The organism is Enterobacter cloacae complex sp. 370H10 (genome assembly GCF_050031535.1).
Lineage (GTDB): Bacteria > Pseudomonadota > Gammaproteobacteria > Enterobacterales > Enterobacteriaceae > Enterobacter > Enterobacter intestinihominis.
In genome coordinates, this window is record NZ_JBLGWG010000001.1 from 3,809,378 (window position 1) to 3,924,265 (window position 114,888).

110 protein-coding genes, 1 tRNA gene, 1 other RNA gene and 3 pseudogenes (2 of these 115 only partly in view) are annotated in these 114,888 nt (G+C 54.8%); 41 read left to right on the forward strand and 74 right to left on the reverse strand.

Annotation, left to right across the window (positions count from 1 at the left end):
• The 10 genes from ptrA to rppH all read right to left on the reverse strand — a co-directional run.
• On the reverse strand, positions 1-1,351 hold the 5' portion of the coding sequence (gene ptrA / locus ACQG2Q_RS18715) for a pitrilysin (RefSeq protein ID WP_063849461.1). 1,532 nt of this gene lie to the left of the window's left edge; only the first 1,351 of its 2,883 coding nucleotides appear in the window; its start codon is at positions 1,349-1,351; the stop codon falls past the left edge of the window.
• Positions 1,352-1,490: 139 nt separating this feature from the next.
• Positions 1,491-4,865: an exodeoxyribonuclease V subunit gamma gene (recC, locus tag ACQG2Q_RS18720; RefSeq protein WP_063849462.1), complete on the reverse strand. Its 3,375-nt coding sequence runs from the start codon at positions 4,863-4,865 to the stop codon at positions 1,491-1,493.
• A gap of 12 nt (positions 4,866-4,877) precedes the next feature.
• On the reverse strand, positions 4,878-5,201 hold the full coding sequence (locus ACQG2Q_RS18725) for a prepilin-type N-terminal cleavage/methylation domain-containing protein (protein WP_023298509.1): 324 nt from the start codon (positions 5,199-5,201) through the stop codon (positions 4,878-4,880).
• Positions 5,186-5,584 (reverse strand): DUF2509 family protein, encoded by a 399-nt coding sequence (locus tag ACQG2Q_RS18730; RefSeq protein WP_032626037.1) that lies wholly within the window; start codon positions 5,582-5,584, stop codon positions 5,186-5,188. Before ACQG2Q_RS18730 ends, ACQG2Q_RS18725 begins: the two co-directional genes overlap by 16 nt.
• Positions 5,581-6,141: a prepilin peptidase-dependent protein gene (locus ACQG2Q_RS18735; RefSeq protein WP_048965687.1), complete on the reverse strand. Its 561-nt coding sequence runs from the start codon at positions 6,139-6,141 to the stop codon at positions 5,581-5,583. Before ACQG2Q_RS18735 ends, ACQG2Q_RS18730 begins: the two co-directional genes overlap by 4 nt.
• Positions 6,132-6,596 (reverse strand): prepilin peptidase-dependent protein, encoded by a 465-nt coding sequence (locus ACQG2Q_RS18740; protein ID WP_032626041.1) that lies wholly within the window; start codon positions 6,594-6,596, stop codon positions 6,132-6,134. Before ACQG2Q_RS18740 ends, ACQG2Q_RS18735 begins: the two co-directional genes overlap by 10 nt.
• A gap of 184 nt (positions 6,597-6,780) precedes the next feature.
• Positions 6,781-7,575, reverse strand: coding sequence for a thymidylate synthase (gene thyA, locus ACQG2Q_RS18745; protein WP_006811817.1), 795 nt, complete (start codon positions 7,573-7,575; stop codon positions 6,781-6,783).
• A gap of 6 nt (positions 7,576-7,581) precedes the next feature.
• Positions 7,582-8,457, reverse strand: a complete 876-nt coding sequence (lgt, locus tag ACQG2Q_RS18750) for a prolipoprotein diacylglyceryl transferase (protein ID WP_022649236.1) — start codon at positions 8,455-8,457, stop codon at positions 7,582-7,584.
• Between the two features lie 228 nt (positions 8,458-8,685).
• The gene (ptsP, locus tag ACQG2Q_RS18755; protein WP_426759256.1) at positions 8,686-10,932 is read right to left on the reverse strand and encodes a phosphoenolpyruvate--protein phosphotransferase; all 2,247 of its coding nucleotides are present in this window, start codon (positions 10,930-10,932) and stop codon (positions 8,686-8,688) included.
• Between the two features lie 12 nt (positions 10,933-10,944).
• Positions 10,945-11,475, reverse strand: a complete 531-nt coding sequence (rppH, locus tag ACQG2Q_RS18760; protein WP_032622373.1) for an RNA pyrophosphohydrolase — start codon at positions 11,473-11,475, stop codon at positions 10,945-10,947.
• A 684-nt stretch (positions 11,476-12,159) separates the two neighbouring features.
• Between rppH and mutH the strand changes: the two genes are divergently transcribed.
• The 3 genes from mutH (at position 12,160) to ACQG2Q_RS18775 (ending at position 14,372) form a co-directional block, all read left to right on the forward strand.
• Positions 12,160-12,852, forward strand: a complete 693-nt coding sequence (gene mutH / locus ACQG2Q_RS18765) for a DNA mismatch repair endonuclease MutH (protein ID WP_022649239.1) — start codon at positions 12,160-12,162, stop codon at positions 12,850-12,852.
• Between the two features lie 128 nt (positions 12,853-12,980).
• The gene (locus ACQG2Q_RS18770; protein WP_003862794.1) at positions 12,981-13,199 is read left to right on the forward strand and encodes a YgdI/YgdR family lipoprotein; all 219 of its coding nucleotides are present in this window, start codon (positions 12,981-12,983) and stop codon (positions 13,197-13,199) included.
• Between the two features lie 132 nt (positions 13,200-13,331).
• Positions 13,332-14,372: an NADP(H)-dependent aldo-keto reductase gene (locus ACQG2Q_RS18775; RefSeq protein WP_015571754.1), complete on the forward strand. Its 1,041-nt coding sequence runs from the start codon at positions 13,332-13,334 to the stop codon at positions 14,370-14,372.
• Positions 14,373-14,477: 105 nt separating this feature from the next.
• On the opposite strand, the gene lplT is transcribed toward ACQG2Q_RS18775, so the two are convergent.
• Both lplT and aas read right to left on the reverse strand, forming a co-directional pair.
• A complete protein-coding gene (gene lplT, locus ACQG2Q_RS18780; protein WP_426759257.1) occupies positions 14,478-15,671 on the reverse strand; it encodes a lysophospholipid transporter LplT in 1,194 nt (397 codons plus the stop codon).
• Complete coding sequence (gene aas / locus ACQG2Q_RS18785; protein WP_063849463.1) at positions 15,664-17,823, reverse strand: bifunctional acyl-ACP--phospholipid O-acyltransferase/long-chain-fatty-acid--ACP ligase; 2,160 nt, start codon at positions 17,821-17,823, stop codon at positions 15,664-15,666. The genes lplT and aas overlap by 8 nt, the downstream gene beginning before the upstream one ends.
• A 617-nt stretch (positions 17,824-18,440) precedes the next feature.
• Here aas and galR point away from each other — a divergent pair.
• Positions 18,441-19,463, forward strand: a complete 1,023-nt coding sequence (galR, locus tag ACQG2Q_RS18790) for an HTH-type transcriptional regulator GalR (protein ID WP_003862806.1) — start codon at positions 18,441-18,443, stop codon at positions 19,461-19,463.
• Here the strand turns inward: galR and ACQG2Q_RS18795 are convergent.
• The 4 genes from ACQG2Q_RS18795 to ACQG2Q_RS18810 form a co-directional block, all read right to left on the reverse strand.
• The gene (locus tag ACQG2Q_RS18795) at positions 19,418-19,894 is read right to left on the reverse strand and encodes a GNAT family N-acetyltransferase (RefSeq protein WP_038416627.1); all 477 of its coding nucleotides are present in this window, start codon (positions 19,892-19,894) and stop codon (positions 19,418-19,420) included. The genes galR and ACQG2Q_RS18795 overlap by 46 nt on opposite strands.
• A complete protein-coding gene (locus ACQG2Q_RS18800; protein ID WP_022649243.1) occupies positions 19,891-20,664 on the reverse strand; it encodes a GntR family transcriptional regulator in 774 nt (257 codons plus the stop codon). The genes ACQG2Q_RS18795 and ACQG2Q_RS18800 overlap by 4 nt, the downstream gene beginning before the upstream one ends.
• A gap of 78 nt (positions 20,665-20,742) precedes the next feature.
• Positions 20,743-22,170: a glycoside hydrolase family 1 protein gene (locus ACQG2Q_RS18805; RefSeq protein ID WP_063849464.1), complete on the reverse strand. Its 1,428-nt coding sequence runs from the start codon at positions 22,168-22,170 to the stop codon at positions 20,743-20,745.
• 7 nt (positions 22,171-22,177) lie between these two features.
• The gene (locus tag ACQG2Q_RS18810) at positions 22,178-23,503 is read right to left on the reverse strand and encodes a PTS sugar transporter subunit IIC (protein ID WP_006811828.1); all 1,326 of its coding nucleotides are present in this window, start codon (positions 23,501-23,503) and stop codon (positions 22,178-22,180) included.
• A 299-nt stretch (positions 23,504-23,802) separates the two neighbouring features.
• On the opposite strand from ACQG2Q_RS18810, the gene ACQG2Q_RS18815 reads away from it, so the two are divergent.
• Complete coding sequence (locus ACQG2Q_RS18815; protein WP_022649245.1) at positions 23,803-24,840, forward strand: LacI family DNA-binding transcriptional regulator; 1,038 nt, start codon at positions 23,803-23,805, stop codon at positions 24,838-24,840.
• On the opposite strand, the gene lysA is transcribed toward ACQG2Q_RS18815, so the two are convergent.
• Entirely contained in the window at positions 24,810-26,072 is a 1,263-nt protein-coding gene (gene lysA, locus ACQG2Q_RS18820) for a diaminopimelate decarboxylase (protein WP_023306861.1), read from the reverse strand. The two genes, ACQG2Q_RS18815 and lysA, sit on opposite strands and share 31 nt — an antisense overlap.
• 120 nt (positions 26,073-26,192) lie before the next feature.
• On the opposite strand from lysA, the gene ACQG2Q_RS18825 reads away from it, so the two are divergent.
• Positions 26,193-27,119: a LysR family transcriptional regulator gene (locus ACQG2Q_RS18825; RefSeq protein WP_063849465.1), complete on the forward strand. Its 927-nt coding sequence runs from the start codon at positions 26,193-26,195 to the stop codon at positions 27,117-27,119.
• Here the strand turns inward: ACQG2Q_RS18825 and ACQG2Q_RS18830 are convergent.
• Entirely contained in the window at positions 27,114-27,806 is a 693-nt protein-coding gene (locus ACQG2Q_RS18830; RefSeq protein WP_023306862.1) for an aspartate/glutamate racemase, read from the reverse strand. The two genes, ACQG2Q_RS18825 and ACQG2Q_RS18830, sit on opposite strands and share 6 nt — an antisense overlap.
• A 135-nt stretch (positions 27,807-27,941) precedes the next feature.
• On the opposite strand from ACQG2Q_RS18830, the gene ACQG2Q_RS18835 reads away from it, so the two are divergent.
• Positions 27,942-28,265 (forward strand): cupin domain-containing protein, encoded by a 324-nt coding sequence (locus tag ACQG2Q_RS18835; RefSeq protein WP_426759258.1) that lies wholly within the window; start codon positions 27,942-27,944, stop codon positions 28,263-28,265.
• Positions 28,266-28,298: 33 nt separating this feature from the next.
• Here the strand turns inward: ACQG2Q_RS18835 and wzz(fepE) are convergent, their stop codons facing one another.
• Positions 28,299-29,435: an LPS O-antigen length regulator Wzz(fepE) gene (gene wzz(fepE) / locus ACQG2Q_RS18840; protein ID WP_063849467.1), complete on the reverse strand. Its 1,137-nt coding sequence runs from the start codon at positions 29,433-29,435 to the stop codon at positions 28,299-28,301.
• A gap of 543 nt (positions 29,436-29,978) precedes the next feature.
• Between wzz(fepE) and ACQG2Q_RS18845 the strand changes: the two genes are divergently transcribed.
• The 4 genes from ACQG2Q_RS18845 to ACQG2Q_RS18860 are packed head-to-tail and all read left to right on the forward strand — an operon-like array spanning position 29,979 to position 34,204.
• A complete protein-coding gene (locus ACQG2Q_RS18845; RefSeq protein WP_003862825.1) occupies positions 29,979-30,869 on the forward strand; it encodes a carbohydrate ABC transporter permease in 891 nt (296 codons plus the stop codon).
• Positions 30,862-31,764: a carbohydrate ABC transporter permease gene (locus ACQG2Q_RS18850; RefSeq protein ID WP_063849468.1), complete on the forward strand. Its 903-nt coding sequence runs from the start codon at positions 30,862-30,864 to the stop codon at positions 31,762-31,764. Before ACQG2Q_RS18845 ends, ACQG2Q_RS18850 begins: the two co-directional genes overlap by 8 nt.
• A gap of 12 nt (positions 31,765-31,776) precedes the next feature.
• The gene (locus ACQG2Q_RS18855) at positions 31,777-32,904 is read left to right on the forward strand and encodes an ABC transporter ATP-binding protein (RefSeq protein ID WP_023306863.1); all 1,128 of its coding nucleotides are present in this window, start codon (positions 31,777-31,779) and stop codon (positions 32,902-32,904) included.
• A gap of 13 nt (positions 32,905-32,917) precedes the next feature.
• Complete coding sequence (locus tag ACQG2Q_RS18860) at positions 32,918-34,204, forward strand: ABC transporter substrate-binding protein (RefSeq protein ID WP_023298522.1); 1,287 nt, start codon at positions 32,918-32,920, stop codon at positions 34,202-34,204.
• 70 nt (positions 34,205-34,274) lie between these two features.
• Here ACQG2Q_RS18860 and araE read toward each other — a convergent pair.
• The 3 genes and pseudogenes from araE to kduI form a co-directional block, all read right to left on the reverse strand.
• Positions 34,275-35,689, reverse strand: a pseudogene (gene araE, locus ACQG2Q_RS18865) (arabinose-proton symporter AraE).
• Positions 35,690-36,001: 312 nt separating this feature from the next.
• Positions 36,002-36,763, reverse strand: coding sequence for a 2-dehydro-3-deoxy-D-gluconate 5-dehydrogenase KduD (kduD, locus tag ACQG2Q_RS18870; RefSeq protein WP_003862835.1), 762 nt, complete (start codon positions 36,761-36,763; stop codon positions 36,002-36,004).
• Positions 36,764-36,826: 63 nt separating this feature from the next.
• Positions 36,827-37,663, reverse strand: a complete 837-nt coding sequence (kduI, locus tag ACQG2Q_RS18875; protein WP_023306864.1) for a 5-dehydro-4-deoxy-D-glucuronate isomerase — start codon at positions 37,661-37,663, stop codon at positions 36,827-36,829.
• 300 nt (positions 37,664-37,963) lie between these two features.
• Between kduI and ACQG2Q_RS18880 the strand changes: the two genes are divergently transcribed.
• Complete coding sequence (locus ACQG2Q_RS18880) at positions 37,964-39,139, forward strand: oligogalacturonate lyase family protein (RefSeq protein ID WP_023298524.1); 1,176 nt, start codon at positions 37,964-37,966, stop codon at positions 39,137-39,139.
• Between the two features lie 415 nt (positions 39,140-39,554).
• Here ACQG2Q_RS18880 and ACQG2Q_RS18885 read toward each other — a convergent pair whose 3' ends face one another.
• The 3 genes from ACQG2Q_RS18885 to ACQG2Q_RS18895 all read right to left on the reverse strand — a co-directional run bounded on the left by ACQG2Q_RS18885 (position 39,555) and on the right by ACQG2Q_RS18895 (position 42,693).
• Positions 39,555-40,238, reverse strand: a complete 684-nt coding sequence (locus ACQG2Q_RS18885; protein ID WP_003862842.1) for an oligogalacturonate-specific porin KdgM family protein — start codon at positions 40,236-40,238, stop codon at positions 39,555-39,557.
• A 317-nt stretch (positions 40,239-40,555) separates the two neighbouring features.
• Positions 40,556-41,734 carry an acetyl-CoA C-acetyltransferase gene (locus ACQG2Q_RS18890; protein WP_022649256.1) on the reverse strand — a complete coding sequence of 393 codons (1,179 nt, stop codon included), beginning with the start codon at positions 41,732-41,734 and terminating at the stop codon, positions 40,556-40,558.
• 92 nt (positions 41,735-41,826) lie between these two features.
• Positions 41,827-42,693 carry a LysR family transcriptional regulator gene (locus tag ACQG2Q_RS18895; RefSeq protein WP_032626067.1) on the reverse strand — a complete coding sequence of 289 codons (867 nt, stop codon included), beginning with the start codon at positions 42,691-42,693 and terminating at the stop codon, positions 41,827-41,829.
• Between the two features lie 101 nt (positions 42,694-42,794).
• On the opposite strand from ACQG2Q_RS18895, the gene ACQG2Q_RS18900 reads away from it, so the two are divergent.
• A complete protein-coding gene (locus ACQG2Q_RS18900; protein WP_022651793.1) occupies positions 42,795-43,259 on the forward strand; it encodes a multidrug/biocide efflux PACE transporter in 465 nt (154 codons plus the stop codon).
• Positions 43,260-43,375: 116 nt separating this feature from the next.
• Positions 43,376-44,605, forward strand: a complete 1,230-nt coding sequence (locus tag ACQG2Q_RS18905) for an amino acid permease (RefSeq protein WP_063849469.1) — start codon at positions 43,376-43,378, stop codon at positions 44,603-44,605.
• A 33-nt stretch (positions 44,606-44,638) separates the two neighbouring features.
• Here ACQG2Q_RS18905 and ACQG2Q_RS18910 read toward each other — a convergent pair whose 3' ends face one another.
• Together ACQG2Q_RS18910 and yjdI are read right to left on the reverse strand one after the other, a co-directional pair.
• Positions 44,639-44,911: a GNAT family N-acetyltransferase gene (locus tag ACQG2Q_RS18910; RefSeq protein ID WP_006811846.1), complete on the reverse strand. Its 273-nt coding sequence runs from the start codon at positions 44,909-44,911 to the stop codon at positions 44,639-44,641.
• Between the two features lie 10 nt (positions 44,912-44,921).
• On the reverse strand, positions 44,922-45,152 hold the full coding sequence (gene yjdI, locus ACQG2Q_RS18915) for a 4Fe-4S mono-cluster protein YjdI (protein ID WP_022649260.1): 231 nt from the start codon (positions 45,150-45,152) through the stop codon (positions 44,922-44,924).
• A 452-nt stretch (positions 45,153-45,604) separates the two neighbouring features.
• Here yjdI and ACQG2Q_RS18920 point away from each other — a divergent pair, with 452 nt between their 5' ends.
• From ACQG2Q_RS18920 to ACQG2Q_RS18950, 7 genes are all read left to right on the forward strand, one after another.
• Complete coding sequence (locus tag ACQG2Q_RS18920) at positions 45,605-45,793, forward strand: general stress protein (RefSeq protein WP_022649261.1); 189 nt, start codon at positions 45,605-45,607, stop codon at positions 45,791-45,793.
• A gap of 90 nt (positions 45,794-45,883) precedes the next feature.
• Positions 45,884-46,381: a ferritin-like domain-containing protein gene (locus ACQG2Q_RS18925; protein ID WP_003862851.1), complete on the forward strand. Its 498-nt coding sequence runs from the start codon at positions 45,884-45,886 to the stop codon at positions 46,379-46,381.
• A gap of 62 nt (positions 46,382-46,443) precedes the next feature.
• Positions 46,444-46,950, forward strand: coding sequence for a ferritin-like domain-containing protein (locus ACQG2Q_RS18930; RefSeq protein ID WP_038416640.1), 507 nt, complete (start codon positions 46,444-46,446; stop codon positions 46,948-46,950).
• Positions 46,951-46,967: 17 nt separating this feature from the next.
• Positions 46,968-47,840, forward strand: a complete 873-nt coding sequence (locus ACQG2Q_RS18935) for a manganese catalase family protein (protein ID WP_022649263.1) — start codon at positions 46,968-46,970, stop codon at positions 47,838-47,840.
• Between the two features lie 70 nt (positions 47,841-47,910).
• Positions 47,911-49,314 carry a cytochrome ubiquinol oxidase subunit I gene (locus ACQG2Q_RS18940; RefSeq protein ID WP_003862857.1) on the forward strand — a complete coding sequence of 468 codons (1,404 nt, stop codon included), beginning with the start codon at positions 47,911-47,913 and terminating at the stop codon, positions 49,312-49,314.
• Positions 49,314-50,324, forward strand: coding sequence for a cytochrome d ubiquinol oxidase subunit II (gene cydB / locus ACQG2Q_RS18945; protein ID WP_022649265.1), 1,011 nt, complete (start codon positions 49,314-49,316; stop codon positions 50,322-50,324). Before ACQG2Q_RS18940 ends, cydB begins: the two co-directional genes overlap by 1 nt.
• Before the next feature lie 8 nt (positions 50,325-50,332).
• Positions 50,333-51,958, forward strand: a complete 1,626-nt coding sequence (locus tag ACQG2Q_RS18950; RefSeq protein ID WP_096216960.1) for an alpha-amylase family protein — start codon at positions 50,333-50,335, stop codon at positions 51,956-51,958.
• Here the strand turns inward: ACQG2Q_RS18950 and ACQG2Q_RS18955 are convergent, their stop codons facing one another.
• The 4 genes from ACQG2Q_RS18955 to ACQG2Q_RS18970 are packed head-to-tail and all read right to left on the reverse strand — an operon-like array spanning position 51,959 to position 54,455.
• Positions 51,959-52,945 carry an SDR family oxidoreductase gene (locus ACQG2Q_RS18955; RefSeq protein WP_023298529.1) on the reverse strand — a complete coding sequence of 329 codons (987 nt, stop codon included), beginning with the start codon at positions 52,943-52,945 and terminating at the stop codon, positions 51,959-51,961. It abuts the gene before it with no gap.
• 16 nt (positions 52,946-52,961) lie between these two features.
• Positions 52,962-53,480 carry a 2-oxo-tetronate isomerase gene (locus tag ACQG2Q_RS18960; protein WP_022649268.1) on the reverse strand — a complete coding sequence of 173 codons (519 nt, stop codon included), beginning with the start codon at positions 53,478-53,480 and terminating at the stop codon, positions 52,962-52,964.
• Between the two features lie 15 nt (positions 53,481-53,495).
• Entirely contained in the window at positions 53,496-53,942 is a 447-nt protein-coding gene (locus ACQG2Q_RS18965; RefSeq protein WP_022649269.1) for a DUF421 domain-containing protein, read from the reverse strand.
• 9 nt (positions 53,943-53,951) lie between these two features.
• Entirely contained in the window at positions 53,952-54,455 is a 504-nt protein-coding gene (locus tag ACQG2Q_RS18970; protein WP_023298530.1) for a hypothetical protein, read from the reverse strand.
• A gap of 139 nt (positions 54,456-54,594) precedes the next feature.
• On the opposite strand from ACQG2Q_RS18970, the gene ACQG2Q_RS18975 reads away from it, so the two are divergent.
• Positions 54,595-54,984, forward strand: a complete 390-nt coding sequence (locus ACQG2Q_RS18975) for a YdeI family stress tolerance OB fold protein (protein WP_022649271.1) — start codon at positions 54,595-54,597, stop codon at positions 54,982-54,984.
• A gap of 61 nt (positions 54,985-55,045) precedes the next feature.
• Positions 55,046-55,930 (forward strand): SDR family oxidoreductase, encoded by an 885-nt coding sequence (locus ACQG2Q_RS18980; protein ID WP_022649272.1) that lies wholly within the window; start codon positions 55,046-55,048, stop codon positions 55,928-55,930.
• 102 nt (positions 55,931-56,032) lie between these two features.
• On the opposite strand, the gene ACQG2Q_RS18985 is transcribed toward ACQG2Q_RS18980, so the two are convergent.
• Complete coding sequence (locus tag ACQG2Q_RS18985) at positions 56,033-58,015, reverse strand: alkyl/aryl-sulfatase (protein ID WP_096216962.1); 1,983 nt, start codon at positions 58,013-58,015, stop codon at positions 56,033-56,035.
• Between the two features lie 171 nt (positions 58,016-58,186).
• On the opposite strand from ACQG2Q_RS18985, the gene ACQG2Q_RS18990 reads away from it, so the two are divergent.
• The gene (locus ACQG2Q_RS18990; protein ID WP_063849472.1) at positions 58,187-58,585 is read left to right on the forward strand and encodes a hypothetical protein; all 399 of its coding nucleotides are present in this window, start codon (positions 58,187-58,189) and stop codon (positions 58,583-58,585) included.
• Between the two features lie 58 nt (positions 58,586-58,643).
• On the opposite strand, the gene ACQG2Q_RS18995 is transcribed toward ACQG2Q_RS18990, so the two are convergent.
• The 6 genes and pseudogenes from ACQG2Q_RS18995 to ACQG2Q_RS19020 all read right to left on the reverse strand — a co-directional run bounded on the left by ACQG2Q_RS18995 (position 58,644) and on the right by ACQG2Q_RS19020 (position 64,104).
• Positions 58,644-59,255: an outer membrane beta-barrel protein gene (locus ACQG2Q_RS18995; RefSeq protein WP_022649276.1), complete on the reverse strand. Its 612-nt coding sequence runs from the start codon at positions 59,253-59,255 to the stop codon at positions 58,644-58,646.
• A 100-nt stretch (positions 59,256-59,355) separates the two neighbouring features.
• On the reverse strand, positions 59,356-59,985 hold the full coding sequence (locus ACQG2Q_RS19000; RefSeq protein ID WP_022649277.1) for a winged helix-turn-helix transcriptional regulator: 630 nt from the start codon (positions 59,983-59,985) through the stop codon (positions 59,356-59,358).
• A gap of 63 nt (positions 59,986-60,048) precedes the next feature.
• A complete protein-coding gene (locus tag ACQG2Q_RS19005) occupies positions 60,049-61,224 on the reverse strand; it encodes an OmpP1/FadL family transporter (RefSeq protein WP_023298534.1) in 1,176 nt (391 codons plus the stop codon).
• A 519-nt stretch (positions 61,225-61,743) separates the two neighbouring features.
• A pseudogene (locus tag ACQG2Q_RS19010) lies at positions 61,744-62,900 on the reverse strand (IS3 family transposase).
• A 77-nt stretch (positions 62,901-62,977) separates the two neighbouring features.
• A complete protein-coding gene (locus ACQG2Q_RS19015) occupies positions 62,978-63,403 on the reverse strand; it encodes a hypothetical protein (RefSeq protein ID WP_046618720.1) in 426 nt (141 codons plus the stop codon).
• A 2-nt stretch (positions 63,404-63,405) separates the two neighbouring features.
• Complete coding sequence (locus ACQG2Q_RS19020; protein ID WP_063849473.1) at positions 63,406-64,104, reverse strand: hypothetical protein; 699 nt, start codon at positions 64,102-64,104, stop codon at positions 63,406-63,408.
• 120 nt (positions 64,105-64,224) lie between these two features.
• Here ACQG2Q_RS19020 and ACQG2Q_RS19025 point away from each other — a divergent pair.
• Both ACQG2Q_RS19025 and ACQG2Q_RS19030 read left to right on the forward strand, forming a co-directional pair.
• Positions 64,225-64,463, forward strand: a pseudogene (locus ACQG2Q_RS19025) (integrase); the annotation flags it as partial.
• An 81-nt stretch (positions 64,464-64,544) separates the two neighbouring features.
• Positions 64,545-64,703, forward strand: coding sequence for a hypothetical protein (locus ACQG2Q_RS19030; protein WP_154818291.1), 159 nt, complete (start codon positions 64,545-64,547; stop codon positions 64,701-64,703).
• Positions 64,704-64,853: 150 nt separating this feature from the next.
• Here the strand turns inward: ACQG2Q_RS19030 and ACQG2Q_RS19035 are convergent, their stop codons facing one another.
• Positions 64,854-65,270 carry a recombinase family protein gene (locus ACQG2Q_RS19035; RefSeq protein ID WP_233156161.1) on the reverse strand — a complete coding sequence of 139 codons (417 nt, stop codon included), beginning with the start codon at positions 65,268-65,270 and terminating at the stop codon, positions 64,854-64,856.
• Positions 65,271-65,510: 240 nt separating this feature from the next.
• On the opposite strand from ACQG2Q_RS19035, the gene ACQG2Q_RS19040 reads away from it, so the two are divergent.
• Complete coding sequence (locus tag ACQG2Q_RS19040; RefSeq protein WP_048965624.1) at positions 65,511-66,317, forward strand: DUF4225 domain-containing protein; 807 nt, start codon at positions 65,511-65,513, stop codon at positions 66,315-66,317.
• Here ACQG2Q_RS19040 and ACQG2Q_RS19045 read toward each other — a convergent pair.
• The 3 genes from ACQG2Q_RS19045 to actS all read right to left on the reverse strand — a co-directional run bounded on the left by ACQG2Q_RS19045 (position 66,314) and on the right by actS (position 67,797).
• Positions 66,314-66,628 carry a hypothetical protein gene (locus tag ACQG2Q_RS19045; RefSeq protein ID WP_045308808.1) on the reverse strand — a complete coding sequence of 105 codons (315 nt, stop codon included), beginning with the start codon at positions 66,626-66,628 and terminating at the stop codon, positions 66,314-66,316. The genes ACQG2Q_RS19040 and ACQG2Q_RS19045 overlap by 4 nt on opposite strands.
• Before the next feature lie 274 nt (positions 66,629-66,902).
• A tRNA-Gly gene (locus ACQG2Q_RS19050) sits at positions 66,903-66,976 on the reverse strand.
• An 80-nt stretch (positions 66,977-67,056) separates the two neighbouring features.
• Positions 67,057-67,797: an amidase activator ActS gene (gene actS, locus ACQG2Q_RS19055; RefSeq protein WP_063849474.1), complete on the reverse strand. Its 741-nt coding sequence runs from the start codon at positions 67,795-67,797 to the stop codon at positions 67,057-67,059.
• 163 nt (positions 67,798-67,960) lie between these two features.
• Here actS and idi point away from each other — a divergent pair, with 163 nt between their 5' ends.
• Positions 67,961-68,503: an isopentenyl-diphosphate Delta-isomerase gene (idi, locus tag ACQG2Q_RS19060; protein WP_022649301.1), complete on the forward strand. Its 543-nt coding sequence runs from the start codon at positions 67,961-67,963 to the stop codon at positions 68,501-68,503.
• 48 nt (positions 68,504-68,551) lie between these two features.
• On the opposite strand, the gene lysS is transcribed toward idi, so the two are convergent.
• From lysS to xerD, 5 genes are all read right to left on the reverse strand, one after another.
• Positions 68,552-70,069, reverse strand: a complete 1,518-nt coding sequence (gene lysS, locus ACQG2Q_RS19065; RefSeq protein WP_022649302.1) for a lysine--tRNA ligase — start codon at positions 70,067-70,069, stop codon at positions 68,552-68,554.
• Positions 70,070-70,078: 9 nt separating this feature from the next.
• A protein-coding gene (prfB, locus tag ACQG2Q_RS19070; protein WP_096147815.1) for a peptide chain release factor 2 occupies positions 70,079-71,177 on the reverse strand; the annotation gives its coding sequence in 2 pieces (ribosomal slippage) (positions 70,079-71,101 and positions 71,103-71,177; 1,098 coding nt in all).
• A gap of 90 nt (positions 71,178-71,267) precedes the next feature.
• Entirely contained in the window at positions 71,268-73,001 is a 1,734-nt protein-coding gene (gene recJ, locus ACQG2Q_RS19075) for a single-stranded-DNA-specific exonuclease RecJ (RefSeq protein ID WP_063849475.1), read from the reverse strand.
• 5 nt (positions 73,002-73,006) lie between these two features.
• Positions 73,007-73,720 (reverse strand): bifunctional protein-disulfide isomerase/oxidoreductase DsbC, encoded by a 714-nt coding sequence (gene dsbC, locus ACQG2Q_RS19080; protein ID WP_022649304.1) that lies wholly within the window; start codon positions 73,718-73,720, stop codon positions 73,007-73,009.
• A 28-nt stretch (positions 73,721-73,748) separates the two neighbouring features.
• A complete protein-coding gene (gene xerD, locus ACQG2Q_RS19085) occupies positions 73,749-74,645 on the reverse strand; it encodes a site-specific tyrosine recombinase XerD (RefSeq protein ID WP_003863442.1) in 897 nt (298 codons plus the stop codon).
• A 101-nt stretch (positions 74,646-74,746) separates the two neighbouring features.
• Between xerD and fldB the strand changes: the two genes are divergently transcribed.
• Complete coding sequence (gene fldB, locus ACQG2Q_RS19090; protein ID WP_015571793.1) at positions 74,747-75,268, forward strand: flavodoxin FldB; 522 nt, start codon at positions 74,747-74,749, stop codon at positions 75,266-75,268.
• Position 75,269: 1 nt separating this feature from the next.
• On the opposite strand, the gene ACQG2Q_RS19095 is transcribed toward fldB, so the two are convergent.
• A complete protein-coding gene (locus ACQG2Q_RS19095; protein WP_022649305.1) occupies positions 75,270-75,680 on the reverse strand; it encodes a protein YgfX in 411 nt (136 codons plus the stop codon).
• A complete protein-coding gene (gene sdhE / locus ACQG2Q_RS19100; RefSeq protein ID WP_003863437.1) occupies positions 75,661-75,927 on the reverse strand; it encodes an FAD assembly factor SdhE in 267 nt (88 codons plus the stop codon). The genes ACQG2Q_RS19095 and sdhE overlap by 20 nt, the downstream gene beginning before the upstream one ends.
• A gap of 294 nt (positions 75,928-76,221) precedes the next feature.
• Here sdhE and ygfZ point away from each other — a divergent pair, with 294 nt between their 5' ends.
• A complete protein-coding gene (gene ygfZ / locus ACQG2Q_RS19105) occupies positions 76,222-77,202 on the forward strand; it encodes a tRNA-modifying protein YgfZ (RefSeq protein ID WP_032626101.1) in 981 nt (326 codons plus the stop codon).
• A gap of 522 nt (positions 77,203-77,724) precedes the next feature.
• Here the strand turns inward: ygfZ and trhA are convergent.
• Positions 77,725-78,384 (reverse strand): PAQR family membrane homeostasis protein TrhA, encoded by a 660-nt coding sequence (gene trhA, locus ACQG2Q_RS19110; protein ID WP_022649307.1) that lies wholly within the window; start codon positions 78,382-78,384, stop codon positions 77,725-77,727.
• Between the two features lie 266 nt (positions 78,385-78,650).
• Here trhA and ACQG2Q_RS19115 point away from each other — a divergent pair, with 266 nt between their 5' ends.
• The 6 genes from ACQG2Q_RS19115 to ACQG2Q_RS19140 all read left to right on the forward strand — a co-directional run bounded on the left by ACQG2Q_RS19115 (position 78,651) and on the right by ACQG2Q_RS19140 (position 84,568).
• Positions 78,651-79,382: a MurR/RpiR family transcriptional regulator gene (locus tag ACQG2Q_RS19115; RefSeq protein WP_426759282.1), complete on the forward strand. Its 732-nt coding sequence runs from the start codon at positions 78,651-78,653 to the stop codon at positions 79,380-79,382.
• Between the two features lie 116 nt (positions 79,383-79,498).
• Positions 79,499-80,932 carry a 6-phospho-beta-glucosidase BglA gene (gene bglA, locus ACQG2Q_RS19120; protein WP_063850027.1) on the forward strand — a complete coding sequence of 478 codons (1,434 nt, stop codon included), beginning with the start codon at positions 79,499-79,501 and terminating at the stop codon, positions 80,930-80,932.
• Between the two features lie 124 nt (positions 80,933-81,056).
• Complete coding sequence (locus ACQG2Q_RS19125; protein ID WP_022649310.1) at positions 81,057-81,416, forward strand: hypothetical protein; 360 nt, start codon at positions 81,057-81,059, stop codon at positions 81,414-81,416.
• A 48-nt stretch (positions 81,417-81,464) separates the two neighbouring features.
• Positions 81,465-83,474: a protein-disulfide reductase DsbD family protein gene (locus ACQG2Q_RS19130; RefSeq protein ID WP_063150144.1), complete on the forward strand. Its 2,010-nt coding sequence runs from the start codon at positions 81,465-81,467 to the stop codon at positions 83,472-83,474.
• Between the two features lies 1 nt (position 83,475).
• Positions 83,476-84,078: a DsbA family protein gene (locus ACQG2Q_RS19135; RefSeq protein WP_022649312.1), complete on the forward strand. Its 603-nt coding sequence runs from the start codon at positions 83,476-83,478 to the stop codon at positions 84,076-84,078.
• Complete coding sequence (locus ACQG2Q_RS19140) at positions 84,068-84,568, forward strand: protein disulfide oxidoreductase (protein ID WP_032626112.1); 501 nt, start codon at positions 84,068-84,070, stop codon at positions 84,566-84,568. The genes ACQG2Q_RS19135 and ACQG2Q_RS19140 overlap by 11 nt, the downstream gene beginning before the upstream one ends.
• A gap of 2 nt (positions 84,569-84,570) precedes the next feature.
• Here the strand turns inward: ACQG2Q_RS19140 and ACQG2Q_RS19145 are convergent, their stop codons facing one another.
• From ACQG2Q_RS19145 to ACQG2Q_RS19180, 8 genes are all read right to left on the reverse strand, one after another.
• Positions 84,571-85,314, reverse strand: coding sequence for an SDR family oxidoreductase (locus ACQG2Q_RS19145; RefSeq protein ID WP_023306889.1), 744 nt, complete (start codon positions 85,312-85,314; stop codon positions 84,571-84,573).
• 70 nt (positions 85,315-85,384) lie between these two features.
• Positions 85,385-88,258 (reverse strand): aminomethyl-transferring glycine dehydrogenase, encoded by a 2,874-nt coding sequence (gene gcvP / locus ACQG2Q_RS19150; protein WP_063850029.1) that lies wholly within the window; start codon positions 88,256-88,258, stop codon positions 85,385-85,387.
• A 127-nt stretch (positions 88,259-88,385) separates the two neighbouring features.
• On the reverse strand, positions 88,386-88,775 hold the full coding sequence (gcvH, locus tag ACQG2Q_RS19155; RefSeq protein WP_058646291.1) for a glycine cleavage system protein GcvH: 390 nt from the start codon (positions 88,773-88,775) through the stop codon (positions 88,386-88,388).
• Positions 88,776-88,798: 23 nt separating this feature from the next.
• Positions 88,799-89,893: a glycine cleavage system aminomethyltransferase GcvT gene (gene gcvT / locus ACQG2Q_RS19160; protein WP_003860107.1), complete on the reverse strand. Its 1,095-nt coding sequence runs from the start codon at positions 89,891-89,893 to the stop codon at positions 88,799-88,801.
• 397 nt (positions 89,894-90,290) lie between these two features.
• Positions 90,291-91,493: an FAD-dependent 2-octaprenylphenol hydroxylase gene (gene ubiI, locus ACQG2Q_RS19165; RefSeq protein WP_045308800.1), complete on the reverse strand. Its 1,203-nt coding sequence runs from the start codon at positions 91,491-91,493 to the stop codon at positions 90,291-90,293.
• Positions 91,494-91,505: 12 nt separating this feature from the next.
• The gene (gene ubiH, locus ACQG2Q_RS19170; protein ID WP_063850031.1) at positions 91,506-92,684 is read right to left on the reverse strand and encodes a 2-octaprenyl-6-methoxyphenyl hydroxylase; all 1,179 of its coding nucleotides are present in this window, start codon (positions 92,682-92,684) and stop codon (positions 91,506-91,508) included.
• Entirely contained in the window at positions 92,681-93,994 is a 1,314-nt protein-coding gene (pepP, locus tag ACQG2Q_RS19175) for a Xaa-Pro aminopeptidase (RefSeq protein ID WP_088581805.1), read from the reverse strand. The genes ubiH and pepP overlap by 4 nt, the downstream gene beginning before the upstream one ends.
• 31 nt (positions 93,995-94,025) lie before the next feature.
• Positions 94,026-94,604 (reverse strand): YecA family protein, encoded by a 579-nt coding sequence (locus ACQG2Q_RS19180; RefSeq protein WP_003860099.1) that lies wholly within the window; start codon positions 94,602-94,604, stop codon positions 94,026-94,028.
• A gap of 167 nt (positions 94,605-94,771) precedes the next feature.
• On the opposite strand from ACQG2Q_RS19180, the gene zapA reads away from it, so the two are divergent.
• The 3 genes from zapA to ACQG2Q_RS19195 all read left to right on the forward strand — a co-directional run bounded on the left by zapA (position 94,772) and on the right by ACQG2Q_RS19195 (position 95,947).
• Positions 94,772-95,101, forward strand: a complete 330-nt coding sequence (zapA, locus tag ACQG2Q_RS19185; protein WP_003860096.1) for a cell division protein ZapA — start codon at positions 94,772-94,774, stop codon at positions 95,099-95,101.
• A gap of 41 nt (positions 95,102-95,142) precedes the next feature.
• A non-coding RNA gene (gene ssrS / locus ACQG2Q_RS19190) (6S RNA) lies at positions 95,143-95,326 on the forward strand.
• A gap of 24 nt (positions 95,327-95,350) precedes the next feature.
• Positions 95,351-95,947, forward strand: coding sequence for a 5-formyltetrahydrofolate cyclo-ligase (locus ACQG2Q_RS19195; protein ID WP_022649320.1), 597 nt, complete (start codon positions 95,351-95,353; stop codon positions 95,945-95,947).
• 153 nt (positions 95,948-96,100) lie between these two features.
• Here the strand turns inward: ACQG2Q_RS19195 and serA are convergent, their stop codons facing one another.
• Both serA and rpiA read right to left on the reverse strand, forming a co-directional pair.
• On the reverse strand, positions 96,101-97,333 hold the full coding sequence (gene serA, locus ACQG2Q_RS19200; RefSeq protein ID WP_063850033.1) for a phosphoglycerate dehydrogenase: 1,233 nt from the start codon (positions 97,331-97,333) through the stop codon (positions 96,101-96,103).
• Between the two features lie 265 nt (positions 97,334-97,598).
• The gene (rpiA, locus tag ACQG2Q_RS19205) at positions 97,599-98,258 is read right to left on the reverse strand and encodes a ribose-5-phosphate isomerase RpiA (protein ID WP_022649322.1); all 660 of its coding nucleotides are present in this window, start codon (positions 98,256-98,258) and stop codon (positions 97,599-97,601) included.
• Between the two features lie 127 nt (positions 98,259-98,385).
• Here rpiA and argP point away from each other — a divergent pair, with 127 nt between their 5' ends.
• Complete coding sequence (gene argP, locus ACQG2Q_RS19210; protein ID WP_003860089.1) at positions 98,386-99,279, forward strand: DNA-binding transcriptional regulator ArgP; 894 nt, start codon at positions 98,386-98,388, stop codon at positions 99,277-99,279.
• 42 nt (positions 99,280-99,321) lie between these two features.
• On the opposite strand, the gene ACQG2Q_RS19215 is transcribed toward argP, so the two are convergent.
• From ACQG2Q_RS19215 to tkt, 13 genes are all read right to left on the reverse strand, one after another.
• Positions 99,322-100,044, reverse strand: coding sequence for an oxidative stress defense protein (locus ACQG2Q_RS19215; protein ID WP_022649323.1), 723 nt, complete (start codon positions 100,042-100,044; stop codon positions 99,322-99,324).
• Positions 100,045-100,136: 92 nt separating this feature from the next.
• On the reverse strand, positions 100,137-100,772 hold the full coding sequence (gene argO, locus ACQG2Q_RS19220) for an arginine exporter ArgO (RefSeq protein ID WP_003860085.1): 636 nt from the start codon (positions 100,770-100,772) through the stop codon (positions 100,137-100,139).
• 143 nt (positions 100,773-100,915) lie between these two features.
• Positions 100,916-101,770 carry a small-conductance mechanosensitive channel MscS gene (locus ACQG2Q_RS19225; RefSeq protein WP_022649325.1) on the reverse strand — a complete coding sequence of 285 codons (855 nt, stop codon included), beginning with the start codon at positions 101,768-101,770 and terminating at the stop codon, positions 100,916-100,918.
• 188 nt (positions 101,771-101,958) lie between these two features.
• On the reverse strand, positions 101,959-103,038 hold the full coding sequence (fbaA, locus tag ACQG2Q_RS19230; protein WP_017692704.1) for a class II fructose-bisphosphate aldolase: 1,080 nt from the start codon (positions 103,036-103,038) through the stop codon (positions 101,959-101,961).
• Between the two features lie 92 nt (positions 103,039-103,130).
• Complete coding sequence (gene pgk, locus ACQG2Q_RS19235; protein ID WP_023298554.1) at positions 103,131-104,294, reverse strand: phosphoglycerate kinase; 1,164 nt, start codon at positions 104,292-104,294, stop codon at positions 103,131-103,133.
• Positions 104,295-104,343: 49 nt separating this feature from the next.
• Positions 104,344-105,363, reverse strand: coding sequence for an erythrose-4-phosphate dehydrogenase (gene epd / locus ACQG2Q_RS19240; protein ID WP_022649326.1), 1,020 nt, complete (start codon positions 105,361-105,363; stop codon positions 104,344-104,346).
• A gap of 292 nt (positions 105,364-105,655) precedes the next feature.
• Positions 105,656-106,366, reverse strand: coding sequence for a nucleoside/nucleotide kinase family protein (locus tag ACQG2Q_RS19245; RefSeq protein ID WP_063850035.1), 711 nt, complete (start codon positions 106,364-106,366; stop codon positions 105,656-105,658).
• Positions 106,363-106,872 carry an MltR family transcriptional regulator gene (locus tag ACQG2Q_RS19250; protein WP_022649328.1) on the reverse strand — a complete coding sequence of 170 codons (510 nt, stop codon included), beginning with the start codon at positions 106,870-106,872 and terminating at the stop codon, positions 106,363-106,365. Before ACQG2Q_RS19250 ends, ACQG2Q_RS19245 begins: the two co-directional genes overlap by 4 nt.
• A 15-nt stretch (positions 106,873-106,887) precedes the next feature.
• Entirely contained in the window at positions 106,888-107,859 is a 972-nt protein-coding gene (gene glpX, locus ACQG2Q_RS19255; RefSeq protein ID WP_047352993.1) for a class II fructose-bisphosphatase, read from the reverse strand.
• On the reverse strand, positions 107,856-109,133 hold the full coding sequence (locus tag ACQG2Q_RS19260; RefSeq protein WP_063850037.1) for a zinc-binding dehydrogenase: 1,278 nt from the start codon (positions 109,131-109,133) through the stop codon (positions 107,856-107,858). The genes glpX and ACQG2Q_RS19260 overlap by 4 nt, the downstream gene beginning before the upstream one ends.
• A gap of 23 nt (positions 109,134-109,156) precedes the next feature.
• Positions 109,157-110,536 (reverse strand): PTS mannitol transporter subunit IICB, encoded by a 1,380-nt coding sequence (locus ACQG2Q_RS19265; protein WP_063850039.1) that lies wholly within the window; start codon positions 110,534-110,536, stop codon positions 109,157-109,159.
• 27 nt (positions 110,537-110,563) lie between these two features.
• Positions 110,564-111,007 (reverse strand): PTS mannitol transporter subunit IIA, encoded by a 444-nt coding sequence (gene cmtB, locus ACQG2Q_RS19270; protein WP_045623023.1) that lies wholly within the window; start codon positions 111,005-111,007, stop codon positions 110,564-110,566.
• A gap of 314 nt (positions 111,008-111,321) precedes the next feature.
• On the reverse strand, positions 111,322-113,313 hold the full coding sequence (gene tkt, locus ACQG2Q_RS19275) for a transketolase (RefSeq protein WP_022649333.1): 1,992 nt from the start codon (positions 113,311-113,313) through the stop codon (positions 111,322-111,324).
• A 272-nt stretch (positions 113,314-113,585) separates the two neighbouring features.
• On the opposite strand from tkt, the gene ACQG2Q_RS19280 reads away from it, so the two are divergent.
• Positions 113,586-114,344 (forward strand): M48 family metallopeptidase, encoded by a 759-nt coding sequence (locus ACQG2Q_RS19280; protein WP_003860073.1) that lies wholly within the window; start codon positions 113,586-113,588, stop codon positions 114,342-114,344.
• A 45-nt stretch (positions 114,345-114,389) separates the two neighbouring features.
• On the opposite strand, the gene ACQG2Q_RS19285 is transcribed toward ACQG2Q_RS19280, so the two are convergent.
• Positions 114,390-114,888, reverse strand: partial view of a thiamine pyrophosphate-binding protein gene (locus tag ACQG2Q_RS19285; RefSeq protein ID WP_063150139.1) — the 3' end only. The gene runs 1,142 nt beyond the window's last position; the window shows 499 of its 1,641 coding nt (coding positions 1,143-1,641); the start codon falls outside the window, past its right edge; the stop codon is at positions 114,390-114,392.

A 114,888-nucleotide genomic window follows, 5' to 3' on the forward strand; every position in this document is an offset into this window, starting at 1 on the left:
GAGTCATCATCGCCAGACGCGCTTTGAGCGCCCCGGCGTCATACTGATCGGCAATATTTACCGCATCCAGCGTATGTTCCACCGGCACGCGGATCATGGTATCTGCCAGCCACTCGACGTAGTCCATATCACGCGTAATAGAGGGATAGCGGAAATCGAGATCCAGCACGTGCGCCAGCTCGTCGAAGTAGCGTTTATCGACGCCTTTGTCGCGCAGCAGAGAGAGATAACTGAAAATGGCCGCAACGACGTCGTCACGGTGAGCCAGCCCTTTATCGGTCAGCGTCGCGGAGATGGCCAGCACGCCGCTATTCCCGTTTACTACGGGATCGGAGTCAGCGCGAATACCTTCCACCAGCCCCTGCTTTTGCAGCCAGTCGGAGAGCGTACCCGGGCTGCGGTTACCGATAAGATAAGTCACCAGCTCGTCGGTTTTGCTGCGGAACTGCGCCGTGTTGTTATCAATACGGAATTCAACGCGTAACACCTTGCGCGGCAAGGCCGGCACATAGTGAATAACAATGCCTTTTTGCGCGTCCGTGACAACCGGCACGTTAATCTGCGGCAGATCGATATTTTTATTTGGCACCCTGCCATAGGTCTGCGCAGCCATGTTTGCCAGCGTCGGCAACGGTTTATTGCTGTAGATAACCGCTTTCATCAGATTGGCGGAATAGTATTTTTCACGAAACGCATGCAGCGCATCGAGCACCGGGCTACCCGGCTTGTCGCTCAGCGTTTCAAGGTTGCCGCCTGAGAAGCGCGAACCCGGGTGCGCCGGATTGATGGTTTCAGCGCTAACCTGCGCCATGCGCATACCGTCTCGCGTGCGCGCCATCGTCAGTTCGGCGTTTACGGCGTTGCGTTCCCGGTCAGCATATTTTTTATCCAGCAGCGGTGCGGCTATGGCATCCGCCAGACGGTCCACCGCCCCGTCAAGCGCATCATTTTCCACTTCCAGGTAAAACGCGGTACGATACGGCGCAGTGCTGGCGTTGTGGCTGCCGCCATGCATTTTCAGAAATTCGGACAGGCTGTCAGGCTGTGGGTATTTTTTAGACCCCATCAGCGTCATGTGCTCAAGGTAGTGCGCCAGTCCCGGATGGGCGTCAGGATCTTCCAGCGATCCGACCGGCACAACCAGTGCGGAGAGCGATTTAACCGCCTGAGGATCGGAAACCAGCAGCACGGTCATCCCGTTATCAAGACGAATCGCCTGATACTGACGGGTGTCCTTATCGCTCTTACGGATTGTTTCCTGGACAGGTTGCCAACCGGAATCGGCCTGAGTGACGGGAGCCCAAAGGGCGATAAACAAAACAAACGCTTTGAACAAGGTGCTGCCTGGCATTACGACCTCTTTATCACGGCTACATCATTAACAACGTGCGTGCTGGACACGCCAGCATCTCTTTCTTTGGGTACATCAGTCCGTGATAAGAGGTGCATCATAAATGAACACCCCGTGCTGTGCAATTTTTATACAGCACTCAGGACTGCTTAAATTTGAACAACGGTAACAGGTAGCGTTGCGCCTCTTCCGTGATAATGTCGAAATATTCTGGCTCCAGCGTTCGCCATAAACGTTGATACCAGACATCGTCGCCCTCGCCACGTACCATCATGTTCCCTTCGTAGGCCTGCAAAAACTTGCTGCGCGCTTTCTGGAGCGAAGCCTCATCCGTTAACATGGCATCATTCTGCGCGTCGTAACAGGCTTTTATCCATGCCCCCCCACTTTCAGGCAGCAAAAGCAGAGGCTTGTTCATGCCCTGACGATAACCTTCAATATAAAGCGACAGATACGTCAACGCCTGCTCAGGCTCCATCGGCGGGAAGCGCCACTCGCCGTCCTTACGTACAAACAACCGGCTTTCGCCTTCGTGACCACTCGCACTGTAGACAAGATGTTCGAGCCAGAGTTGCAGGCCATGTGAAACGCTGATCATAGATGGGCGCCAGCGTAGCAGCCCGTCAGACTGCACGTGCGTGAGCCAGCCGCTGAGGTGCATACCGTTACAATCGAGATCAATTTCAATGCTGCTCGCCGGTTGCCGACACGCGATAACCCGGTCAGCAAGCGCTTGCATCTCCTCACACTGGGCATCCCAGACGATTTCGCCGAACGCACCATACGGCAGTAATCCCGACGCCCTGTAACGTCGGAACAGTTTACTGGCGTCTTCTTCGTCAACCAGCGCATTCAAAAGCTGGGAATTAAGCTTAAAACGCTCCAGTCCATCAAGAATAAACGGTTCCGCATCAGGGATTTCGCTCTCTTCCGAGCGGAAGTTCACCTGCAAGCGTTGCTGGAAAAAAGCCCGAACCGGATGGGCCCAAAAGCGCTGCAGCTGCTCAAACGTAAGGGTGTCTATGGCGCGCGGTTCGAGCGCCTGAATGAAATCGGTTTGCGGTGTGCCCGCGTTCTTCGCAGCGGGAAGCCACTCGCGGGCGTAGCTTTGCAGTTCATCAGGAACGTAATTGACAGGATCAAACGGCATACGGCTATGGTGACAGGTAATATGCGCTTTCACCCGACGTTCGCTTTCGTCGCAGTTACAGGCCTCATCGCCCGGCAGATAGTGACTCTGCCCGATGTAGTCCACCAGCTCCTGCACCAGCACGGACGGGAAACGCTCGCTGTTGTCCTGAATTGAACGGCCGATATAGCTGATATAAAGCCTGCTTTGCGCAGACATCAGCGCCTCAAGGAAGAGATAACGGTCATCATCGCGGCGGCTGCGGTCGCCCCGCTTCGGCTGTGCGCTCATGAGATCAAAGCCCAGGGGTGGCAGCGCACGTGGATAAATACCGTCGTTCATGCCAAGCAGACAGACTACTTTGAACGGGATTGAACGCATCGGCATCAGGGTGCAGATATTCACCGGCCCAGCAAGGAAGCGCTGGCTGATGCGCTCCTGATCGAGACGTTGCGTCAGCTCATCACGCAGAAGCGAAAGGGGAACCGCCTCGTGATAGTGCGAATTAACCCCCTCATCAACGATGGCCTGCCACTGCTTCTCGATAAGCGCCATGGCGGCTTCCGTTTCGCTGTCCGGCAGGAAGAAGTCATTTAGCATTTCGCGGCAAATCGGCAGCCACTCTTCGAGTGGACGGGGCTGCATCAATGCACGGCGCCAGCGGTTGAGCTGCATCAGCAGCGAGGCTAAGTGACCAACCAGTTCCGCAATTAACCCACTGGACTCATCGTACGGCAGCACGCCATTCCATTCGCCGTGGATGCTCTCCATCGCATACCCCAGCAGCATACGCGTCAGGCCAAACTGCCAGGTATGCTGGCCAGTCGCGGGCAGCTCAAACTCCTGGACGTTATCATCGTCGATTCCCCAGCGGACGCCGGATTCGTTGACCCACTGGCGCAGGTAGCGCAAGCCCTCTTCGTTAATGCTGAAGCGTGCGGCCAGAACAGGCACATCCAGTAATGCCAGCACATCCTCAGAGATAAACCGGCTATCAGGCAGCGAAAGCAGGCTGATAAAGGCCTGTAGCGCCGGGTGTGACTGACGAGCACGGCGGTCAGAGATCGCGTAGGGAAGATAGCGGTCGCCCGTTGCGCTGCCAAATACAGCCTGAATAAACGGGCTGTAGCTGTCGATATCCGCCACCATCACCACGATATCGCGGGGTGTCAGGGTTGGGTCGTCCTGCAACATGGCCAACAGGCGGTCATGAAGAATTTCAACTTCACGCTGTGGGCTGTGGCAAACGTGGATCGCGATACTGCGATCGTCAGGATCCAGTTTTCGCTTCTTATCGCTTCGCGCAAACTCCTCGGCAGTGATCCCGGCCACGGCACGGTTTTCTAAATCCAGAATATCAAGCTGAATATTGTGCAGCAGGCTGTCCGGCGTAATATCCGCAAACGCGTCCACGTCCCCCTCTCCCGAGGAGGTGATATCTGAAAGCAGATAAATATAGTCGCGCCCCAGCTTGCCCCACGAGGCAAGTAGCGGGTTCGGCAGGTTCTGAATCCCCTCTTCATCGAAAAGCTGCGCCGCGTTTTCAGTGTCTTTAAACAGCGGCACGGCGCGTTCCTCAAAGAGGCGTTTACGCTGGCGGGTGACCAGCCGTGAAAGCCAGCGCGGATCCTGAATATCTCCCCAATAGTGCCGACATGGGTTGGTAAAGAGGATATGGATATCAATGTGCTTACCGAGCGCTTTTAGCGCGTTCAGGTAGACAGGCGGCAGCGCGGAGATACCGCAAATGAACACGCGTGACGGCAAACGGGCTGGCCGTTCTGCGGTGTTCTCAAGTGTTGAGATAAAGCGATCGTACAAGTTAGCACGGTGCCATTTAGGCTGACCGAGCTGCCCGGTATGCTCGACCAGCGCTTTCCAGAGCGGCGCCTGCCAGATTTGCGCTTCCGGTAACCCATCGACTAATTCTCCCGCTTCCCAGCGAATCAGCCATTCTGCGCGGTAAACCAGATACTGGTCATAGAGGTCAGCAGTGCGTGAGGCCAGCTGAAAAAGTTTGCGCTTGTCGGTGTCGTCATTCAGATAGTGGCGCAGCATGGCGAACTCATCATGCGCCAGCATGTCCGGCAGCAGCGTCATCAGTTTCCAGGCCATGCTTTGTTTGTTGAAGGCACTCTGCTCAGGAATATCCGGCAGGACGCGTACAAACATCTCCCAGATAAAGCTCGCGGGCAGCGGAAAATCGATATTCGCCGCAATGCCAAACTTCTGTGAAAGGGACATTTGTAGCCACTGCGCCATACCGGTGCTCTGCACCAGCACCATTTCTGGCTCAAAAGGATCGTCAAGACGCTCTTGCTCAACGATATATTCCATCAGTGCTTCCAGCACATCCAGACGATTTGAGTGGTAAACCCTTAGCATAAACGCTCCCGACTAGCGGCTAACCGGGCAATGCAGACGCGTCAACGCGCCCTGCCGCCCCAGAGGAGAAATAAGTGTGACCGTGATGCTGACACATCCGGACTGTGTTGTCTGCCCCCGACTGACCTGCCAGCCCGGCGGGAGCGTTAATGTTGAGATCTGCGACTGATTCCACGCATGATGCCATAGCTGACGATACTGGCTAAGCGCCGCATACCGGGCTGCCAGCGCGCGATGATATCCGGATAACGCCGTCACAACTACAACCAGCAACATCATTGCCAGCAAAACCTCAACCATGCTAAATCCTTTTTGTCTGCTCAGGGTAACTGACATAGCGCACTTTCCTTAAGGGGGCAGAAGTCGCTCCAGCCGTGGGCAGAAAAGCGTATTTGTCCTTCCGCGATATCCCCGCCTCGCCATAGCAACAGATCGTCATTTCCGGCAATAAGCAAAACACGCTCCTCAAACAGCCTTACACAGACCCGCAGACCTTGTGTCTGCTTGCACTGAACCTCTGGCTGTAAAGCCCAGTCCTGAACGCGTCCCCACTCCAGTGCAGATTGCAAGGCAGCCTGCTGGCGAACAGACAAACTCTCGCCATTCACCAACGTACTAAAGGTTTGCAACTGCTGGTTTAATCCGGTGAGGATCAGCGTGCCGAGCACCAGCAATAGCAGGACCAGCGCCAGCGATGACATGCCCCGCTGACGATTCACAGATTAAACCCCGTTACGGTGTGGCGAGCCGAAAAGGGTGCAGTCAGTTCACCTTTGCGGCGGGCACGCAGCTCGACATTGATTACCGGTGCAAAACCAGCACGATCGGTTTTAGTGACCATAAACTGCTCTATCAGGACCCGATCCGGGTCAGTGAGCTTATCCCATCCCTTACCTTCACAGGATGTCGCGCCCCGCAGCGTTTCAAGCGTTCCGGACTCAAGCCGGAATCCCGTGCTGTCATTTTCTGACGCGGTGCTATCCCACTGGCCGTTGCTGTTTGCATCCCATTGCACAATTGCACATCGCCCTTGCCTGCCGATAATTAACCCTTGCCCCTGACAATGCCCTGCACAGTATCCTGCTCGCTGGAGCTGTTTACCCATCGCAAGCAGGCGTTGCCACACCTCATCTTCCAGCTCCCGTTGCCCGGATTGCAGTAAAACACCCCGCTGTAGCCCCGGTAAAAAACGTGACGTGCTGAGTAACAGAATACTGCTTATCGTCATCGCAATCAGGACCTCCAGCAGGGAAAACCCTTTTTGTTTTACTGGCATAGACTTTCTCCTGCGGCATTACACAGCCTGATACGTCCGCCATTTGAGACAATAACCCACCACGCACCGGCGCGGCTCTGCACGCGAATATGTCCGGCCCATGCGGTATCCCTTAAGCCGTAAAATCCCAGCGCAGGCGTTACGTCGCTCAGCGTGACCTCCGGCCATAACGGTTTCATCACGAACGGGTCGCCGCTGTCGCAGCCCGGGACCACAGCGCTGACAAGGCAGGCCTGATTCCCGTCAGCGTGAAGCGCGATCCTGTGCTCGCTGTTGTGACGATTTGCGTCGTTTCGTAAGAACGCCAGGTAATCCCGCACCTGACAGGCTGTCTGCCAGAGCCGCTGCCGCTGTTGCCAGCTGTCCCAGCCATAAAGACCCGTCGCGCTGAGGATCACAACCAGCGAGATGGCGAAAAGGGTTTCGATAAGCGTAAAGCCATGTTCGTTTTTCATGGCGGAAGTGTGGCGGAATGGCAGAAAAGGCGCGAGCGTTAAACCAGAACATTACGAGCCGCTTTCCGGAGATTTTCACCCGTTGCAACGCGTTACATCGTCTCTGGAAACAGGCTCGAAGAACAAAACGAGCGCGAAAAAAAACCGGCGCTAAAGAGCACCGGTTGTGTCAGGATTCGCCGTATCAGATGGCGACAGGGGCTTTGATGCCAGGATGCGGGTCGTAGCCTTCAATCTCGAAGTCATCAAAACGGTAATCGAAGATCGAGTCCGGTTTGCGTTTGATCACAAGCTTCGGCAATGCACGCGGTTCGCGCGTCAGCTGGAGATGCGTCTGTTCCATATGATTGCTGTAGAGGTGGGTATCACCGCCCGTCCAGACAAAATCGCCCACTTCAAGATCGCACTGCTGCGCCATCATGTGCACTAACAGCGCGTAGCTGGCGATGTTAAACGGCAGGCCGAGGAACACGTCGCAGGAGCGTTGATACAGCTGGCAGGAGAGTTTGCCGTCCGCCACGTAGAACTGGAAAAACGCGTGGCAAGGCGCCAGCGCCATTTTATCCAGTTCACCCACGTTCCAGGCAGAAACAATGATACGGCGCGAGTCCGGGTCATTTTTCAGCTGGTTCATGACGGTCGTGATCTGGTCGATATGGCGGCCGTCCGGGGTAGGCCACGCGCGCCATTGCTTGCCGTAAACCGGCCCCAGGTCGCCGTTCTCATCTGCCCACTCGTCCCAGATGGAGACATTGTTTTCATGCAGATAAGCAACGTTGGTATCGCCTTGCAGGAACCAGAGCAGTTCATGAATGATCGAGCGCAGATGGCAGCGCTTCGTCGTCACCAGAGGGAAGCCTTCTTGCAGATTGAAGCGCATCTGGTGGCCAAAAATGGAGAGCGTACCGGTGCCGGTGCGGTCGTTTTTCGGCGTGCCCTCGTCGAGCACTTTTTTCATCAATTCAAGATACTGTTTCATGATTCCTCAGGAAAGTTGTTGCTGTGGACGACGACGATACGCCCAAATCATCATAATGGCACCCGCGACAATCATCGGAATGGAGAGGATCTGCCCCATGCTGATGTACTGTACCCACTCGCCGGTAAACTGTGCATCCGGCTGGCGGAAGAACTCGACGATGATACGAAACGCGCCGTAGCCAATCAGGAACAGACCAGATACTGCCCCCATTGGGCGCGGTTTGCGGATATACAGATTCAGGATGATAAACAGCACCACACCTTCCAGCGCCAGCTCATAAAGCTGAGACATATGACGCGGCAGAACGCCGTAGGTATCGAAAATGGACTGCCACTCAGGATGCGAAGGCAGCAGCGCGATATCCTCTGCGCGGGAGCCCGGGAACAGCATGGTAAACGGCACGCTCGGATCGACACGCCCCCAGAGTTCACCGTTGATGAAGTTGCCCAGACGCCCTGCACCCAGCCCAAACGGGATTAATGGCGCAATAAAATCAGCCACCTGGAAGAAGTTACGTTTGGTGCGTTTGGCGAAGATCACCATCACGAGGATCACACCAATCAGTCCGCCGTGGAAGGACATGCCGCCGTCCCAGACGCGGAACAGATAGAGCGGGTCGTTCAGGAATACCGGGAAGTTGTAGAACAGGACATAGCCGATGCGCCCGCCCAGGAATACGCCAAGAAAGCCAGCATAAAGCAGGTTTTCCACTTCGTTCTTCGTCCAGCCGCTGCCCGGACGACTGGCGCGACGACCAGCAAGCCACATGGCAAAGACGAAGCCCACCAGGTACATCAGTCCGTACCAGTGAAGCGCTACAGGTCCTATTGAGAAAATAACCGGATCGAATTCCGGAAAATGCAGATAACCACTGTTCATCTGTCACCACAAGATGTTGTTATTCCGCTGAAAGTGGACAGCGGCTGAATTGCATTCCCGCCGTTGGCAGGTGCTCCAAAGTTGCGAATCATAGCATAAGGCAGGCGCGGAGGATGCGCCTGAGATGTAAAAGATGTGTATAGGGTTTTATGCGCGCTGTTCCCCCTCACCCCATTCCTCTTCCTCAAGGGAGAGGGGGTCGTCCGAGCAGTCATTATTTTGTGGGGATCAGCGGCCGCCGCGGATCAAACCGCCCATGCCGCGTCGCTCCATAAACGCCGCCACCTGATGGCGCACTTCGGCTGCCAGCTGTGCTTCCAGGCTACGCGCGGCCAGCTCATGCGCCTCATCTTGTTCGATGTGACGTAACAGGTATTTCACACGCGCAACGGAACGTCCGTTCATTGACAGGTGACGGAAACCGAGGCCAATCAGGATCGCCACGCACATCGGATCGCCGGCCATTTCACCGCACAGGCGCAGGTCGATATTATGCTGCTCGGCTTCGCGGGCGATCATCGCCAGGGCACGAAGCATCGCCGGATGCAGGCTGTCGTAGATACTGGCCACGCGGGTATTGTTGCGATCGACCGCCAGAATGTATTGCGTTAAGTCGTTGGTGCCAACGGAGATAAAATCAACGCGGGTTGCCAGCTGCGGTAACATAAAGACCATCGAAGGCACTTCCAGCATCACGCCAATACGGGGTTTAGGGATCGCGTAGCCGATCATCTCTTCCACTTCGCGCCCTGCACGCTCAATCAACCGCCGCGCTTCGTCGATCTCGTCAATACTGGTGACCATCGGCAGCAAAATGCTGAGATTCCCCGTGGCCGCGTTGGCACACAGCATCGCACGAACCTGGATAAGGAAAATTTCCGGCTGATCGAGGGTAATGCGGATCCCACGCCAGCCGAGGCAGGGATTCTCTTCACTGATGGGCATATAGGGCAGTTGCTTATCCGCGCCGACGTCGAGGGTGCGCAACGTGACGGGTTTGTCGTTAAACATCTGCAACATGCCCTGATACTGCGCAACCTGCTCCTCTTCTGACGGGAAGCCGCTTTGTAGCATGAACGGTATTTCGGTGCGGTAGAGACCAATGCCATCGATGCGGCTGCCGAGCTTCTCTTCATGCTCGGGGCTTAATCCCGCGTTGAGCATCACCTTCACCCGCTCACCGCTCTTGAGCTGTGCGGGCAGGTTGACGTCATCTTCCGCCAGCTTGCTTAATTCATTCTCTTCGCTGATAAGACGCTGGTACTCCTGAAGAAGAACCGGCTCAGGATCCACCAGCAACTCACCGCGATATCCGTCCACCACCAGCGTGCGGCGATGCAGTACGGAGGGCTGAATATCCGCCCCCATCACGGTCGGAATACCGAGCGCACGCACCATAATGGCGGCATGAGAGTTAGCTGCGCCATCGCGCACCACCACGCCCGCCAGCCTGTCCTGTGGTAATTCCGCCAGCGTCGTCGCCGAGAGTTCATCGGCCACCAGCACAAACCGGTTCGGCCAGGCATTCGCCCCCTGAATAGTATCATCGAGGTGGAACAGCAGACGTTGCCCAAGCGCGCGTAAATCGCCGGCGCGCTCTTTCAGATAGCCGTCAGTCAGTACCGCAAACTGCTCGGCAAATTTTTCAATGACCTTTTTAACCGCCCACTCTGCCACCGACCCCTTATCGACCTCGGCAAATAACTCACGACGCAAACGCGCATCGGAAAGCAGGTGTGAGTAGAGATCGAAAATGGCCGCCGTCTCTTTTTGCGCGCCAGCGGCAAAGCGTTTGCTGTAGCGACGAAACTCATTCGCCGCCTCTTCCAGCGCAGCGGTGAGCCGTTCGCGCTCAAGCGCCTCATCCAGCGTAGAGGCTTCGTAGACCTGCTCCATCAGCGGGAGCGTGGCATCCATCCAGCCTTCGGCAATAGCGACCCCCGGCGAGGCCGGAAGCGCGCGAATACGCGTATGACGATACTGACCAAAAAGGGCTGTCAGTTGGGACTGAGAGAGGATCGCCGCCATCTGCGTTGCCAGCGTGACGAGGAAGGACTCCTCGCTCTCATCGTACTGGCGCAGCTCGCGCTGCTGAACAACAAGCACGCCAAGCAGCTGGCGGCGCTGAATAATCGGTACGCCAAGAAACGCGCGGAAACGCTCTTCTTTGACGGAAGGGATATATTTGAAGCTGGGGTGTTTTTGCGCATCGGCAAGGTTGATTGGCTCCGCCAGTCGCCCGACCAGGCCAACAATACCTTCATCAAACGCGAGCGTGACGGTACGTCCCCGTGGTTTTTTTAATCCGCGGGTTGCCATAAGGTAGTAGCAACGTCGGTCATGGTCGGCCAGGTAGACCGAACAGACCTCGGTTTCCATCGCAAGACAGATGTCCGTCACCAGAATATTCAGCGCCTCGTTGAGGCGAGGCGCACTGGCGACCTTTTCAACTATTTCTCGCAAGCGGGTGAGCATGATTTGCGTAGCTTAACCTCTTTTACGTCGCCAGGCAGGTGCGCTCTGTGGCTTCGGAGTCGTCTCCTGAAGCTGCATCACGACACTTGCGAACTCTTTCATCACCCTACGGTATACATCGCGCTTGAATGACACGACCTGACGAACCGGATACCAGTAGCTTACCCAGCGCCAGCCATCAAACTCTGGCGTGCTGCTGGTTTGCATATTGATATCTGAATCGTTGCCCACCAACTGCAAAAGAAACCACTTCTGTTTCTGGCCGATACAAACCGGCTTTGTGTCCCAACGCACCAAACGTTTCGGTAACTTGTAACGCAACCAGTTGCGGGTCGAAGCCAGGATGCGAACATCTTTTCGGCTTAAACCAACCTCTTCAAACAGCTCCCGGTACATCGCTTGTTCTGGGGACTCTCCAGGATTGATCCCGCCTTGCGGGAACTGCCAGGAGTGCTGACCATATCGCCGGGCCCACATCACCTGGCCCTGACGATTACAAATTACTATTCCTACGTTTGGGCGGTAGCCATCGTCATCAATCACCGGACTACCCCAAACTAAATCTGATATATGAATGATTGTTTCACACTACAGGGAGGCGGTAAACCACTCTCTTACAGGCCTGCAACCTAATAACATTTGAATAACTCACAATTTTGTGAGGAGTTATAAACAGATGAGGGCGACTGAGACCATTTTTATTCACCTTTTCTGTGGATATAGTTGTGAAGAAGTATGGAATTACCGATGAACAACCTTGTGGCCCGGCGAATCGAAAATTTTCATCACTTAATATAAATTATTTAAATTCATCTATTTAAAAGTAAATTTAGGGTATCAAAGGCGATTAACGTGACGATCGTCACATCAAAGATCTTCCTGGTGATGAAAGATCGAACAGCGTCGGTTTTATCCACAGATTGTGCCAATAAGTTAGGCACAATTTGTGTGAAAATTCGATTTTCATCGCACGTCAAGGCTGTAAATTGAAACAGTAGTGGCGGTTATTCGCAGTTATCCCATTTTTCTGTGGATAACATGGTGTAAGATCCTGTTTATTGTCAGTGACCAGAATTGCACAACCTGTTTTTTAGCCATGGCGCGACGGGATACATTCCTAAAAAACATAATATAAATCATCCACATGGAATATATACTCAGAAAAAAGTAAACTCTATCCACAAGGGATAAAATATCAGTTCATTTTTTAACCAAAAGGTTGTCAGCATGCATTCTCTCGCCCCACTGCTCTCTCCTCCCGTCAGTGAAGCCCAGTTGCTCCAGCAGGCACAACGTCTGGCAGGCTATGCACTGGGCGAGCTGGCCGTGATGGCGGGGTTGACGATACCCAACGATCTGAAGCGCGATAAAGGCTGGATCGGCGTGTTGCTTGAACGTTGGCTGGGCGCAAGCGCGGGCAGTAAACCCGAGCAAGATTTTGCGGCGCTGGGGGTGGAACTGAAGACGATCCCCATTGATAGCCTGGGGCGGCCACTGGAAACTACCTTTGTCTGCGTTGCGCCGCTAACGGGTAATAGCGGAGTGACATGGGAAACCAGCCACGTCAGGCATAAGCTGAAGCGGGTGTTGTGGGTACCCGTTGAGGGTGACAGGCAGATCCCGCTGGCAGAGCGTCGCGTTGGCGCCCCGCTGCTCTGGAGCCCGGATGAAGAAGAAGAGAGACAGCTTTCCCAGGACTGGGAAGAGCTGATGGACATGATTGTGCTGGGACAGGTTGAGCAGATCACCGCCCGGCATGGCGAAGTGCTGCAACTCCGTCCCAAAGCCGCCAACAGCAAAGCGCTCACTGAAGCGGTAGGTGCACAGGGCGAACCGATCCTGACGCTGCCGCGCGGCTTCTATCTTAAAAAGAATTTCACCGGTGCACTGCTGGCACGACACTTCCTGTTGAAAACATAGTTTTTTACCAATTTTGCGCTCCGGCTAACATAATCTCCTCCTTTTTAAGATTTCCCCCCTTTCACCTGTCGTAATATCAGGTTATTACTACACTATGATTTGATACGAGCCAGGTGAGGATGAGAACGATGAAAAAATGGGCAGTAATTATCTCAGCAGTCGGTTTAGCGTTTGCGGTATCGGGTTGTAGCAGCGACTATGTCATGTCAACGAAAGATGGTCGTATGATCCTGACCGATGGCAAACCCGAAGTCGACGACGATACCGGTCTGGTGAGTTACCGCGATCGCGAAGGCAATCAAATGCAAATTAATCGCGACGAAGTCTCCCAGATCATCGAGCGTTAAACAGATAAAGGTCAGTAGCTTGCTGGCCTTTTTGATTTTTTCCTTCCCCTTTTGCCTTCCCTCTGCCATGTTTATATTCCTTTGTCGGGAGGTTCCTGACGCGGTCTGTATGTCTAAAAAAGGAAACCGGCTATGCATTATCACCGTATCCCCCATAGCGCTCTGGAGATCAGCCAGCTGGGGTTAGGCACCATGACATTTGGTGAACAAAACAGCGAAGCCGATGCCCATGCACAACTCGATTACGCCGTCAGCCAGGGCATTAACCTGATTGACGTGGCGGAGATGTACCCAGTTCCTCCCCGCCCGGAAACTCAAGGTCTTACCGAAACGTATGTCGGCAACTGGCTGGCGAAACGCGGCAATCGCGAAAAGCTGGTCATCGCTTCTAAGGTTAGCGGCCCTTCCCGTAATAACGATGCCGGGATCCGCCCTAACCAGATCCTCGATCGCAAGAATATCCGTGCTGCGCTGGATGCCAGCCTCAAGCGCCTGCAAACCGACTATCTCGATCTTTATCAGGTGCACTGGCCGCAGCGTCCGACGAACTGCTTCGGTAAGCTTGGCTACACCTGGAACGAGAGTGCTCCGGCCGTCACCCTGCTGGAAACACTGGAGGCGCTTACGGAATGCCAGCGCGCGGGTAAGATCCGCTACATCGGCGTTTCCAACGAGACGGCGTTTGGCGTAATGCGCTATCTGCATCTGGCCGATAAACACGACCTGCCGCGGATCGTGACCATCCAGAACCCGTACAGCCTGCTGAACCGCAGTTATGAAGTGGGTCTCGCGGAAGTGACGCAGTACGAAGAGGTGGAGCTGCTCGCCTACTCTTGCCTGGGCTTCGGAACCCTGACGGGCAAATACCTGAACGGCGCGAAACCGGCTGGCGCGCGTAACACGCTTTTCAGCCGCTTCACCCGCTATAGCGGCGAGCAGACACAAAAAGCCGTGGCGGCCTATGTGGATATCGCGAAGCGTCACGGACTCGATCCGGCGCAGATGGCGCTGGCCTTCGTGCGTCGTCAGCCGTTTGTGGCAAGTACCCTGCTCGGCGCAACGACAATGGATCAGTTAAAAACCAATATTGAGAGTTTCCACCTGAACCTGAGTGAAGAGGTCTTAGCGGAGATTGAAGCGGTGCATCAGGTTTATACTTACCCGGCACCTTAAGTTGACGATTTGCCCGGTGGCGGCGTTGCCTTACCGGGCCTACAAAATCCGCCAACATCACGAAACGTAGGCCGGGTCAGGCGGAGCCGCCACCCGGCAAAGATATCACCGCCGACGCTGCCAGACCCACAGCCCGGTAATCGCCAGCGCAAACAGTGCGCCAAACCCCACCCCGATTGCCACAACCGGCGCACCTGCTTTTACCGCCAGCGAGTAAATCCCCAGCATCAGCAGCATCGCCATGTTTTCGCCAAGGTTTTGCACCGCAATGGCGTTGCCAGCCCCGACGGTCTGCTTGCCGCGCTCCTGCAAAAGCGCGTTGAGCGGTACCACAAAGAAACCGCCTAATACGCCGATCAGTAACAACAGGGCATAGGCAGGCAATATGGCATGTTGCAGGGAGAAGAACAGAACGCCGACGCCGATCAGGATCCCCGCAAGCATGCAGCGCGCAACGGTTTCGAGCGTCACCAGTTTGGCCGCAGCCCCGGCCCCGACCACAATCCCGACGGCGACCATGGCATTCAGGTAGGTCGGCGTGGCGTTGTCTGTTATACCCAGCGCCACCGGCACCCACAGCACCAGCAGGAAACGCAGCGTAACGCCGGCCCCCCAGAACATGCTGGTGCCCATCAGCGAGAAGCGTGTTTCACCGTTACGCCACAGTACGCGGCAGGCGTTAAAGAAGCTGCCGGTCATTGGCCCGAAGCGCCAGGATTGTCCCGGACGCGCCACGGCCAGTTTGGGGATAAACAGGTTGGCGATCACCGCGCCACCGTACATCAGGGCACAGATGCCAAGCGCGGCGAGCACGTGCCAGTCTGCCAGTACGCCGCCCGCCACCGAACCCAGCAGAATCGCCGCAATGGTGGAGGACTCCATCAGGCCGTTGGCCTTCACCAGCTTATCGCCGGTGGTGAGCTCACCCAGAATGCCGTACTTCGCCGGGGAGTAAGCTGCCGCGCCAATGCCTACCAGCGTGTAGCCAACAAACGGGTTGATACCAAAGCAGATGCTTGCCGCGCCCAGAAGCTTAAGACTGTTTGCAAACATCATGACCCGACCTTTCGGGAAGCTGTCCGCCACCTGGCCAACAAACGGCGCAAATACAATGTAAGCACCCACAAACACCATCTGTAGGATCGGCTGGCTCCAGTCGGGATAAAACTCAGCTTTCAGCAACGCCAGCGTAGCAAACAGCAACGCGTTATCGCCGAACGCGGAAAGAAACTGGGCGGCGATAACCGCCATCATGCCTTTCGACCAGATTGAAGTGTTAGTGTGTACTGACTCACGCATTATGCTGTTCCGCCTCTTCAACCATGCCCTTCAGGGTCACAAAATCGGGTTTACCGCTGCCCAGCACCGGTAACTGTTTGAGGTAACGAATATCGCGGGGGACCGCCAGCTCGGGGATACCATGTTCGCGCGCATACCTGAGAAGCGCATCACGCTTCAGTTCACCGTCAGTAGTAAAGAGCACCAGCGCCTCGCCTTTACTGGCATCACTTTTCACCACGGTCGCATGCATTTTCTCCGCCGAGACTGCGGTCGCCAGCGTCTCGACCATTTCAAGAGAGATCATTTCCCCGGCGATCTTGGCGAAGCGTTTTGCACGTCCCTGGATCTGCACGAAGCCCTGATTGTCGAAGCGCACGATATCGCCCGTGTCGTACCAGCCCGTTTCAACCTCGCCATTGACGTTCTCGGCCGTCGGTGCCTCAAGCACGCCCGGGTTTTCCACACGCAGATAGCCGTTCATGACGTTCGGCCCTTTCAGCTGAAGACGTCCGCCGTCTTCAATACCTGGCACCGCCAGCAGACGCGCGTCCAGCCCCGGCAGAATGCGGCCAACCGTTCCCGGTTTTGCCGCCATCGGAACGTTGATGGAGACCACCGGCGCGCACTCCGTCACGCCATAGCCTTCCAGAATCCGCAGGCCAAACTTGTCCTGCCAGATCTGGCGCGTACTGTCCTGGAGTTTTTCCGCCCCCGCCACCACGTAGCGCACGCGGAAGAAATCATACGGGTTGGCGAAGCGCGCGTAATTTCCGAGGAAGGTGGACGTCCCGAACAGCACCGTGCAGTTACGGTCATAAACCAGCTCCGGCACAATGCGGTAGTGCAGCGGGCTTGGGTAGAGGAACACCTCGGCACCGGTCAGCAGCGGCGTAAAGAGACCCACGGTCAAACCAAATGAGTGGAACAGCGGCAGCGCCGACATAAAGCGATCGTTGGCGGTAAAGTCAGCGATGGTTTTAATCTGTTCGACGTTTGCCAGAATGCTTTTGTGGCTATGAACCACACCTTTCGGGTTGCCTTCAGAGCCGGAGGTAAAGAGGATAATGGCATCATCCTCCGGCTGCTGCTTAACCTGCGCCAGACGCGGCATCAGCAGGTGCGCGAAAATCCACAGCTTGTCGGCGGTCGTGACGTCTGCTTTCAGATCTTCCAGGAACACCCAGCGCACCTGCGTCAGCTGTTCCGGCAGGTGCCACAGCTTGCCTTTGTCCAGGAACTGGCGGGAGGTAAAGATGGTGTTGATTTGTGCTGCGGTAATCGCGCTGGAGAGCCCTTTCACGCCCGCCGTGTAGTTCATCATCGCCGGAATGCGGCCCCGGGAGACGGCACCAAAGATCACCGCCGCGCTGATACCCGCGTTTGGCAGCATCAGGCCGATCTTTTCGCCCTGTTTGCTGTACTTTTCCAGGATACGCCCGACAAACAGCGTTTTGGTCAACAGCTTACGGTAGGTATCCGGCGTAAAGTTGATGTCTTCGATGCAGTTTTTCTTCGCACCGTAGCGATACTGCGCCGACAGCAACGATTCATACAGCGTTTCGCGCGGGCGAACGGCCATGCGCGCTTCCATCATAATCTGGTGCAGCATTTCCCCGGCGATTTTACGGCGGTCGCGCGCGCGCGGCGCCTCGGGCATCGGCAGTGACGTCGGCGGTAATATATGCAGCGTAATTTTCGGGAACAGACGCTGCTTCACCAGCCCTTTCAGACGGCTAAAAAAGGTCAGCTCAGCCCCGTCGATGCGTAGCGGCACGACGGTGGCCTGAGACTTCGCCGCGACAAAACCGGCGCCGTCGTAAATTTTCATCAGGGAGCCCGTCACTGAAATCCGCCCTTCCGGGAAGATAACCACCGGACGCCCCTGCCCAATCAGACGCACCAGATGTTTAATCATCATCGGTTTGGTAGGGTCGAGCGGGACAAAATCAATCAGCGGCCTGAGCCAGCGCATGTACCATTTTTCACTGATGGAGCTGTACACTGCGAAGACGGGCCGCACGGGCAAAAACAGCGCCAGCAATACGCCATCAAGAAAAGAGACGTGATTCGGTGTGATAAGAACACGCTCGCCATAGAGTGCCTGCGTATCGCCAGTCACGCGAATGCGAAACAGGACACGAAACAGTGTGCGGAAGAACCCAAAAAGCATTTCAACTCCCTTTGCCAGCCAGTGTGAAAGGTATAAATGGTGGCAGATTACACGAGAAGTAGTGAGGGAGCGATAGCAAAAACAGAGGCGAAAAAAAACCTGCGCATCCGCGCAGGTTGGTGCAAGTGAAGAGTACGAAAACGTACCAGGAATTCTCACCAATCAATACCTCTGGGATCTTGATTGTGGCCTCCGGCGACAGGCTTCGCCAGCAGGAAAACGCAAGGGAATGAGCCGAAGTGCAACCAGGTGTGAATAATCTCTTTTGCTGTTACAGGTTGAACTTACAGGCAAAAAAAAACCTGCGTAAAACGCAGGTTGGTGTAAATCGTGTTAATCAACCGAAGTTGATTCCACCTATCAATACCTCTGGGATCTCGACTCTAGCAATTCACAACGCATCGTTGCCAACGGACAATCGCAACAGCCTGAGGCAAAGTGTAACTAAAGGTTCAGATTGACATTATTCAGACATGACTGGCCGTGTAACGATTACACCGCGAGGGATGTTCTGCTTCACGTTTGCAGAGGACGCTCACCCGCTCCCCTTGAATGCACGCCGCTTTTCCGCAACACTAGTTAGTGTGTAAACGCTTACCCCTATAAGAAGGTATTGAATGGCGACAATTAAGGATGTGGCTCGTCTGGCCGGTGTTTCCGTCGCGACCGTCTCCCGCGTGATCAACAACTCCCCTAAAGCGAGTGATGCATCACGCCAGGCCGTGCAGGACGCCATGGAAAACCTGAATTATCACCCTAACGCCAACGCACGCGCCCTTGCCCAACAGTCGACAGAAACCATCGGGCTGGTGGTCGGGGATGTATCCGATCCGTTTTTCGGTGCGATGGTCAAAGCCGTAGAACAAGTTTCTTATCACACCGGTAATTTCCTGCTGATTGGTAATGGCTACCACAATGAACAGAAAGAACGCCAGGCCATTGAGCAGTTGATCCGTCATCGCTGTGCGGCGCTGGTGGTCCATGCCAAAATGATCCCCGACGCCGAGCTGATTCATCTGATGAAACAGATGCCGGGGATGGTGATTATCAACCGTATTATTCCCGGATTTGAAACCCGCTGCGTGGCGCTCGACGACCGTTACGGCGCATGGCTCGCAACCCGTCACCTGATCCAGCAGGGCCATACCCGAATTGGTTATCTGTGCTCCAACCACCCAATTTCCGATGCGGAAGATCGCCTTCAGGGCTATTACGACGCGCTGCGCGAAGCCGGTTTGCCGTGCAACGATCGTCTTGTGGCGTACGGAGAACCGGATGAGAGTGGCGGCGAGCAGGCGATGACCGAGCTGCTGGGCCGCGGGCGGAATTTCACCGCCGTGGCCAGCTATAACGACTCCATGGCCGCCGGCGCGATGGGCGTGCTGAATGATAACGGGATTGACGTCCCGGCAGAAATTTCGCTGATTGGCTTTGATGATGTGCTGGTGTCGCGCTACGTGCGCCCTCGCCTGACCACCGTGCGTTACCCGATCGTGACCATGGCAACGCAGGCGGCAGAACTGGCGTTAGCGCTGGCCGAGCATCGCCCGCCACCGGAAATTACCCACCTGTTCAGCCCAACCTTAGTGCGCCGTCACTCGGTGGTATCGCCCGCGGAAGCCGTGAGCGAACAGCGATAGAGATGGACGGTTTTATCCGGGTATTCCAGCGCATCACCGATGTAGTGCCAGCCGTAACGTTCGTAGAAGTCGCGGCAGGCAGACCAGAGATGAAGCTCGTGATACCCGGCGCGTCGCGCGTAGCCGATAACATGCTGCTGAAGTTTTCCCGCCAGCCCGTTTCCCCGCGCGGCTTCATCGACATACAGCGCAGCCAGCCAGGGATGAAGATCCTGCCGGGAAATTAAATCGCAACGCCACAACCCAATGGTGCCCAGCAGCTGGTCATCCTCAACGGCAATAAAGGTGAGCGGTAACTCGCCTGGCGTCAGGCTGTGCTCGACAATGCTCTGGAAAAAGGCACGCGGCATACCTTCACCAAACGCGTTCCAGATCCAGTCGATCACCTGCTGTGTAAACTGCGGCGCAGCGTGAAGCGGCAGTATATTCACACCAGCTTCCCCTGGAAAAGAGGGACCGATTCGAAGAGATAGCCGTCAAAATCGGGCGCGTCTTCGTCTGACAGCTCGAGCAGGCTCTTTTTGACGTTTTCAAGATGCTGGAACATCGCCTGCCACGCACCCATCACGTCGCGGCGGCGGAGCGCAGCGAGAATGGTTTGCCTGTCTCCGAGCCACTTCAGGCGCCAGGCGCGGCTGGCGATATGGCCATTGAACTGCTGCCACAGCGGACTGCTGTCCATGTGATGCCAGACACTCTCAACCGTCGCCAGCAGCATCTGGTTTTGTGTGGCCCCAGCCAGCACCAGGTGGAACATTTTGTTGTTGTCCTGGCTGCGATCGTCGACGGCAATCGCCCGTTGCTCTTGCTCGATAATGCGGCGCAGGTTGTCGATGTCCGCCCGTGTCGCCATTTTTGCGGCAAAGGCAGCGATGTTGCTTTCAAGCAGTTGACGCGCCTGGAGAATTTCAAACGGCCCAACGTCACTGTTCAGAAAACGCTCTTCCTCGTTTTCATGCTCTTCCGGAATGCGCATCACGTACACGCCTGACCCCTGGCGAATATCCACCGTTCCCTGAAGCTCAAGCATCAGCAGCGCCTCGCGCACGATAGTGCGGCTGACGCCATACGTCTCGGCGATGTTGCGCTCCGGCGGCAGACGCGATCCCACGGGATAATGCCCCTGGATAATCTGCGCCCGTAAATCCTCGCCAATTTCCTGGTACTGTTTTTTTTCCGGCAGGATGACAGCCTTATCCACGTTTTCACCTGTGTTTTTCAGTTAATGCGCGGGCCGGACGTCCTCCCGGCCAGTTTGTGCGCTATTTTACCAGAAGGCTTACTTCCATTCATCGTCTACCCTGAGCGTCAGCACACGCTCATCGCGCAGCTGGCGGAACCAGGACGCTGATTTCTTTGCCCGCCGTGCGCGTTGATTTTCAAGGTCGATCTCAATCAGCCCGTAGCGGTTTTTAAACGCGTTCATCGGGGAGACATTGTCGGTGAAGGCCCACAGCATATAACCGTGACAGTTCGCCCCCGCCTCCCGCGCCAGCAGCGTGTAGTAGAGATGTTCGCTGATAAACGCGATGCGGTACGTGTCGTCAATGACGCCGTCACGATTGCGATACTGCACTTCGTTCTCCACGCCCATCCCGCTTTCCGCCACAAACCAGTCAATGTTGCGATAGTCGTTTTTAATCCGCATCGCCATGTCGTAAATAATGCGCGGAAAGATCTCCCAGCCGCGGGAGGTGTTCATACGCCGTCCGGGCAGCTCAAACGGCTCGTAGTAGTACGCCGGATGGAACGGCGTCTCCGGGTGCCAGGCGCGGGACGGGGCTTTGACGCGATGCGGGTAATAGAGGTTAATGCCCAGCTCATCGACGGTGTTGTCGGCAATCAGCGCCAGCTCGTCAGCCGTGTAGTCCCACTGCACCTGATGCTGCGCCAGCAGGGTAAAGAGCGCCTGCGGATAGCGCCCGTGCACCAGCGGGTCGAGAAAGATGCGGTTGTAGAACAGATCGTACATCTCTGCCGCTCGCACGTCATGCGGCGCGCGGGAGCGCGGATAGGTCACTTCCGGGTTAAGAATACAACCCACTGAGCCGTCATACCCTTTCTCGCGAAACAGCTTCACCACTTTCGCCGTCGCCAGCACTTTATGGTGGTTCCACTGCATCCAGGTGCTGGTGTTCTGCTCATAGGGCCAGCGCAGTGCGTCAAGGTAGACGCGCGTCTGGACCACAATCGGCTCGTTGAAGGTAAACCAGCGGGTGACTTTGCCGTGAAAGCGCTCAAACACTTTTTCCGCATAGCGAACGAACAGCTCGACGACGTGCTTCGACGCCCAGCCGCCGTAGGTTTCCAGCAGCACGCCCGGCAATTCGTAGTGTTCCAGGCAGATCATCGGCTCAATGCCCTGACGGTGCATTTCATCGAACAGCGCGTCGTAATAGGCGGCGTACTCTTCATCTACGGTGGCGTTTTCATAGTCGGTCAAAAAGCGCGACCAGTTGATCGAGGTGCGATAGTGCGTCAGGCCCGCCTGCTTCATCAGCGCCACGTCTTCACGGAAGCGATTAATAAAGTCGGTTGCCACCGCCGGACCATAGCCGTTGTGCCAGACGTGACGATCGTTCATGTACCAGAGATCGATCCACGAATCCTGCCCCGGCTTTTTGCCGCTCCAGCCCTCGGTCTGCCAGGCCGATGCCGCCGCGCCCAGAATAAAATCTTGCGGTATGGCTATCTGTTTTGTGCTCATCGTATCCTCATGCGTTATCGGTGGCTTGTTGCAGTGCGGCCTGCTCTGCGCGGCGTGAAGCAATTTTCACAAACGGCAGATAGATAATCACCGCGGTCACGATGCAGATAAACTGGGTGATCACCGCCCCCATGGAGCCCGCCGTTGACAGCCAGGCGTTGATCAGCGGCGGCGTGGTCCAGGGCACCATCACCACGGCTTTCCCGGCAAATCCGGTCACGGTGGCAAAGTAGCCAATCGAGCCCGTCACCAGCGGCGTGATGATGAAGGGGATAGCCAGGATCGGGTTGAGCATGATTGGCATACCGAAGATCACCGGCTCATTGATATTAAAAATACCCGGCCCGATGGAGAGCTTGGCTATCTCCTTCATCTCTTTACGTTTGGTGGCAATCATGACGGCTATCAGCAGGCCGATGGTCAGGCCGGAGCCGCCGATGCTCATATAGACGTCCCAGAACGGCATGGTGATGATGTTTGGCACCTCTTTGCCCTGCTCGAACGCGCTCATGTTAACGGTGATTGCCCCCAGCAGCAGCGGCTCGCGGATCGGCTTGATCATCTGGTTGCCGTGAATACCAATCACCCAGAACAGCTGGGCGACAAACATCAGCAGCAGGATCCCCGGCAGGCTTTGCACCACGCGCTCCAGCGGCTGTTGCACCACCTGATAAACCGCGTCGTAGAGATACATGCCGGTAACCTGATGAAACACGAAGCCAAAGGTGGCGATGGCGGTGGTGGTGATAATGGCCGGGATCAGCGCAGAGAACGACGCGGCAACGTTCGGCGGCACCGTGTCCGGCATCCTGATTTTCAGCCCCTTGCGGTTTTCCAGCCAGCAGTAGATCTCCACCGACAGGATGGCGATAAACATACCGAGGAACAGGCTGCGGGTATCTGAGAACTGGCGCAGCAGCACATCTTTCACCACGTGCATCTCACCGTCCACCAGCATTTCCACCGTGGTCGGCGTCACGCAGATAAAGCAGATCACCGCCAGCAGGCCGGGGAACAGGGACTTAATGCCGTTAATACGCCCCAGCTCAATGCCGATTAAAAACACCGCGCCGATGTTGAGAAAGTTCAGCGTGGCGTAGTTGAGCGCGCTGGTGATCGGCTTTAAGGCCGCGAGAAACGACAGCGACTGAAAGCTCGCCAGACCGTTTTTCGGATCCAGCACCATATTGGAGATCAATACCGAGAACGCCCCCACAATGATGACTGGCATTAAGGTAATAAACGCAGACTTGATCGCCTGGATATAGCGATAGCTGTTGAAGGTAGTGGCAAAACTGCCCAGAGCGTCGATCAGTTTTTCCTGAAATGCCATAGGGTAATACCTCAGTAAAAGGGCTTTTATTGAATAAGGTGTACAGCCGGATACTATTGGTATGCCAAAAATAGCGTCCACAGGCGATTTGTTCTGTGATTAAGCTCCCAACGCCGCTAGAGGTATTCCAGATTATGATTTATCACCATTTTGGTATACCAATGGCAGGCATTTATTCCGCGGGCGAGGATCGTTACTGAAAAGCGTGATCGTTATGGGGTTTTGTCCTTCCCACGTCGCTTATGCGCCGGATGGTCTGTGTTAAACTGCAAACCATTACGTGGAAACAGGAATTTCGAATGGCAACAATGCTGGATGTCTCACTGCGTGCGGGCGTGTCGAAGGCCACCGTTTCGCGCGTGCTGAACGGCACAGGTCAGGTTAAAGAGAGCACGCGCCAGCAGGTATTTCGCGCGATGGAGGAGCTGGGCTATCGTCCGAACTTTCTCGCGCGCTCGCTGGCTAACCAGACCAGCAACAGCATCGGTCTGGTCGTCTCGACGTTCGACGGTTTTTACTTTGGTCGTTTGCTACAGCAGGCGTCACGGCAGACCGAAACGCACGGTAAACAGCTGATTGTTACCGACGGTCACGATGCCCCTGAACAGGAAGAACTGGCGGTGCAGATGCTCGCCGACCGCAAGTGCGACGCCATCGTGCTGTACACGCGCTACATGAGCGAAAAGACGATCCTGAAGCTGATCAACAGCGTGCAGACGCCGCTGGTAATCATTAACCGTGAAGTGAGCCAGGCGGCGGATCGCTGCGTCTTCTTTGAACAGCAGGACGCAGCCTTCAAAGCGGTGGATTACCTGATAAGCCAGGGCCATCGGGAGATCGCCTGTATCACCGTCCCGATCCACACCCCAACGGGTAAAGCGCGGCTGATGGGCTACCGTAAGGCGCTGGAGAAGCACGGTATTCGTCTTGACGAGCGGCGGATTAAATACGGCGATGCAGGCATGACGCGGGGTTACGAGCTGTGCAAGGAGCTGATTGCGGAAAAGACATCGTTCAGCGCCCTGTTTGCCTGTAACGATGACATGGCCCTGGGCGCCTCCAAAGCATTACACCAGGCCGGGCTGAAGATCCCGCAGGATATTTCGCTGTTTGGTTTTGACGATGCCCCCAGCGCAAAGTGGCTGGAGCCTGCCCTGTCGTCGGTGTATTTGCCGATCGACAACATGATCGTGACGGCGATCGACCAGGCGATCCGGCTGGCAAAAAACCAGCCGGTTGAAGCGATCCCACCGTTCACCGGCACGCTGGTGTTACGCGATTCGGTGACAACAGGGCCCTGGTTTAATCAGACCAGCTCTAACGCCAGCAATTCCTGAATGGTCTGGCGACGGCGAATCAGCCGCGCCACGCCATTATCAAACAGCACTTCCGGCAGCAGCGGACGGCTATTGTAGTTCGAAGACATAGACGCCCCGTATGCACCGGTATCATGCAGCACCAGATAATCTCCCGGTTTTACCTCTGGCAGCGAACGGGTTTCGACTTTCCCGCCTTCCTGCTGAGTAAAGACGTCACCGGATTCACACAGCGGGCCGGCAACAACGGTCTCGATGCGCGGGGCGTTGACCAGATCGCGGCCATCGGCGGCAAGCGCGGTGATGTGATGATAGCTGCCGTACATGGACGGGCGCATCAGGTCGTTGAAGCCAGCATCAATCAGCACAAAGTGACGGCTTCCCATCTCCTTCACGCTCCGCACCTGCGCCACCAGCACGCCAGCTTCGGCGACCAGGAAACGACCCGGCTCAATCTCCAGCTTCACCGCATGGCCCAGATGAGCGGCGATGCTGTCACGCGCGGCGCTCCACAGGCCGTAATAGTGATCCGTGTCGATCGCCTCTTCCCCTTCGCGGTAAGGGATCGAAAGCCCTCCCCCGGCGGAGATCGCCTCCAGATCCTGACCAAAATCGATAACCTGACGCACCATCGCGCCACAGACCTGCTCAAGATGGCCATAATCCACGCCGGATCCGATATGCATGTGAATACCCACCAGCTTAAGGTTATAACGTTGTAAAACCTCCAGCGCCGCAGGCATATCGGCATACCAAATCCCGTGCTTGCTGTTTTCGCCCCCGGTGTTGGTTTTCTGACTGTGACCGTGACCAAAGCCCGGGTTGATGCGCAGCCAGACGCGATGGCCCGGGGAAACCTGCCCAAGCTGTTCCAGCATATCCACCGAACCGGCATTCACCGGGATTTGCAGCTCGTGCACGCGCGCCAGCGTGGCGTCGTCTATCAGGTCAGCGGTGAAGACGATCGCGTCGCTATCGGCCTTTGGATCAAACCCGGCCGCCAGCGCACGTTCGATTTCACCCAGCGATACGGAGTCAACCTTCACGCCCTGCTCGCGCATCATGCGCAGAATATGAATATTGGAGCAGGCCTTCTGCGCAAAACGCACCACGTCAAACTGATGCAGCGCGGCGATTTTCTCGCGAACAATCTGCGCATCGTAGACCCACACCGGACAGCCGAATTCGGCAGGCAGGCGCAGCAGGTTATCGGCGTTTAAATCGGTTTCGGTCTGGTTGAGCGGGCGTGGCATGGTCGTCTCCGGTATTCTGTTTTTTATCATTACGCCATAGCCTGAAGAGAATAAAAAATATCGTTTTATCGTGAGTCTATGCAAAAATGATATGGACCACGATCAGCCATCAGGTGCCCTATGCCCGCCGTTAACCTACGCCATATCGAGATTTTTCATGCGGTGATGACCACCGGCAATCTCACTGAAGCCGCGCAGATGCTGCACACCTCGCAGCCGACGGTCAGCCGCGAGCTGGCGCGTTTTGAGAAAGTGCTGGGGCTGAAGCTGTTTGAACGCACCCGCGGCAGGTTGCATCCAACGGTGCAGGGTTTACGTCTTTTTGAGGAGGTTCAGCGCTCCTGGTACGGGCTGGACAGGATCGTGAGCGCGGCGGAGAGCCTGAGGGAGTTTCGCCAGGGCGAGCTGTCCATCGTCTGCCTGCCGGTCTTTTCTCAGTCGTTCCTGCCGGTACTGCTACAGCCGTTTCTGGCCCGCTATCCGGAGGTCAGCCTGACCATCGTGCCGCAGGAGTCGCCGCTGCTGGAGGAGTGGCTTTCGGCCCAGCGCCACGATCTGGGTCTGACCGAAACCCTCGTCACGCCAGCGGGAACGGAACGCACGGAGCTGCTGTCACTGGATGAGGTCTGCGTGCTGCCTGCCAGCCACCCGCTTGCTTTCAAAGCAGTTCTGAACCCGGCAGATTTTCACGGTGAGAACTATATCAGCCTGTCGCAGACCGACAGCTACCGGCAGCTTCTGGATGGCCTGTTTGCCGAACATCAGGTGAAGCGGCGGATGGTGATGGAAACGCACAGTGCGGCATCAATTTGCGCGATGGTGCGCGCGGGCGTGGGTATTTCGGTGGTGAACCCGCTCACGGCTATGGACTACGCCAGCAGCGGCGTGGTTCTGCGCCGTTTTAGCGTTTCCGTTCCCTTTACCGTAAGCCTGATCCGCCCGCTGCACCGGCCCGCCTCAGCGCTGGTTGATGCCTTTAGTGAACACCTGATTGCGCACGCGCGTCAGGTGGCGCTTCGCTTACCTGACCTGCAAAAACCTTTATGACAGCATAAACTCCACCGCATCCGCGGCATGGATGGCGGCGGTATCAAAGACCGGTATCGGGCTTTGGTCTGCCGGCACCAGCAGGCCAATTTCGGTACAGCCGAAGATGACTCCTTCCGCCCCCTGCTGCGCCAGTTTCTCAATCACGCTGACGTACCAGGCGCGCGAAGCTTCGCTGAAGGTGCCGAGGCACAGTTCATCAAAAATAATCTGGTTAATGCGCGCCCGGTCTGCCTCCTCCGGGATCAGGCTTTCAATCCCGAACTGGCTACTCAGCCGCCCGCGGTAAAAATCCTGCTCCATGGTGTAGCGCGTCCCCAGCAGCGCCACGCGCGTCATGCCGGCGGCACGTATGGCACGCCCGGTGGCATCCGCGATATGTAAGAACGGCAGCGAACAGCGGTCTTCAATATGCGACGCCACCTTATGCATGGTGTTGGTACACAGCAGAATACCCTGCGCGCCCGCACGCTCCAGGCCAAGTGCGGCGTCTGCCAGCATTTGCCCGGCTTTGTCCCACTCCCCGCTCGACTGGCAGGCTTCTATTTCATGGAAATCCACGCTGTGCAGCAGCAGGCTGGCCGAATGCAGACCGCCCAGACGCTGTTTGACGCCTTCATTAATCAGGCGGTAGTACGGGATCGTTGATTCCCAGCTCATGCCCCCTAACAGACCGATCGTTTTCATCTTTCCTCCTGTACGTTTCACCCAGTGAAGCAAACTTGTGATCGCCTTTCCAGTTATTTGGCTAAACGTTTTCTTTTCGCTGCGGCTGAGATAAGTTAAATGAAACAATGTTTCATTACATAACAGGGCGAAAATATGTTTATTTTCCATAAAGAGACCACGCTTGAGGATTTGGGCAACGGCGTGACGCGTCGTATTCTGGCGCACGACGGCAGGATGATGGCGGTGGAAGTGAATTTCGAGCAAGGTGCGATTGGCCCGCTGCATAACCACCCGCATGAGCAGCTCACCTACGTTCTCTCGGGGGAATTTGAGTTCACCATTGCCGAGGAAAAGCATGTGGTGACGGCGGGCGACACTCTCTATAAAAAGCCGCACGTGATGCACCGCTGCGTTTGCCTCAAACCCGGCACCTTGCTGGATACCTTTACGCCGGTACGCGAGGATTTCCTGAAATAAAAAAAGGCGCTCATCAGAGCGCCTTTTTTCATGTTATTCCGTAACCGGCTCAGGAAGTTGTTCCGGCAGCGGGTTGCGGGAGCGCATTGCTTCGCGCAGCAGCACGCTGCCACAGGCGAACAGCCCACCCAGAATACCCGCCAGCAGCACGATCAGTGCTTTGCCCGGGCCATCTTTTTTCACCGGCATAGAAGGAGAGAGCTGGTATTTGAACGGCTCCAGGCTCACGTCTTCGAAGGAGAGTTTTTGCAGCTGCGCCAGATAGTATTCGCGGTTCTGGAAATCGGCGTTCAGCTCAGAAACATCCTTCAGATTTTTTTCAATCTGCAATTTCTGCGCAATCCCGTCCGCGCCGAGCGCGACGGAGTAATCCGGATCATCTTTCACCGCCTGTCCGTTACTGTAAACCGGCTTTTTGATCCCTGCCGCGTTCGCCACTTCCAGCGAGTAGTTAAGGCGTTGCAGGTTGGTATTGTGGATATTGGTCAGTCGAACCCGATCCAGCTCCAGCTGCTGCTGAACCGTTTTGGTTCTCAGGATCAGCTGATCGCGGATGTTTTGCATGGTCTCCTGCTCGACGATGCGGGAAATGTACTGAATGTAACCATTTAACACTTTCTGCGCGTCCTCTGCCGTTGGGGCAGTGAAGCTTAACGTCCAGGAGAGATACGGTGCTTTATCAGCATTTTTTTCCTGGGTGTTATCAATAGCCTTCATCTTTTCGGCGATATTGACCACCGCGCGGTGCAGCTCAAGCGGGTCAACCTCAGCGCCATCGAGCTGAGCCATCACGTAAGGTGAGCTTTTCATGTACTCTTCAAGCAGAGACTGGGACTGAAACTTTTTGATAAACAGATTAAACACATCCGCACGGGTAATATTCACGTCGACATCAAGCACCTGGAGCGCCACCATCATCTGGCGCAGCGAACTCCACTGCGTCTGTTCCGCGGGCGTAATGACCGCTTTACTGGTCCATTTTTGCGGTATCAGAAAGGCGATTGCCAGGCCGACCAGTGCAAATGCAAAGACAATGGTGATGATGCGTTTTTTTGCTGCCAGCAGGACGTCCAGCAGACCCAGAAGATCTATTTCTTTAGCGCTGACCGCCGGGGGAGCATAGTGAGGAAAATTGAGATCCGTATGTTTTTTGAAATCCATCGCTGACATAACTGTTCTTCTTTTAAGGATGCAGTGAAATTCTGCCTGGTTGGTTCCGGTTTGAGAAATCATACAAGAATGTAAGAATTATCTGAATGCCGAATTGGTACATCTGCAGACCTGCTATCAGATCTGGTAGTTAGCCACGCTGCGTGACTATTGTTTTTCCCGTTTCCACTTGTGCTTCGTCTCGCCTCCTCGCAGCCCCGACGAACGTCCGTGAAAAGGCAAAAATGCCACCTCCCTCACTATATTGAAACAGCGTTTCGACGCTGATCACATTTCCATCATTAAGCGCATGACGCAGAAATAAATCGCAATAATATAAAATAAAACGATGTTTTAGTATCCAAGAACGGCGGTTCAGCTCTTTTGAAACCCAACGCATTTAGCGCAAAGAGGAAGGCAAAAAAGCGTTAAAAAACAATTTTATATTTAGCCGACGCCAGATATTGCACCCTAAAACTCAGCTCTCATGCCGCGCGATGCTGGCCTGGGAAGATGTAACAAAGCAGATTCCGTTTTAAACCATTGATCGCCAGGTAGGTATGTATGAATGAAAACAAGCTTCTGGGGCTCGCATGGATATCACCCTACATCATCGGGTTGATACTCTTTACGGCATTCCCCTTCGTCTCATCATTTTTCCTCAGCTTTACGGATTACGATTTGATGAGTCCGCCGGTGTTTAACGGCATCGAAAACTATCGCTACATGTTTACCGAAGACACGCTCTTCTGGAAATCAATGGGCGTGACCTTTGCATACGTATTTTTAACCATTCCGTTAAAGCTCGCCTTCGCATTAGGGATTGCCTTTGTCCTGAACTTTAAATTACGCGGCATCGGATTTTTCCGTACTGCCTACTATATTCCGTCGATCCTCGGCAGTTCCGTCGCCATTGCCGTATTGTGGCGCGCCTTATTTGCGATCGATGGCCTGCTGAACAGCTTTATCGGCGTATTTGGTTTTGACCCGGTGAACTGGCTGGGTGAACCGTCACTGGCGCTAATGTCCGTTACCCTGCTGCGCGTCTGGCAGTTCGGTTCCGCGATGGTCATCTTCCTGGCCGCGCTGCAAAACGTACCGCAGTCCCAGTATGAAGCGGCGATGATCGATGGCGCATCGAAATGGCAGATGTTCATGAAGGTGACCGTGCCGCTGATTACGCCGGTGATCTTCTTCAACTTCATCATGCAGACCACGCAGGCGTTCCAGGAATTTACCGGGCCGTACGTGATCACCGGCGGCGGGCCGACCTATTCGACCTACCTGTTCTCGCTCTACATCTACGACACCGCGTTTAAGTATTTCGATATGGGTTATGGCGCGGCGCTGGCGTGGATCCTGTTCCTGGTGGTGGCCGTCTTCGCCGGTATCGCCTTTAAGTCGTCGAAATACTGGGTGTTCTACTCCGCCGATAAAGGAGGCAAAAATGGCTGATATTCAACAACTCTCCACGGCAAGAAGCATCGCCGAACGCGAAGTAGCCCGCACGCTGCGCAGAGAGAAAATCAATGCCACCGTTCGCTATGCGATCCTGCTGTTTGTCGGCCTGCTGATGCTTTACCCGCTGGTGTGGATGTTCTCCGCGTCGTTCAAACCGAACCACGAGATCTTCACCACCCTGAGCCTGTGGCCTGCCCATGCCACCTGGGAAGGCTTCATCAACGGCTGGAAAACCGGCACCGAGTACAACTTCGGCCACTACATGCTGAACACCTTTAAGTATGTGATCCCGAAAGTGATCCTGACCATTATCTCCTCCACCATCGTGGCGTATGGCTTTGCCCGCTTCGAGATCCCGTGGAAGAAGTTCTGGTTCGCCACGCTCATTACCACCATGCTGCTACCCAGCACCGTGCTGCTGATCCCGCAGTACCTGATGTTCCGTGAAATGGGCATGCTGAACAGCTATATGCCGCTGTACCTGCCGCTGGCCTTCGCCACCCAGGGGTTCTTCGTCTTCATGCTGATCCAGTTCCTGCGCGGCGTCCCGCGTGACATGGAAGAGGCGGCGCAGATTGACGGCTGTAACTCCCTTCAGGTGCTGTGGTACGTGGTTGTGCCGATCCTTAAACCGGCCATTATCTCCGTCGCCCTGTTCCAGTTCATGTGGTCCATGAACGACTTTATCGGGCCGCTGATTTATGTCTACAGCGTGGATAAATACCCGATTGCACTGGCGCTGAAAATGTCCATCGACGTCACCGAAGGGGCGCCGTGGAACGAAATTCTGGCAATGGCGAGCATCTCCATTCTGCCATCCATCATTGTCTTCTTCCTGGCACAGCGCTACTTCGTACAGGGCGTCACCAGCAGCGGAATTAAAGGTTAAGAGGGAAATACCATGGCTGAAGTTATTTTCAACAAGCTGGAAAAGGTCTACTCCAACGGTTTTAAAGCGGTACACGCTATCGATCTTAAAATCGCCGAAGGGGAATTCATGGTGATCGTCGGCCCATCCGGCTGCGCCAAATCCACTACTCTGCGCATGCTGGCGGGACTGGAAACCATCAGCGGCGGCGAGGTGCGTATCGGCGACAAGATCGTGAACAACCTCGCGCCGAAAGAGCGCGGGATTGCGATGGTGTTCCAGAACTACGCCCTCTATCCACACATGACGGTGCGCGAGAATCTGGCCTTTGGCCTCAAGTTGAGCAAGCTGCCGAAAGATCAGATTGAGTCCCAGGTGAATGAAGCCGCCAAAATTCTTGAGCTTGAAGAGCTGCTCGACCGCCTGCCGCGCCAGCTTTCCGGCGGCCAGGCGCAGCGCGTGGCGGTAGGCCGTGCGATTGTGAAAAAGCCGGATGTGTTCCTGTTCGATGAGCCGCTTTCAAACCTCGACGCCAAACTGCGCGCCTCGATGCGTATCCGTATTTCCGACCTGCACAAGCAGCTGAAGAAATCCGGAAAACCGGCCACCACCGTTTACGTGACCCACGACCAGACCGAAGCAATGACCATGGGCGACCGCATCTGCGTGATGAAGCTCGGCCATATCATGCAGGTGGATACGCCGGACAATCTCTACCACAAGCCGAAGAACATGTTCGTGGCGGGCTTTATCGGCGCGCCGGAGATGAATATACGCAAAAGCGTGCTGGTCGAAAAAGCGGGACAGCTGCACATCGCCATTGGTGATGAAAGCATGCCGCTGAACGCGGAGAAGCAGGAGAAAGTCGCCGCTTACGCGGGTCAGGAGATCTTCTTCGGCGTGCGTCCGGAATTTGTGTCGCTCTCTGATGAGCCCTTCCCGAACGGCGGCTGTAGTGGGGAGATGGTGCGCGTTGAGAACATGGGCCACGAATTCTTTGTGTACCTGAAGGTCGCGGACTACGAACTGACCGCCAGAATCCCGTCCGATGAAGCTAAACCAATGATTGATAAGGGACTTCATCGTAAGGTGTATTTCACGTTTGATATGAATAAGTGTCATATTTTTGACGCAAAAACTGAACAGAACCTCTCTCTCTGATGGAGTGATAAAAATGAAAAAAGTGCTTTTAAGCGCAGCTATCTCCGCGACCCTGGGCCTTACCGCTTTGCCATCGATGGCGCAGAATGTGGATTTACGGATGTCCTGGTGGGGCGGCAACGGCCGTCACCAGGTCACCCTGAAAGCGCTGGAGGAGTTCCATAAGCAGAACCCGGACATCAACGTGAAAGCGGAATACACCGGCTGGGACGGTCACCTCTCCCGTCTGACCACCCAGATTGCGGGTGGAACCGAGCCAGACGTAATGCAGACGAACTGGAACTGGCTGCCGATCTTCTCCAAAACCGGTGACGGCTTCTACGATCTGAACAAGTTGAAGGAGGTGATCGACCTGTCGCAGTTCGATCCCAAAGAGCTGCAAACCACCACCGTGGATGGCAAGCTGAACGGCATTCCGATCTCGGTGACGGCGCGGGTGTTCTACTTCAATGACGAAACCTGGAAAAAAGCGGGTATTGCGTACCCGAAAACCTGGGACGAGCTGATGGCGGCCGGTAAAACCTTCGAGAGCAAGCTCGGTAAGCAATACTACCCGGTGATCCTGGAGCACCAGGATACGCTGGCGCTGCTGAATTCGTACATGATCCAGAAGTACAACATTCCTGCGGTGGATGAGAAAACCAAAAAGTTCAGCTACACAAAGGAACAGTGGGTGGAGTTCTTCCAGACCTACAAAAAGCTGATCGACAGCCACGTCATGCCGGACACCAAATACTATGCCTCGTTTGGTAAGAGCAACATGTATGAGATGAAGCCGTGGATCCAGGGAGAATGGGGCGGCACCTATATGTGGAACTCCACCATCAACAAATATTCCGACAACCTGAAGCCACCGGCGAAACTGGAGCTGGGCAGCTACCCAATGCTGCCGGGCGCCACCGACGCGGGCCTGTTCTTCAAACCGGCGCAAATGCTGTCGATTGGTAAGTCGACCAAAAACCCGGAAGCGGCGGCGAAGCTGATTAATTTCCTGCTCAACAGCAAAGAAGGGGTCGATACGCTGGGTCTTGAGCGTGGCGTACCGCTGAGCAAAGTAGCGGTGCAGTATCTGACTGAAGACGGCACCATTAAAGAGGACGATCCTTCCGTGGCGGGCCTGCGTCTGGCGCAGTCGTTGCCGGCGAAACTCACCGTCTCGCCATACTTTGACGACCCACAGATTGTGGCGCAGTTCGGTACTTCTTTGCAGTATATCGACTACGGGCAGAAAACCGTGGAAGAGACGGCCGCTGACTTCCAGCGTCAGGCGGAGCGTATTTTGAGACGTGCGATGCGGTAAACACTAAGCCGCTTACCCGGCCTACACGGTATCGTAGGCCCGGTAAGCGAAGCGCCACCGGGCAATTACATTACACGCCGATATTACGTAGTTTCTCCCCTCTCATCAGCTTGCGTTCAATATGCTCCAGGGTCACGCCCTTGGTTTCGGGGATCAGCCAGAAGGTCACACCGATAAACGCCACGTTCAGCACCGTATAGAGCCAGAAGGTGCCTGCCGCGCCAATCGCATCCAGCAGCGTCAGGAAGGTCGCGCCAATGATCATGTTCGACACCCAGTTGGTGGTGGTGGAACAGGTGATACCAAAGTCGCGGCATTTCAGCGGCTGTATTTCAGAGCACAGGATCCACACCACCGGCGCGGCGCTCATCGCGTAACCGGCGATACACATCATGGTCATGCCCACGGAGAGCCAGGAGAGGCCGCTTGACGCCGTGCCGTTATCGAACTGCATCAGGCAGTAGCCAAGGATTAAGGTGCCGAGCGCCATCACGCTAAAGCCAATTTTCAGGGCGGGTTTACGTCCGGCCTTATCAACGGTGAACACCGCGATAAAGGTGGCGAACATAAAGGTCAGCCCCACCACCAGCGTGGCGATCATCTGCTGTTCGGTGGTGGTAAAACCGGCCATTTTAAAAATGCGCGGGGCGTAATACATAATGATGTTCATCCCCGTAAACTGCTGCATCGCCTGTAACAGCATGCCGAGGAACACCGCGCGGCGCACGTTGCGGTTCGCCTTAAACAGGGACCAGCCGCCCTGCTTCAGCTTCAGGCTTTCGCGGATTTCGTTCAGCTCTTCACGCGCTTTTTCAGACGTGTCGCGCAACATGCGCAGCACCTCTTCCGCCTCCACGTGACGCCCTTTTTGCGCCAGCCAGCGCGGGCTGTTCGGCAGGAAAATGACTAACACAATCAGCACCAGCGCAGGCAGCGCCAGCACGCCAAGCATTGCCCGCCAGTTGCCGCTGTAGCTGAAGTACGTATCCGACAGAAACGCCAGCACGATACCGAGCGTCACCATCAGCTGATACATACTGATCATCTTCCCTCGCACGTTCTCACTTGCCATTTCAGAGAGATAAAGCGGCGCGGTGTAGGACGCGATACCCACCGCTACGCCAAGCAGCACGCGTGAAAGCAGCAGCACTTCTATGTTTGTCGCAAACGCGGAGCCGATGGAGCCTGCGACGAACAGGATCGCCCCAACCATCAGGCTGTATTTGCGCCCGAGACGGAACGACAGCCAGCCGTTAAACAACGCGCCGATGGCCGCGCCCAGCATCATGCTGCTCACCACCCACTCTTGCAGGCGGTTGCTTAACGTAAGTGGTCGGTAATAAAGGGCAGTGCGCCAGCGATAACGCCGATATCCAGACCAAACAGTAGACCGGCTACGGCGGCCGCAACAGAAACAAACTGGTTCATGCGTCGGGTATCGCGCAGCGCAGCGGGCATAAGGGTAGAGTCATTTATAGATGTCATAGTTTCCTGCCTCAACAGCGAAATTCGTTAAGTGAAATTACGAGATACCGGAAGAAAGTGTCAGGTCGGAACTGGTGAAGATATGGATTATTTCGCTACGACATACCGTTCTGTGATGGACATTACAATTTCAAATCAGGGTGGTTTAACCTTATTTTTTATTAATTAGTTAATATTTAAGCAATAAATGTGTGATACCCGTCATTTATTCCTTTTTAGTATGGATTTTTCATCTTTAAGGATATGGATAAAGCCAATTTTGGCGCAAAAAAAACCTCCACCCGAGGGCAGAGGTTCTTTATTAAGGCTGAATTAACGTGCCAGCCAGCCGCCGTCAACGGCGACGGTATAGCCGTTAATGTAATCCGAAGCCGGAGAAGCCAGGAACACAACCGGGCCCATCAGATCGCTCGGCAGACCCCAGCGACCCGCTGGAATACGTTCCAGAATTGCCGCGCTGCGCTCTTCATCAGCACGCAGCTGCTGGGTATTGTTGGTGGCCATGTAGCCCGGCGCAATCGCGTTGACGTTGATATTGTGCTGCGCCCACTCGTTCGCCAGCAGACGGGTCACGCCCATCACGGCGCTCTTCGATGCGGTGTAAGACGGTACGCGGATGCCGCCCTGGAAAGAGAGCATGGAGGCAATATTGATGATCTTGCCGCCTTTCCCCTGCGCGATGAAGTGCTTCGCAGCCGCCTGGGACATAAAGAACACGCTCTTGATGTTCAGGTTCATCACGTCGTCCCAGTCCGTTTCGCTGAAGTTAATCGCATCTTCACGGCGAATCAGGCCCGCATTGTTGACCAGAATATCGATATGTCCGAACTCCGCCACCGCGCGATCCAGCAGTTCAGGGATCGCATCGATTTTGCGCAGGTCCGCGGTCAGGCTCAGGAAACGACGGCCCAGCGCGGTGACGCGCTCGATGGTTTCCGTTGGCTCTACGATGTTAATCCCGACGATATCACAGCCCGCTTCCGCCAGACCTAACGCCATACCCTGCCCCAGCCCGGTGTCACACCCGGAAACCACAGCCACTTTACCCTGCAGAGAAAATGCATCCAGAATCATGTTTGTTCCTTAATCGTTCAGCGCCTGTCACCAACAGGCAGATGTGTGCTTAACTGCCTGCGACTAGCGCAGATCCTTAACAGCGACGTGGTCCATGTCATCGAAGACCTGGTTTTCACCGACCATACCCCAGATAAAGGTATAAGCTTTCGTTCCCACGCCAGAGTGGATGGACCAGCTTGGCGAAATGACCGCCTGCTCGTTGTGCATCACGATATGGCGAGTTTCCTGCGGCTGTCCCATCATGTGGAACACGCAGGCATCTTCATCCATGTTGAAGTAGAAATAGACTTCCATGCGGCGCTCGTGGGTATGGCACGGCATGGTGTTCCACAGGTTGCCCGGCGCAAGCTCGGTCAGCCCCATGCTGAGCTGGCAAGTTTCCAGCACATCCGGTACGAAGTATTTATTGATGGTGCGGCGGTTGCTGGTGAGGTTGTCACCAAGGGTCACCGGGGCAACGTCCGCTGGCGTGACTTTTTTGGTTGGGTAAGTCGTATGAGCCGGGGCGCAGTTGTAGTAGAACTTCGCCGGTTTGCAGCCATCGATGCTGGCGAACACCACTTCTTTCGCGCCTTTGCCGACGTACAGCGCGTCACGGTGACCAATTTCGTAGCACTGGCCATCGACGGTTATGGTGCCCGGCCCGCCAATGTTAATCACGCCCAGTTCACGGCGTTCGAGGAAGTAGCTCACGCCCAGCTGTTTGCCCACTTCACCGCCCACGGAGACGGTTTTCGCCACCGGCATAATCCCGCCCACAATAATGCGGTCAATATGGCTGTAGACCATGGTGTACTTGTCGGCTTCGAACACTTGCTCAACTAAAAACTCACTGCGCAGCCCCTGAGTATCCAGCGTTTTTGCGTGCGCACTGTGGATGCTTTGTCTGACGTCCACGTAAACCTCCAGAATTGATCGTGCCCGAAGGCAAAGATGAATAACGAAACAATGTTCCGTTTTCGTGATGAACACATATTATCCCCTGTACATGGGGTTTTCAATTACATTTAAAACAACGTTTCATTTTTTCTGTATGTTTATGCCAGAAATGGTGTTTCGATCACGATAAATCTTTAAGCCCCTCAATCTGGTTAAAGAAACTGAGAATTTGCGCTGTCAGTCACACATAATGAAACGATGTTTTGATAATTTAACACCTAGTTTTCAACCTACATTACGCGTTCAAAGGAGTGCATTATGGCTAAAGGTATGCGGGTCAAGCTGAACTACGAGGTCAGCCGCGATCCGGATACAGGCGTGGAAGTTACCCGCCTGACCCCACCGGAAGTAACCTGTCATCGCAACTACTTTTACCAGAAGTGCTTCTTTAACGATGGCAGCCACCTGCTGTTCGCCGGGGAGTTCGACGGTCACTGGAACTATTACCTGCTGGATCTGAAAAACGCCGAAGCGGTGCAGCTGACCGAAGGCGCGGGCGATAACACCTTTGGCGGGTTCCTCTCTCCGGACGATCAATCCCTCTACTATGTGAAAAACGATCGCACCCTGCTTGAGGTGGATTTACAGACGCTGGCAGAGCGCGAAGTGTACCGCGTCCCGGAAGAGTGGGTTGGCTACGGCACCTGGGTCGCGAACAGCGACTGCACCAAACTGGTAGGTATTGAGATTGCCAGACGTGACTGGACGCCACTCAACGACTGGAAAATTTTCCACGACTTCTTCCACAAAGGGCCGCACTGCCGCCTGCTGCGCGTTGATCTAAAAACGGGTGAAAGCACCACCATCCATGACGAGAAGATCTGGCTGGGACATCCGATTTATCGCCCGTTCGATGACAATACCGTGGCCTTCTGTCATGAAGGGCCACACGACCTGGTTGACGCCCGCATGTGGCTGGTCAACGAAGATGGCAGCAACGTGCGGAAAGTGAAAACGCACGCGGAAGGGGAAAGCTGCACGCATGAATTTTGGGTGCCGGACGGGTCCGCGCTGATCTACGTCTCTTACCTGAAAGGTCAGCAAGGTCGTACCATCTCCCGCTTCAATCCGGACACCGGCGTGAATGAAGCGGTAATGAACATGCCCGCCTGTTCGCACCTGATGAGCAACGTTGACGGCACCATGCTGGTTGGCGACGGTTCCGGCACGCCTGTCGATGTGAAAGACACCGGCGGCTACACCATTGATAACGATCCTTATCTGTATGCCTTTGACGTGGCGAAGAAAGCCTATTACCGCATTGCCCGTCATGACACTTCCTGGGCTACGGTGGCGAACAGCCGCCAGGTAACCCACCCGCATCCGTCCTTCACGCCGGACGAAAAAGCGGTGCTGTACAGTTCCGATAAAGACGGCAAACCAGCCCTCTATATCGCGAAACTCCCCGAGCAACCTGAAATGTTGCATGCCTGAATGAGTTAGTGTTTCTGTAACTGGCCTTGCCCTCCGATTCGGAGGGCTTTTTTTTGGGTGATTGCGGCGCTTTTTGCCGGGTGGCGCTAACGCTTACCCGGCCTACGAAACGACTGATTGGAGAGAAAGTGTAGCCGGGTAAGCGCATCGCCATCCGGCATACGAAACGACGGAGTGGAAGGAAAGTGTAGGCCGGATAAGCGCAGGGCCACCCGGCATACGAAACGACGGAGTGAAGGAAAGTGTAGGCCGGGTAAGCGCAGGGCCACCCGGCATACGAAACGACGGAGTGGAAGGAAAGTGTAGGCCGGGTAAGCGCAGGGCCACCCGGCATACGAAACGACGGAGTGGAAGGAAAGTGTAGGCCGGGTAAGCGAAGCGCCACCCGGCGGTTTTTAGCGAAGAAGCTGGATTATCAGAAGGAGTACGCCACGCCTAAACGGAAACGGGTCTGGCGTTCGTCAGTGTCTTTAACCCCCACGTTGCCCACCTCAACATACGGTGCCCAGTTTTTATCCCATTTGTAGGCCAGCTTGGCGTTATATTCATTGGAATAATCTTTATTGTTATTTCGGGCCACGCCTTCAGAGCTTTTCGCGTAAACATAGTTCAGCTCGGTACGCCAGTCACCTAATACCCAACCGACCCACGCATCACCACGGTTAACTTTATCATCGTCCTTATTTGAGCTTGACGGGTAGCGGGTATATTCATAACGGTAACGCGCGGCCACGTAGAAGCCATTATCGAAACTATATTGCACATGCAGATTCGGTTTATAAATGGTACGACTGTCTGTGCTTTCAATCGTAAACGCAGGCGTCAGGGCGATATTGTCTGTCGCTTTCCAGCGCCAGCTAATCTGATCTTCGTGGCCGTTCCCCACCACATCCGCGAATGGCTGATCTGCCTTGTCCCCGCCTGATTTCCACTTCGCCTCGACTGAAAAACCGAAGCCATTGTCAAAGCGGTGCGAGACGGCAACACGGTCGGCATTCGAGCCGCTGTCAATATATTCGTGACGCAGATCGACGGTAACGGCGCTAGCCGCAAAAGAGGCACTAATAAGGGAAGCAAGGAGCAGAGATTTCTTAAACATGAAAAAACCCTCAATTAAAATAACGTTTCGTTTTTATGAAACTTGAGTTTATTTTTTATGCACCGTTATTTTAGTGACAAGGATCGAAATTATTTGTTTCATTTTTTTTGGCAAAGATCGACGTGAACCTCATCAACAAAAAAGGCGTATAACGCATAAATTCCAGGCGTGAGATCACACTAAGAACTTCACAAAGCGAATAATTCACCGCGCAATAATTATTGTGGGCTTAAGAAAGAACTCAGAAGTGTTAAAAAAGGATTCTGCGGACATAAAAAAACCTCCCGAGGGAGGCTTTCTGTGCGCAGAGGGGGAAATTACCGTTCGATAGCCAGGGCTACCCCCTGCCCTCCGCCAATGCAGAGCGTTGCGATCCCTTTTCGGGCGTTACGCTTTTTCATTTCGTGGACTAGCGACACCAGAATGCGGCAGCCGGAAGCGCCAATAGGATGACCAAGCGCGATCGCACCGCCGTTGACGTTGACCCGTAGCGGATCCCATTCCAGCATTTTCCCGACCGAGATCGCCTGTGCAGCAAAGGCTTCATTGACTTCAATCAGATCTACATCGTTCAGCTGCCAGCCCGCCCGCTCAAGACAGCGGCGCGTGGCATAGACCGGGGCGATCCCCATTAACGCAGGATCAACACCCACGCTGGCAAACGCTTTGATGCGCGCCAGCACCGGCAGCGCCAGCTCCTGGGCTTTGCTTTCACTCATCATCATCACCGCCGCCGCACCGTCGTTAATGGATGATGCGTTACCTGCCGTTACAGAACCGAGCGTTTCGAAGGCCGGATCGAGTTTTGCCAGCCCTTCTGCGCTGGCATCGGTGCGCGGCTGCTCGTCGGTATCAACGATGAGCGCTTCGCCGTTCTGGCGTTGGGTACTGACCGGGACAATTTCATCGCGAAAACGGCCGGAGTCGATCGCTGCACGCGCTTTTTGCTGCGAGCTAAGCGCATACGCATCCTGAAGCTCGCGGCTGATGCCGTATTCCCGCGCCAGGTTTTCCGCCGTTACGCCCATATGGTAGTCGTTGAAGGCGTCCCACAGCCCGTCATGAACCAGGCTGTCAAGCAGTTGACTGTTCCCGAGCTGCGCGCCGGTCCGGCTGTCGGTCAGGACATGCGGGGCGCGGCTCATGTTTTCCTGCCCTCCGGCAATGACCACGTCCGCTTCACCGCACTGGATGGCCTGCGTCGCAAGATGGAGCGCTTTCAAACCTGAACCACAGACGTCGTTGATGGTAATCGCCGAAACGGTGTTAGGCAGGCCGCCTTTCAGCGCCGCCTGGCGCGCAGGGTTTTGTCCCGCGCCAGCGGTCAGCACCTGGCCGAGGATCACCTCATCAATTTCATGTGCGGCAACCCCGCTGCGTTCCACCAGCGCTCTTACCACCACGCTGCCGAGATCAACCGCAGAGTGACGCGCAAGCGCTCCCTGAAAACAGCCGATAGCCGTACGTAACGCACCCACTATAACGACATCTTTCATCACGACCTCTGTGCAAAATGACATGACGATAGTAGAGGATTGTTATCAACAATTGACGCAAATGTTTAAAATTAGTGAGTTTAGTCACAGGATTATCGTGCGTCCTGCAAGTACTGGCGCAGCCAGCTTCCGGCGACGCCGGGCGGGGTTCTTTTGTTCCATACCAGATCGATGGCAATCGACCTCGGCCAGCCCGGCACGTTCAGCTGCACCAGCGATTTCGATGCGGCAAATTCGTCGACCAGCGCGCAGGGTAACGCGCACCAGCCAAAGCCCTGTACCGCCATGCTCAGCAGCAGCAGGTAGTTCGGCGCAGACCAGACCGGCCCGCGCGCAAGGGGCGCTTCCCGTTCAAGATAGGTACTCAGCCGCAGCTCGCGCCAGCCATGCAGCTCGTCCGCCTGCGTCTCATGTTGCCCTGCCAGAGGATGTCCGGCAGAAACGTAAATAGCCATCCGCGTCTGCATAGGCAGGCGGGTCGCGCCAATATCGGTCGGGTAGCTGTCGCGTGCTTCCGTCAGGCCAATTTGCGCCCGCTCCTTTTGCAGCAGATCGATCACGTCCTCCTCTTCCCCAATCAGACACTCGAATTCGGTGTGCGGAAAACGCTGGTCGAACTGGCTCATCATCTCTTCCAGTACGGCCGGGTTAAGCGTATCGGAGAGAACAAAGGTAAAACGCGCCTCCGTTTGCGCCGTTAAGGATACGGCCAGCTCATCAAGGCGCGCGCTGGCGGCGAGGATTGACTGGACATAGCCCAGCACCTGTTCACCCTGGGCGGTTAACACCGGGTGACGGCCCGAGCGATCAAACAGCTCAAAGCCAAGGTCAGCTTCAAGGTTGGCGATGGAGGTGCTGATGGTGGACTGGCTTTTACGCAGCCGTCGTGCCGCAGCTGAAAACGAACCTGCAGCGACAGTTTCAACAAACGCGGTCAGTGCTTCGGGAGAATAACGCATGATGTATCTACTTTATCGATGGATACCATCTTTTATATATCACCTTAAGCGATAAGAATAGGCCGCATCAACGCCCATACTGGCGTCTATATGAGGTAAATATGCAACATCAGGATGCACTCCAACGTAAATTGCCGGAGCGGATCTTCCATGCCGTCTGTTTTGAAGGTATTGCTACGGCGATCCTCGCCCCTACGGCCGCGTGGCTAATGCAGCGCTCGGTGGTTGAAATGGGGGGTCTCACTATTATTCTGGCGACCACGGCAATGCTCTGGAACATTATCTATAACTTTGGCTTCGACCGTTTCTGGCCCGTTCAGCGGGTGAAGCGCACGGCAAAAGTGCGCGCCCTGCATGCGCTGGGTTTTGAATGCGGCTTTATTGTGATTGGCGTAACCATCGTTGCCGCCGTGCTGGGCGTGACGCTGCTCCAGGCCTTCACGCTGGAGATTGGTTTCTTCCTGTTCTTCCTGCCGTACACCATGCTCTACAACTGGGCGTATGACACCCTGCGGGAGAAAATTATCAAGCGCCGCCAGCAACGTCGCGCCCTGGCAAGCGAATGACCTTCCGGCCGGAGACCTTCTCCGGCCCAACCCCAGCGAAGCAACGGCGACCTCAACGCATAATTATGGTAAATTGCACTCCTTTTTGTTCGTTTTATAGTTGATACGTTGCTCTAATGTCGAAAATTTGGTCAAAAGAAGAGACTCTCTGGAGTTTCGCCCTCTACGGCACTGCCGTGGGCGCAGGAACCCTGTTCTTGCCCATTCAGCTCGGCTCTGCTGGCGCAATTGTCCTGCTGATCACCGCCCTTGTGGCGTATCCCTTAACCTACTGGCCGCATAAAGCGCTGGCGCAATTTATTCTGTCGTCGAAGACGAAAGGCAACGAAGGGATCACCGGTGCCGTTTCCCATTACTACGGCAAAAAGATCGGCAACCTCATCACCACGCTCTATTTCGTGGCCTTCTTTGTGGTGGTTCTGATTTACGCGGTGGCGATAACCAACTCACTTACTGAACAGCTGGCGAAACGGATGACGGTGGATACCAGCGTGCGGATGCTGGTGAGCTTTGGCGTGGTGCTGATTTTGAATCTGATCTTCCTGATGGGGCGGCACATCACCATTAAGGTGATGGGTTTCCTTGTCTTTCCGCTGATCGCCTATTTCCTGTTTGTCTCGCTGTATCTGACGGGCAGCTGGCAGCCGTCGCTGCTGACCAGCCAGATGGCCTTCGACCAGCATACGCTGCACCAGGTGTGGATATCGATCCCGGTGATGGTTTTCGCTTTTAGCCATACCCCGATCATCTCGACCTTCGCCGTAGATCGTCGCGAGAAATACGGTGAAGAGGCTATGGGTAAATGCAAAAAAATCATGAAAGTCGCGTACCTGATCATCTGCCTCAGCGTGCTGTTCTTTGTGTTCAGCTGCCTGCTTTCGATTCCACCGTCCTATATCGTGGCGGCAAAAGAGGAAGGGGTGACGATCCTGTCCGCGCTGTCGATGATGCCTTCGTCCCCGGCATGGCTGGGCATTTCCGGCATTATCGTGGCAATTATAGCGATGTCGAAATCGTTCCTTGGCACCTATTTTGGCGTGATTGAAGGGGCAACGGAAATTGTGAAATCGTCGCTGAATCAGGTGGGTGTGAAGAAAAGTCGTGCCTTTAACCGCGCGGTTTCGATTCTCGGCGTGTCGCTGATTACCTTTGCGGTCTGCTGCATCAACCCGAATGCGATCTCCATGATTTACGCCATCAGCGGTCCGCTTATCGCCATGATCCTGTTCATCATGCCGACGCTGTCGGCGTACCTGATCCCGTCGTTAAAACCGTACCGCTCCATCGGTAACCTGCTGACGCTGATTGTGGGTGTGCTGTGTGTGTCGGTGATGTTTGTCGGTTGAGTGTGCTGCCCGGCGCAATGCCGGGCATCTGTTTTACGCCCGAATATCGTCATACTCCCGCGTATTATCAAACTCATGCTTCGCAAACGGACACAGCGGGATAATTTTACGGTTCTCCCCGCGCATCTTCTCTACCACCTTTGCCACCAGCTGTTTACCCACTCCCTGCCCTTTCAGGCTCGGATCCACATCGGTGTGCTCGATGATGCTCAGATGCTCGCCGGTCGGGACAAAGACGATCTCCGCAACCTGATTGCCTTCGGCGTCGTTGACATAAAACTTGTTATGGCCTTCAAGAATATCCATGGTTCCTCACTTATTTTAGGCGGTACTTCAGCGCACCGCTCGGGCAGGTATCAATTACGCGTGCAACAGTTTCTGCATCCACTTCATCCGGTGCAATCCAGGGTTTACGCTTCAGGTCGAACAGCGCCGCGCTGCCGCGTACGCAGTTGCCCGAGTGTTTGCAGATCCCTGTGTTGAAGTAGACATCGATTTTCTCACCGGTATAGGCCCGGTACCCTGCATCCAGTAGCTCCTGATCCATGACATTGCCTCTGTAATTATTGTGGTGACAAATGCAGCATACCCTCACCCGATCCGCCTGACCACGTCAAAAACGACGATCGGATACACTGTTTCGGCTCGTTATTTTACTTTTCGCTTAAGACTATTCCGATTATAAAGAATCAGGTCGGCAAGATATATTTTTGCGCTACGTCAATTCTTGTAATCATTTCCGCCGCGTTCACATTAAGATTATTAGCTAAGCGGAATCCTAACGACACAAGTTATTTATCCCTAAGCAATGGATTTACTTCCAATTTTCAAAAAACGTAACGAAGCGGTATTTTCCCCGCATCTCTGGAAATGGCGCAAAACAACCCAGACAGGAAATTTGACTCTTCTCACATAACGACTAATGTTAATTTCTGAACGACAACTGATACGAATTACTTATCGTATCACCTGACATAAACGCAACATGAGGGTTGATATATGGCAGAGCAACATCGTGGTGGTTCCGGTAATTTCGCGCAAGACCGTGAAAAAGCATCAGAAGCTGGACGTAAAGGCGGCCAGCACAGCGGCGGTAATTTCAAAAACGATCCGCAACGCGCATCTGAAGCGGGTAAGAAAGGGGGACAGAACAGTCACGGCGGGGGCCGTAAATCTGATAACTCCTGATCTTATTTAAAGCTCTTATAAATATACCGAGAGCATGCTGCGGGCCTGTCGGCTCGCAGTACCTTCCCTTTATTTCACTGGAGCGAATATATGAATATGAAAACTGTTGAAGATGTATTTATTCACCTGTTATCCGATACCTACAGCGCTGAGAAGCAGCTGACCCGCGCGCTAAGCAAGTTAGCCCGTGCCGCATCAAGCGAGAAGCTGAGCGCTGCGTTCACGGCTCACCTTGAGGAGACGCAGGGACAGATCGAACGTATCGATCAGATTATTGAGCAGGAATCCGGCCTCAAGCTGAAGCGCATGAAATGCGTTGCAATGGAAGGCTTAATTGAAGAAGCCAACGAAGTTATTGAGAGCACTGAGAAAAACGAAGTGCGTGATGCTGCATTAATTGCCGCCGCACAGAAAGTCGAACACTACGAAATTGCCAGCTATGGCACCCTGGCCACCCTGGCTGAACAATTAGGCTATAAAAAAGCCGTTAAACTTCTTGCAGAAACGCTGGAAGAAGAAAAAGAAACCGATCTCAAATTAACCGATCTGGCTGTCGGCAATATTAATCAAAAAGCCCAGAAAGGATAAATAAAAATTTGATGAGCATCAGCACCAACAATTAACCAGAAAATAAATCACAGGAGTTAATTATGAATCATGTAGAACACTACCATGATTGGCTACGCGATGCCCATGCGATGGAAAAGCAAGCCGAATCCATGCTGGAATCAATGGCCAGCCGTATTGATAATTATCCCGACTTACGTGCACGAATTGAACAACACGTTAATGAAACTAAACACCAAATTACCGTGCTGGAAGAAATTCTCGACCGCAATGATATTTCCCGTTCGGTCATAAAAGATTCCATGAGCAAAATGGCGGCGCTCGGCCAGTCCATTGGCGGCATGTTCCCTTCCGACGAAATTGTTAAAGGCTCCATCAGCGGCTACGTTTTTGAGCAGTTTGAAATTGCCTGCTACACCTCTCTGCTGGCCGCGGCCAAACAAGCGGGCGATACCGCCTCCATTCCAGCCATTGAATCCATTCTGGAAGAAGAGCGCCAGATGGCGGACTGGCTGATTCAACATATTCCACAGACGACGGAACAGTTCCTGCTGCGCTCCGACGCGGACGGCGTTGAAGCGAAAAAATAACGGAAGAGGGAGAAACTATGTTTCGACACGTAAAACAGCTGCAATACACAGTACGCGTAGCCGAACCGAATCCGGGTCTGGCTAATCTTCTGCTTGAGCAGTTTGGCGGGCCACAGGGCGAACTTGCCGCGGCATGTCGTTACTTTACGCAAGGATTGAGCGACGACGATCCCGGTCGTAAAGATATGCTGATGGATATCGCGACCGAGGAGTTAAGTCACCTGGAAATTATCGGCACCCTGGTGGGTATGCTTAATAAGGGTGCGAAAGGTGAACTGGCGGAAGGCGTTGAAAATGAAGCGGAGCTGTACCGGTCCATGACCGAAAACGGCAATGATAGTCATATCACTTCCCTGCTCTACGGGGGCGGTACTCCGCTCACTAACTCCGCAGGCGTACCGTGGACGGCGGCGTACGTGGATACCATTGGCGAACCCACCGCGGATCTGCGCTCTAACATTGCGGCCGAGGCGCGCGCCAAAATTATCTACGAACGGCTTATTAACGTAACGGACGATCCAGGTGTTAAAGATGCGCTGGCGTTTTTAATGACGCGTGAGGCAGCACACCAGCTTTCGTTTGAGAAGGCGCTCCAGTCGATCCGTAACAACTTCCCACCGGGTAAATTGCCTCCAATCGAAGAGTACACCAACAAGTACTACAATATGTCTGAGGGGGGAGAAGTTCGCGGAAGCTGGAACAGCGACAAGCATTTCGACTACGTGGAATCTCCTCAGCCAGCGGTCGATGGCGGTGACGGCGGCGCAAGCGTAACGCTCACAACAGAGCAGGCTACGCTGGTCAAAGCAATGTGCGCACGTACGAAATCCGATCCTAAAGCCGATCCGCTTACCGGTGCCGAGCTTGGCGCGGGTAAGAAAAAACCGTAACCGGTTTTGCCAGGCAGCCTGAGGCTGTCTGGCAATGCCTTGTGGGCTATCAGTTCCAGAGGTACGGAGCATGTTCGAGCTTGATGCGTTTCATCTGGCCAGGATACAGTTCGCCTTTACCGTCTCTTTCCATATTCTCTTTCCGGCAATCACCATCGGGCTTGCGAGCTATCTGGTGGTTCTCGAGGGCATGTGGCTTCGCACAAAAAATGATGTCTGGCGCTCGCTTTACCATTTCTGGCTGAAAATTTTCGCCGTTAACTTTGGTATGGGCGTGGTTTCCGGGCTGGTAATGGCTTACCAGTTTGGGACTAACTGGAGCGGATTTTCCCAGTTCGCAGGCAGCATAACCGGCCCTCTGCTCACTTATGAAGTCTTAACCGCCTTCTTCCTCGAAGCCGGTTTCCTGGGCGTGATGTTGTTCGGCTGGAACAAGGTCGGCCCCGGCCTGCACTTCTTTGCCACCTGCATGGTGGCGCTGGGCACGCTGATGTCCACCTTCTGGATCCTCGCCTCCAACAGCTGGATGCACACCCCGCAGGGCTTCAGTATTCAGAACGGTCAGGTCATTCCCGAAGACTGGCTGGCCATTATTTTTAACCCCTCATTCCCTTACCGTCTGATCCATATGTCCATCGCCGCCTTCCTGTGCAGCGCCTTGTTTGTGGGCGCGTCCGGGGCATGGCATCTGCTGCGCGGCAACGACACGCCCGCTATTCGCAAAATGTTCTCCATGGCCATGTGGATGGCGCTGCTGGTCGCGCCCATCCAGGCAGTCGTTGGGGATATGCACGGCCTGAATACGCTTGAGCATCAGCCTGCCAAAATCGCCGCGATTGAAGGCCACTGGGAAAATCCGCCCGGCGAGGCTACCCCGCTGCTGCTGTTCGGCGTACCGGATATGGAGGAGGAGCGCACCAAATACGGGCTTGAAATTCCGGCGCTCGGCAGCCTGATCCTGACGCACAGCCTGGATAAACAGGTCCCGGCGCTGAAAGATTTCCCGAAAGAGGACCGCCCGAACTCGCTCATCGTCTTCTGGTCTTTCCGCATTATGGTCGGCATGGGGCTGCTGATGATTACGCTTGGCGTGCTGAGCGTCTGGCTGCGCTATCGCCGCCGACTCTATCACTCGCGACCATTCCACTGGTTTGCCCTGTGCATGGGGCCAGCCGGACTGCTTGCGCTGCTCGCCGGGTGGGTCACTACCGAAGTGGGCCGCCAGCCGTGGGTCGTCTACGGCTATCTGCGCACGATAGATGCGGTGTCTCTGCACAGCACGTTGCAGATGAGCATCAGCCTGCTGGCTTTTATCGTGGTCTACTGTTCGGTATTTGGCGTGGGTTATGTTTATCTCGCCCGGTTGATAAAGAAAGGGCCGCAGCCTGTCGGCACGCTAACGTCTAATACGTCGGGCACCCCTGCCCGTCCGCTGTCCGCCGCCGAGTCTGTTCCGGAAGAGGAGAAGATCTGATGGGCGTCGATATTCCGGTCATCTGGTTTGCCATTATTGTCTTCGCCACGCTGATGTACATCATCATGGACGGTTTCGATCTCGGTATCGGCATGCTGTTCAGCTTTGTGGGCGATGCCAAAGAGCGCGACGTAATGGTGAACAGCGTCGCACCGGTCTGGGACGGAAATGAAACCTGGCTGGTTCTCGGCGGCGCAGGGTTGTTCGGCGCGTTTCCGCTGGCCTACGCGGTGATTATCGATGCCCTGACCATCCCGCTGACGGCCATGCTGATCGGGCTCATATTCCGCGGCGTGGCATTTGAGTTTCGCTTTAAGGCGACCCCTTCCCACCGCAAATTCTGGGACTATTCTTTTGCTGGCGGTTCCCTGCTGGCAACCTTCAGCCAGGGGATCGTGGTCGGCGCGATGATCAACGGCTTTGACGTGGAAGGGCGACGCTTTGTGGGCTCCTCGCTGGACTGGTTAACCCCGTTTAACCTGTTCTGCGGGCTGGGTTTGATTGTCGCCTATACCCTGCTGGCTACCACATGGCTGATCATGAAAAGCGAAGGCGCGCTGCAAAACCGGATGCGTGAGCTGACCCGGCACGTGCTGCTGGCCCTGATCGCCGTTATTGCGGTGGTGAGTATCTGGACCCCGCTCGGCTGGCAGTTTGTCGCCGAGCGCTGGTTTACACTGCCTAACTTCTTCTGGTTCCTGCCGGTTCCGGTTCTGGTGGCGGTATTCAGCCTGTGGATCTGGCGGCTGACGCGCAATCCCGACAGCCATGCCCGTCCGTTCCTGTTAACGCTGGGCCTGATTTTCCTCGGCTTTAGCGGACTGGGCATCAGCCTGTGGCCACACATTATCCCGCCGCACATCACCCTGTGGGAAGCCGCCGCGCCGCCTGCCAGCCAGCTGTTTATGCTGATCGGCACGCTGTTAATCATCCCGGTGATCCTGGTTTACACCGCCTGGAGCTACTACGTCTTCCGGGGCAAAGTGTCTGATACCGAAGGTTATCACTAAGGATTGCTATGGCAGGCTGGCATACACGCGCCATTATTTACCAGATTGATACCGCCCTGTTTTACGATCTTAACGGCGATGGCTGTGGCGACATCGCCGGGATCGCCGCGAAGTTGCGCTACATCCGCCGGATGGGCGCGACGGTTATCTGGATCACCCCGTTTTACCTCACCCCTTTTCTCGATGAAGGCTATGACGTAAGCGACCATTTGCAGGTCGATCCCCGCTTCGGCAAGCTCAACGATATCATCGCCTTTATTGAACAGGCGCGGGAGCTGGGGATGAAGGTCATTATTGAGCTGCTGATCCAGCACACCTCGGATGCGCATCCCTGGTTTCAGCAAGCCCGCCGCAACCCGCAGTCACCCTACCGTGACTATTATCTCTGGTCTGACACGGACGAGGACGATACGCCACCGATGTTCCCCGGCGTGGAAAAGAGCGTCTGGACATGGGACGACGAAGCGGGGCAATACTACCGGCATATGTTTTATCACCACGAGCCGGATCTCAATCTGGCCTCCCCGGCGGTGCTGAAGGAGGTTGAGAACATCATCATCTTCTGGCTAAAGCTCGGGGTGTCGGGCTTTCGCCTGGATGCAGCGTCGCACCTGACAAAACAGGCCGGGCGTGGAGATGAAAAACGCGGCCTGTGGATCCTGGAGCATCTGCGCCGTCTTATCGAGCAGCGTAATCCGGACGCGATCCTGCTCGGCGAAGTCGACGTGGAGGTCGACACCTACAAAGATTATTTTGGTCAGAATGACCGGCTCAACCTGGTGCTGAATTTCTGGCTCAATAAGTACTTTTACGTCAGCCTTGCAGAGAAGAGCGCACGACCGCTGCGCAACGCGGTGAAAAAGATGATTGTGCCGCCGGACTCCTGCTGTTTTGCCAACTGGCTGCGCAATCATGATGAGCTGGATCTGGAAGGGATAGGCAAAAAAGCGAAGCAGACCGTCATTGATGCCTTCGCCCCTGATGAAGAGATGAGCGTGTATCAGCGAGGGATCCGCCGCCGTCTGGCGCCGATGCTTAAGGGCGATCGAAAGCGGCTGGCCTTTTGCCATGCGGTCTTGTTTTCGCTGCCTGGCGTACCGGTCATGCGCTACGGGGATGAAATTGGAATGGGCGATGATTTAGATCTGGAGGAGCGTTACGCCGTACGCACCCCGATGCAGTGGGCCGGATCGCAGGGCGGCGGTTTCTCAGATGCCGACCCGGAAACCTTTATCGCCCCAATGATTGACCATGGTCCGTACCGCTATCAAAAAATCAACGTGGCGGATTCGCTGTTGCACCGCAACTCCCTCCTGCACTGCATTATCGATATCGCCAATACGCGCTCGGAGTTTCCTGAGATCGGCGTCGCGCCGTTTCGTCTTATTACTATCGACAACGATGCGGTACTGGGGATCTATTACGAAACCGACACGCGCAGCATTCTGACCTTCGTTAACTTCAGCGATAAGCCCGTTAATTTTACCGCCAGAGGGATCCGGCATGCGACCTGGACCGCATGCCTGGCGGACAAACGCTACGACGACGCGCTGGTATGCGGCAAAACCGTCGCGCTTAACCTCAGCGGCTATGGCTACCGCTGGTTCTGGACCGATCGTACCGCACTGCGCTGATTATCGTCTCCGCGAGAGGAGCAGACGCGCCACGATCGCGCCCGTGACGGCGAGGGAGCCGAGCAGCACTTTCCCCGGCATGCCGGAGGTAACGCTGGTGGCGCGCTCTTTTGCTTCGTCGGTGAAATGCCCGTGGATTTTATGCAGATCGTTAACCGGCTGATCCAGATAGTCCTGACGGTCATCCGCATTTAGCGTATCGGTCATCTGCCCTTCCCAGGCCTTTTTAACCATCAGCCGGTCCAGAAAACCGGGGAAAAGAAACTGCCCGACAATCGACTGGACGGTGCTGCTGCCCACCCATAGCTCCCGCACCGGTTTCTGCGCCACCTTAAAAATAGCGCTGGCAGCCACTTCCGGCTGAAACACGGGAGGAACCGGGCGCATCGCCCAGGCAAATTTATTCCTCGCCCACTCGAACTGCGGCGTATTGAGGCCCGGCATCTGTACCATTGCGATCTGCACCCGGCTGTTTTCATGCATCAGCTCGGTGCGTACGGCATCGGTAAATCCGCGGATCGCGGCCTTCGCGCCACAGTAGGCTGACTGCAAGGGAATGGAACGGTAGGCCAACGCGGAGCCAACCTGAATAATCGTTCCGCGATCGCGAGGGGTCATTAACTCCAGCGCGGCGCGGGTGCCGTTAACATAGCCCAGATAGGTCACCTCGGTGACGCGGCGAAACTCCTCCGGGGACATGGTGCGAAACGGCGCCAGCATCCCGCCCATGGCGTTATTCACCCACACATCGATGGCTCCAAGCCGGTATTCAATTTCGTTAGCAGCATCGGTCACCGCCTTGCTGTCCGCCACGTCGGCCTGAACGGCACACGCGTTGATCCCGAAACGGCGCAACTCCTCTTCTGTGGAGCGCAGGCTCTGCTCATCGCGGGCAATAATGCCTACATCGTAGCCCGCTTTAGCAAAGTGCAGCGCCGTGGCTTTCCCCACGCCCGCCGTACCGCCGGTAATAACGATAACAGCCATAGCCTTTCCCCTTGTCTCAGACGTTATCCCATCCGGAGAGTATTTCGATCAGTTCAGACAGCGAATAACGCACCGCTTTTTCCACCACATCCTGACATTCACCGGAAAACAGCACGGTGCGGGTTTCCGTCTGTCCGCGAATATTCCAGCCGAAGCAGACCGTACCGGCTGCCGTGCCATCGTCTCCGCCTTCCGGTCCCGCATAGCCGCTGATGGCAACACCAATATCCGCCTCGGCAATATCGCGAATTTTAGCGGCCATCTCAGTAACCGTTTGTTCACTGACGGCGGTGAAGCGCTCAATCGTTTCGTGCCGCACGCCGAGGATCCTCTCCTTCGCCGCATCGCTGAACACCACCATGCCAACATCATAAAATTCCGCCGTGTTCTCTTCGGCACAAAGCGCAACCGCGAGATTACCGCCGGTGCAGGACTCCGCCGTGGTTAGACGCAGTCCTCTTTCTGTGAGCGTCGTGGCAAGCTTTTTCGTCAGCTCGCTGATGGTCGTATTATTATCGTGAATAAGGTTGCTCATGGATGTGCCCCTTAGTTAATTTTCTTCAGGAATAATTGAAATATGGCCGTTACGCTCAAGGATCGCGTACTTAATATCCTTTAATTCCGTTATGCCGTGGTTCTGCCGTGCTGAAACCAATATATCATCGCAGGATACATCGACTTTTTTCAGTTTATCCGCAATGGGAATACCATTCTCTACCAATATCACCGGGGTGCCATCAAGAACATTCTCAACAGAAGAAGAATATTTTTTAATCAGGCCAAAAATAATATCCACCACCACCAGCGTTGTTATTGTAATCATCGCACCGGTGACGGAAAAATCTTCGCCCAGTAGCGCCTGCTGTGTCGCCTCACTGATAATTAAGAGCAAAATAAGGTCAAAGCTGGTCATTTGCAGCAGGGCGCGCCGTCCGGCGACTTTAAACACGATCACCAGAAACAGGTATATTGCCAGGGCACGAAAAACCATGTCCATATTCGACTCCTAGGGGTAAATAAACTGCCAGAAGCGGATATCTGGCCCGTTGTTTACGCGGATGCTGTTTGTCCATTTCCCTGCTTTTGTCGGCGTGATGAACAGCAGGACGGTGAACTTATCGCTCTGTTTCAGATTGTCGTAAACGAGAAACAGGGTGTTCCCCCGGCTATACATGCTGTCCGGCTGCGGCCAGACGCTGCCCGGCTCATATACGTCGCTGCTTTCGCTGGTCAGGCTGAGAATATATTTACCCTCAGACGTCACCGGAAACGTCAGCGTCATCCGCGATTCGGTCTGGCGGCGGCCGAAGCGCTCATAGCTCAGGTTCAAGGATTTTGCTTCGTTTGTTTTCTCCACGTCGCTAACCGCACCGCTGGAAAACAGGCCGGCTAACGCGGCCACGATAATACCTAACAGTACAATAAAACCCACCTGACGAAATGCATACTCAAACGTCAGTAAACGATAACTCTCTTTTATCCCAGGCACTTTTTCATTTTTTGGTTCCATGGCTTTTGTCACCGTTTCGCTTAATTGCCGAAATTTTTGATTTTTCTACGCAAATGCTTTTAAGACTTATCACATTTGCCACATAAAGGAATAGCAACAATACTTAATAAGTCAAGACATCCAAAATGAAGGATATCAGATGAAATTATCAGTGATTTCAGCCTTGTTAATATTAATTATCCCTTCCGCATGGGCAGATAATAACGGCGGGTTACAAAAGGGTGAAGCGCCGCCACCGCCGCACGCCCTGGACAGTGGTTATCGTGGTACCGATGATGCGCGCATTATGACCATTACTCAGGCGAAAGAGATGCATGATGGCGCCTCTATTTCACTGCGCGGCAATCTTATTGATGGCAACGGCGATAAATACGTATTCCAGGATAAAACCGGGAAAATCGACGTTATTATCCCGAAAGCCGTATTTGACGACAGAACCGTGGAACCTGACAACATGATCAGTATTAGCGGCTCGCTCGATAAAAAATCATCCCCACCCGTAGTGCGGGTCAGCCACTTGCAAAAATAATTCAGCGAAGCGTTAACGCTGTAACTATCCATCAAATCTCACCCCTAACAAGGAGTTAGCTATGAGTGATAATGAACAACGTACGAACGCTTACCCAACGCCACCTTTCCCGGAGCAGCCCCAGACGCCACCGGGCCTGGCCTCTGAAATGGACCCTGTTCCCGATCACGGCGAGACAAGCTACAAAGGGCATGGCCGGCTTACCGGTAAGAAGGCGCTAATTACCGGGGGCGATTCTGGCATCGGACGCGCGGTAGCCATTGCCTATGCCCGCGAAGGGGCAGATGTCGCCATTAACTATTTGCCGGAAGAGGAAGAAGACGCTGCGGAAGTGATCGCCCTGATTAAAGCGGAAGGACGGAATGCCGTCGCGCTACCGGGCGATGTGCGGGACGAAACTTTTTGTCAGAACCTGGTGGAACAGGCCGTCGGAAAACTGGGCGGGCTGGACATCCTGGTGAATAACGCAGGCCGACAGCAGTACCGTGAGACGCTGGAAGAACTGACCACTGAAGATTTTGACGCGACCTTTAAAACAAACGTCTATGCGCCTTTCTGGATCACAAAGGCGGCGTTGCGCCACATGAAAGCTCCCGCTTCCATCATTAACACCTCATCTGTACAGGCGGTAAAACCGAGCGCCGTACTGCTTGACTATGCGCAGACCAAAGCCTGTCTCGCGGTATTTACCAAAGCGCTGGCGAAACAGTTGGGTCCGAAAGGGATCCGCGTGAACGCGGTAGCGCCCGGACCTTACTGGACCGTGCTCCAGCCCAGCGGTGGGCAGCCACAGGAAAAAGTGAAACATTTTGGCGAGAGTACCCCTCTGGGACGCCCGGGACAGCCCGTGGAGATCGCACCGCTGTATGTCACTCTGGCCTCGGATGAGTGTTCATACACCTCCGGGCAGGTCTGGTGTTCAGACGGCGGGGATGGCGTCATCTAGCGCTCAAGCAGCGCAGAGTGTAGGCCGGGTAAGGCGAAGCCGCCACCCGGCAAATTGTTGCTGGCGAATGCTAAAAGGCTGCGAAAGCAGCCTTTTTTACATTTAAGGGGTGACGACAGGAAACCAGAAACTGAAGCTCTCCATGCAGCGCAGCATTTCGTCTACCTTCGCGGCGTTGCCGACGATCGTCACCTCTCCTGCCTGTTGCGCCTTTTTCAGCGTGGTTTCCTTAAGGATGATTTTGTTCAGCGTTTCGCGGCTGAGCGTAATGGTTGCATCCGGATCTTCTGCCTGGATATTGGCACTGTGGTTTAGCACACCATTCTCCAGCTCCAGCTTATACCTGCCGCCCTCGCGGCCTAAATCAACGTTAAAAACGCCTCTGGCATTCGCCGCTCTGACGCCGTTAAGATGAACGCCGAAGTAGTCAAAAATCATCTCAGTCGACATGGCACGGACCGCATCCGGGCTGGCGGTTTTGGGCGTCGGCTTTATCTTCACGCCGTTACGCAACTCTTGCGCACCGGTGAGGTAGGCGTTACGCCACGGCCCTGACTCCGCATGGTATCCCAGCTGTTCAAACGCATCGGCTTCCAGTTCGCGCGCCGCCTTATTATTCGGATCGGCAAAAACGACTTTACTGACCACCTGAGCCACCCAGCGATAATTCCCCCGGGCATAATCGACACGGGCTTTTTCAAGGATTGCGCGGGCTCCGCCCATGTAATCGACATACTTTTTCGCCGCCTCGACCGGAGGCAGTTCATCGAGCGTCGCCGGATTGCCGTCGAACCAGCCAAGATAGTAGACATAGGTGGCTTTGACGTTGTTGCTTACCGAGCCGTAATAGCCACGGCCTGCCCAGGATTTAGCCAGCCCGTAGGGCAGGGCGAAATTTGCGGCTATTTCATCCCTCGTCAGCCCCTTATTCGCCAGTCTGAGCGTCTGGTCGTTGATATAGCGGTAGATATCACGCTGGCTTTTCATCAGCTTCACCACTTTTTTGTTACCCCACGTGGGCCAGTGGTGCTGAGCGATAATGATTTCCGCTTTATCACCCCAACGATCGATGGCGTTATTGATGTACTTTGACCATGCCAGCGGATCGTGTATTTTCGCCCCGCGCAGCGAGTAGGTATTGTGCAGGGTGTGAGTGACGTTCTCTGCTGCTTCGATCAGCTTTTTCTCTTCCACATACCAGAGCATTTCAGACGGCGCTTCCGATTCCGGCGTCAGCATAAAGTCATAGATGAGACCGTCAATGACCTCTTTCTGCTCCTCTTCGGTAATAGAGTGAGTGGGCGCGATGAGCGTGACCGTTCCGGCTGAGGTGGTAGTCCCCAGACCTGCCCCCACCTGCCCCTTCACACCGGGTTTCAGCAGGTTTCCGTGGATATAGCTGGCACGGCGGCTCATGGCGTTTCCGGCCATGATATTTTCCGATACCGCCTCTTCCATAAAACCGGCTGGCGCATAGACTTTCACTTTGCCGGACATTACCCCGGCTTCATCAATTACGCCACGCACGCCGCCATAATGATCGACGTGGCTATGGGTATAAATAACGGCAACAACCGGACGTTTGCCGCGATGCTTAACGTAAAGATCCATGCCCGCTTTAGCCGTTTCCGCAGACACCAGCGGATCGATAACCGTGATCCCCTCTTTGCCCTCTATGATTGTCATATTCGACAGATCGAGGTTGCGGATCTGGTAGACGCCTTCCGTGACTTCAAACAGACCGCCGATATTATTCAGCTGCGCCTGACGCCACAGGCTCGGGTTGACGGTATCCGGCGCTTTTTGCCCTTCTTTGATAAAAGCGTATTTCTGGGGATTCCAGATAACGGCGCCTTTTTCACCTTTGATCACCGCAGGTGGCAGCGGGGCAATAAAGCCTTTATGCGCATTTCGGAAATCGGTTTTATCAAAAAAGGGCAGTTGACCATAAAGTGCATCATTCATTTGTTTCGTATGGGCAGTGGCTTCCTTCACCTCCTTTTGTGCCAGGACAGGCAATGAGATCAACGAGGCCAATAGCAGACCAGCAACGGCCATCGCACTAACGAGAGTTTTAAATTTCATACATCCTCGAGGCGTCATATTCACGCTGGCGGTACATGGGGGGAAAGGAGGCTATCACCGGGCTTTTCTTTTACCTATGGAAATAACGTTTATAAATAAATAAGTTTATTCTTTCGTCGCTGCGGCCTTCAGGGATAATGCTGAGTCCAATTATTTCCCCGGAGTGATTCGATGAAGAGCCTGCCGTTCTTTTTCGCTATATTAAGTCTGAGCACATTAACAGCATGTAGCTCTCCACCACCAGACAACGTTGAAAAGATTAATCATCTGCAAATTCCGCTGGTATTACCGGGGGAAAAACCGCCGCAGGCACAGATATCTCATATCGCGTCTCTTTATCAGGAAAATAAACAGCAGATCGATAAATTAACGCGCAGCGTAAAATCACAGTATCTTCAGGACACTACCGCAAAAGAAATTTTTGTTGCGGACAGCGCTGTTCAACGCGTTTACGCCTCGCTGACCAAACTGGAACAGTTAGATATGGTTAATCAGCAATACCTGAAAGACAATAATGTCACGGGCCTGCAAAATATTCATATTATGCTTGAACCGTTATTCGCCAGCTGACAACAAAAAACCCGGCAACATAGCAGCCGGGTTTTTCTTAATCGCCATATCACATGCATCAGTCGTACTGACCAAAGCGATAGCTAAGCCCTGCGGTGACGGAACTCAGGTCGCTGCTCACACCGATCTGGTTTGCATTACCCACATTGCTTACCCACTGATATTCCAGGCGGCCAGCCCAGTTTTTATTGAAGGCGTATTCAGTACCCACAGCTGCAAGCGGGCGCACACCGGTTTCAAAACGATTGTGACCACTTACATCGGATTCAGCGCGATAGCCCATCGCACCGGCACGGCCGTAGATATCCCAGTCATTGGTCAAGGCATAGCTGGCCTTCAGGGACATTTGCAGACCCTGCGTCTTCATTTGCGCCCCTGCGCCATGCTGACCCTTGATCTGCATGTTGCCTAAATAATCATAACCGCCTTCTACCGCAAGCCATGGGGTAATCTGGTAACCCGTATAAACACCCCCACCGACATTATCATGGTCAAAATCGAAGTGGTCGGAATTATTGTTATCAAACGCTTTTGAACCCATATTGGTATCAAAATAGTGTGACCAGCCGAATTTCGCTCCGCCATACCAGGTGCCCGCATCAGCGGCGGCGAACGCGGAAGTGGCGGTAAACGCATTAACCATAATCAAAGCGAGAACTGTCTTTTTCATAAATATACCGTTTACTTAATAAAGATAAAACTTAGAAAGCAAACGATATAGAAAATTAACAGCCTCGTTAATTCCATTTCTGTTTAATTTTAAACTTCCCCTAGAATGATTCAGGTAAGTGTCTGACTTCAAGCAAATACCCACCGCGCTTAAAGGAGATATATTCTCCCTGTTTAAGGGCGGATAATACATTGAGTATACTACTGCGAGAAAGCAGCGTACGATCCTGAATATATTCCAGTATCGTGGTACGCAAACGCGTCTCCTCCGGGAGCAAAATCATTTCCTGAAGGTGGTTACGAATAACGGAATAGGTACGCTGCTGGAGTACCTGCGCATCACGGAATATCAAATAGGCCGTATGGTATGAGAGCAGCGCTGCGACATCCTCCCAGACGCCCTCGGCACGGAATAACTCGGCCGCCTTGTCCGCATCGAGACGTAAAATGGTCGACTCCCTTTCCGCACGGAGAAAATGGCCTTGCGTAGGCTGGATCATCTCAGCAATACCAAACAAATGCGGCTCGTAAACGGTCACGACCACCAGTCCATCCGATGTCCGCAGCAGGGACAGCTCCCCTTCCAGAAAGAGGTACATCTGCTGTTTCCCCTTCCGTAACCAGGTGAGTCGCTTACGTGGAACAACGTGCACTTTCTCCGCTATCGGCTCAAGGATAGCGGTCAGTCGTTCGATGGATTTTTCGGGTCGAACAGGCGGTAAAATATGCATGGTACAACCTTCTGACATTCAGTATCTGCCATTATAGACCATATATTTTAAGCGGTTAGCCGATCAAAACTGATAGCTGTAGTTGACGCTGGCAAACCAAAGATAAGGATGGTCGTAACTTCCGGCAAACGCCACCGGCGATTTCACATGCGACGACTGCATATGAAGATACGACACGGCAATACCAATATTGCTGGCCGGGGTGATCTGATACTGGGCTCCCGTACCAAATCGCCACTCATCGCCGGTAGGTAAGGTTAAGGCCACATCGCTCTGGCTTTCATACGGCGAGCTGTCGAACGCCACACCGGCATTCAGTCGCCACTGAGGCGTTGGACGATACTGCACGCCCACCGCACCGTGCCACGTGTCCTTCAGGCGGCTGACGTTGTTAAGCTGCTGGTCCCCGACGACGATTTGCGGCGCGCCGAACTGGCTCCAGTCCTGCCAGCCGAGATCGCCCATAACCGACCACTGCGGGTTAATGTCATGCACAAGGCTGAGCATAATTTGCTGCGGCGCGCTGATTTGTGCTGACACCGGCAGGTCGTAGGTGCCGTTCTGTAGACGCGCGTTGCCGTCAATATTGAAGCTGTAGTCCGTTTCGCTGTTCCAGGTAATACCAGCTCGGGTCTGGTCAGTTAGCTGCATCAGCAGCCCAAGCCGATAGCTCATGGCCAGGTCTTCATCGCGTCGCCGGTAGTCATCATCGTTAACGCTGCGAGTCAGCGAGAAGTAACCGTAGTTAACGTTGGCGGACGCGCCAATCGAAAGACGGTCGTTAAGCTTATAGGCCAGCGAGGGGCTGAGCGTCATGGCTACCATGGTACTCTTCTTAATCAGCCTGTCGCCCGCCCAGCTGCCGTAGTCGATCCCCAGGCCGTAATTACCGTAAAGCCCGACCCCGGCATAAAGATTATCGGTCACCTTCTGGCTATAAAAGGCGCTGGCATTCGGGATGGTTTTCATCACATCACCGGGGCTTTGATGGGCATCGTTATCCAGCTGGTTGTCGATGGAGCCATCCATAACCTGTAACCCACCGGTGACCATATGATCCGGTAAGCGCGTCATGCCAGCCGGGTTGGTCATAATTGTAGAGGCATCCTGCGCACGAGCCGCCTGCCCTGCTCCGGCAAGCGCGGTATCTTCGGTGCCAGCTTCATAAAAATAGAGGGCGCTGGCATGGGCACTGGAGGCAGCTAATAAGCCAGCGCACAGGAGGAGTCGTGTTTTCATCTGCGATCCGGGAAATAAAAAATTTGCCGACAGATATAACAGGGGCGATTGATTACGTAAAAAGAAAGAGGGTTTAATTTTAAATTATGCGCGCGCGTAATTATATTTATGACACTCCAGCGACAGCCGGAACAAAGGCACCGTGATTCTGCATGCACCGGGTGAGGAATTTCTTACAATGCCGTTTGTACTCGTTCGGCTTAAGACAAGCGTTACTCACTACTGGGATCGCTCTTATCCTCTCGCATGGATTCGATAAACTCCCGTTGCTCCGGTGTGAGTTCAAGCTCATCCAGCAGGCGATCTAACTCTTCTTCAGGCGATTCCTTTTGATTCTTTCTCTTCCCGCTAGCCATACTCACCCTTGAGTTATTAGGATTAATCTCAGGGTATCCAGGGTACAGGAAATGTGCAACTTAACGTGTTACGTTGAAAACCAGAAGCAGCAGATAGCCGATGCTGGTTATAGCGTTATTCGCTGGTTCAGCGATGAAGCAGTGAGCGGTGCAGTTGTAGTGGTCAACAAAAACTGGCCACAGTGTTAGAGTTTTTCCAGTATCGGTTTTCCGATTCGTTTGGTGGTAACCCACCATTATATTCGTGCGGTCTGAGCACGAATATCCAACGATATAGTCCGTTATTGCGTGAGCTGTATCGCTGAAGCTTACGTAACCCGTCACCGGCACCCATTCGTTCTTCAGACTCCTGAAGAAGCGCTCCATTGGACTGTTATCCCAGCAGTTTCCACACCGGCTCATACTCTGCTTAATCTGATATCGCCACAGTAACTGCCGGAACTGCCTGCTCGTATAATGACTACCCAGGTCACTGTGGAACCTCACCCCGACGGGCTTACCGCGCGTTTCCCATGCCATTTCCAGCGCTTTCATGGTGAGTCTGCTGTCCGGTGAGAACGACATTGCCCAGCCCATTGGTTTTCTTGCAAACATGTCGAGTACAACGGCGAGGTACGCCCAGCGTTTACCTGTCCAGATATAGGCCACATCACCGCACCACACCTGGTTGGGCTCCGTTACGGCGAACTGTCGCTCAAGATGATTCGGGATAGCAACGTGCTCATGACCGCCACGCTTATACTGGTGAGTCGGTTGCTGGCAACTGACCAGCCCCAGCTCTTTCATTAGCCTGCCAGCGCCCCATCTGGTAGCCTCTCTGGGTTGCCATTGTGGCGATGCTTCTTGTTCCGGCCGAACCACGGCTAATGCCATGCAGCTCAAGTACCTGACTTCGTAATACAGCTCGTCTGCCGTCAGGGCTTTTCAGGACGGTTTTTCCAGTATTTATAGCTGCTGCGATGAACCCCGAACACCTGGCAGAGAGTGACCACAGGATAACGCGTCCTGAGTATCCCGATTATCGAGAACTGTTCAGGGAGTCTGACATCAAGAGCGCGGTAGCCTTTTTAGAATTTCGTTTTCCATTTCAATACGTTGTAGCTTTTTCTCAAGCTCACGTATTTCGATTTATTCCGGCGTTATCGGGGAGGCTTTTGGCGTTTTGCCCTGATGCTCATCACGCAGTTGTTTGAACCATTTTGTCATCGTGGAAAGACCAACATCCATTGCCCTGGCAGCGTCAGAGATGGTGTAATTTTGGTCGACAACCAGCTGAGCGGATTCGCGTTTGAATTCAGGACTAAAATTTCTTCTTTTCATTGAAGCACCTGTGTTGTTCTGAGGTGAGCATATCACCTCAGTTCAGGTGGCCAAATTCAGTGTGCCACTACGGACATTCAGTTATTCAGTTCCTTAGTTAGTTCTGCTTCGCCAGTAGCAGCATCAAAGCGCAGGTAAAAGAGAGCACTATTCATCTGCTCTGGCTTCGTCCATATTTCCGCCTCCCTCGAACCGCCTTTCTGTCTGGTATAGCCCAGCTTAGACAAATAAGCCCTCATCGGCTCGACGTTAGATACTCCCCTAAAAATGATTGTGTTTGAGGGGGCGTATCCATCTCCGGGATGTGATTCAAAGTAATAATTATTCGATATACGCGGAGCCTTCTCAATATCTTTATCAGTCAGGGAGTGATAATTGAAAAAATCATTTTCAGTGTATGTGGTAGCTTCATTGATACCGGATGCAACAAGATAGACAAATAGCCAGCATAGGATAACACCCGTAATTAATATCAGGATGCTCCATTTAAAGAATTTACGCATTATCACTTCACCCCTGTGTACCCAAGTGACGTCCCATTGTCTGTAATAACTTTGACATTACCAGAGCTGAAATCGTCCCACGGCTTCAGCCATGTCATAAAATGCGGGAGGTTCACCGTGTACGGCTGGTGACGCACACACGGATCTTCCGGGTCAGGGAACAGAATCGGACGGAAACCACGGTTTTTATGGGAACCAATAGCACCGTAATGATCCCAGCGACGAACGGCGGCATCATAACTGACAGGTTTAAGGCGGTATCCGTACCGTCCTGGCATGATAGCTCGATGGAATCCGAACAGATCAGAAACCAAGTCTTCACCACTAAAGCCACTATCAGTGTACCAAGAGAAAGCCCGCAGGCTTTGCAAGCCTTCAAATCGAGCTGCTGTGTTCATCATCATCGCCAGCATGATTCTGTTAATATCTTCGGTACTCCGGCCACGTTTAATCTCCCAGCGAGAGAACTTGCCTACACCGAATTGTGAGTTGAATTTCACAAAGTGCATGTCCTGCCGATACATAACCATGTAGGAAGGTTTGCCGCTAAGCTCCCCCGCGATAATCTGGCTTTTAAGCTCCATGATATCACTACCCCGAGCGTGCCCCATGTCAACCCAGCCAAGCACCTCAGTATAAACGACACCCCTTCGCAAAACGTCAAACTGCGCCCCATCCTTTATCTCCGCTCTGGTGCTCATCCTTTCATCTCCTTGAAAGATTTATGTTGCCAATGTTATAGCCTATTTTTAAGCCAGTCCAGACTGGCAGACAATAGCGAACCTAATGCCCGATTGGTGATACAGCACCAATCGGAGCGGAGCGACATCATCAGGGTTATGTCAGACAAGCGAGGTCCGTGGTACAGCCAAAAGTTCACCCGGCTTCGTGGCGGCACATTGCCCACAGCTTACGGGGAATGTTCATCACCTGCTTAGACCGTGCAGGGGTGCCAGAACAACGTATCGGAGCCATTACCGGACACACCGAACAGAAAGCGAAAACTGAAGCATTCAGAACCTATAGCAAAGGCCCAGGGATGAAGGAGCTATCGGAGTAAGTGGAGTTAGTAAGTTACGGTAATTTAGAATGAAAACAAGGGACAAGCCCTGCCCCTTTCACTACAGGAGAGTGCAGGAACATGGATTTACAAGCATGGGATAACGTTATTTCTATCGCTTCCAATGCAGTCACAACGGTTAGTGTGGTTGGGGGCGTTCTTTTTGGTAGGAGAAAGGTTAATGAGTGGTTGTCTCAAAAAATAGGGACAGAGCACATGATGCAACAATGCAATATATAAATGCTCTTGATAGTTTCTTATCATCAGTAATACAACTTGCATATTATACTTTGAACTACCAAGAATTAAGCAGCGGAAATACAGCACCAGATCGAATTCAAAAAACCATCAAAGTACATGAAGAAGTCAATAACAAATTCTCAGAATTGTTCAGGCTTCGGCCTTAATGTTCATGACTGTTCTGGTGCTGACGTTGTGGCTTACTGCGATTGCACGAATGGTTTTACCTTCTGCGAGTTCTGCTTTAATGGCTTCACGATCAATAGAGCGACCTTTGCCCCGTCCGGTGATCCTGCCTGCGGCTTTTGCTGCTTCGTAACCTTCACGCTGGCGCTCCAGCATCGTTTCACGTTCCATCTGTGCGACTGCTGCCAGTACGGTCAGCATCATATTACCTGCTGGAGAGTTCTTCCCGGTCTTAAAATCCTCTTTGTGGAACTGAACAACTACACCCCGTTCTGTTAACCGCTCAACCATTGCCAGCAAGTCAGCAGTGTTACGGCAAAGGCACAGGAAGACAGCGTTTCGCCTGTTGTAATAAAGCGAGGCAAATTGCAACGCAAGCAAAGTAGTGTAACGCAGTGATAACACCAGGATATTTCATGCAGATCCAGTGAAATTATTAGGCGGCTAATCGATCCACTCAGCGGATCTATAATAGAGCCGGGGATATTTTAAGCAGGAGGATGTAAACTGGGAGGATAAAGAGACGGGACACCTACGGGGGCGGGTTGTGTAAGTATTTCCTGTTGTCTTCGACCTTATTGCACGTAAAATGACCAGACACATTTTGGAAAGGAGTCTTTAATGGATATTGCGTTGCTTAACAGGGGCTGGAACAGAACATGGTCAGATACCATGGTGAATCTGGAGGCCCGGAAACTAGTCGAAACAGCAAACCGGCTGTCAGCATTCTATTTGCAAGATGGTCTTACACGTATCAAGTTTGTCGAAGAGATAAAACAGGTTGTAGATAAAGAATTTGAAACTGCACGACGGGCCAAAACCGATGAAGAATGCATTGCATGCATCAAAAATCTGCGTGCTGAAACAGATAATCTACAAGAACAAGAACGCCTGTTAAGAACCAGAGCCGCACAGCTTTACGCGAAGGTCGAATTTGTTAAGGAAAATAATAAAATCGTCGGCTACATAATTTCAGCTATTCACATTGTGGTTTCTGGAATGGCAATTGCTGGCGGTGCGTTGATGGTCGCTACGATGACACCTTTAGGTATGCTGGCAGGGGCTATCCTTGTAACAGATGGCATTAACGGTCTGTCAAAAGAAATTATTCCTGGTATATATGGAAAACAATATAAAACAGAGGGGCTTGTGGCTGATGGCACTTTGGAAGCGGCCCAGTTTATGGGTTTCAAGCCTGAAACAGGACTTGCGATTTATAACGCTATTACGTTAACTGCAAGTGTATATAGCATCTTTGGATTAGCCAGAAGACCCGAGGCATGGAGGCTATTTAAATGGATGCCCCGTGATTTCTATCGCAGGGTCGATACGATGAGCCGTCCAAAATTAACAATGAAAATAGTAGGTTATGGACTTAAGGCCAAAGTAATATTTGACCTGCTTGCTACTGACACATCGAACCATTAGTCTCTGAATTTTCTCCAGAACCGCCAGGATTTATAAGAAAGGACTGGCGGCTGAATAAATGCAACGATGACTATTGCGATCAGAATTGATATCCCACCACCCACGACGGTTTCTTTCGCAGAAAACAATACTAAAATGATAAAAACCATCAGACATGCCGATGTTATCCATAAAACAACCCTGAATCGATTAGCCAGATCCTGAATCGCTTCCCCCAAGGTTCCGCCATAGCTTTCAACGTTGTTTTTTATCTTCTGCAAATCCGATGGTGTAAACCCTGAACGTAACAAAGCCTCGTCAGTCACTTTCATATCGTCTCGTCCCTAATCTTCCAGAAGTGTTTTCCCAATCGCTGATTGTGCAAGCAATCATACTGATGAACTTTACAGCAATCCACATGATGTTTAAGCAATGTATCAGATTTCAGACAATAGAAGCCATAAAGCCCCGTTGGTGATACAGCAACAAGTGGAGCCGTTAGGCGACAGGTACGGATATAGAACATTGGGTAGTTTTAGTTGTACCTGCTAAAGCAGAGCAACGTAACTAACTGATGAAATATAACTTCTTGATTTATGAGGAGACTGGAGCGGGCGAAGGGAATCGAACCCTCGTATAGAGCTTGGGAAGCTCTCGTTCTACCATTGAACTACGCCCGCTTTGAGGTGCGTAAGGCATTATAGACCTTACGCCTCTTCATACAAGCCTTTACCCCACTAAGTGGCGATTAAATAATCACTTAGCACTTCGGTTTACTGCCCTGCGCCGGAAGATAACGCTGCGGATCGATGGCCGTGGCCTTATAGCGGATCTGAAAATGCAGCTTCACCGTATCCGTCCCGGTACTGCCCATGGTCGCAATCTTCTGCCCCGCCTTCACGTTCTGGCCATTATTCACTAACATCGTGTCGTTATGCGCATATGCCGTAATGTAGTCCTCACCATGCTTAATCATGATCAGGTTACCGTATCCACGAAGCTGGTTACCGACATAGACCACCTTCCCGGCCCCTGAAGCGTAAACCGGCGTGCCGCGTGCGGCAGCGATATCAATTCCTTTATTGCCCCCTTCCGAGAGCGAGTACGGCGCAACCACTTTTCCGCTTGCAGGCCAGATCCAGCAGCGCTGACCGACCGGCGGCCAGGATGATTTAGGCACCTGATAGGATGGCGTCACTTTGGCTGTTTTACGCGTTGAGGACTTATTACCTGAGGAGGAACCGCCGTTAACCTTGAGCTTTTGCCCTATCTCAATGGTATAGGGTGGAGAAATATTATTCAGGCGCGCCAGCTCCTTCACGCTGGTCCCCGTGGCACGTGAGATGCGGTAGAGCGTGTCCCCGCGCTTAACGGTATAGACGGCACCGGAATAACTGCCCATATCCGAAGATTTACTCCCCGAGCATCCTGCTACAAGTAGCGTCAGCGTCAGGCAGAAAATGGCAATGATCGGGTTTCTCGTCAGGCTTCCTGCAAACAAAACAGCTCCTCGGTCAGCGTGAATGGCGCACTATGATAGCAGCCCAAACTGATGCGGGTCATGCCCTTTTCCGCTCTGTGGGCCAAACCGTTCGCATAAGAATGCAGTATAATAATTCCGCTGATGGTGCTGAACCATTAAGCATTATGGCACTGGAGCATCAATGAGTATTCAAGAACACGTTATTTTGGTAAATGACCAGGGAAAGGTGATTGGCACTCAGGAGAAGTACGCCGCGCACACGTCACACACCCCGCTACACCTGGCCTTCTCTTCATGGCTGTTTAACGCTAACGGAGAATGTCTGATTACCCGGCGCGCCTTAAGTAAAAAAGCCTGGCCCGGCGTGTGGACCAACTCCGTTTGCGGACATCCACAGGCCGACGAAGCGACAGAGCAGGCGATTATCCGCCGCTGCCGCTTTGAAGTCGGGGCCGAAATCACCGACATCACCCCCGTTGCCCCGGCGTTCCGCTACCGTGAAGCCGACCCTTCAGGGATCGTTGAAAACGAAATCTGCCCGGTCTATGCCGCCCGCGTAACGAATACCCTCGCAATCAATAGCGACGAAGTGATGGAGTATCAGTGGGTGGAGCTGGACGCGCTCTTCCGCGCGCTGGACGCCACACCGTGGGCATTTAGTCCGTGGATGGTGCAGGAAGCGAACACTGCGCGCGAAAAACTCAGCGCTTTTGCGGCGCAATAAAAAAGCCCCGGCGATAAACGCACGGGGCTTTTTTTACGTCTTAACGGCTTATTTCACCGGACGCATCGCCGGGAACAGGATCACGTCGCGGATGGTGTGGCTGTTGGTGAACAGCATCACCATACGGTCGATACCAATACCCAGGCCAGCCGTCGGCGGCAGGCCGTGTTCCAGCGCGGTTACGTAGTCTTCGTCGAAGAACATCGCTTCGTCGTCGCCTGCCGCTTTCGCGTTAACCTGATCCTGGAAACGCTGCGCCTGATCTTCTGCATCGTTCAGCTCGCTAAAGCCGTTACCGATTTCGCGGCCACCGATGAAGAATTCGAAGCGGTCAGTGATTTCCGGGTTCTCGTCATTACGACGCGCCAGCGGAGACACTTCCGCCGGGTATTCGGTGATGAAGGTCGGCTGAATCAGGTGCGCTTCGGCCACTTCTTCGAAGATCTCGGTCACGATACGGCCCAGACCCCAGCTCTTCTCAACCTTAATACCGATGCTTTCAGCGATCGCTTTCGCAGAGTCGAAGTTATCCAGATCCGCCATGTTGGTTTCCGGACGGTATTTCTTGATCGCTTCGCGCATGGTCAGTTTTTCGAACGGCTTGCCGAAGTCGAACACTTCTTCACCGTAAGGGACCTGCGTGGTGCCCAGAATATCCTGCGCCAGGGTGCGGAACAGGGATTCGGTCAGCTCGATCAGATCTTTGTAATCCGCATACGCCATATAGAGTTCCATCATGGTGAACTCTGGGTTATGACGTACGGAAATACCTTCGTTACGGAAGTTACGGTTGATTTCAAACACGCGGTCGAAACCACCTACCACCAGACGCTTCAGATACAGTTCCGGCGCGATACGCAGGTACATGTCCAGGTCCAGGGCGTTGTGATGGGTGATGAACGGACGGGCAGAGGCACCGCCTGGGATCACCTGCATCATCGGGGTTTCTACTTCCATAAAGTCGCGGTTAACCATGAACTGGCGAATACCGGCCATGATCTGGGAGCGAATTTTGAAGGTCTTACGGGATTCATCATTAGAGATGAGATCCAGGTAGCGCTGACGATAGCGCGCTTCCTGATCCTGCAAACCGTGGAACTTGTCCGGCAGCGGGCGCAGGGCTTTGGTCAGCAGACGCAGTTCGGTACAGTGGATAGACAGTTCACCGGTCTTGGTTTTGAACAGTTTACCTTTAGCGCCCAGGATGTCGCCCAGGTCCCACTTCTTGAACTGCTCGTTATAGATGCCTTCCGGCAGGTCGTCACGAGAGACATACAGCTGAATGCGGCCGCCAACGTCCTGTAAGGTCACGAAGGAGGCTTTACCCATGATACGACGGGTCATCATGCGGCCCGCCACGGACACTTCAACGTTCAGCGCTTCAAGCTCTTCGTTCTCTTTACCGTCGAAGTCTGCGTGCAGTTGGTCTGAGGTGTGGTCACGACGAAAATCGTTCGGGAACGGCACGCCCTGCTCGCGCAGCGCTGCCAGCTTCTCGCGGCGGGTTTTCAGTTCGTTGTTAAGATCGACTACCGCGTCAGCGCCCTGTGATTGTTGTTCAGACATGTTGGTTCCTCATAACCCTGCTTTCAAACTTGCTTCGATAAATTGATCCAGGCTGCCGTCCAGCACCGCCTGCGTGTTACGGGTTTCAACCCCGGTACGCAGGTCTTTGATGCGGGAGTCATCAAGGACGTAAGAACGGATCTGGCTGCCCCAGCCGATGTCGGACTTGTTGTCTTCCATCGCCTGCTTCTCAGCATTTTTCTTCTGCATCTCCAGCTCATAAAGCTTCGCTTTCATCTGCTTCATGGCCTGGTCTTTGTTCTTATGCTGGGAACGGTCGTTCTGGCACTGTGTTACCAGCCCGGTTGGAATGTGGGTAATACGCACCGCAGATTCCGTACGGTTAACGTGCTGACCGCCCGCGCCGGATGCGCGGTAAACGTCGATACGCAGGTCCGCCGGGTTGATGTCGATATCGATATCCTCATCCACTTCCGGGTAGACAAACGCGGAGCTGAAGGAGGTGTGGCGACGGCCACCGGAATCGAACGGGCTCTTACGCACCAGGCGGTGAACGCCGGTTTCAGTACGCAGCCAGCCGTAGGCGTAATCGCCAATAATCTTAATGGTGACGGACTTGATACCCGCCACTTCACCTTCGGACTCTTCGATAATCTCGGTTTTGAAACCGCGCGCTTCTGCCCAGCGCAGATACATACGCATCAGCATGCTGGCCCAGTCCTGCGCTTCGGTACCGCCAGAGCCTGCCTGAATATCGAGATAGCAGTCAGCGCTATCGTATTCGCCGGAGAACATGCGACGGAATTCCAGCTGCGCCAGCTTCTCTTCCAGCACGTCGAGCTCTGCCACGGCTTCGTTAAAGGTTTCTTCGTCGTCGGCTTCGACAGCCAGCTCCAGCAGCCCAGAAACATCTTCCAGACCCTGCGCCATTTGATCCAGCGTATCTACGATGGCTTCGAGGGAGGAACGTTCTTTACCCAGCGCCTGCGCGCGTTCAGGTTCGTTCCAGACGTCCGGCTGTTCCAGCTCGGCGTTTACTTCTTCGAGACGCTCTTTCTTGGCATCGTAGTCAAAGATACCCCCTAAGAACGTCAGAGCGCTCCGTGAGGTCCTGAATGCGGTTTTTTACCGGATTAATTTCAAACATGGTCTGTTTTCTTTTATGAGCTTGTCAAAATGCGGTGATAAGAGCGGGATTGTACCGAATCCACGCCCTTTTTTATAGAGATTACTGACGCTAAATTGGCCAGATATTGTCGATGATGATCTGAAGGGTGCGGTTACCGCGGAACTCGTTAATATCCAGCTTATAGGCCAGCTCAACCTCGCGCACGCCGTTGTCCGGCCAGATGGAGGTATCAACGTTAAAGGCGATGCCGTCGAGCAGCGGCCCGCCGCCGACCGGTTCCACCATCACTTTGAGATGGCGTTCGCCCACGATGCGCTGTTGCAGCAAACGAAAACGTCCGTCGAAAAGCGGCTCCGGGAACATCTGCCCCCACGGGCCGGCATCGCGCAGCATCTGCGCCACCTCCATGGTCATTTCAGCCGGAGAAAGCTCGCCGTCAGAAACCACTTCACCCTGCAAGAGAGACGGATCGATCCACTCGGTGACCAGTTCGCCAAACAGACGCTGGAACTCCTCGAACTTCGCCTCTTCCAGCGACAGGCCTGCCGCCATCGCGTGGCCGCCGAACTTAATCATCAGGTTCGGATGAAGCGTGTCGAGACGCTCCAGCGCATCGCGCATATGCAGCCCCTGAATGGAACGACCGGAGCCTTTCAGCGTGCCGTCCCCGGCGGGGGCGAACGCGATCACCGGGCGGTGGAAACGCTCTTTAATACGCGATGCCAGAATGCCCACCACGCCCTGGTGCCATTCGGGGTGATACATCGCCAGCCCGCCCGGCAGGGTGTCACCGCTGCGCTCCAGCTTTTCGCACAGGGTCAGCGCTTCGGCCTGCATCCCCTGCTCAATCTCTTTACGGGTCTGGTTGAGTGCGTCCAGCTCACTGGCCAGCACGCGCGCTTCGCCGATGTTGTCGCACAGGAGCAGCGCAACGCCAACCGACATATCGTCCAGCCGCCCCGCCGCGTTCAGGCGCGGGCCGAGGGCAAAACCCAAATCGCTTGCCGCAAGCTTCAGCGGATCGCGGTTGGCAATTTCCAGCAGCGCCTTGATCCCCGGACGGCATTTGCCCGCCCGAATGCGGCTCAAGCCCTGCCAGGTGAGAATACGGTTATTGGTATCGAGCGGCACCACGTCCGCCACGGTTCCCAGCGCCACCAGATCGAGATACTCCGCGAGGTTCGGCACGGCAATCCCGCGCGATTCGAACCAGCCCTTATCACGCAGCAACGTGCGTAACGCCAGCATCAGATAAAACGCCACCCCTACTCCGGCCAGCGATTTCGACGGGAAATCGCAGTCACGCAGGTTCGGGTTAATGATGGCTTCGGCGTCTGGCAGGGTTTCTCCTGGCAGGTGGTGATCGGTGACCAGTACCGGGATCCCCAGCGCATGGGCATGATCGACCCCCGCATGAGAAGAGATCCCGTTATCCACGGTCATGATCATCTGTGCACCACGGGCATGGGCCTGATCGACCACTTCCGGGCTGAGGCCGTAGCCGTCTTCAAACCGGTTCGGCACCAGGTAAGCCACGTTATCGCAGCCTAGCGCACGCAGGCTGAGTACGCTCAGCGCGGTACTGGTTGCGCCGTCGGCATCGAAATCGCCCACCACGACAATCCGCGTCCCGTCACGGAACGCGTCGTAGAGCATTTCAGTCGCTTTTTCGATGCCACTCAGCGCTTGCCAGGGCAGCATGCCTTTAACGCTGCGCTCAAGATCGCTTGCCGTACGCACGCCACGGCTGGCGTACAACCGCTTTAACAGCAGCGGAAGCGTATCTGGTAAATCCGCGGTTTCAACCGCATCGCGGCGGCGCAGTTTTATCGGGGCTTTCACGCGAATTATTTACCACCCGTCTGTTTCTGGTGTTCGTCGAGGAACGCTTTCATCTCTTTTGGCCCCTGGTAGCCCGGCACCACATAGCCGTTGCTCAGCACAATGGCTGGCGTACCGCTCACGCCAAACTGTACGCCCAGCGCGTAGTGGTTAGCGATGTCGATATCGCAGGAGGCGGGCTTCACGCCTTTACCGTTCATCGCATCATCAAAGGCCTTGTTGCGGTCTTTCGCACACCAGATCGCTTTCATATCCTGCTCAGGCTGACTCTGCACGCCAGCGCGTGGGAAGGCCAGGTAACGCACGGTAATGCCCAGCGCGTTGTAGTCTTTCATCTCTTCATGCAGCTTGTGGCAGTAGCCGCAGGTGATGTCGGTGAAGACGGTAATGACGTGCTTTTCCTGCGCCGCTTTGTAGACAATCATCTCTTTTTCGAGCGCATTCAGGTTTTTCATCAGTAGCTGGTTGGTGACGTTCACCGGCTGCGCACCGCTCACGTCGTACATTGGCCCCTGAATGATGTGCTTTCCGTCTTCGGTCACGTACAGCACGCCGCTGTTGGTCAGCACCGTTTTCATGCCAGCCACCGGCGCTGGCTGGATCTCGCTGCTGGCGACGCCGAGTTTCGTCAGAGACTGTTTAATGGCGGCATCATCCGCATGGGCAAAACCGGAAACCGAAGCTGCCAGCAGGGTGAACAGCGCTAAAGACTTTTTCATATATGATCCTGTAACAATTCGTCGGCACTCACGCGCGAGGGTGGTGCTGTTGGTGTAGCTGCCGCAGGCGTTCCGTCGCGACATGGGTGTATATTTGCGTCGTTGAAAGATCGCTGTGTCCAAGCAACATCTGCACCACGCGTAAATCCGCGCCGTGGTTTAACAGATGCGTCGCGAAGGCGTGACGCAAAACGTGCGGCGACAGCTTCTCACTGTCAATACCCGCCAGTGTGGCGTAATGTTTAATGCGATGCCAGAACGTTTGTCGCGTCATCTGCTGCGCGCGCTGGCTCGGGAATAATACATCTATGGAGACGCCGTTCAGCAGCCACGGACGCCCGTGTTCCAGATACGTCTCCAGCCAGTAGACCGCCTCTTCACCCAGCGGCACCAGCCGTTCTTTGTTCCCTTTACCGATAACGCGCACCACGCCCTGACGCAGGCTGATATCGCTCATCGTCAGGCCCACCAGCTCAGAAACGCGCAAGCCCGTGGCATACAATAGTTCAAGCATGGCTTTATCGCGTAACTCCAGCGGAAGGTCAACTGCGGGCGACTGTAATAATCTCTCAACTTGCGCTTCGCTGAGATCTTTTGGCAGCCGCTGAGGCAGTTTAGGCGATGCCAGCAGTGCGCTGGGATCATCCGCGCGGATCTTCTCGCGGTAAAGGTGCTGGAACAGGCGGCGCATGGCGCTCAGCAGACGTGCGGAGCTGGTGGCTTTGTACCCCCCTTCCATCCGCTCAGCCAGTAACCCTTGCAGGTCATCGCTTTGTGCGCTTTCAAGCGTCAGCCCCCGGTGCGCCAGCCACTCGACCAGCAAAGTGAGATCCCGACGATAGGCGCTAAGCGTATTTTCAGCGAGGTTTTTCTCCAGCCACAGCGCGTCGAGAAACTGTTCGATGAGTGCGAGATCCTTTTCCACATCAACCCCTATGGTTCTGCAATCTGGCCATTATGCCTGATTGCCATCGGTTTCTGGTACACTACGCGCAAAGTCATAGCAAGAATTGAGATAGTTACGCGATGAATATTGGTCTGTTCTATGGTTCCAGTACCTGCTACACCGAAATGGCGGCGGAGAAAATTCGCGACATTATTGGCCCGGAACTGGTGACGTTGCATAACCTGAAAGATGACGCGGTTGCCTTGATGGAGCAGTACGATGTGCTGATTCTGGGTATCCCTACCTGGGACTTTGGTGAGATTCAGGAAGACTGGGAAGCGATCTGGGATCAGCTTGATTCAGTCAATTTTGAAGGCAAAATCATTGCGATGTACGGCATGGGCGACCAGTTGGGCTACGGGGAGTGGTTCCTTGACGCACTCGGCATGCTGCACGACAAACTGGCCCCAAAGGGCGCGACCTTTATCGGCTACTGGCCTACGGAAGGCTATGAGTTCACCAGTCAAAAACCGATAATTGCCGACGGCCAGCTGTTTGTCGGGCTCGCGCTGGATGAAACCAACCAGTACGATCTTAGCGACGAGCGCCTCCAGAGCTGGTGCGAGCAGATTCTGGGTGAGATGGCCGAGCAGTTCAGCTGATTTACTCCTGCGTCGGCTGTTGCACGATCAACCGGCGCAGATCTCGCCACTCCGCAGGATCCATACTGTCTGCTGCCAGCCACAGGTGCTGGCGACGATTGTCCTCGACCCGACGCAGCCGTAGCATCATCCCGGTGTTGAGCATCCACGGCGTCCCTATCATTTCCCACTCTTTTCCCTGCCAGCGCAGGCGAGAATCCATCAGCAGCTTAATTTCACCCTGACGGGCGTTGATTCGACGCTGGCTGCGCACGCTGTCAAACACTACAAACGACAGCAAAAGCAGCCACAGAGGGGTATAGCTTAGCGGCCACGGCACCAATAACACCATTGCCGCGACCAGACCGTGGAGCAGTAAGGACATCCACTGTGAGCGCCACGAGACGCGAAGATCAGATTGCCACAGGACCACGTTCCTGATTCCGTGTTTGAATTAATTGCACCATCCGTTGCAACTCGGTGTCGGCGGGCTTGCCGTGATTCATCAGCCAGTTGAATAAATCCGGATCGTCGGACTCAAGCAGACGGACAAACAGGCGCTTATCGTCATCGCTTAAGCTGTCGTACTCATACTCGAAGAAAGGCATGATGGAGATATCAAGTTCACGCATGCCGCGACGGCACGCCCAGTGAATACGGGCCTTGTTGTTAATATCCATGTTCTGTTTCCTGCATTACGTTTGGCACAGTCGGTATCCCGTTCGGTATTCATTATTGCTCTTCGGGAACACCTGCTAGTGTAACGTGTTTTTGACCGTTTCTTTACTGGAATATTGCGAACCTCGAGCAAGCTTCCTGAATAATCCTTATAAAGACAGCGGATTACACTATTTTGCGTAGCGCCACGCATAACCGCGTAATGGCACGAATGGCCTGCTGAAAGCGCTTGCATTGAATACAGTCTCTTTTACCATTAGGTATTATCAAAGCGTTAAGCAATTCAGGACATCACTATGGCATTTACACCATTTTCTCCTCGCCAGCCCGCCGCCTCTGCGCGTCTGCCGCTGACGCTGATTACTCTTGATGACTGGGCACTGGCGACACTGACCGGTGCGGACAGCGAAAAATACCTGCAAGGCCAGGTCACGGCGGACGTGGCGCAGTTGACTGAGCACCAGCATCTGCTGGCCGCGCATTGCGATCCAAAAGGCAAAATGTGGAGCAACCTGCGTCTGTTCCGCCGTCAGGACGGATTCGCCTTCATTGAGCGTCGCAGCCTGCGTGATGCCCAGCTTAAAGAGCTGAAAAAATACGCGGTCTTTTCTAAAGTCACCATCGCCCCGGACGATGAACACGTTCTGCTGGGGGTCGCGGGTTTCCAGGCGCGTGCAGCGCTGAAAAACCTGTTTGCCGAGCTACCGGATGCCGGAAAACAGCTGATCAGCGAGGGAGAAACCTCCATTCTGTGGTTCGAACACCCTGCGGAGCGCTTCTTGCTGGTAACCGACGAAGCAACGGCGGAACGCGTCACTGACGCCCTGCGCGGTGAAGCACAGCTCAACAACAGCCAGCAGTGGCTGGCGCTGAACATCGAAGCGGGCCTGCCGGTTATTGACGCGGCAAACAGCGCGCAGTTTATCCCGCAGGCGACAAACATCCAGGCGCTGGGTGGTATCAGCTTTAAGAAGGGCTGCTACACCGGACAGGAAATGGTGGCGCGTGCGAAATTCCGCGGCGCGAACAAACGTGCCCTGTGGACGCTGGCTGGTCACGCCAGCCGTGTGCCGGAAGCGGGTGAAGATCTCGAGATGAAGATGGGCGAAAACTGGCGCCGTACCGGCACCGTGTTAGCCGCCGTCCAGCTCGATGATGGCCGCCTGCTGGTGCAGGTTGTCATGAATAATGATATGGAGCCCGACAGCGTGTTCCGCGTGCGGGACGATGCAAACACGCTCAGCATTGAGCCGCTGCCGTATTCACTGGAAGATTGATGCTGTATCGCCCGGTGTTGATATTCACCCTCTCCCTGTGGGCTGAGGGTTCCCCACAAATTAATGCGAGCACTGAGCAATCCCCTCGCCCCTCCGGGGAGAGGGTTAGGGTGAGGGGAACATACGGCGGTGGTGGTCATTCCGTTCACTTTATGTTCCTTGCTACTCTGTAACGACATGACCGGTGAACGTGCCAGGGTGGCTCAGTCGCCACCACCCTGGCGACCCGGGCTCCCGGCGGTAAATCGCCGCTTCGCGGTGCCCTCGGCTTATTCCTTCCGGCTTATCGGGTACGGGCGGAGGCAACGTCCCTGTAAAGCCGCCCTCTCGGCGCATCCCTGCGCCTCGCCCCGGCCTGCAGGAAACGCCTCAGCGATTTACAGCCGGACCAGGGCATCGCTGACAGCCCTCAGTCATTTAGAAAGCAACTTTATTGCTTCTGCATAAAAAAATTACTGGGGATCCCTCAGCCCTGTGGGAGAGGGTCGGGGTGAGGGCATCAGACCGCACCTTACAAAAAAACTACACCTGACCAACATACAGATAAATTGCCAGAAAGTGGCACACGCTGCCGCCCAGCACAAAGCCGTGCCAGATGGCATGGTTGTACGGGATACGCTTGCAGACGTAGAAAATCACGCCCAGCGAGTAGATCACTCCGCCCACCGCCAGAAGCGTCACGCCCCCCACCGCCAGCTTAATGGCTAACTGATACACCACAATCAGCGACAGCCAGCCCATTGTCAGATAGGTGACCAGCGACAGCACTTTGAACCGGTGCGCGATGGTCAGCTTGAACAGGATCCCCAGCAGCGCCAGGCTCCAGATTACAATCATCAGGCCACGCGACAGCGGTGAGTTGAGCCCCACCAGCAAAAATGGCGTGTAGGTGCCTGCAATGAGAAGATAGATTGCGCAGTGGTCAAATTTCTTGAGCCATATCTTCGCCCGTTGATGCGGAATAGCGTGATACAGCGTTGAGGCAAGGAAAAGCAGGATCATACTCCCGCCATACAGGCTGTAGCTGGTAATGGCCATCGCGCTGGCGTTGGTATCTACCGCCTGCACCAACAGCAATACTAAGCCGACAATCCCAAACACCAGGCCAATGCCATGGCTTATACTGTTGGCTACTTCCTCAGCCAGCGAATATCCCTGTGCGATTAATGGTCTGCTCACCATACTTAACTCCGGGAAAACAAAAGATGATTATTCATCGCCAGTCTATGCTAACTGAGAATGATTCCAGTGAACACCTGTTAGCTAAAATAAATCCCCAATAAGAATTTATCTTTATAAATCAAACAAATACAAACCAAACCCACCGCACAGGTGTAAATGATTTCATTAACACCTGAGTAATCAAGGAGATAAATCCGTCTCTCACCCTTCGTCATCATGGTATGCTTCAGGGATAGTGTCCGACAGCGAGTTTAGCCATTGTGAGTATGTTCAGCCATTCCGCCATTGCCAGCCTCAACAATCTGGAAATGATGGTCTACAACTATGTCATTAAGAACCGTGACAAAGTGATGTACATGACCATCCGCGAGCTGGCGGATGCGGCGGGAGTCTCTACCACTACTATCCTGCGCTTCTGCCGAAAGCTCAACTGCGAAGGCTACTCGGAATTTCGGGTGCGCTTTAAACTCTATCTGGAGCAGAACGAGCCGCAGCAGGCGAATTTTGGTGCCAGTGAAATTATCAGCTTCTTTAAAAGCGTAAATAACGAAGAGTTCGATGCGTTATTAGATAAAGCCGTCGATATTATTTTATCATCTGAACGAATTATTTTTGTTGGCGCAGGCACGTCCGGATCGCTGGCAAAATATGGCGCACGTTTCTTTTCAAATATCGGGAAATTCAGCAACTATATCGACGATCCTTATTTCCCGGTCACTAACGATATGGCTAAAAATGCACTGGCCATTGTACTTTCCGTCTCCGGAGAAACCGAGGAAATCCTGCGCTTCGCCAGCCAGTTCAGCCTGCATCGCTGCAAGGTGCTCTCTGTCACCAGCCACGAACATTCTCGTCTCGCGAAACTGGCGGACTTTAATCTCTCCTGGCATGTCCCCCAAACGCGCATAGGCGGCGTTTACGATATAACCACCCAAATCCCCGTCATCTATATTCTGGAATCATTAGGCCGGAAACTGGCGAAGAAATTAACAGAATAAAACATCCTGTTTTTTTGATGTGACAAATTACAATTTCCGCAAAATGTTATATCGTGACATTTATTTCCGCTTTGCTAGACTCGAAATCAATAAGTCCTAAATTGAGAATAGCAAAGATGAAAAAACTCACTTTACCGAAAGATTTTTTATGGGGCGGCGCGGTGGCGGCGCACCAGGTTGAAGGCGGCTGGAACAAAGGCGGCAAAGGGCCAAGCATTTGCGACGTGCTCACCGGCGGCGCACACGGCGTTCCGCGTGAAATCACGCAGGAAGTGATTGAAGGCAAATATTACCCGAACCACGAAGCCGTCGACTTTTACGGCCATTACAAAGAAGACATCAAGCTGTTTGCCGAGATGGGCTTCAAATGTTTCCGTACCTCTATCGCCTGGACGCGCATCTTCCCGAAAGGCGACGAAACTCAGCCAAACGAAGAGGGGCTGAAGTTTTACGACGACATGTTCGATGAACTGCTGAAGTACAACATCGAGCCGGTGATCACCCTCTCCCACTTTGAAATGCCGCTGCACCTCGTTCAGGAATACGGCGGATGGACCAACCGTAAAGTAGTCGATTTCTTTGTACGCTTCTCGGAAGTGGTATTTGAGCGCTACAAAAATAAGGTCAAATACTGGATGACCTTCAACGAAATCAACAACCAGCGCAACTGGCGTGCGCCGCTGTTCGGCTACTGCTGCTCTGGCGTGGTCTATACCGAGCACGACAACCCGGAAGAGACCATGTACCAGGTGCTGCACCACCAGTTCGTGGCCAGCGCGCTGGCGGTGGAAGCCGCCCGCCGCATTAACCCGGAGATGAAAGTCGGCTGCATGCTGGCGATGGTGGCGCTCTATCCGTACTCCTGCAAGCCAGAAGATGTGATGTTCGCTCAGGAATCCATGCGCGAGCGCTACGTCTTTACCGACGTACAGCTACGCGGCTACTACCCGTCTTACGTGCTGAACGAGTGGGAACGCCGTGGCTTCTCCATCAAAATGGAAGCAGGCGACGAGCAGATCCTGCGTGAAGGCACCTGCGATTACTTAGGTTTCAGCTACTACATGACCAACGCGGTCAAAGCGGAAGGCGGCACCGGTGACGCCATTTCCGGCTTCGAGGGCAGCGTGCCGAACCCACACGTCAAGGCGTCCGACTGGGGCTGGCAGATTGACCCTGTGGGCCTGCGTTATTCACTGTGCGAACTGTACGAGCGCTATCAGAAGCCGCTGTTTATCGTGGAGAACGGTTTCGGCGCCTACGACAAAGTGGAAGAAGACGGCAGCATCAACGATGACTACCGCATCGACTACCTGCGCGCCCACGTGGAAGAGATGATGAAGGCCGTGACGTACGACGGCGTGGATCTGATGGGCTACACCCCGTGGGGCTGCATCGACTGCGTCTCCTTCACCACCGGCCAGTACAGCAAGCGCTACGGCTTTATCTACGTCAACAAGCACGACGACGGCACCGGTGACATGTCCCGCTCCCGTAAGAAGAGCTTTGAGTGGTATAAAACCGTCATTGCCAGCAACGGCGAAACGCTGTAATGGCTTGCCCTCTCTGCAAGCGGAGAGGGCAAACTGCTTATCTTCCAGACACTTCTTTACAGCTTTTGCGTTGCCAAAATATGTTCGCCCGATAATATAGGCATCCTGAATATTTGAGGCGAACATGATTAAGCGACAACGCAACGCTATCCTGCTTGTAGCCCTGGCCTGCCTGGTGGTACTGATATGTACCGCCCAGCGGATGGCCGGGATGCACGCGCTTGTCATGAACGTCACCGCCACGAGCCAGTCTGTTCAGCAGGGGCAGGAGAGTGCCGACGCACCGGTAACCCCGTGTGAGCTAAGCGCCAAGTCGCTGATGTCGGTCCCGCCTGTTTTGTTTGAAGGCGCCCTGATTGCCGTCACCCTGCTGCTTGCGTTGCTGGCAGCCAGTCCACCGCGCCGCGAACGGCAGTGGCCTCCCCGCGTTATCTCCCCGCCCCGGTTAAGGGTGCATCTGCGATTATGCGTCTTCCGTGAATGAGCCTTCGCCTGTTACTTCAGGTTAATTCATCATTTACGGAGAAAATTTATGTTTACTGTATTCAGGCGACTGCTGGTCTGCCTGCTTTGGCTATGGCTGCCCCTCAGCCAGGCTGCCGACAGCGGCTGGCTGCGCGCCGCCGATAATCAGCACGCCAGCGTCAGGCTGCGTGCGCAACCTGAAAGCACTGGCGAAACCCGCCTGCTGCTGGACGTCACCCTGCAAAAAGGCTGGAAAACCTACTGGCGCTCGCCGGGCGAAGGCGGCGTCGCACCCGCGATTAAATGGCATCAGCCCGTCGAGGCGATCTGGCGCTGGCCTGTGCCGCAGCGTTTCGACGTCGCGGGCATCACCACGCAGGGCTATCACGGCGATGTCAGCTTTCCCCTCACTCTGCGGGGCGACGTCCCGACGATCCTGAGCGGCGTGCTTACGCTCTCCACCTGTAGCAACGTCTGTATTCTTACCGACTACCCGTTTTCGCTGAACATGACCGCATCCGCAGGCGCCGGTTTTGATTACGATTTCAGTCGGGCCATGGGCACCCTTCCGCTCAGCGGCGGGTTGACCTCAACGCTTAACGCCACCTATGCCCCCGGCAAGCTGACCGTAACGGCGCAGCGTGACGCAGGCTGGCAGGCGCCGTCGCTGTTTATCGACGGTATGGATGATGTTGATTTCGGCAAACCGGCCCTCACCGTGCGCGGTGATTCGCTGGTCGCCACCGTGCCCGTGACGGACAGCTGGGGCGAGGCCGCGCCCAACCTCAGCGGCAAAACCCTGTCACTGGTTCTGGCCGATAGCGGGCAGGCGCAGGAGTCCAGCCTGAGCATTCAGCCGGGGAACGCCGCGCCGACGCTCCCGTTAGGCTGGGTGCTGCTGATGGCGCTGGCTGGTGGCCTGATCCTCAACGTTATGCCCTGCGTGCTGCCGGTGCTGGCCATGAAGCTGGGCACGCTGATGCAAACCGAACGGCAGGCGCGCGGTCAGGTGCGCAGGCAGTTTCTTGCATCGGTAGCCGGGATCGTGATCTCGTTCCTCGCACTGGCGCTGATGATGACGGTATTACGTTTAGGCAATCAGGCGCTCGGCTGGGGGATCCAGTTCCAGAACCCGTGGTTTATTGCCGCGATGGCGCTGGTAATGGTGCTCTTCAGCGCCAGCCTGCTGGGGTTGTTTGAAATCCGTCTCCCTTCCGGCGCCAGCACCTTCCTCGCCACGCGCGGCGGCAACGGGCTTGCGGGTCATTTCTGGCAAGGCGCGTTTGCCACGCTGCTGGCGACACCCTGCACCGCGCCGTTCCTGGGGACGGCGGTCTCGGTCGCGCTGGCGGCACCGCTTCCCCTGCTGTGGGGGATCTTCCTGGCGATGGGTATCGGCATGAGCCTGCCGTGGCTGCTGGTGGCGGCCTGGCCGGGGCTGGCCCAGCGGTTGCCGCGTCCGGGGCGCTGGATGAACGTTGTACGCGTAGTGCTGGGGATGATGATGCTCGGCTCATCGCTGTGGCTGCTGAGCCTGCTGACGGTGCACATTGGCAGCCTGCCGGTCATTACGCTGGGCGTGCTACTGATCCTTGCGCTGCTGCTGGTCACCGCCTGGCGCTACCGCTGGCAAACGGCACTGCGCGCCGGGGTATTAGCTGTACTGGTGGCCGGGGTAGTCGCGTTTGTTTCCGGCTCCGGCGGCGAGGGCTCCCGCCGCGATCGTATTCACTGGCAGCCGCTCAGCGAGCAGGCCATTGCCCGCGCGCTGGCGGAGAACAAACGGGTGTTCGTCGACGTGACCGCCGACTGGTGCGTGACCTGTAAAGCCAATAAATACAACGTTCTGCTGCGCGACGACGTGCAGGTCGCGCTCTCCGCCCCGGACGTTGTCGCCCTGCGCGGCGACTGGAGCCGCCCCTCAGATACCATCAGCCAGTTTTTAACCACGCGCGGCAGCGCCGCCGTGCCGTTTAACCAGATCTACGGACCGGGATTACCTCAGGGCCACGTGCTGCCTGCGTTGTTAAGCCGCGAAGCGGTGCTGAGCACCCTGTCCGATGCAAAAGGAAAATAACATGAGAGCCTTTGTTGCCTTACTTCTGCTGTCGTTATCAACGTTCGGTTTCGCCGCACCGTCAGATGACGCTTCCAACGACCAGCTGGCAAAACTGCTGTTTAACGACCCCAACAGCCCGCGAACCGGAGCGACATCGCCGAAGCTCACCATCGTCTCCTTCACAGACTACAACTGCCCGTATTGCAAGCAGTTCGACCCAATGCTGGAGAAAATCGTGCACGATAATCCCGACGTGCAGCTCATCATCAAACTGCTGCCGTTCAAGGGACAAAGCTCGGTAAATGCCGCGAAAGCGGCGCTCTCAACGTGGCAGCAGGCGCCGGATCAATTCTGGGCACTACACCAGCGGCTGATGATGAAAAAGGGCTATCACGATGACGCCAGCATCGCCGCCGCGCAGGTGAAGACCGGGACGGACAGCATTAAAACCGATGATAAAACTATGGACAGCGTAAAGATGAACCTGATCCTGGCGCAGGTGCTGAATATTCAGGGCACCCCGGCGACCATCATCGGTGACCAGATGGTGGCGGGCGCAATCCCGTATGACGATCTGGAGGGGCTGGTCAAAGAACAGCTGGCGAACGCCCGTGGCAAGTAAGCTTCCGCGCCTGCTGCGCGAGCTGGCCGTGTGGCTGCTGATTGGCGTAGCCGTGAGCCTGGCGGTGGACTATTTCCGCCAGCCCGCGCTGCCGCAGAATTTCTCCGCGACGGCACTGCACACCCTCGACGGTCAGCCCGTCGATCTTATCGCCATGAGTAAGGAGCGACCGCTGCTGGTCTACGTCTGGGCGACATGGTGCGGCGTCTGCCGCTACACCACGCCGTCGGTGGCGGCGATTGCCGCGGACGGGGGTAACGTGATGTCGGTTGCGCTGCGCTCGGGCGATAACGCGACGCTCGAAACATGGATGAGAAAGAAGAAGGCGATGATGCCCACGGTCAACGACGCCAGCGGAGAACTGGCGCGTCAGTGGGACGTTCAGGTGACGCCAACGCTTGTGGTGATCTCTCACGGTGAAGTGAAGTCGATCACCACCGGCTGGACCAGCGGCTGGGGAATGCGCCTGCGGCTGTGGCTGGCGTCGTAGCGTTACTTCCCGCCAGCCAGCTCCAGGAAGCTACCGGTGACATAGGAGGCTTTGTCGCTCAGCAGCCAGGTAATGGCCTGGGCGACCTCCTCCGGCTGACCGCCACGCTGCATCGGTAACATCGACTTCACCCGATCCACACGCCCCGGCTCGCCGCCGGAGGCGTGAATATCGGTATAAATCAGGCCTGGCCGCACGCAGTTAACGCGAATGCCCTGCGCCGCCACCTCCAGCGCGAGGCCGGTTGTCAGGGAATCCACGGCCCCTTTGGAGGCAGCATAATCCACATACTCCCCCGGAGCGCCCAGTCGTGAGGCCGCCGAGGAGACATTCACAATCGCGCCGCCCTTGCCGCCGTGTTTATGCGACATGCGTTTCACCGCCTCACGGCAGCAGAGAAAATAGCCAGTGACGTTGGTGGACAGCACGCGGTTAATACGTTCAGCGGAGAGGTTTTCGATGGAGGATTGTTCAAACAAAATCCCGGCGTTGTTCACCAGCGCGGCGAGCGGCTCACCTTCGCGATCGATGCTGTCGAACATCGCCATCACCTGCGATTCATCGCTGATATCCGCGCGCACGGCAAAGGCCTTACCGCCCGCGTCCACGATCTGATTAATAACCTCTGTCGCGGCTTTGATGTTGTGATGAAAATTCACCGCAACGGTGTAGCCTTCGCTTGCCAGCTGTAGCGCGGTGGCTTTACCAATACCCCGGCTGGCGCCGGTGACCAATGCAATTGCCATTCTTTTCTCCCAATAAAAAAGCCGGGTGGCGGCTTCGCCTTACCCGGCCTACGTTACTACAGGAACAACGTTACTGGTATTCGCTCATCGGCACGCAGGAGCAGAACAGGTTACGGTCGCCGTAAACATCATCAAGACGTTTCACGGTTGGCCAGTATTTGTTTGCTACACCTGCCGGGAAGACAGCCAGCTCGCGGGTATAACCGTGGTTCCACTCTGCCACCAGTTCGTTCTGGGTATGCGGCGCGTTAACCAGGGGGTTATCTTCCAGCGTCCATTCCCCGCCTTTCACGCGGTCGATTTCGCTGCGGATCGCCAGCATCGCGTCGATAAAGCGATCCAGCTCCACCTTGCTTTCAGACTCGGTCGGCTCAACCATCAGAGTTCCTGCAACCGGGAAGGACATGGTTGGCGCGTGGAAGCCGTAGTCGATCAGACGCTTGGCAATATCCAGCTCGCTGATGCCCGTCTCTTCTTTCAGAGGACGAATATCGAGGATGCATTCGTGCGCCACGCGACCATCGCGGCCGGTGTAGAGCACCGGATAGGCGTCTTTCAGACGTGTTGCGATGTAGTTGGCGTTGAGGATCGCCACCTGGCTGGCCTGCTTGAGCCCTTCCGCGCCCATCATGCGGATGTACATCCAGCTGATTGGCAGGATAGAGGCGCTGCCGAACGGTGCCGCGGAGACCGCGCCCTGACGGGTCAGCATGCCTTCAATCTGCACCACGCTATGGCCTGGCACAAACGGTGCCAGGTGCGCTTTGACGCCGATTGGGCCCATGCCCGGGCCGCCGCCGCCGTGCGGAATGCAGAACGTTTTATGCAGGTTCAGGTGCGACACGTCCGCGCCAATAAAGCCCGGAGAGGTAATGCCCACCTGGGCGTTCATGTTCGCGCCGTCGAGGTAAACCTGGCCGCCGAACTGATGCACCACTTCACACACTTCACGGATCGTTTCTTCGTACACGCCGTGGGTGGACGGGTAGGTCACCATGATGCAGGAGAGTTTGTCGCCTGCCTGCTCGGCTTTCGCGCGCAGGTCGGCCAGATCGATGTTGCCGTTTTTGTCGCACGCCACGACCACCACTTCCATCCCTGCCATCTGGGCAGAGGCCGGGTTGGTGCCGTGGGCAGAGCTTGGGATCAGACAGATATCGCGGTGGCCTTCGTTGCGGCTTTCGTGATAGTGACGGATCGCCAGCAGACCGGCGTATTCACCCTGCGCACCGGAGTTCGGCTGCATGCAGAGCGCGTCGTACCCGGTCAGCTTCACCAGCCAGTCGGAGAGCTGGTTGATCATCATGTGATAACCTTCCGCCTGCTCAGCCGGGCAGAACGGGTGCAGCTCGGAGAATTCAGGCCAGGTGATTGGGATCATCTCAGCCGCGGCGTTCAGCTTCATGGTGCAGGAGCCCAGCGGGATCATCGCCTGGTTCAGCGCCAGATCTTTACGTTCCAGAGAGTGCATGTAACGCATCATCTCGGTTTCGCTGTGATAGCGGTTGAACACCGGGTGAGTCAGGATCGCGTCGTCGCGCAGCATGCTTTCCTGAATGGAGCGGCTGTCGAGCGCAACCTCTTTGTCGAGCGTATCAACGTCCAGACCCTGTGCGTCACCCAGCAATACGTTGAACAGGGTCAGGATATCGTCACGGGTGGTGCTTTCGTCCAGCGTAATGCCGACCGCATTGTGAATGTCGCTGCGCAGGTTGATTTGTGCTGCCTCGGCGCGCGCCAGCACGGCCGCTTTGTCTGCCACCTCGACGCACAGGGTGTCGAAGTAGTGCTCATGACGCAGCCTGAGACCTTTCTGTTGCAGACCGCAGGCCAGGAGATCGGCCAGACGGTGGATGCGGCTGGCAATGCGTTTCAGACCTGCCGGACCGTGGAACACCGCGTATAAGCTGGCAATGTTAGCCAGCAGCACCTGCGAGGTACAGATGTTGGAGTTCGCTTTCTCGCGGCGGATATGCTGCTCGCGGGTCTGCATCGCCATGCGCAGCGCGGTGTTACCGGCGGCATCTTTCGATACGCCGATAATACGGCCTGGCATGGAACGTTTAAATTCATCTTTCGCGCCAAAGAACGCCGCGTGCGGGCCGCCGTAGCCCATCGGCACGCCGAAGCGTTGCGCTGAGCCGAAGACAATATCCGCGCCCTGTTTACCTGGCGCCGTCAGCAGCACCAGCGCCATAAAATCAGCGGCGACGCTAACAATAACCTTACGGGATTTGAGCTCGGCGATCAGCGCGCTGTAATCATGCACTTCCCCGGTGGTGCCCACCTGCTGTAACAGCACGCCGAAGACGTCCTGGTGATCCAGCACTTTGTCAGCGTCGTCGACAATCACCTCAAAGCCGAAGGTTTCCGCACGGGTGCGCACCACGTCCAGCGTCTGGGGATGCACGTCCGCCGCGACGAAGAAGCGGTTGGCGTTTTTCAGCTTGCTCACGCGCTTCGCCATCGCCATCGCTTCAGCGGCGGCAGTGGCTTCATCCAGCAGCGAGGCAGAGGCGATATCCATACCGGTCAGATCCAGCGTCACCTGCTGGAAGTTCAGCAGCGCTTCCAGACGGCCCTGGGAGACTTCTGGCTGATACGGGGTGTAAGCGGTGTACCAGCCCGGATTTTCCAGCATATTACGCAGGATCACCGGCGGTAATTGCACGTTGGTGTAGCCCATGCCGATATAAGACTTATAGCGCTTGTTAAGGCCGGCGATGGCCTTCAGCTCCGCCAGCGCGGCGAACTCCGTCGTGGACTCGCCTACCTGCGGCGGTGTGGCAAGCTGGATGTCTTTTGGCACGATCTGGCCGATCAGTGCGTTTAATGAATCCGCGCCAACTGTCTTCAGCATCTCCTGCTGTTGCTGAGCATCCGGCCCAATGTGACGTTCAATGAAGGCGCCACGGTTTTCAAGCTGGCTTAAAGTCTGTGTCATGAGCGATGGTTCCTGAAACGTGCAGTGAATCGTAATTATCTGTAACGCTGTTGCCCGGTGGCGCTAACGCTTACCGGGCCTACGTAGATCTGTAGGCCGGATAAGCGCAGCGCTATCCGGCACAACGTTATTCGTCTTCCAGTAGTGCTTCGTACGCGGTCGCATCCAGCAGCGCGGCAACCTGCGCTTCGTCGCTGGCTTTGATCTTAAAGATCCAGCCGCTTTCATAAGGCTCGCTGTTCACCAGCTCCGGGGAGTCGCTCAGCGCGTCGTTCACGGCAACAATTTCACCGCTCACCGGAGCGTAGATGTCAGAGGCCGCTTTAACGGATTCCGCCACCGCACAGTCGTCGCCTGCGCTCACGGTTGCGCCCACTTCCGGCAGGTCAACAAACACCATGTCGCCCAGCAGTTCCTGCGCGTGCTCGGTGATCCCAACGGTGTAAGTGCCGTCCGCCTCTTTGCGCAGCCACTCGTGTTCTTTGCTGTATTTCAGTTCTGCTGGCACATTGCTCATTGAAGTTCTCCTGATAAAAATAGTTAGGCGACCGGCTTACCGGCGCGAACAAAAATCGGTTTGGTCACGTTGACCGGCATTTCGCGGTTGCGGATCTGCACCACCGCCGTTTCGCCAATCCCCGCTGGCACGCGTGCCAGTGCAATACTGTAGCCGAGCGTCGGGGAGAACGTTCCGCTGGTGATCACGCCTTCGCGATGATTGCCATCGGCATCGGTGAAGCGCACCGGCAGCTCGCCGCGCAGAACGCCTTTTTCTTTCATCACCAGGCCAACCAGCTGTTCAGTGCCCTTCTCGCGCTGCATCTCCAGCGCTTCACGGCCAATAAAATCACGGTCAGCCGGTTCCCACGCGATGGTCCAGCCCATGTTGGCCGCCAGCGGTGAGACGCCTTCGTCCATCTCCTGACCGTAGAGGTTCATCCCCGCTTCCAGACGCAGCGTATCGCGCGCGCCCAGGCCCGCAGGCTTCACACCCGCCTCCACCAGCGCACGCCAGAAATCTGCGGCCTTTTCGTTTGGCATTGCAATTTCGTAGCCCGCTTCACCGGTGTAGCCGGTGGTGGCGATAAACAGATCCCCCGCCTGCACGCCGAAGAACGGCTTCATGCCTTCGGTTGCTTTGCGCTGCTCGTCGCTGAACAGAGACGCGGCTTTCGCCTGGGCGTTTGGCCCCTGCACCGCAATCAGCGACAGATCGTCACGAACGGTGATGTCGATGGCGTAGGGTTCAGCGTGTTGGGAAATCCAGGAGAGGTCTTTTTCGCGGGTGGCGGAGTTTACAACGAGGCGGAAGAAATCTTCGGTGAAGTAGTAGACGATGAGGTCGTCAATCACGCCGCCAGAGGCATTGAGCATGCCGGTATAGAGCGCTTTGCCCGGCGTTTTTAGTTTGGCGACGTCGTTTGCCAGCAGATAACGCAAAAACTCCCGGGTGCGGCTACCGCGCAGGTCGACAATCGTCATATGAGACACGTCGAACATACCGGCATCGGTGCGCACCGCGTGGTGCTCATCAATCTGCGAGCCGTAGTGCAGCGGCATCATCCAGCCGTGGAAGTCCACCATGCGGGCGCCGCATAACACGTGCTGTTCGTACAAAGGAGTCTGTTGAGCCATCTTTTCCTCGTTGAAAAATTCACCGTGAAACCCGGTGTCGACCTCGCGATCGAGGGCCGACGCAAACGTTCTCTTTTACCTGAACTTACCACCGAAACCGGCGGTTAACCATAAGGTAAAACGGGTCATCACATTAGCTTATGACCAAAAATCGCTGAAAAGCCTACAGAGTTATTCACTGGTAAAATGCGATTAAACCCGCATAAAATTAACATCGAGCTAACAGGATTTAGCAGATGGTGATATTTCGTGCGGAAAAACGGGCCGAATTTCCGTAACATAAAAATAGTAAGATTAGATTTTCTAATGCGAAAAATGACGTGAAATTAGATTATTTCAAACGAGGAGATTTCCCCGGCGCGAAGGCCGGGAAAATAAAGTGTGACGGGGATCGAGATTAACGTAACCAGTCGGGAAGATCGTTAAGACCCATTGCCTGACGAAGAAGCTGCGGTTTGACGCCGGGAAGGGTGTCGGCCAGTTTGAGGCCGATATCGCGTAGCAGTTTTTTCGCCGGGTTCGCTCCGGCAAATAGCTCGCGGAAGCCCTGCATACCCGCCAGCATCATCGCCGCACTGTGTTTGCGGCTGCGCTCGTAGCGACGCAGATACAGATGCTGACCAATATCTTTACCTTCCCGATGCAGACGACGCAGCTCTTCAACCAGCTCGGCCGTGTCCATAAAGCCGAGGTTCACCCCCTGCCCGGCCAGCGGATGAATCGTATGCGCCGCATCCCCCACCAACGCCAGACGGTGCGCCGCAAACTGACGCGCGTAGCGACCGGTTAACGGAAACGCCTGTCGTTCGCTTTCAAGCGTGCACAGGCCCAGACGGTTATCAAACGCCACGCATAGCGCCTGATTAAAGGCGTCCGGCGTCGCCTCCTGCATCTGCTGCGCTTTCTCCGGCTCTAAAGACCAGACGATGGAGCAGAGATGCGGATCGGCAAGCGGCAGGAAGGCCAGAATGCCATCATTGTGGAAAATCTGGCGCGCCACGCCGCCATGCGGCTCTTCGGTGCGGATTGTGGCAACCAGGGCGTGATGACGGTAATCCCAGAAGGTCAGCGGAATATCCGCTTTGTTACGCAGCCAGGAATTGGCGCCGTCGGCACCCACTACCAGCCGCGCGGTCAGCATGTCGCCGCTTTCAAGAGTGATAAACGCGTCGTTTTCGCCCCACGCCACCTGCTGAAGTTTCGCCGGTGCGATCAGCGTGACGTCGCTGCACTGCTGCGCTTTTTGCCACAGCGCATGGTGAATCACCGCGTTTTCAACGATGTGCCCAAGGTGGCTGTAGCCCATGCTTTCATCGTCAAACGCGATATGGCCGAAGCTGTCTTTATCCCACACTTCCATGCCATGGTAACAGCTGGCACGCAGCGCCACGATTTCAGACCAGACGCCAAGGTGCGTCAGTAGCTTTTCGCTGGCGGCATTGATCGCCGAGACGCGCAGCTCCGGCGGTGCATCCTGCGCCACAGGCTGCGGCGCATTTTGCTCTAGCACCGCCACGCGCAGGCCGCTGCCCTGTAAACCACAGGCCAGCGCCAGTCCTACCATTCCGCCGCCGACAATGGCGACATCAACATTTTGCACGGTGATTACTCCTTAACGCGCGACCCAACCCAGGGTCCGCTGCGCCAGCACGTCACGTGCCGGAATGAACAGTTCCATCGCCATCAGCCCAAGGTTGCGACCCGCAACCAGCGGTGCCCAGCGATTGGCAAACAGGTGGACTAAACCGTCGGTAACGCCAATGGTCGCCGCTTTGTCCGCCTGACGTCGTTTCTGGTAATGGCTCAGCACTGAGTATGCGCCACAATCCTGTTGTTCGCTCCACGTCTGCGCCAGTAGTTCAGCCAGGCTCATCACGTCGCGCAGGCCAAGGTTAAAGCCTTGCCCGGCGATGGGGTGCAGCGTCTGCGCGGCGTTGCCGACCAGAGCGACGCGATGGGAGACAGTCTGCGATGCGGTCGTCAGCGCGAGCGGATAGGCCACGCGTTTTCCGGCCTGGGTGATACGCCCAAGCCGCCAGCCGAAGGCTTTTTGCAGCTCGGAACTAAAACGTTCGTCGGACCAGGAGAGAACCTCATCGGCCCGGTCCTGCGCATGGCACCACACCAGCGAGCAGCGCCCGTTCGACATCGGCAGCATGGCCAGCGGGCCGTGCTCAGTGAAGCGCTCAAATGCCCTGCCGTTATGCGTGCCAGCCGTAGAGACGTTAGCGATGACCGCCACCTGCCCATAGGGTTCAGAGCGCAATTCGACGCCGCACTGCGTGGCGATCGCGGAGCGTGAACCATCCGCCGCCACCAGCAGTTCCCCCTCCAGCGTGGTGCCGTTGTCCAGCGTCACGCTGACGGCTTCGTCACGGCGGCTAAAGCTGGCGACGCGCGCCGGACAGTGCAGCGTGACGCCAGGCGCGTCCTGTAACAGACGGAACAGCCGCAGCCCTACGTCATGCAGCTCGACAACCTGCCCCAGCGCCTCGATCCGGTAATCGTGGGCATCCAGCGTCACGAACCCGGCGTGCCCGCGATCGCTGACGTGAACGGTGCCGATCGCCGTTGCGCAATCCGCTATCGCCTGCCAGATCCCAATACGCGCAAGCTGCTGACAGGTTCCCTGCGCCAGCGCGATAGCGCGGGCGTCGAAACCGGTATGATCGGTCGCCTGCGGCGCGACCGCCTCAACCAGATGCACCGGAAGCTGGCCCTGGGTTAACCGCGAAATAGCCAGCGCCAGAGTAGCGCCGGTCATGCCTCCGCCAACGATGATTACGCTCATCCGCGTGCCGCCGCCATCAGCGCCTCGATGTCATCGGCTTTTTTCACCACGGTCGCGGTCAGGTTTTCGTTACCGGTTTCTGTAATGACGATGTCATCTTCAATACGAATGCCGATCCCGCGGTACTGTTCCGGCACGTCGGCATCCGGCGCGATGTACAGCCCCGGCTCAACGGTCAGCACCATGCCAGGCTCCAGCACGCGCGAACGTTCCGGACCGTATGCCCCCACGTCATGCACATCCAGCCCCAGCCAGTGGCTCAGGCCGTGCATAAAGTACGGACGATGGGCGTTTTCGGTTATAAGGGTGTCCACATCGCCTTTCAGAATACCAAGCTTCACCAGCCCGGTAATCATGATGCGCACCACCTCGCCCGTAACCTCCTGAATGGAGGTGCCAGGGCGGAACAGCGTCAGCGCGGTCTCCAGAGACTCAAGCACGATGTCATAGATTTCACGCTGCGCTGGGGTGAATTTACCGTTCACCGGGAAGGTACGGGTGATGTCGCCCGCGTAACCCTGATATTCACAGCCGGCGTCAATCAGCACCAGATCGCCGTCGCGCAGTTCACTTTCGTTTTCGGTGTAGTGCAGAATGCAGCCGTTTTCCCCGCCGCCTACGATGGTGTTATAGGACGGGAAGCGCGCGCCGTGACGGTTAAATTCATGGTGAATTTCCCCTTCAAGCTGGTACTCGAACATACCGGGACGGCACTTTTCCATGGCGCGGGTATGCGCCAGGGCGCTGATTTCGCCCGCGCGGCGCATCACGTTCAGCTCTTCTTCAGACTTAAACAGGCGCATCTCATGCACCACCGGTCGCCAGTCTGTCAGGGTTGCGGGTGCAGACAAATTCTGACGTGAGCCTTTACGCAGCTTATCCAGCGCAGTGAAAACAATCTCATCCGCATACGCGTATTCACCCTGCGCGTGATAGAGCACGTCCAGGCCGTTGAGCAATTGATAGAGCTGCTGGTTGATTTCGCTGTAGGCCAGCGCGCGGTCCACGCCCAGTTTTTCCGGCGCCGCCTCCTGCCCTAAGCGGCGGCCAAACCAGATTTCCGCAGTCAGATCGCGAACGCGGTTGAAAATCACGCTGTGGTTGTGGGTGTCATTGCTTTTAATCAGCACCAGTACCGCTTCCGGCTCGTTAAACCCGGTGAAGTACCAGAAATCACTGCTCTGGCGATAGGGGTATTCGCTGTCGGCGCTGCGCGTCACTTCCGGCGCGGCGAAAATCAGGGCAGCGCTTCCCGGCTGCATTTTTGCCAGCAGCGCCTGACGACGGCGAGAATACTCTTGACTGGAGATAACCATGACACCCTCCTGTGCGTTATTTTTCTTAGTGTAATGTTGGCTTGCGAACTTCCGGCGCGGTCGGCTGCGAGCGCGTAAAGTTGTCGTGGCACAGCAGAGACGCCACGCGCACGTACTCGATGATCTCTTCGAGAGACATCTCCAGCTCTTCCTGGTCTTCGTCTTCATCGTAGCCGAGCTGGGCGATGTTACGCAGATCGTCGATCGCTTCACCCGCTTCGCCGGTCACTTTATCCAGTTTAGGCTGGGTTACGCCCAGGCCAAGCAGATAGTGGTTTACCCAACCCGCGAGCGCATCAGCGCGATCGAAGACGCTGACATCGTCGCCTTCAGGCAGATAAAGCTGAAAAAGAAAGCCATCGTCTTCCAGGGAATCGCTGGTTGCGGCGTGCATTTTACGCAGCGCTTCCGCCAGTTCGTGGCCAAACGCCAGCCCTTCGTTGGTGAGGTCGTGGATCAGCGGCTGCCATGAGCTGTCGCTGTTTCCGCCGCACAGTATGCCGCTGATCAGACCGTGCATTTCGGCAGGGGTTAGACCGACTCCCTGCTGGTTCAGTAACTGGTTTAAATCCTTGTAACCAGGCATTTCGTTCTGTATAGACATACGCATTCGTCATCAAAGGGAGGATATTCATGATATGCTACCACTTTGGACCCTGGTGATACCAGAAAAGGGCTTGTATCTTCACATCAGGGTAGCTATAGTGTCGCCCCTTCGCAGCCCCCGGGGCAGTAAGCGAAGGCAGCGCAGTCAATCAGCAGGAAGGTGGCATGTCTGCACAACCCGTCGATCTCCAGATTTTTGGCCGTTCACTGCGAGTGAATTGTCCGCCTGAACAAAGGGATGCTTTGAATCAGGCTGCGGACGATTTGAATCAGCGGTTGCAAGATCTAAAAGAACGCACTAGAGTCACAAATACTGAGCAGCTGGTTTTCATCGCCGCGTTGAACATCAGCTATGAACTGACTCAGGAAAAAGCGAAGACCCGCGATTACGCGGCAAGCATGGAGCAGCGCATTAAAATGCTCCAGCAGACCATTGAACAGGCATTGCTTGATCAAGGTCGCAGTCCTGAAAGACCGGGACCAAAGTTTGAATAACACTTCTCAGTTGACTATGGTAGAGTAACTGTGAAGACAAAATTTCTCTGAGATGTTTGCAAGCGGGCCAGTCCCCTGAGCCGATATTTCATACCACAAGAATGTGGCGCTCCATGGTTGGTGAGCATGCTCGGTCCGTCCGAGAAGCCTTAAAACTATGACGACACATTCACCTTGAACCAAGGGTTCAAGGGTTACAGCCTGCGGCGGCATCTCGGAGATTCCCTCTCTCTTCTTCTACCAACAACCATGACTCAATTCCCTGAAGTTTCTGCTTCACGCCAGGATATCCGTCAGCTCATTCGCCAGCGTCGTCGTGCCTTAAGCGCCGAACAACAGGCACAGTTTGCCCAGCAGGCCGCCGCCCGTATGATGGCCTATCCGCCTGTGGTGATGGCAAACACCGTCGCCTTGTTTCTTTCGTTTGATGGTGAGCTGGATACCCAACCGCTTATCGACCAGCTCTGGCGCGCCGGGAAAAAAGTTTATCTGCCGGTGCTGCATCCCTTTAGCCGGGGCAATCTGCTGTTTCTGCACTACCATCCGCACAGCGAGCTGGTGGTGAATCGTCTGAAAATCACCGAACCCAAACTCGACGTGCGCGATGTGCTGCCGCTATCTGAACTGGATGTGCTGATTACGCCGCTGGTGGCGTTTGACGAGCAGGGACAGCGCCTGGGAATGGGCGGTGGTTTTTACGACAGAACGCTACAAAACTGGCAGCAGTACGGATTGCAGCCGGTGGGCTATGCGCATGATTGTCAGGGCGTGGAGGCATTACCCGTGGAGAAATGGGATGTGCCGTTGCCGGCGGTGGTGACGCCCAGTAAAACCTGGACCTGGTAGAACAAAGCCGGGTGGCGGCTACGCCTTACCCGGCCTACATAAATCCTCGAACATTGTAGGTCGGGTAAGCGTGAGCGCCACCCGACACACAGACCGCACGAACATTGTAGGTCGGGTATGCGTAAGCGCCACCCGACACCACAGACCGCACTATCAGTACAGCAGACGCGCGCGAATCGTCCCCGGAATGGCCTTCATGCTCTGCAAAGCTTTCTCGGCAATGTCTTCATCCGCTTCAATATCAATCACCACATAACCCATCTGCGCGTTCGTTTGCAGATACTGCGCGGCAATGTTGACGCCCTGTTCGGCAAAGATCTGGTTGATAGCAGTCAGCACGCCCGGACGGTTTTCGTGAATGTGCAGCAGACGACGCCCGCCGTGTAGCGGCAGAGACACTTCCGGGAAGTTCACCGCAGAGAGCGTTGAACCGTTGTCGGAATATTTGCTCAGCTTGCCCGCCACTTCCAGGCCGATATTCTCCTGCGCTTCCTGAGTAGAACCCCCGATATGCGGCGTCAGGATCACGTTGTCGAACTCGCACAGCGGAGAGGTGAACGGCTCGCTGTTGGTGGCCGGTTCCGTCGGGAACACGTCAATCGCCGCACCCGCCAGATGCTTACGCTTCAGCGCATCGCACAGCGCAGGAATATCGACTACTGTACCGCGCGCGGCGTTGATCAGCAGTGAGCCCGGCTTCATCAGCGCCAGCTCTTCCGCTCCCATCATGTTTTTTGTGGACGCATTTTCCGGCACGTGCAGGCTGACCACGTCGCTCATGTTCAGCAGGTCAGAAAGATGCTGCACCTGCGTCGCGTTACCCAGCGGTAGTTTGTTTTCGATATCGTAGAAAAACACGTGCATGCCAAGGGATTCCGCCAGAATACCAAGCTGCGTACCGATGTGGCCGTAACCAATAATCCCGAGTTTTTTACCACGCGCTTCGTAGGAGCCCGCGGCCAGTTTATTCCACACGCCGCGGTGCGCTTTGGCGTTAGCTTCCGGAATACCGCGAAGGAGTAGCAGCAGCTCGCCAATCACCAGCTCCGCCACGGAACGGGTGTTGGAGAACGGGGCGTTAAAAACCGGGATACCGCGTTTTGCGGCGGCATTCAGATCAACCTGGTTGGTACCGATACAGAAACAGCCAATCGCCACCAGCTTTTCCGCCGCAGCAATAACGTCTTCAGTCAGTTGGGTACGGGATCGCAGGCCAATGAAATGGGCATCACGGATGGACGCTTTCAGCTCTTCAGTATCCAGCGCGCCTTTGTGAAATTCGATGTTGGTGTAGCCTGCTGCGCGAAGGCTATCGAGCGCTTTCTGGTGCACGCCTTCAACCAGCAGGAATTTAATCTTGTCTTTCTCCAGTGATACCTTTGCCATTTACCCGACCCTGTTTTTATCTGAACTGATGTTGTGCTGGATATAAATCCCGTGCAGCCAACATATCAAAAAAAACTATTGCAGCAATATGAACGTTTGCGTCGGCACTCTGAAGAAAAGTCATACAGAGCAAAATGGCAGAGGAAAATGCTATGGAAATTTACAAACGCGGAAGGATCGGCAAAAGAGGCATAAAAACGTGACACAAGTCACCGAATTTAGCTTTTCAAAATTTTTTAGCGGGGGGAGCGCTCCCCCCGTCAGATCATTTTACGATGGTTTTTACACCGTCAGCCGTGCCGATCAGCGCCACATCCGCGCCACGGTTGGCAAATAACCCTACTGTAACGACGCCCGGAATGCCGTTGATCGCATTTTCCAGCGCAATGGCATCGAGGATCTCAAGGCCGTGAACGTCGAGGATCACGTTGCCGTTGTCGGTCACCACACCCTGACGGTATTCCGGACGACCACCCAGCTTCACCAGTTGACGTGCCACGGCACTGCGCGCCATCGGGATCACTTCGACCGGCAGCGGGAAACTCCCCAGAATGTCGACCTGCTTGGAGGCGTCCGCGATGCAGATGAACTTATCCGCCACGGAGGCAATGATTTTTTCACGGGTCAGCGCCGCGCCACCGCCTTTGATCATCTGCATGTGGCCGTTGATTTCATCCGCGCCATCAACGTAAATGCCCAGACGGTCCACTTCGTTGAGGTCGAAAACAGTGATGCCGAGGCTTTTCAGCTTTTCCGTGGAAGCATCGGAGCTCGAAACCGCGCCCTCGATTTGCCCCTTCATCGTGCCCAGCGCATCGATAAAGTGCGCCGCCGTCGACCCCGTACCAACACCGACAATGGTACCCGGCTGTACGTACTGGAGAGCGGCCCATCCTACTGCTTTTTTCAGTTCATCCTGCGTCATGATCGTTTTGCCTGTGGTGTGAAAACTCAGGGCGCATTATAGAACACGTCGAATGGATTTCGTCTGCCACGAAGGGAAAATTGTGTCATAGTGCAGATTAAGCAAAATTAAGGAGTCAGCCAGAGCAATGAAACGTCCGGACTACAGAACACTACAGGCACTTGATGCAGTTATTCGTGAACGCGGTTTTGAGCGCGCGGCGCAAAAGCTGTGTATCACCCAGTCCGCCGTATCACAGCGTATCAAACAGCTTGAAAACATGTTCGGGCAGCCGCTGCTGGTGCGTACCGTACCGCCGCGTCCAACGGAGCAAGGACAAAAGCTCCTCGCCCTGCTACGTCAGGTTGAACTGCTGGAAGACGAGTGGCTGGGCGATGAACAGACCGGCTCCACGCCGCTGCTGCTGTCGCTGGCGGTGAACGCCGACAGTCTGGCAACCTGGCTGCTGCCGGCCCTTGCGCCGGTGCTGGCCGACTCCCCTATCCGCCTGAATCTCCAGGTTGAAGATGAAACCCGCACCCAGGAACGTCTGCGTCGCGGCGAAGTGGTTGGTGCCGTCAGTATTCAGCCTCAGGCGCTGCCAAGCTGTCTGGTGGATCAGTTGGGCGCGCTGGATTACCTCTTCGTCGGTTCAAAAGCCTTTGCCGAGCGCTATTTCCCGAACGGTGTGACCCGCGCCGCGCTGCTGAAAGCGCCTGCCGTCGCGTTCGACCATCTGGACGATATGCATCAGGCCTTCCTGCAGCAAAACTTCGATCTGCCGCCGGGCAGCGTGCCGTGTCATATCGTTAACTCGTCCGAAGCCTTCGTGCAGCTTGCACGTCAGGGAACCACCTGCTGCATGATCCCGCATCTGCAGATTGAGAAAGAGTTGAAAAGCGGTGAGCTGATTGATTTAACTCCGGGGCTGTATCAGCGCCGGATGCTGTACTGGCACCGTTTTGCGCCTGAAAGCCGCATGATGCGCAACGTCACCGACGCGCTGCTGGCGTTTGGGCATAAGGTGTTAAGACAGGATTGAAAAACAAGCCGGGTGGCGGCTTCGCCTCACCCGGCCTACGGGTTACTGAGCTGGCTTTTCAGTCGGCTCCAGCTGGAACACCACATCAACCTGATCGTCGAACTGAATGGTTGGCTGCTCGTAGGTTTCCTGAGCAGAAACCGGCGCGGCGTCCGCTTTCATCATCCGCACCATCGGGCTTGGCTGGTAGTTTGAGACGTGGTAACGCACGCTGTAAACCGGACCGAGCTTGCTCTTGAAGCCGGATGCCAGCTGCTGCGCCTGATGAATGGCATCATCAATCGCCGCTTTACGCGCTTCGTCTTTATACTTCTCCGGTTGCGCAACGCCCAGCGAGACGGAGCGAATTTCGTTCAGCCCTGCCTTCAGCGCACCATCCAGCAATCCGTTGAGCTTATCAAGCTGGCGCACGGTCACTTCTACAGTACGCACGGCGCGATAGCCTTTCAGGATGCTTTTGCCGTTCTGGTAATCGTAATCCGGTTGAGTACGCAGGTTCGCAGAGCTGATGTCTTTTTTCGCGACACCGTTCTGTTCCAGGAAAGAGAGGTATTGCGCAACACGATCGTCTGCCTGTTTCTTGGCGGAAGCAGCATCTTTCGCCGCCACGTTCACTTCAATTGCCAGGGTTGCAACATCCGGTACCGCATCCACGCTTGCCGTACCTGAAGTGACAATGTGCGGGCCGTTTGGCAGTTCATTCGCCTGCACCGACACCGCACCTAAACTTACTAATGCCGCCAGGGCCATCACCTTAAACTTCACTGTCATTCCTCCATGTTGCGAAGAGTGCCCTGTTAACAGGGCTCATGCCAGCAAGCTTAGCGGGTCTTGTTCAGATGTCCATAAGACAACGCTTAGTTGAACAATCCCTGTACGTGATGAATGCCCTCTTTCGCCAGCTGGAAGGCAATAAACCACATCACCAGCCCCACCAGGGTATTGATAATGCGCTGCGCTTTGGCGGTACGCAGTCGTGGTGCCAGCCATGCCGCCAGGATCGCAAGACCAAAGAACCAGAGGAAGGAGGCGCTGACCGTACCGAGCGCAAACCAGCGTTTGGGCTCAACGTCCAGCTGTCCACCCAGGCTGCCGAGCACCACGAACGTATCAAGATAAACGTGCGGGTTAAGCCATGTCACGGCGAGCATGGTGACGATAATCTTCCAGCGCCCTTGCTTCATCACTTCGGCGCTCGCCAGCTCAAGATTGCTGCTCATGGCCGTTTTCAGGGCGCCAAACCCGTACCACAGCAGAAACGCTACGCCGCCCCAGGTAACCAGCGCCAGCAGCCACGGCGACTGCATCAACAGGGCGCTGCCGCCAAAAATCCCGGCGCAAATCAGCAGCAGATCGCTCACCGCGCACAGCAGGGCAATCATCAGATGGTACTGACGGCGGATGCCCTGATTCATCACGAACGCATTTTGTGGACCAAGGGGAAGGATCATGGCCGCACCTAACGCAAGCCCTTGAAAATAGTAAGATAACATAACGTAATTCTCGCAGAGTTGTCCTTGGGCAGACTATACTGCGGGAACGACATTAGAGGAAATGGATAATATTAATTGGGGATTAGCGAGGCTAATAAAAGAAAAGCCCGGTGTCGCTGATGCTTACCGGGCCTACGGAGACGTTACTCTGCTTCTTTGACTTTTTTGACGTTTACATCCATCTGCGGGTACGGGAAGCTGATGCCGTTAGCATCGAAGTCACGCTTAATGCGCTCCAGCACATCCCAGTATACATTTTGCAGATCGCTGCTTTTGCTCCAGATGCGCACCACAAAATTAATGGATGATGCGCCCAGTTCATTCAGACGAACGGTCTGCTCGCGGTCCTTCAGAATACGGTCATCTGAAGCAATGATGTTGGTAATCAGAGACTTCACCTGATCGATATCGGAATCGTACGCCACGCTGATGATCAGCTCGTTACGACGCACCGGCTCGCGGGAGAAGTTAATGATATTGCCGGCAATGATTTTCCCGTTCGGTACCACCACAATACGACCGTCGACAGTACGCAGAGTGGTAGAGAAAATCTGTACCTGCAACACGGTACCCGCGATCCCGCCTAAATCCACGTATTCACCGGAACGGAACGGACGGAAGGTTACCAGCAGTACGCCCGCCGCCAGGTTCGACAGCGAACCCTGTAATGCCAGACCAATGGCCAGACCGGCAGCACCGAGCACAGCGATGACGGATGCCGTCTGCACGCCGACACGCCCCAGCGCCGCAATCAGCGTAAAGGCGATGATGCCGTAACGCACAAGCGCGGAGAGGAAATCGGCGACCGTGGCGTCAATGTGACGTGCAACCATCACTCGATTGACCGCGTTCGATACGATACGCGCCACGATCATCCCGACAATGATGATGGCAATAGCGGCAACAATATTCACAGCGTAGCTCAGCAGTAGCGCCTGGTTGCGCACCAGCCAGTTACCCGCGTGATTGATGCTGTCTACAACATCAAGTTGTTCCATTTATTCTTCCTTTTGCTAAACCAAAACACAAAATCTATCCCTTAAGGGGACAGGCAGGTCAGTAAAGGGTAAACAAAAAGAGCGGGTAATGCCAAACAGATCACAAAATCAGGTATTGCAGGATATTGAAAAAGCATAAAAAAAGGCCCGCATTTGCGGGCCTTCTGATGTGCTGTCAGCAGTACAAATTACAGAACGTCAACCGCGTTCAGTTCTTTGAATGCCTGCTCCAGACGAGTAATCATAGAAGTCTGGGCAGCGCGCAGCCATACGCGTGGATCGTAGTATTTCTTGTTCGGCTGGTCTTCGCCTTTCGGGTTGCCCAGCTGACCTTGCAGGTAAGCTTCGTTGGTTTTGTAGTATTGCAGGATACCGTCCCAGGTTGCCCACTGGGTGTCGGTATCGATGTTCATTTTCACTACGCCGTAGCTTACGGAATCTTTGATTTCCTGAGCAGAAGAACCGGAACCGCCGTGGAAGACGAAGTTCAGGCTGTTGTGCGGCAGGTTGTGTTTCTTAGACACATATTCCTGAGAATCACGCAGGATGGTCGGGGTCAGAACCACGTTACCTGGCTTGTACACGCCGTGCACGTTACCGAAGGATGCTGCGATGGTGAAGCGTGGGCTGATTTTGCTCAGCTCGGTGTAAGCGTAATCAACGTCTTCTGGCTGAGTGTACAGAGCAGAAGCGTCCATGTGGCTGTTGTCCACACCGTCTTCTTCACCGCCGGTGCAACCCAGTTCGATTTCCAGGGTCATGCCCATTTTGGACATACGCGCCAGGTACTTAGAGCAGATCTCGATGTTTTCTTCCAGAGACTCTTCGGACAGGTCGATCATGTGAGAAGAGAACAGTGGCTTACCGGTTGCTGCGAAGTGTTTTTCACCTGCGTCCAGCAGACCGTCGATCCATGGCAGCAGTTTTTTCGCGCAGTGGTCAGTGTGCAGGATAACCGGAACACCGTAGTGCTCAGCCATCTGGTGAACATGATGTGCGCCAGAGATAGCACCCAGGATAGCAGCGCCCTGAGGAACGTCAGTTTTCACGCCTTTACCTGCGATGAACGCAGCGCCGCCGTTAGAGAACTGAACGATAACCGGTGCTTTAACTTTTGCAGCGGTTTCCAGTACGGCATTGATGGAGTCGGTACCTACGCAGTTAACTGCTGGCAGAGCGAAGTTGTTTTCTTTAGCTACCTGGAACACTTTCTGTACGTCATCACCAGTGATAACGCCAGGTTTTACGAAATCAAAAATTTTAGACATGTTGCTTAGTCCTGTATCTTCGGCCGTTAGAAAAGGTGCGAGCTCTGATAAGCGCGCTGAAAATTGGGCAGGTTTCCCTGCCCCTGAATGGCTTACTTCTTAGCGCGCTCTTCGAGCATTGCTACTGCTGGCAGGACTTTGCCTTCCACGAATTCGAGGAATGCGCCGCCACCAGTGGAGATGTAGGAGATCTTGTCAGCGATACCGAACAGGTCGATAGCTGCCAGGGTGTCACCACCGCCTGCGATAGAGAACGCTTCGCTGTCTGCGATAGCGTTAGCCACGATTTCAGTCCCTTTGCGGAAGTTCGGGAATTCGAACACGCCGACAGGACCGTTCCACAGGATAGTTTTTGCGTTTTTCAGGATTTCAGCCAGTTTCTGTGCAGAAACGTCGCCCAGGTCCAGAATCTGCTCTTCATCTTTGATGTCATTAACAGATTTAAGGGTTGCGGTAGCAGTTTCGGAGAACTCGGTCGCCACGCGAACGTCAGTTGGAACCGGGATATCACAGGTGCTCAGCAGACGTTTGGCTTCGTCAACCAGATCCGCTTCGTAAAGGGATTTACCCACGTTGTGGCCTTGCGCAGCAACGAAGGTGTTCGCGATACCACCGCCAACGATCAGCTGGTCAGCAATTTTGGACAGAGAATCCAGAACGGTCAGTTTGGTAGAAACTTTAGAACCACCAACGATAGCGACCATCGGACGAGCAGGTTCTTTCAGTGCTTTACCCAGCGCTTCCAGTTCGTCAGCCAGCAGTGGACCTGCACAGGCGACGTCTGCGAATTTACCGATACCGTGGGTAGAAGCCTGCGCACGGTGAGCCGTACCGAATGCATCCATCACGAATACGTCGCACAGCGCAGCGTATTTTTTGGACAGGGTTTCGTCGTCTTTCTTTTCGCCTTTGTTGAAGCGAACGTTTTCCAGAACAACCAGCTCACCTTCAGCAACTTCTACGCCGTCCAGGTAATCTTTCACCAGGCGAACCGGGTTGGACAGTTTGTCTTTCAGGTAATTAACAACCGGCAGCAGAGAGAACTCTTCGTTGTACTCGCCTTCAGTTGGACGGCCCAGGTGGGAGGTGACCATCACTTTAGCGCCCTGCTTCAGAGCCAGTTCAATGGTTGGCAGAGATGCACGGATACGCGCGTCGCTGGTCACTTTGCCATCTTTAACCGGTACGTTCAGATCGGCACGGATGAAAACGCGTTTACCTGCCAGATCCAGATCGGTCATCTTAATTACAGACATGGTGAATCCTCTCGTTGATTCTTAAAGTTTTGCAAGCGCAAGGTGCGCTCTACCTGAAACCTTTTGCGGCCATGGCTAACGTGGTGTCGAGCATTCGGTTAGCAAAGCCCCATTCGTTATCACACCAGACCAGCGTCTTGATGAGGTGCGCACCACTGACTCGCGTCTGCGTGCCATCCACGATGGCGCTGTGCGGGTCGTGGTTAAAATCTACTGAGACCAACGGTAATTCCGTATAGTCAACTATACCATGAAATGCTCCCTGTGCCGCTTTTTGCAGCAACAGGTTGACTTCACAGGCTTTTACCGGTTTTTTCACCGTCACGCTAAGATCGATTGCGGTGACGTTTATCGTCGGGACGCGCACGGCAATCGCTTCGAAACGGTCGTTAAACTGCGGGAAAATACGCGTGATCCCGGCAGCCAGTTTCGTATCCACCGGAATGATGGACTGGCTCGCCGCGCGAGTGCGTCGTAAATCCGGATGGTAGGCGTCGATAACCTGCTGATCGTGCATGGCGGAGTGAATCGTGGTCACGGTACCGGATTCAATGCCATACGCATCGTCTAACAGTTTAATGACCGGAATAATGCAGTTGGTGGTACAGGAGGCGTTGGAGACAATGCGGTGTTCAGCCTGCAGCTCGTGCTGGTTGACACCAAACACGACGGTGGCGTCGAGGTCGTGACTGCCGGGATGGGAGAACAGCACTTTTTTCGCGCCAGCATTCAGATGCGCTTCGCCATGTTCACGGTTACCGTACACGCCGGTACAGTCCAGCACCACATCCACACCCAGTTCGCGCCAGGGCAGCTCTTCAATACTGTTCTCATGCAGCACGCGGATGGCATCGTCACCGACGAACAGCTGTTCCCTTTCCTGGCGAACGTCCCAGGCAAAGCGACCGTGGCTGGTGTCATATTTCAACAAATGCGCCATGCCCGCAGCATCCGCCAGTTCATTGATTGCCACCACGGTGATTTCCGCACGACGCCCGGATTCATATAAAGCACGAACCACGTTGCGCCCGATGCGACCGAAGCCATTAATCGCTACGCGTACGGTCATAGATCTCCTGCAAAGCTATCCCTGAGTTTGAGGTGGCTGAAAGAGTAATCCAGCGACGCCCGAAGGGGAATCCTTGCTGTCACAAACTGCGATTGATTGGTCAATTGTCGTACATTTAATCGACTGAAACGCTTCAGCAAGAATAAGCGAATCGGGGAATAAAAGGAATCTCTGTCCAGATTAAGAGCGATTTTATCTGATCTCCATCACATTTTTCCGGAATAATCCCTTTTCTTCCCGCCACGTAAAACGCGGCGGGTTGACCGGTGCACCCATGGAAAGCCGCGAAGGATCAGACGAGTCGGTATTCGCCATTTGCCGACATCATCAGTTCCACATTGGCAGAACGGCTGTGACGCAAAACACGCTCCACGTTTGGCCCGTCGGTGCGCGCATAAAACGCGTCGGCGTCGGCCTGAGAGAGTCCCCCGGCCAGCTTACGCCCTACCAGGCGCGTACGTAACGCTTCAGCGGGCGCGCGAATGAACAATGAAAAATCGCAATATTCCATCAGCGTTCGCCATCGTTCGTCATCAAGCAGCAGCCAGTTACCCTCAACAATCACGACAGGGGCCGTTACCACAATAGCCTCTTCGACAGGATCGTGCGTTTGTCGGTCATACTGCGGCCAGGTACTGTCGCCTTCTTTTATCTGCCGCAGATGTTGCGCAAGCCTGTCGACATCAAAGGTGTCGGGCGCGCCTTTGTACGCACGCAGGTTATGGGCCTCAAGCCACGCGTTGTAGTGATGAAAACCATCCATCGGCAACGTCTGGATCGGCGGCATCCCCTCCATCTGACGAGAGAGGAATTCCCAGAAGGCGGTCAACGTAGATTTGCCCGTCCCGGGCGGCGCGCTGAGAAAAACAATCGTACGTTTGCTGGCGCTGGCAGAATGCAGTTTCGCCAGTTGCCGCAGCAAAGGCTTATGAACATTTTCGATTTCGTCATCAGGGTAATGTGCTTCTACATGTAGCCCGTTAACCGTTAGCCCAATTTTCACGGCGTCAGTTCCTTTAAAATTGTCGTTACCGCCAGGGTGAGCGCCGTCTTGATCATTGCGGTAAAGCGCACCTCAGACCATGCGGCAAAGTCAGCAAATTTCATCGACTCCAGCGCGCTGAATAACGTCGCGTTACGGGTGATGCAATTAACGTTGCTGATAAAATCCCAGGTGATGTCATCGGCGAAGCCAGGGATCGTATCCTGCTCTTTCAGATACTGATAAAACTGCGAAAAATGCGTAATGTCGGCGTAGAGCCATTTTTCCATTTTCCCCAGCGCATAGATCAGTCGTAACGCCACATCAATGTCATCAAGCGGCCCACTCCGGGCGAGTAACGGCTTCACTGCATATTCCACGATCTCTTCATCGTTATCGACAAACAGCGACGGCAGAAAACATTTAATGCCCTGGAGCAAAAAAGACTGTGCCGTCGTCATGAATGCGAGGAGGTTATTCTGAGCATCCAGTTGCTCAAGCACATCGTCTTCTGTCAGCGTCGTCATTTGTATCTCGATAAATCACCGTGAATGCAGAGAGTCTATTATATTACACGTTCGATCTGCGCCGCCGATCAGTAAAGTTTGCGTGCGCACACCCTTCGCAACCTGTTGAATACCTTTAACCAGTTCGCCGCCCGTCACGCCCGTCGCGCTGAACAGGATGTCATTGCCCTTTACCAGTTCGCTAAGGGTATAGATACGATTGACTTCCACTTTCATCTCCGCACAGCGGCAGTGCTCCTGCATGGCGACCCGACGGTTCTCAGGACTCTCCCCTTTCGCTTCACAGAAATCGATCAGTTCCGCCTGCATATCGCCGCCCAGCGCTTTCACCGCGCAGGCGGAGATCACCCCTTCCGGCGCGCCGCCTGTGGTGTACATCAGATCATAAGGATTATCCTGTAAGCAGGTCAGTACGCTGGCAGCGACATCGCCATCGGGCAACGCAAACACTTTCACGCCCAGCTGCGTCGCCTCGGCAATTGCATTTTGCAGGCGCGGTTTGTCCAGCGTCACCATCCGCAGATGCTCCAGCGGCTTGCCCAGCGCCCGGGCAACGTTGCGAAGGTTTTCTGCCAGCGGGAGATCGAGGCTGATTGCCCCGGCGGCCGCTGCGTTAACCACCAGTTTTTTCATGTACATATCAGGGGCATGAAACAGGCTGCCCTCAGGCGCAAACGCCATCACTGCCAGAGCATTGCTTTGCCCCATCGCCACCATGCGGGTGCCCTCTATGGGGTCGACGGCAATATCTACCGCCGGGCCGACACCGCTTCCAACCTCCTCACCAATCCACAGCATTGGCGCATGGTCAATCTCACCTTCGCCGATGACGATACGCCCGCGAATCGCTATCGCGTTTAGCGCCTCGCGCATGGCGGTTACCGCCAGCCCGTCGATTCGGTTTTTATCGCCGCATCCGGTTTGCGGCCAGGCGGCCAGCGCCGCCTGTTCCGTAACGCGAAAGAGCGGCCATGCCAGAGACATCATGCTGCCGCCTCCCCAATATCCACCCCAAACTTCGCCAGCAAATAGCGCTCTGCTTTTTCATTCCAGATGCCGTGAGTCTCTTCCACAAGCCTTGCCAGCTCCCGGAAAAGCGGATCGGTTTTACCCTTTTCGGCAAAATCGGCAATGGCCGTTAACGGCATGGTGACACCGTTATAGATAAGCTTCTTGCCTCCAGGAATGTCCGGCAGGTTGAGTACCGTATGCGGCACCGCATCAAGGCCGCCGATGTGGGTCACCATAAACGACGGCTGAAGCTGGCCCGTCGCACTCAGCGCAATCGCCTCTTTCATGTCCTCCGTCGAGCCGCCGGAGGTGCCCACCACGTGGGTACTGTTGTAATGGACGTTGTAAAAATTAAACGGCACCTTGAAATTGCTGTCCGTTGGTCCGGCGAAGAAATTCAGGCACCCGTCCTCGGCGAGAAGATTGTCTGCCAGTTCAATGACCGCCGGAACCGCGGCATAGACAAACACGTCGTCGAAGCCGACATTGTCAGTTAATGCGCGTAACGTAGCGGCCGGGTTCTCCAGTTCAGAGGTATTGACATAGATAAGCTCAATACCCTTTTGTGCCGCCAGCTCAACCGGCAGAAGTTTTTCCGCCTGCGCAAGACGGGCCTCATCAATATCTACCACCACAACGCGCGACGGCTGAATCCCGCCGTTAATCGCATAATCAATAGCGCCAATTCCCATCGGCCCGGCGCAGGCCAGAAGCGCAATATTACCTCCCGGTTTCACACCCATCCGGTGCTCATAGACATATTGCGTCGTATGATAATTGGCGTTATACGCGCCGATAATGCAGCACATGGGTTCCGCCAGCGAAGCCGCCGCAAAATAGGAACCGTGATAAGGTAAAACGCAGCCCAGATTAATCGCGACTTCTGGAATAATCATATACGTCGCATTGCCGCCAAAATATTCGTAGCTGTAACCAGCGGAATAACCGCTCGGCAATCCCATTGCCGGTTGTAAAACAAAGCGCTGACCTTTTTTATATTTCCCGGCAAGGTTTTTTCCGACCTCAACAATCACCCCGGCACATTCATGTCCGGTAATGACCGGATGATTTTCCAGATCGTCCGGCACACGTTTATGTTCACTGCCTAATTTGGCTGCCTTCCAGGTGGATAAACAAACGCTGTCGGAAATTACGCTCACCAGCAGTTCATTGTCGCTTATTTCGGGCAGTTCGAATTCGCGGATACGAACATCCTGCTTGCCATAAATGGCAGCCACTTTCGTTTTCATAATGACTCCAGGAACCAGATAGATTAATTCGCCGTTAGATGCTTAAATAATTCGTCAAGCTTCGGATCGCCGAGATAGTTTTTTATCAACACTAACGGTTTGTCACTGACCCGTTTAGCGCGCCCCTCCAGGCTGGCATGGGTAACAATAATGTCCGCGTCGTCAGGCACATTTTCGATGGCATAATGTTTTACTTCGATATTTTGTCCGGCTTTTTCCAGGCGCTTCCGGAATGTCGTCGCGCCCATAGCGCTGGAGCCCATTCCGGCATCGCAGACAAAAGCGATATGCTTAACATCCTGGTAAGAAAACTTGCCTTCCTGCTTCATGGCTTTAACGGCGTTGGCAGAATCATTGAAAGTTTCTTCCGTTTCAGCTTCGCTATTTTTATCCATCTTCAGGATAAAAGAGGCGACCGCAAAGGTGACCAACGAGCCTGCCGTTACGCCAGCAATCGTGGCGAGGAATGCGCCTTTAGGCGTTAACGCGAGGTAGGCGAAAATCGAACCCGGACTTGGGCCAGCCACCAGTCCACCGCCTAACAGGTTAAATACCCACGTCCCGCTCATGCCGCCAGCAATCATCGCAATCAGCGTCAGTGGTTTCATCAGTACGTAAGGGAAATAGAGCTCATGAATGCCGCCCAGGAAGTGAATGATCATCGCGCCGGGGGCTGACTTTTTCGCCATTCCTTTGCCGAAAAAAGCAAAAGCCAGCAGCAGGCCTAAACCCGGCCCGGGGTTGGAGGCCACCATAAAGAAGATGGATTTACCCGTCTCGGAAGCCTGCTGCATCCCCAGCGGATAATAAACCCCCTGATCGATAGCGTTATTTAAAAACAGGATTTTTGCCGGTTCGTTAATCAACGACAGCAGCGGCAAGTAGCCTGCATGTACCAGTGATTCAATACACTCTTTAATAAAGTTATTGGCAATCGACACCGCAGGACCGATGACTTCAAACCCCAGCAGGCAGAGGATCATGCCCGCAATACCCAGCGAGAAGTTGTTGATGACCATCTCAAAACCCGCTGGAATGCGTTTATCCAGCATTCGGTCGATATGCTTAATCACCAGGCCGCCGAGTGGCCCCATGATCATTGAGCCGAGGAACATAGGAATATCCGCGCCGATGATCACGCCGATAGTGCCGATCCCCCCCATCACCGCCCCACGTTTGCCGCCAACCAGGTGTCCACCGGTAGAGCCAATCATCACCGGCAGTAAATAGGTGATCATCGGTCCGACAATTTTGGCGAAATGCTCATTTGGCATCCATCCGGTTGGTATAAATAATGCGGTAATAAATCCCCAGGCAATAAAAGCGCCAATATTCGGGATGACCATTGCAGTCAAAAAGCCCCCAAAAGCCTGGACCTTTGCACGAGCAGACTTGTGTTCCATAATAATATCCTGTAAAGGAGAGAATAATTATGCGCGAGCGATAATATCCGCCAGTTGCTTTTCTGACTTAGCGGTTAACAACGCTGACAGCATATCTTCTTCACATAATAATTCGCTTAATGCCTGGATAGCGTCGATATGTGAATCCGCATCCGCCGCAGATAAACCAATGAGTAATTTTACGGGCTCATCGTCGTCGGCAAATTGCACTTCCTGTTTAAGAAGCGTTAATGACATACCTGTTTTTAAGGCACCGCACTCCGGACGGGCATGAGGCATCGCTACACCCGGAGCGAGAATGTAATAAGGACCATTAGTGAGCGTCGAGGTTTTAATTGCCTCAATATAATCAGCGTTAATACAATGATTTTGCAGCAAAGACGACATGGAAAAATCAATGGCTTCCTGCCAGTCCTTTGCTGCGGATTTTATTGATATTGAGGATTCAGGGAAATAATCAATTAACCGCATATATCATCCTTATTTTATTTTTAGGGTACAACGTATCGCTAAAAACAAAATACGCCTGCGGTAAAATGAAATCAAACGGAGAGAAAATAGCGAGCATGTCAGAGTGGATTTTAATAAAACGAATAAAAACAGATCGTTAAAAACAAGAAATTAAAAAGCAAGTCTATATATGTGATATCCATTGCAAATTCAACATATTATAACCTTTCGTATTTGTGATGGAAATCACCAAATATATGTTGTTAACACCAAATAAAATACCACCAAAATAAAAACGGGCCGCCTGAGCGACCCGTTTTGCCTCACGGAGAGATTTACAGCAGTTCTTTCGCTTTAGCGACAACGTTCTCAACGGTGAAGCCGAACTCTTCGAACAGCAGCTCTGCCGGAGCAGATTCACCGAACGTGGTCATACCGACGATAGCGCCGTTCAGACCCACGTATTTGAACCAGTAATCAGCGATACCCGCTTCCACTGCCACCCGAGCGGAGACCGCTTTAGGCAGTACAGATTCGCGGTACGCGGCATCCTGCTTGTCGAACGCATCGGTAGACGGCATGGAAACCACGCGCGCTTTCACGCCTTCAGCAGTCAGTTTTTCCCATGCGGCAACGGCCAGTTCAACTTCAGAACCGGTCGCGATAAAGATCAGCTCAGGCTGGCCCGCGCAATCTTTCAGCACGTAACCACCGCGGGCGATGTTTGCCAGCTGCTCTGGGGTACGTTCCTGCTGCGCCAGGTTCTGACGGGAGAGGATCAGCGCGGTCGGGCCGTCCTGACGCTCAACGCCGTATTTCCACGCCACCGCAGATTCAACCTGGTCACATGGACGCCATGTGCTCATGTTCGGGGTCACGCGCAGGGAAGCCACCTGCTCTACCGGCTGGTGAGTTGGACCATCTTCGCCCAGACCGATGGAGTCGTGGGTGTAGACCATCACCTGACGCTGTTTCATCAGCGCAGCCATACGCACGGCGTTACGTGCATATTCTACGAACATCAGGAAGGTAGAGGTGTACGGCAGGAAACCACCGTGCAGAGCGATACCGTTGGCAATCGCGGTCATACCGAATTCACGTACACCATAATGGATGTAGTTACCGGCAGTGTCTTCGTTGATTGGCTTAGAGCCAGACCACAGGGTCAGGTTAGATGGCGCCAGGTCAGCGGAGCCGCCGAGGAATTCTGGAAGCAGAGGACCAAACGCTTCGATCGCATTCTGAGACGCTTTACGGCTGGCGATTTTAGACGGGTTCGCCTGCAACTTCGCGATGAACTCGTTCGCTTTCGCGTCGAAGTCAGACGGCATGTCGCCTTTCATACGACGGGTGAATTCAGCCGCTTCCTGTGGGAAGGCTTTCGCGTAAGCCGCGAACTTCTCGTTCCAGGCCGCTTCTTTCGCCTGGCCCACTTCTTTCGCATCCCACTGCGCGTAGATTTCAGATGGGATTTCGAAGGCAGGGTGTTTCCAGCCAAGCGCTTCACGGGTCAGTGCGATTTCCGCGTCGCCCAGTGGTGCGCCGTGGGAGTCGTGAGTGCCCGCTTTGTTCGGAGAACCGAAGCCGATGATGGTTTTGCACATCAGCAGGGACGGTTTGTCGGTCACGGCGCGCGCTTCTTCTACGGCACGTTTAATCGAGTCAGCATCGTGGCCATCAACGCCGCGCACAACGTGCCAGCCGTAGGCTTCGAAACGTGCGGCGGTGTCGTCAGTGAACCAGCCTTCAACGTGACCGTCGATGGAGATGCCGTTGTCGTCGTAGAACGCAACCAGTTTACCCAGCTTCAGGGTGCCTGCCAGGGAGCACACTTCGTGAGAAATGCCTTCCATCATGCAGCCGTCGCCCAGGAACGCATAGGTGAAGTGGTCAACGATGTCGTGGCCAGGACGGTTGAACTGTGCCGCCAGGGTCTTCTCAGCAATCGCCATACCCACGGCATTCGCAATGCCCTGCCCCAGCGGACCGGTAGTGGTTTCAACGCCAGCGGTGTAGCCCACTTCCGGGTGACCTGGAGTTTTGGAGTGCAGCTGACGGAAGTTTTTCAGCTCTTCGATTGGCAGATCGTAGCCAGTGAGGTGCAGCAGGCTGTAGATCAGCATAGAGCCATGGCCGTTAGACAGCACGAAACGGTCGCGGTCTGCCCATGCCGGGTTCTGCGGGTTGTGGTTAAGGAAATCACGCCACAGGACTTCGGCGATGTCAGCCATGCCCATAGGGGCGCCCGGGTGGCCGGATTTGGCTTTCTGTACTGCGTCCATGCTCAGCGCACGAATAGCATTAGCAAGCTCTTTACGTGAGGACATTTTAACTCCAGATCGGACTGTTAAAGGCCATGCCCTTGACGACAGCGCGTTTTGGGCTACGCCGGAAAAAAGTGCCAACAATGTAACCCAAGCCGCAGGGCATGTACATGGACCATTCTTTTGCAGCTTAAGAAATCTCTGGATCATGCTCGCATGTTGCGCAATCTACTCGCCCGCCCCTGTAGATATTCCTTATACTTAGCCCGACACCGGCTTCGTTGACGGTGCATTTTTCGGAATTAATTCAGATTAACGAGTACGGAAGCAACATCATGAAAATGCGTGCAATTGGGCTGGCTGTGGGAACAACGCTCCTGCTAAGCGGCTGTCAGAATATGGATTCTAACGGCCTGATGACCTCAGGCGCAGAAGCTTTTCAGGCCTACTCATTGAGCGATGCGCAGGTGAAAGCGCTGAGCGACGAGGCCTGTAAGGATATGGATGGAAAAGCTACGCTTGCCCCGGCAAACAGCACCTACACGCAGCGTCTGAACAAGATTGCTTCCGCGCTGGGCGACAACATTAACGGTCAGCCGGTGAACTACAAGGTGTATATGGCGAAAGACGTAAACGCCTTCGCGATGGCTAACGGCTGTATCCGCGTTTACAGCGGCCTGATGGACATGATGACCGACAACGAAGTGGAAGCGGTGATCGGCCATGAAATGGGTCACGTTGCTCTCGGTCACGTGAAGAAAGGGATGCAGGTTGCGCTGGGCACCAATGCCGTGCGTGCTGCGGCGGCCTCTGCGGGCGGCATTGTCGGCAGCCTGTCCCAGTCGCAGCTGGGCGACGTGGGTGAGAAACTGGTTAACTCCCAGTTCTCCCAGCGTCAGGAGTCGGAAGCGGATGACTACTCTTACGATCTGTTGCGCAAACGCGGCATCAATCCATCGGGTTTAGCCACCAGCTTCGAAAAACTGGCGAAACTGGAGGAAGGCCGTCAAAGCTCCATGTTTGACGATCACCCGGCCTCCGTTGAACGCGCGCAGCATATCCGTGACCGCATGGCGGCAGACGGAATTAAATAAAACTTCGGCCCGGTGCGCGCCGCGCTACCGGGCAACAAGGCTCAATCAGTACAGCGTTTTCTGTGGCGGCCCGGCAAACTTCAGGGCGCCAATCTGCCCCATCCGCACTTCTACCACCGACGGCCCCGGCATCGCCAGCGCTTCCGTCATCACCGCATCAAAGTCCTCAGCCCGCTCAACGCTCCAGGCCTGTAGGCCAATCGCCTGCGCCAGCAGGGTAAAGTCCGGTGTATGCAGTTCGTTATAATACTGACGCCCGCCAAAATATTTATCCTGAATACCGCGCATTACGCCGTAGCCCCCGTCGTTCATGATGAGCAGCGTCACGTTGGCTTTCTCCTGCGCCAGCGTCGCCAGCTCGCCTAAATTCAGGCTCAGGCCGCCGTCGCCCACCAGTCCCACCACCCTGCGCTGCGGGTTAGCAATCGCGGTGCCGATGGCCATCGGCAGTCCCATACCAATCGCCCCGGCGAGGGAGTGAATGTTCAGCAGCGGACCGTTAGCCCTGAACAGGCGGCTACCCCACAGGCTGCCGGACACGGTG

Coding starts and splice junctions, on each gene's coding strand:
- rpiA (WP_022649322.1), bottom strand. CDS start 98,258: ATGACGCAGGATGAACTGAAAAAAGCAGTAGGATGGGCCGCTCTCCAG.
- ACQG2Q_RS18860 (WP_023298522.1), top strand. CDS start 32,918: ATGAAAAAAGTGCTTTTAAGCGCAGCTATCTCCGCGACCCTGGGCCTT.
- ACQG2Q_RS19005 (WP_023298534.1), bottom strand. CDS start 61,224: ATGAAAACACGACTCCTCCTGTGCGCTGGCTTATTAGCTGCCTCCAGT.
- ACQG2Q_RS18970 (WP_023298530.1), bottom strand. CDS start 54,455: ATGGAACCAAAAAATGAAAAAGTGCCTGGGATAAAAGAGAGTTATCGT.
- glpX (WP_047352993.1), bottom strand. CDS start 107,859: ATGATGTCTCTGGCATGGCCGCTCTTTCGCGTTACGGAACAGGCGGCG.
- ACQG2Q_RS18890 (WP_022649256.1), bottom strand. CDS start 41,734: ATGAAAGATGTCGTTATAGTGGGTGCGTTACGTACGGCTATCGGCTGT.
- ACQG2Q_RS18995 (WP_022649276.1), bottom strand. CDS start 59,255: ATGAAAAAGACAGTTCTCGCTTTGATTATGGTTAATGCGTTTACCGCC.
- fbaA (WP_017692704.1), bottom strand. CDS start 103,038: ATGTCTAAAATTTTTGATTTCGTAAAACCTGGCGTTATCACTGGTGAT.
- idi (WP_022649301.1), top strand. CDS start 67,961: ATGAGTATTCAAGAACACGTTATTTTGGTAAATGACCAGGGAAAGGTG.
- ACQG2Q_RS19000 (WP_022649277.1), bottom strand. CDS start 59,985: ATGCATATTTTACCGCCTGTTCGACCCGAAAAATCCATCGAACGACTG.
- ACQG2Q_RS18920 (WP_022649261.1), top strand. CDS start 45,605: ATGGCAGAGCAACATCGTGGTGGTTCCGGTAATTTCGCGCAAGACCGT.
- argO (WP_003860085.1), bottom strand. CDS start 100,772: ATGTTATCTTACTATTTTCAAGGGCTTGCGTTAGGTGCGGCCATGATC.
- ACQG2Q_RS18880 (WP_023298524.1), top strand. CDS start 37,964: ATGGCTAAAGGTATGCGGGTCAAGCTGAACTACGAGGTCAGCCGCGAT.
- sdhE (WP_003863437.1), bottom strand. CDS start 75,927: ATGGATATTAACAACAAGGCCCGTATTCACTGGGCGTGCCGTCGCGGC.
- ACQG2Q_RS18980 (WP_022649272.1), top strand. CDS start 55,046: ATGAGTGATAATGAACAACGTACGAACGCTTACCCAACGCCACCTTTC.
- trhA (WP_022649307.1), bottom strand. CDS start 78,384: ATGGTGAGCAGACCATTAATCGCACAGGGATATTCGCTGGCTGAGGAA.
- ACQG2Q_RS18965 (WP_022649269.1), bottom strand. CDS start 53,942: ATGGACATGGTTTTTCGTGCCCTGGCAATATACCTGTTTCTGGTGATC.
- cydB (WP_022649265.1), top strand. CDS start 49,314: ATGGGCGTCGATATTCCGGTCATCTGGTTTGCCATTATTGTCTTCGCC.
- thyA (WP_006811817.1), bottom strand. CDS start 7,575: ATGAAACAGTATCTTGAATTGATGAAAAAAGTGCTCGACGAGGGCACG.
- tkt (WP_022649333.1), bottom strand. CDS start 113,313: ATGTCCTCACGTAAAGAGCTTGCTAATGCTATTCGTGCGCTGAGCATG.
- ACQG2Q_RS18810 (WP_006811828.1), bottom strand. CDS start 23,503: ATGGCATTTCAGGAAAAACTGATCGACGCTCTGGGCAGTTTTGCCACT.
- bglA (WP_063850027.1), top strand. CDS start 79,499: ATGAAAAAACTCACTTTACCGAAAGATTTTTTATGGGGCGGCGCGGTG.
- ygfZ (WP_032626101.1), top strand. CDS start 76,222: ATGGCATTTACACCATTTTCTCCTCGCCAGCCCGCCGCCTCTGCGCGT.
- ACQG2Q_RS19040 (WP_048965624.1), top strand. CDS start 65,511: ATGGATATTGCGTTGCTTAACAGGGGCTGGAACAGAACATGGTCAGAT.
- ACQG2Q_RS18935 (WP_022649263.1), top strand. CDS start 46,968: ATGTTTCGACACGTAAAACAGCTGCAATACACAGTACGCGTAGCCGAA.
- lysA (WP_023306861.1), bottom strand. CDS start 26,072: ATGCCACGCCCGCTCAACCAGACCGAAACCGATTTAAACGCCGATAAC.
- dsbC (WP_022649304.1), bottom strand. CDS start 73,720: ATGAAAAAGTCTTTAGCGCTGTTCACCCTGCTGGCAGCTTCGGTTTCC.
- ACQG2Q_RS19020 (WP_063849473.1), bottom strand. CDS start 64,104: ATGAGCACCAGAGCGGAGATAAAGGATGGGGCGCAGTTTGACGTTTTG.
- ACQG2Q_RS18805 (WP_063849464.1), bottom strand. CDS start 22,170: ATGAGCACAAAACAGATAGCCATACCGCAAGATTTTATTCTGGGCGCG.
- zapA (WP_003860096.1), top strand. CDS start 94,772: ATGTCTGCACAACCCGTCGATCTCCAGATTTTTGGCCGTTCACTGCGA.
- lysS (WP_022649302.1), bottom strand. CDS start 70,069: ATGTCTGAACAACAATCACAGGGCGCTGACGCGGTAGTCGATCTTAAC.
- mutH (WP_022649239.1), top strand. CDS start 12,160: ATGCATTCTCTCGCCCCACTGCTCTCTCCTCCCGTCAGTGAAGCCCAG.
- ACQG2Q_RS19260 (WP_063850037.1), bottom strand. CDS start 109,133: ATGAAAACGAAAGTGGCTGCCATTTATGGCAAGCAGGATGTTCGTATC.
- ACQG2Q_RS19045 (WP_045308808.1), bottom strand. CDS start 66,628: ATGAAAGTGACTGACGAGGCTTTGTTACGTTCAGGGTTTACACCATCG.
- ACQG2Q_RS18895 (WP_032626067.1), bottom strand. CDS start 42,693: ATGCGTTATTCTCCCGAAGCACTGACCGCGTTTGTTGAAACTGTCGCT.
- ACQG2Q_RS19250 (WP_022649328.1), bottom strand. CDS start 106,872: ATGACGACGCTGACAGAAGACGATGTGCTTGAGCAACTGGATGCTCAG.
- ACQG2Q_RS18830 (WP_023306862.1), bottom strand. CDS start 27,806: ATGAAAACGATCGGTCTGTTAGGGGGCATGAGCTGGGAATCAACGATC.
- ACQG2Q_RS18985 (WP_096216962.1), bottom strand. CDS start 58,015: ATGAAATTTAAAACTCTCGTTAGTGCGATGGCCGTTGCTGGTCTGCTA.
- ACQG2Q_RS19225 (WP_022649325.1), bottom strand. CDS start 101,770: ATGGAACAACTTGATGTTGTAGACAGCATCAATCACGCGGGTAACTGG.
- ACQG2Q_RS18850 (WP_063849468.1), top strand. CDS start 30,862: ATGGCTGATATTCAACAACTCTCCACGGCAAGAAGCATCGCCGAACGC.
- ACQG2Q_RS19125 (WP_022649310.1), top strand. CDS start 81,057: ATGATTAAGCGACAACGCAACGCTATCCTGCTTGTAGCCCTGGCCTGC.
- ptsP (WP_426759256.1), bottom strand. CDS start 10,932: ATGCTCACCCGCTTGCGAGAAATAGTTGAAAAGGTCGCCAGTGCGCCT.
- ACQG2Q_RS18815 (WP_022649245.1), top strand. CDS start 23,803: ATGGCAACAATGCTGGATGTCTCACTGCGTGCGGGCGTGTCGAAGGCC.
- ACQG2Q_RS19115 (WP_426759282.1), top strand. CDS start 78,651: ATGTTCAGCCATTCCGCCATTGCCAGCCTCAACAATCTGGAAATGATG.
- ACQG2Q_RS18900 (WP_022651793.1), top strand. CDS start 42,795: ATGCAACATCAGGATGCACTCCAACGTAAATTGCCGGAGCGGATCTTC.
- argP (WP_003860089.1), top strand. CDS start 98,386: ATGAAACGTCCGGACTACAGAACACTACAGGCACTTGATGCAGTTATT.
- ACQG2Q_RS18885 (WP_003862842.1), bottom strand. CDS start 40,238: ATGTTTAAGAAATCTCTGCTCCTTGCTTCCCTTATTAGTGCCTCTTTT.
- lgt (WP_022649236.1), bottom strand. CDS start 8,457: ATGAACAGTGGTTATCTGCATTTTCCGGAATTCGATCCGGTTATTTTC.
- ACQG2Q_RS18855 (WP_023306863.1), top strand. CDS start 31,777: ATGGCTGAAGTTATTTTCAACAAGCTGGAAAAGGTCTACTCCAACGGT.
- ACQG2Q_RS18770 (WP_003862794.1), top strand. CDS start 12,981: ATGAAAAAATGGGCAGTAATTATCTCAGCAGTCGGTTTAGCGTTTGCG.
- ACQG2Q_RS18905 (WP_063849469.1), top strand. CDS start 43,376: ATGTCGAAAATTTGGTCAAAAGAAGAGACTCTCTGGAGTTTCGCCCTC.
- ACQG2Q_RS18735 (WP_048965687.1), bottom strand. CDS start 6,141: ATGCCAGTAAAACAAAAAGGGTTTTCCCTGCTGGAGGTCCTGATTGCG.
- ACQG2Q_RS18740 (WP_032626041.1), bottom strand. CDS start 6,596: ATGAAAAACGAACATGGCTTTACGCTTATCGAAACCCTTTTCGCCATC.
- epd (WP_022649326.1), bottom strand. CDS start 105,363: ATGACCGTACGCGTAGCGATTAATGGCTTCGGTCGCATCGGGCGCAAC.
- gcvT (WP_003860107.1), bottom strand. CDS start 89,893: ATGGCTCAACAGACTCCTTTGTACGAACAGCACGTGTTATGCGGCGCC.
- fldB (WP_015571793.1), top strand. CDS start 74,747: ATGAATATTGGTCTGTTCTATGGTTCCAGTACCTGCTACACCGAAATG.
- ACQG2Q_RS18845 (WP_003862825.1), top strand. CDS start 29,979: ATGAATGAAAACAAGCTTCTGGGGCTCGCATGGATATCACCCTACATC.
- ACQG2Q_RS18940 (WP_003862857.1), top strand. CDS start 47,911: ATGTTCGAGCTTGATGCGTTTCATCTGGCCAGGATACAGTTCGCCTTT.
- ACQG2Q_RS19145 (WP_023306889.1), bottom strand. CDS start 85,314: ATGGCAATTGCATTGGTCACCGGCGCCAGCCGGGGTATTGGTAAAGCC.
- ubiH (WP_063850031.1), bottom strand. CDS start 92,684: ATGAGCGTAATCATCGTTGGCGGAGGCATGACCGGCGCTACTCTGGCG.
- kduD (WP_003862835.1), bottom strand. CDS start 36,763: ATGATTCTGGATGCATTTTCTCTGCAGGGTAAAGTGGCTGTGGTTTCC.
- ACQG2Q_RS18975 (WP_022649271.1), top strand. CDS start 54,595: ATGAAATTATCAGTGATTTCAGCCTTGTTAATATTAATTATCCCTTCC.
- ACQG2Q_RS18775 (WP_015571754.1), top strand. CDS start 13,332: ATGCATTATCACCGTATCCCCCATAGCGCTCTGGAGATCAGCCAGCTG.
- ACQG2Q_RS19130 (WP_063150144.1), top strand. CDS start 81,465: ATGTTTACTGTATTCAGGCGACTGCTGGTCTGCCTGCTTTGGCTATGG.
- ACQG2Q_RS19265 (WP_063850039.1), bottom strand. CDS start 110,536: ATGGAACACAAGTCTGCTCGTGCAAAGGTCCAGGCTTTTGGGGGCTTT.
- ACQG2Q_RS19195 (WP_022649320.1), top strand. CDS start 95,351: ATGACTCAATTCCCTGAAGTTTCTGCTTCACGCCAGGATATCCGTCAG.
- yjdI (WP_022649260.1), bottom strand. CDS start 45,152: ATGGATCAGGAGCTACTGGATGCAGGGTACCGGGCCTATACCGGTGAG.
- ACQG2Q_RS19015 (WP_046618720.1), bottom strand. CDS start 63,403: ATGCGTAAATTCTTTAAATGGAGCATCCTGATATTAATTACGGGTGTT.
- recC (WP_063849462.1), bottom strand. CDS start 4,865: ATGCTAAGGGTTTACCACTCAAATCGTCTGGATGTGCTGGAAGCACTG.
- ACQG2Q_RS18725 (WP_023298509.1), bottom strand. CDS start 5,201: ATGTCAGTTACCCTGAGCAGACAAAAAGGATTTAGCATGGTTGAGGTT.
- gcvP (WP_063850029.1), bottom strand. CDS start 88,258: ATGACACAGACTTTAAGCCAGCTTGAAAACCGTGGCGCCTTCATTGAA.
- ACQG2Q_RS19135 (WP_022649312.1), top strand. CDS start 83,476: ATGAGAGCCTTTGTTGCCTTACTTCTGCTGTCGTTATCAACGTTCGGT.
- ACQG2Q_RS18930 (WP_038416640.1), top strand. CDS start 46,444: ATGAATCATGTAGAACACTACCATGATTGGCTACGCGATGCCCATGCG.
- galR (WP_003862806.1), top strand. CDS start 18,441: ATGGCGACAATTAAGGATGTGGCTCGTCTGGCCGGTGTTTCCGTCGCG.
- aas (WP_063849463.1), bottom strand. CDS start 17,823: ATGCTTTTTGGGTTCTTCCGCACACTGTTTCGTGTCCTGTTTCGCATT.
- ACQG2Q_RS19180 (WP_003860099.1), bottom strand. CDS start 94,604: ATGTCTATACAGAACGAAATGCCTGGTTACAAGGATTTAAACCAGTTA.
- ACQG2Q_RS18990 (WP_063849472.1), top strand. CDS start 58,187: ATGAAGAGCCTGCCGTTCTTTTTCGCTATATTAAGTCTGAGCACATTA.
- ACQG2Q_RS18950 (WP_096216960.1), top strand. CDS start 50,333: ATGGCAGGCTGGCATACACGCGCCATTATTTACCAGATTGATACCGCC.
- cmtB (WP_045623023.1), bottom strand. CDS start 111,007: ATGCGGTTAATTGATTATTTCCCTGAATCCTCAATATCAATAAAATCC.
- pgk (WP_023298554.1), bottom strand. CDS start 104,294: ATGTCTGTAATTAAGATGACCGATCTGGATCTGGCAGGTAAACGCGTT.
- ACQG2Q_RS18955 (WP_023298529.1), bottom strand. CDS start 52,945: ATGGCTGTTATCGTTATTACCGGCGGTACGGCGGGCGTGGGGAAAGCC.
- ACQG2Q_RS18835 (WP_426759258.1), top strand. CDS start 27,942: ATGTTTATTTTCCATAAAGAGACCACGCTTGAGGATTTGGGCAACGGC.
- lplT (WP_426759257.1), bottom strand. CDS start 15,671: ATGCGTGAGTCAGTACACACTAACACTTCAATCTGGTCGAAAGGCATG.
- ACQG2Q_RS18925 (WP_003862851.1), top strand. CDS start 45,884: ATGAATATGAAAACTGTTGAAGATGTATTTATTCACCTGTTATCCGAT.
- serA (WP_063850033.1), bottom strand. CDS start 97,333: ATGGCAAAGGTATCACTGGAGAAAGACAAGATTAAATTCCTGCTGGTT.
- ACQG2Q_RS18960 (WP_022649268.1), bottom strand. CDS start 53,480: ATGAGCAACCTTATTCACGATAATAATACGACCATCAGCGAGCTGACG.
- ACQG2Q_RS18910 (WP_006811846.1), bottom strand. CDS start 44,911: ATGGATATTCTTGAAGGCCATAACAAGTTTTATGTCAACGACGCCGAA.
- ACQG2Q_RS19030 (WP_154818291.1), top strand. CDS start 64,545: ATGGATTTACAAGCATGGGATAACGTTATTTCTATCGCTTCCAATGCA.
- ACQG2Q_RS18825 (WP_063849465.1), top strand. CDS start 26,193: ATGCCCGCCGTTAACCTACGCCATATCGAGATTTTTCATGCGGTGATG.
- ACQG2Q_RS19280 (WP_003860073.1), top strand. CDS start 113,586: ATGAAAATGCGTGCAATTGGGCTGGCTGTGGGAACAACGCTCCTGCTA.
- gcvH (WP_058646291.1), bottom strand. CDS start 88,775: ATGAGCAATGTGCCAGCAGAACTGAAATACAGCAAAGAACACGAGTGG.